Source organism: Enterobacter sp. BNK-13, from assembly GCF_048685015.1.
GTDB classification, from domain to species: Bacteria; Pseudomonadota; Gammaproteobacteria; order Enterobacterales; family Enterobacteriaceae; genus Enterobacter; species Enterobacter quasiroggenkampii.
This window is the reverse complement of sequence record NZ_JBLQTP010000001.1, coordinates 1-114,035: the sequence shown is the minus strand read 5'-3', so window position 1 is coordinate 114,035 and position 114,035 is coordinate 1. Positions and strand designations below refer to the sequence as shown.

At 56.1% G+C, this 114,035-nt stretch carries 106 protein-coding genes, 5 tRNA genes, 3 rRNA genes and 1 pseudogene (1 of these 115 running past the window's edge); 48 read left to right on the top strand and 67 right to left on the bottom strand.

What is annotated here, in order from left to right; genetic code table 11:
- The 4 genes in view from ACMGGQ_RS00575 to ACMGGQ_RS00560 are tightly spaced (at most 22 nt apart) and all read right to left on the bottom strand, a layout consistent with a single transcriptional unit that may run on beyond the window.
- Positions 1–134: the start of a DUF4311 domain-containing protein gene (locus tag ACMGGQ_RS00575; protein WP_008501408.1), read on the bottom strand. Its footprint begins 643 nt before the window's first position; only the first 134 of its 777 coding nucleotides appear in the window; the start codon lies at positions 132–134; its stop codon lies off the left edge, out of view.
- Between the two features lie 22 nt (positions 135–156).
- Entirely contained in the window at positions 157–456 is a 300-nt protein-coding gene (locus ACMGGQ_RS00570) for a DUF4312 family protein (protein ID WP_156262774.1), read from the bottom strand.
- Between the two features lie 2 nt (positions 457–458).
- Positions 459–821, bottom strand: a complete 363-nt coding sequence (locus tag ACMGGQ_RS00565; RefSeq protein WP_023293430.1) for an SFCGS family glycine-rich protein — start codon at positions 819–821, stop codon at positions 459–461.
- A gap of 10 nt (positions 822–831) precedes the next feature.
- Positions 832–1,170 carry a glycine dehydrogenase gene (locus ACMGGQ_RS00560; protein ID WP_086374949.1) on the bottom strand — a complete coding sequence of 113 codons (339 nt, stop codon included), beginning with the start codon at positions 1,168–1,170 and terminating at the stop codon, positions 832–834.
- Between the two features lie 417 nt (positions 1,171–1,587).
- Between ACMGGQ_RS00560 and ACMGGQ_RS00555 the strand changes: the two genes are divergently transcribed.
- A complete protein-coding gene (locus tag ACMGGQ_RS00555) occupies positions 1,588–1,743 on the top strand; it encodes a Hok/Gef family protein (RefSeq protein ID WP_072061332.1) in 156 nt (51 codons plus the stop codon).
- Between the two features lie 69 nt (positions 1,744–1,812).
- Here ACMGGQ_RS00555 and cybC read toward each other — a convergent pair whose 3' ends face one another.
- Together cybC and pmbA are read right to left on the bottom strand one after the other, a co-directional pair.
- Positions 1,813–2,199, bottom strand: a complete 387-nt coding sequence (cybC, locus tag ACMGGQ_RS00550) for a cytochrome b562 (RefSeq protein WP_008501412.1) — start codon at positions 2,197–2,199, stop codon at positions 1,813–1,815.
- Between the two features lie 38 nt (positions 2,200–2,237).
- A complete protein-coding gene (gene pmbA / locus ACMGGQ_RS00545) occupies positions 2,238–3,590 on the bottom strand; it encodes a metalloprotease PmbA (RefSeq protein WP_032643854.1) in 1,353 nt (450 codons plus the stop codon).
- Positions 3,591–3,685: 95 nt separating this feature from the next.
- Between pmbA and yjgA the strand changes: the two genes are divergently transcribed.
- Complete coding sequence (gene yjgA, locus ACMGGQ_RS00540) at positions 3,686–4,237, top strand: ribosome biogenesis factor YjgA (RefSeq protein WP_008501414.1); 552 nt, start codon at positions 3,686–3,688, stop codon at positions 4,235–4,237.
- A 77-nt stretch (positions 4,238–4,314) separates the two neighbouring features.
- Here yjgA and mpl read toward each other — a convergent pair whose 3' ends face one another.
- Positions 4,315–5,694, bottom strand: a complete 1,380-nt coding sequence (gene mpl / locus ACMGGQ_RS00535; RefSeq protein WP_023345313.1) for a UDP-N-acetylmuramate:L-alanyl-gamma-D-glutamyl-meso-diaminopimelate ligase — start codon at positions 5,692–5,694, stop codon at positions 4,315–4,317.
- Positions 5,695–5,891: 197 nt separating this feature from the next.
- On the opposite strand from mpl, the gene fbp reads away from it, so the two are divergent.
- Entirely contained in the window at positions 5,892–6,890 is a 999-nt protein-coding gene (gene fbp / locus ACMGGQ_RS00530) for a class 1 fructose-bisphosphatase (protein ID WP_008501416.1), read from the top strand.
- Positions 6,891–7,040: 150 nt separating this feature from the next.
- A complete protein-coding gene (locus ACMGGQ_RS00525) occupies positions 7,041–7,397 on the top strand; it encodes a helix-turn-helix domain-containing protein (protein ID WP_024907284.1) in 357 nt (118 codons plus the stop codon).
- Here the strand turns inward: ACMGGQ_RS00525 and ACMGGQ_RS00520 are convergent.
- From ACMGGQ_RS00520 to ytfQ, 5 genes are all read right to left on the bottom strand, one after another.
- Positions 7,369–8,940 (bottom strand): methyl-accepting chemotaxis protein, encoded by a 1,572-nt coding sequence (locus ACMGGQ_RS00520; RefSeq protein ID WP_048027919.1) that lies wholly within the window; start codon positions 8,938–8,940, stop codon positions 7,369–7,371. The genes ACMGGQ_RS00525 and ACMGGQ_RS00520 overlap by 29 nt on opposite strands.
- 93 nt (positions 8,941–9,033) lie before the next feature.
- Entirely contained in the window at positions 9,034–10,035 is a 1,002-nt protein-coding gene (gene yjfF / locus ACMGGQ_RS00515) for a galactofuranose ABC transporter, permease protein YjfF (RefSeq protein WP_021240694.1), read from the bottom strand.
- Positions 10,022–11,047: a galactofuranose ABC transporter, ATP-binding protein YtfT gene (ytfT, locus tag ACMGGQ_RS00510; protein WP_420289446.1), complete on the bottom strand. Its 1,026-nt coding sequence runs from the start codon at positions 11,045–11,047 to the stop codon at positions 10,022–10,024. Before ytfT ends, yjfF begins: the two co-directional genes overlap by 14 nt.
- Positions 11,048–11,057: 10 nt before the next feature.
- Positions 11,058–12,560, bottom strand: a complete 1,503-nt coding sequence (gene ytfR / locus ACMGGQ_RS00505; protein WP_420289445.1) for a galactofuranose ABC transporter, ATP-binding protein YtfR — start codon at positions 12,558–12,560, stop codon at positions 11,058–11,060.
- 132 nt (positions 12,561–12,692) lie between these two features.
- On the bottom strand, positions 12,693–13,649 hold the full coding sequence (gene ytfQ, locus ACMGGQ_RS00500; protein WP_014882271.1) for a galactofuranose ABC transporter substrate-binding protein YtfQ: 957 nt from the start codon (positions 13,647–13,649) through the stop codon (positions 12,693–12,695).
- Between the two features lie 309 nt (positions 13,650–13,958).
- Here ytfQ and ppa point away from each other — a divergent pair, with 309 nt between their 5' ends.
- A complete protein-coding gene (ppa, locus tag ACMGGQ_RS00495) occupies positions 13,959–14,489 on the top strand; it encodes an inorganic diphosphatase (protein ID WP_008501423.1) in 531 nt (176 codons plus the stop codon).
- A gap of 54 nt (positions 14,490–14,543) precedes the next feature.
- On the opposite strand, the gene ACMGGQ_RS00490 is transcribed toward ppa, so the two are convergent.
- Genes ACMGGQ_RS00490 through tamA form a run of 3 tightly spaced genes read right to left on the bottom strand, consistent with a single transcriptional unit; the run spans position 14,544 to position 20,397 of the window.
- A complete protein-coding gene (locus ACMGGQ_RS00490) occupies positions 14,544–14,888 on the bottom strand; it encodes a gamma-glutamylcyclotransferase family protein (RefSeq protein ID WP_014830431.1) in 345 nt (114 codons plus the stop codon).
- 2 nt (positions 14,889–14,890) lie between these two features.
- On the bottom strand, positions 14,891–18,667 hold the full coding sequence (tamB, locus tag ACMGGQ_RS00485; RefSeq protein ID WP_420289444.1) for an autotransporter assembly complex protein TamB: 3,777 nt from the start codon (positions 18,665–18,667) through the stop codon (positions 14,891–14,893).
- The gene (tamA, locus tag ACMGGQ_RS00480) at positions 18,664–20,397 is read right to left on the bottom strand and encodes an autotransporter assembly complex protein TamA (protein WP_045908043.1); all 1,734 of its coding nucleotides are present in this window, start codon (positions 20,395–20,397) and stop codon (positions 18,664–18,666) included. The genes tamB and tamA overlap by 4 nt, the downstream gene beginning before the upstream one ends.
- A 224-nt stretch (positions 20,398–20,621) precedes the next feature.
- Here tamA and msrA point away from each other — a divergent pair, with 224 nt between their 5' ends.
- Positions 20,622–21,263: a peptide-methionine (S)-S-oxide reductase MsrA gene (msrA, locus tag ACMGGQ_RS00475; protein WP_048027915.1), complete on the top strand. Its 642-nt coding sequence runs from the start codon at positions 20,622–20,624 to the stop codon at positions 21,261–21,263.
- Here msrA and ACMGGQ_RS00470 read toward each other — a convergent pair whose 3' ends face one another.
- Positions 21,264–22,322, bottom strand: a complete 1,059-nt coding sequence (locus tag ACMGGQ_RS00470; protein ID WP_196352485.1) for a LacI family DNA-binding transcriptional regulator — start codon at positions 22,320–22,322, stop codon at positions 21,264–21,266. It abuts the gene before it with no gap.
- Between the two features lie 192 nt (positions 22,323–22,514).
- Between ACMGGQ_RS00470 and ACMGGQ_RS00465 the strand changes: the two genes are divergently transcribed.
- The 6 genes from ACMGGQ_RS00465 (at position 22,515) to ACMGGQ_RS00440 (ending at position 30,125) form a co-directional block, all read left to right on the top strand.
- Complete coding sequence (locus ACMGGQ_RS00465) at positions 22,515–23,666, top strand: Gfo/Idh/MocA family protein (RefSeq protein ID WP_048225344.1); 1,152 nt, start codon at positions 22,515–22,517, stop codon at positions 23,664–23,666.
- Positions 23,667–23,682: 16 nt separating this feature from the next.
- On the top strand, positions 23,683–24,852 hold the full coding sequence (locus tag ACMGGQ_RS00460; RefSeq protein ID WP_420289443.1) for a Gfo/Idh/MocA family protein: 1,170 nt from the start codon (positions 23,683–23,685) through the stop codon (positions 24,850–24,852).
- A gap of 11 nt (positions 24,853–24,863) precedes the next feature.
- Entirely contained in the window at positions 24,864–25,931 is a 1,068-nt protein-coding gene (locus tag ACMGGQ_RS00455) for a Gfo/Idh/MocA family protein (RefSeq protein WP_420289442.1), read from the top strand.
- Positions 25,932–25,943: 12 nt separating this feature from the next.
- A complete protein-coding gene (locus ACMGGQ_RS00450; RefSeq protein WP_223539920.1) occupies positions 25,944–26,966 on the top strand; it encodes a Gfo/Idh/MocA family protein in 1,023 nt (340 codons plus the stop codon).
- A gap of 79 nt (positions 26,967–27,045) precedes the next feature.
- Complete coding sequence (locus ACMGGQ_RS00445; RefSeq protein WP_196365417.1) at positions 27,046–28,593, top strand: MFS transporter; 1,548 nt, start codon at positions 27,046–27,048, stop codon at positions 28,591–28,593.
- Between the two features lie 194 nt (positions 28,594–28,787).
- Positions 28,788–30,125, top strand: coding sequence for a hemolysin family protein (locus ACMGGQ_RS00440; protein WP_008501429.1), 1,338 nt, complete (start codon positions 28,788–28,790; stop codon positions 30,123–30,125).
- Between the two features lie 77 nt (positions 30,126–30,202).
- On the opposite strand, the gene ACMGGQ_RS00435 is transcribed toward ACMGGQ_RS00440, so the two are convergent.
- Positions 30,203–30,409 carry a DUF1107 domain-containing protein gene (locus tag ACMGGQ_RS00435; protein WP_008501430.1) on the bottom strand — a complete coding sequence of 69 codons (207 nt, stop codon included), beginning with the start codon at positions 30,407–30,409 and terminating at the stop codon, positions 30,203–30,205.
- A gap of 324 nt (positions 30,410–30,733) precedes the next feature.
- On the opposite strand from ACMGGQ_RS00435, the gene ACMGGQ_RS00430 reads away from it, so the two are divergent.
- On the top strand, positions 30,734–31,291 hold the full coding sequence (locus tag ACMGGQ_RS00430; protein ID WP_023617831.1) for a YtfJ family protein: 558 nt from the start codon (positions 30,734–30,736) through the stop codon (positions 31,289–31,291).
- Here the strand turns inward: ACMGGQ_RS00430 and cysQ are convergent.
- Entirely contained in the window at positions 31,285–32,025 is a 741-nt protein-coding gene (gene cysQ, locus ACMGGQ_RS00425) for a 3'(2'),5'-bisphosphate nucleotidase CysQ (RefSeq protein ID WP_023617832.1), read from the bottom strand. The two genes, ACMGGQ_RS00430 and cysQ, sit on opposite strands and share 7 nt — an antisense overlap.
- 190 nt (positions 32,026–32,215) lie before the next feature.
- Between cysQ and ACMGGQ_RS00420 the strand changes: the two genes are divergently transcribed.
- On the top strand, positions 32,216–34,159 hold the full coding sequence (locus tag ACMGGQ_RS00420; RefSeq protein WP_248222641.1) for a bifunctional 2',3'-cyclic-nucleotide 2'-phosphodiesterase/3'-nucleotidase: 1,944 nt from the start codon (positions 32,216–32,218) through the stop codon (positions 34,157–34,159).
- A gap of 91 nt (positions 34,160–34,250) precedes the next feature.
- On the opposite strand, the gene ACMGGQ_RS00415 is transcribed toward ACMGGQ_RS00420, so the two are convergent.
- Positions 34,251–34,637 (bottom strand): winged helix-turn-helix transcriptional regulator, encoded by a 387-nt coding sequence (locus tag ACMGGQ_RS00415; RefSeq protein ID WP_023331869.1) that lies wholly within the window; start codon positions 34,635–34,637, stop codon positions 34,251–34,253.
- Between the two features lie 84 nt (positions 34,638–34,721).
- Here ACMGGQ_RS00415 and ACMGGQ_RS00410 point away from each other — a divergent pair, with 84 nt between their 5' ends.
- From ACMGGQ_RS00410 to ACMGGQ_RS00400, 3 genes are all read left to right on the top strand, one after another.
- Positions 34,722–35,570, top strand: a complete 849-nt coding sequence (locus tag ACMGGQ_RS00410; RefSeq protein ID WP_063622699.1) for an SDR family oxidoreductase — start codon at positions 34,722–34,724, stop codon at positions 35,568–35,570.
- 80 nt (positions 35,571–35,650) lie between these two features.
- Positions 35,651–36,475 (top strand): AraC family transcriptional regulator, encoded by an 825-nt coding sequence (locus ACMGGQ_RS00405; protein ID WP_063622700.1) that lies wholly within the window; start codon positions 35,651–35,653, stop codon positions 36,473–36,475.
- Between the two features lie 75 nt (positions 36,476–36,550).
- Positions 36,551–37,516 (top strand): DMT family transporter, encoded by a 966-nt coding sequence (locus tag ACMGGQ_RS00400; RefSeq protein ID WP_045907980.1) that lies wholly within the window; start codon positions 36,551–36,553, stop codon positions 37,514–37,516.
- A gap of 79 nt (positions 37,517–37,595) precedes the next feature.
- Here the strand turns inward: ACMGGQ_RS00400 and ACMGGQ_RS00395 are convergent, their stop codons facing one another.
- Positions 37,596–39,245 carry a methyl-accepting chemotaxis protein gene (locus ACMGGQ_RS00395; protein ID WP_048027882.1) on the bottom strand — a complete coding sequence of 550 codons (1,650 nt, stop codon included), beginning with the start codon at positions 39,243–39,245 and terminating at the stop codon, positions 37,596–37,598.
- Positions 39,246–39,489: 244 nt separating this feature from the next.
- Here ACMGGQ_RS00395 and ytfE point away from each other — a divergent pair, with 244 nt between their 5' ends.
- On the top strand, positions 39,490–40,152 hold the full coding sequence (gene ytfE, locus ACMGGQ_RS00390; RefSeq protein ID WP_229226630.1) for an iron-sulfur cluster repair protein YtfE: 663 nt from the start codon (positions 39,490–39,492) through the stop codon (positions 40,150–40,152).
- 86 nt (positions 40,153–40,238) lie between these two features.
- Here the strand turns inward: ytfE and cycA are convergent, their stop codons facing one another.
- Both cycA and fklB read right to left on the bottom strand, forming a co-directional pair.
- Positions 40,239–41,648 carry a D-serine/D-alanine/glycine transporter gene (cycA, locus tag ACMGGQ_RS00385; protein ID WP_008502891.1) on the bottom strand — a complete coding sequence of 470 codons (1,410 nt, stop codon included), beginning with the start codon at positions 41,646–41,648 and terminating at the stop codon, positions 40,239–40,241.
- A gap of 312 nt (positions 41,649–41,960) precedes the next feature.
- Positions 41,961–42,581, bottom strand: coding sequence for an FKBP-type peptidyl-prolyl cis-trans isomerase (gene fklB, locus ACMGGQ_RS00380; protein ID WP_032675823.1), 621 nt, complete (start codon positions 42,579–42,581; stop codon positions 41,961–41,963).
- Positions 42,582–42,814: 233 nt separating this feature from the next.
- Here fklB and ACMGGQ_RS00375 point away from each other — a divergent pair, with 233 nt between their 5' ends.
- Positions 42,815–43,459, top strand: a complete 645-nt coding sequence (locus ACMGGQ_RS00375) for an OapA family protein (protein WP_045907977.1) — start codon at positions 42,815–42,817, stop codon at positions 43,457–43,459.
- Positions 43,460–43,527: 68 nt separating this feature from the next.
- Here the strand turns inward: ACMGGQ_RS00375 and rplI are convergent, their stop codons facing one another.
- From rplI to rpsF, 4 genes are read right to left on the bottom strand one after another with little or no spacing between them, the layout of a single operon-like run.
- Positions 43,528–43,977: a 50S ribosomal protein L9 gene (gene rplI / locus ACMGGQ_RS00370; protein ID WP_008502894.1), complete on the bottom strand. Its 450-nt coding sequence runs from the start codon at positions 43,975–43,977 to the stop codon at positions 43,528–43,530.
- 41 nt (positions 43,978–44,018) lie between these two features.
- Complete coding sequence (rpsR, locus tag ACMGGQ_RS00365) at positions 44,019–44,246, bottom strand: 30S ribosomal protein S18 (RefSeq protein ID WP_000135199.1); 228 nt, start codon at positions 44,244–44,246, stop codon at positions 44,019–44,021.
- A 4-nt stretch (positions 44,247–44,250) separates the two neighbouring features.
- A complete protein-coding gene (gene priB, locus ACMGGQ_RS00360) occupies positions 44,251–44,565 on the bottom strand; it encodes a primosomal replication protein N (RefSeq protein ID WP_008502895.1) in 315 nt (104 codons plus the stop codon).
- A 6-nt stretch (positions 44,566–44,571) separates the two neighbouring features.
- A complete protein-coding gene (rpsF, locus tag ACMGGQ_RS00355; RefSeq protein WP_014830397.1) occupies positions 44,572–44,967 on the bottom strand; it encodes a 30S ribosomal protein S6 in 396 nt (131 codons plus the stop codon).
- 338 nt (positions 44,968–45,305) lie between these two features.
- Between rpsF and yjfY the strand changes: the two genes are divergently transcribed.
- Positions 45,306–45,581, top strand: a complete 276-nt coding sequence (gene yjfY, locus ACMGGQ_RS00350) for a DUF1471 family protein YjfY (RefSeq protein ID WP_045907976.1) — start codon at positions 45,306–45,308, stop codon at positions 45,579–45,581.
- A 140-nt stretch (positions 45,582–45,721) separates the two neighbouring features.
- On the opposite strand, the gene ACMGGQ_RS00345 is transcribed toward yjfY, so the two are convergent.
- Genes ACMGGQ_RS00345 through ulaA form a run of 6 tightly spaced genes read right to left on the bottom strand, consistent with a single transcriptional unit; the run spans position 45,722 to position 50,129 of the window.
- Positions 45,722–46,408, bottom strand: a complete 687-nt coding sequence (locus tag ACMGGQ_RS00345) for an L-ribulose-5-phosphate 4-epimerase (protein WP_048027876.1) — start codon at positions 46,406–46,408, stop codon at positions 45,722–45,724.
- Entirely contained in the window at positions 46,401–47,261 is an 861-nt protein-coding gene (locus tag ACMGGQ_RS00340; protein ID WP_045907974.1) for an L-ribulose-5-phosphate 3-epimerase, read from the bottom strand. The genes ACMGGQ_RS00345 and ACMGGQ_RS00340 overlap by 8 nt, the downstream gene beginning before the upstream one ends.
- A gap of 9 nt (positions 47,262–47,270) precedes the next feature.
- Positions 47,271–47,921, bottom strand: a complete 651-nt coding sequence (ulaD, locus tag ACMGGQ_RS00335; RefSeq protein ID WP_008502901.1) for a 3-keto-L-gulonate-6-phosphate decarboxylase UlaD — start codon at positions 47,919–47,921, stop codon at positions 47,271–47,273.
- Between the two features lie 12 nt (positions 47,922–47,933).
- Positions 47,934–48,401: a PTS ascorbate transporter subunit IIA gene (gene ulaC, locus ACMGGQ_RS00330; protein WP_024907321.1), complete on the bottom strand. Its 468-nt coding sequence runs from the start codon at positions 48,399–48,401 to the stop codon at positions 47,934–47,936.
- Between the two features lie 9 nt (positions 48,402–48,410).
- The gene (ulaB, locus tag ACMGGQ_RS00325; protein WP_003856022.1) at positions 48,411–48,716 is read right to left on the bottom strand and encodes a PTS ascorbate transporter subunit IIB; all 306 of its coding nucleotides are present in this window, start codon (positions 48,714–48,716) and stop codon (positions 48,411–48,413) included.
- A gap of 12 nt (positions 48,717–48,728) precedes the next feature.
- Positions 48,729–50,129 (bottom strand): PTS ascorbate transporter subunit IIC, encoded by a 1,401-nt coding sequence (ulaA, locus tag ACMGGQ_RS00320; RefSeq protein WP_032675818.1) that lies wholly within the window; start codon positions 50,127–50,129, stop codon positions 48,729–48,731.
- 359 nt (positions 50,130–50,488) lie between these two features.
- Here ulaA and ulaG point away from each other — a divergent pair, with 359 nt between their 5' ends.
- Positions 50,489–51,553, top strand: a complete 1,065-nt coding sequence (gene ulaG, locus ACMGGQ_RS00315) for an L-ascorbate 6-phosphate lactonase (protein WP_010427455.1) — start codon at positions 50,489–50,491, stop codon at positions 51,551–51,553.
- A gap of 110 nt (positions 51,554–51,663) precedes the next feature.
- Positions 51,664–52,419 (top strand): HTH-type transcriptional regulator UlaR, encoded by a 756-nt coding sequence (gene ulaR / locus ACMGGQ_RS00310; protein WP_045907973.1) that lies wholly within the window; start codon positions 51,664–51,666, stop codon positions 52,417–52,419.
- Here the strand turns inward: ulaR and yjfP are convergent.
- The gene (gene yjfP / locus ACMGGQ_RS00305) at positions 52,416–53,138 is read right to left on the bottom strand and encodes an esterase (RefSeq protein WP_048225304.1); all 723 of its coding nucleotides are present in this window, start codon (positions 53,136–53,138) and stop codon (positions 52,416–52,418) included. The genes ulaR and yjfP overlap by 4 nt on opposite strands.
- 137 nt (positions 53,139–53,275) lie before the next feature.
- Between yjfP and bsmA the strand changes: the two genes are divergently transcribed.
- From bsmA to ACMGGQ_RS00290, 3 genes are all read left to right on the top strand, one after another.
- Complete coding sequence (gene bsmA, locus ACMGGQ_RS00300) at positions 53,276–53,605, top strand: biofilm peroxide resistance protein BsmA (protein ID WP_072052249.1); 330 nt, start codon at positions 53,276–53,278, stop codon at positions 53,603–53,605.
- Positions 53,606–53,741: 136 nt separating this feature from the next.
- The gene (yjfN, locus tag ACMGGQ_RS00295) at positions 53,742–54,029 is read left to right on the top strand and encodes a DUF1471 family protease activator YjfN (RefSeq protein WP_021240708.1); all 288 of its coding nucleotides are present in this window, start codon (positions 53,742–53,744) and stop codon (positions 54,027–54,029) included.
- 172 nt (positions 54,030–54,201) lie between these two features.
- On the top strand, positions 54,202–56,133 hold the full coding sequence (locus tag ACMGGQ_RS00290) for a methyl-accepting chemotaxis protein (RefSeq protein WP_277718307.1): 1,932 nt from the start codon (positions 54,202–54,204) through the stop codon (positions 56,131–56,133).
- Here ACMGGQ_RS00290 and ACMGGQ_RS00285 read toward each other — a convergent pair.
- The gene (locus ACMGGQ_RS00285; RefSeq protein ID WP_420289441.1) at positions 56,130–57,752 is read right to left on the bottom strand and encodes an isovaleryl-CoA dehydrogenase; all 1,623 of its coding nucleotides are present in this window, start codon (positions 57,750–57,752) and stop codon (positions 56,130–56,132) included. The two genes, ACMGGQ_RS00290 and ACMGGQ_RS00285, sit on opposite strands and share 4 nt — an antisense overlap.
- A gap of 193 nt (positions 57,753–57,945) precedes the next feature.
- Here ACMGGQ_RS00285 and ACMGGQ_RS00280 point away from each other — a divergent pair, with 193 nt between their 5' ends.
- On the top strand, positions 57,946–59,220 hold the full coding sequence (locus tag ACMGGQ_RS00280) for an MFS transporter (RefSeq protein ID WP_069720062.1): 1,275 nt from the start codon (positions 57,946–57,948) through the stop codon (positions 59,218–59,220).
- Positions 59,221–59,302: 82 nt separating this feature from the next.
- Here ACMGGQ_RS00280 and rlmB read toward each other — a convergent pair whose 3' ends face one another.
- The 14 genes and pseudogenes from rlmB to nnr all read right to left on the bottom strand — a co-directional run bounded on the left by rlmB (position 59,303) and on the right by nnr (position 75,076).
- Positions 59,303–60,034 carry a 23S rRNA (guanosine(2251)-2'-O)-methyltransferase RlmB gene (gene rlmB, locus ACMGGQ_RS00275; protein WP_111967108.1) on the bottom strand — a complete coding sequence of 244 codons (732 nt, stop codon included), beginning with the start codon at positions 60,032–60,034 and terminating at the stop codon, positions 59,303–59,305.
- A gap of 66 nt (positions 60,035–60,100) precedes the next feature.
- On the bottom strand, positions 60,101–62,542 hold the full coding sequence (gene rnr / locus ACMGGQ_RS00270) for a ribonuclease R (protein WP_420289440.1): 2,442 nt from the start codon (positions 62,540–62,542) through the stop codon (positions 60,101–60,103).
- A 38-nt stretch (positions 62,543–62,580) separates the two neighbouring features.
- On the bottom strand, positions 62,581–63,006 hold the full coding sequence (nsrR, locus tag ACMGGQ_RS00265; RefSeq protein ID WP_420289439.1) for a nitric oxide-sensing transcriptional repressor NsrR: 426 nt from the start codon (positions 63,004–63,006) through the stop codon (positions 62,581–62,583).
- 192 nt (positions 63,007–63,198) lie between these two features.
- Positions 63,199–64,497 (bottom strand): adenylosuccinate synthase, encoded by a 1,299-nt coding sequence (locus ACMGGQ_RS00260; RefSeq protein ID WP_420290549.1) that lies wholly within the window; start codon positions 64,495–64,497, stop codon positions 63,199–63,201.
- A 104-nt stretch (positions 64,498–64,601) separates the two neighbouring features.
- Positions 64,602–64,799: a DUF2065 domain-containing protein gene (locus ACMGGQ_RS00255; RefSeq protein WP_003855996.1), complete on the bottom strand. Its 198-nt coding sequence runs from the start codon at positions 64,797–64,799 to the stop codon at positions 64,602–64,604.
- Between the two features lie 71 nt (positions 64,800–64,870).
- Positions 64,871–65,875 (bottom strand): protease modulator HflC, encoded by a 1,005-nt coding sequence (gene hflC / locus ACMGGQ_RS00250; protein ID WP_008502916.1) that lies wholly within the window; start codon positions 65,873–65,875, stop codon positions 64,871–64,873.
- A 2-nt stretch (positions 65,876–65,877) separates the two neighbouring features.
- Positions 65,878–67,137, bottom strand: coding sequence for an FtsH protease activity modulator HflK (gene hflK, locus ACMGGQ_RS00245; protein WP_045907965.1), 1,260 nt, complete (start codon positions 67,135–67,137; stop codon positions 65,878–65,880).
- Between the two features lie 56 nt (positions 67,138–67,193).
- Positions 67,194–68,474, bottom strand: a complete 1,281-nt coding sequence (hflX, locus tag ACMGGQ_RS00240) for a ribosome rescue GTPase HflX (protein WP_023310136.1) — start codon at positions 68,472–68,474, stop codon at positions 67,194–67,196.
- 74 nt (positions 68,475–68,548) lie between these two features.
- Positions 68,549–68,860, bottom strand: coding sequence for an RNA chaperone Hfq (hfq, locus tag ACMGGQ_RS00235; protein WP_008502919.1), 312 nt, complete (start codon positions 68,858–68,860; stop codon positions 68,549–68,551).
- An 85-nt stretch (positions 68,861–68,945) separates the two neighbouring features.
- On the bottom strand, positions 68,946–69,896 hold the full coding sequence (miaA, locus tag ACMGGQ_RS00230) for a tRNA (adenosine(37)-N6)-dimethylallyltransferase MiaA (protein ID WP_047073328.1): 951 nt from the start codon (positions 69,894–69,896) through the stop codon (positions 68,946–68,948).
- Positions 69,889–71,732, bottom strand: a pseudogene (gene mutL, locus ACMGGQ_RS00225) (DNA mismatch repair endonuclease MutL). The gene miaA and the pseudogene mutL overlap by 8 nt, the downstream one beginning before the upstream one ends.
- Before the next feature lie 9 nt (positions 71,733–71,741).
- Positions 71,742–73,082, bottom strand: a complete 1,341-nt coding sequence (gene amiB / locus ACMGGQ_RS00220) for an N-acetylmuramoyl-L-alanine amidase AmiB (RefSeq protein ID WP_045907962.1) — start codon at positions 73,080–73,082, stop codon at positions 71,742–71,744.
- Positions 73,083–73,098: 16 nt separating this feature from the next.
- Complete coding sequence (tsaE, locus tag ACMGGQ_RS00215) at positions 73,099–73,560, bottom strand: tRNA (adenosine(37)-N6)-threonylcarbamoyltransferase complex ATPase subunit type 1 TsaE (protein WP_008502923.1); 462 nt, start codon at positions 73,558–73,560, stop codon at positions 73,099–73,101.
- Positions 73,553–75,076, bottom strand: a complete 1,524-nt coding sequence (nnr, locus tag ACMGGQ_RS00210) for a bifunctional ADP-dependent NAD(P)H-hydrate dehydratase/NAD(P)H-hydrate epimerase (RefSeq protein WP_420289438.1) — start codon at positions 75,074–75,076, stop codon at positions 73,553–73,555. The genes tsaE and nnr overlap by 8 nt, the downstream gene beginning before the upstream one ends.
- Between nnr and queG the strand changes: the two genes are divergently transcribed.
- Entirely contained in the window at positions 75,075–76,214 is a 1,140-nt protein-coding gene (gene queG / locus ACMGGQ_RS00205) for a tRNA epoxyqueuosine(34) reductase QueG (RefSeq protein ID WP_069720057.1), read from the top strand. The genes nnr and queG overlap by 2 nt on opposite strands.
- 270 nt (positions 76,215–76,484) lie before the next feature.
- Here queG and ACMGGQ_RS00200 read toward each other — a convergent pair.
- The 4 genes from ACMGGQ_RS00200 to orn form a co-directional block, all read right to left on the bottom strand.
- A tRNA-Gly gene (locus tag ACMGGQ_RS00200) sits at positions 76,485–76,560 on the bottom strand.
- 36 nt (positions 76,561–76,596) lie between these two features.
- Positions 76,597–76,672: transfer RNA gene (locus tag ACMGGQ_RS00195), tRNA-Gly, on the bottom strand.
- Between the two features lie 36 nt (positions 76,673–76,708).
- Positions 76,709–76,784: transfer RNA gene (locus ACMGGQ_RS00190), tRNA-Gly, on the bottom strand.
- 196 nt (positions 76,785–76,980) lie between these two features.
- Entirely contained in the window at positions 76,981–77,526 is a 546-nt protein-coding gene (orn, locus tag ACMGGQ_RS00185) for an oligoribonuclease (protein ID WP_045909541.1), read from the bottom strand.
- A 107-nt stretch (positions 77,527–77,633) separates the two neighbouring features.
- On the opposite strand from orn, the gene rsgA reads away from it, so the two are divergent.
- From rsgA to mscM, 3 genes are all read left to right on the top strand, one after another.
- A complete protein-coding gene (rsgA, locus tag ACMGGQ_RS00180) occupies positions 77,634–78,686 on the top strand; it encodes a small ribosomal subunit biogenesis GTPase RsgA (protein WP_420289437.1) in 1,053 nt (350 codons plus the stop codon).
- A 97-nt stretch (positions 78,687–78,783) separates the two neighbouring features.
- Positions 78,784–79,752, top strand: coding sequence for an archaetidylserine decarboxylase (asd, locus tag ACMGGQ_RS00175; RefSeq protein WP_023293460.1), 969 nt, complete (start codon positions 78,784–78,786; stop codon positions 79,750–79,752).
- 19 nt (positions 79,753–79,771) lie between these two features.
- Positions 79,772–83,095 carry a miniconductance mechanosensitive channel MscM gene (mscM, locus tag ACMGGQ_RS00170; protein ID WP_045909543.1) on the top strand — a complete coding sequence of 1,108 codons (3,324 nt, stop codon included), beginning with the start codon at positions 79,772–79,774 and terminating at the stop codon, positions 83,093–83,095.
- 36 nt (positions 83,096–83,131) lie between these two features.
- Here the strand turns inward: mscM and yjeM are convergent, their stop codons facing one another.
- Positions 83,132–84,631 carry a glutamate/gamma-aminobutyrate family transporter YjeM gene (gene yjeM / locus ACMGGQ_RS00165; RefSeq protein ID WP_420289436.1) on the bottom strand — a complete coding sequence of 500 codons (1,500 nt, stop codon included), beginning with the start codon at positions 84,629–84,631 and terminating at the stop codon, positions 83,132–83,134.
- A 178-nt stretch (positions 84,632–84,809) separates the two neighbouring features.
- Positions 84,810–85,787, bottom strand: coding sequence for an elongation factor P--(R)-beta-lysine ligase (gene epmA / locus ACMGGQ_RS00160; protein WP_045909545.1), 978 nt, complete (start codon positions 85,785–85,787; stop codon positions 84,810–84,812).
- A 310-nt stretch (positions 85,788–86,097) separates the two neighbouring features.
- Between epmA and frdA the strand changes: the two genes are divergently transcribed.
- From frdA to frdD, 4 genes are read left to right on the top strand one after another with little or no spacing between them, the layout of a single operon-like run.
- Complete coding sequence (gene frdA / locus ACMGGQ_RS00155; protein WP_045909546.1) at positions 86,098–87,888, top strand: fumarate reductase (quinol) flavoprotein subunit; 1,791 nt, start codon at positions 86,098–86,100, stop codon at positions 87,886–87,888.
- The gene (gene frdB, locus ACMGGQ_RS00150) at positions 87,881–88,615 is read left to right on the top strand and encodes a fumarate reductase iron-sulfur protein (RefSeq protein WP_262790818.1); all 735 of its coding nucleotides are present in this window, start codon (positions 87,881–87,883) and stop codon (positions 88,613–88,615) included. Before frdA ends, frdB begins: the two co-directional genes overlap by 8 nt.
- Before the next feature lie 10 nt (positions 88,616–88,625).
- On the top strand, positions 88,626–89,021 hold the full coding sequence (frdC, locus tag ACMGGQ_RS00145) for a fumarate reductase subunit FrdC (RefSeq protein WP_045909548.1): 396 nt from the start codon (positions 88,626–88,628) through the stop codon (positions 89,019–89,021).
- A gap of 10 nt (positions 89,022–89,031) precedes the next feature.
- Positions 89,032–89,391 (top strand): fumarate reductase subunit FrdD, encoded by a 360-nt coding sequence (frdD, locus tag ACMGGQ_RS00140; protein ID WP_032662398.1) that lies wholly within the window; start codon positions 89,032–89,034, stop codon positions 89,389–89,391.
- A 29-nt stretch (positions 89,392–89,420) separates the two neighbouring features.
- On the opposite strand, the gene ampR is transcribed toward frdD, so the two are convergent.
- A complete protein-coding gene (gene ampR / locus ACMGGQ_RS00135) occupies positions 89,421–90,296 on the bottom strand; it encodes a LysR family transcriptional regulator AmpR (RefSeq protein WP_048027844.1) in 876 nt (291 codons plus the stop codon).
- A gap of 132 nt (positions 90,297–90,428) precedes the next feature.
- Between ampR and blaACT the strand changes: the two genes are divergently transcribed.
- Entirely contained in the window at positions 90,429–91,574 is a 1,146-nt protein-coding gene (gene blaACT, locus ACMGGQ_RS00130; RefSeq protein WP_420289435.1) for an ACT family cephalosporin-hydrolyzing class C beta-lactamase, read from the top strand.
- A gap of 131 nt (positions 91,575–91,705) precedes the next feature.
- Entirely contained in the window at positions 91,706–92,236 is a 531-nt protein-coding gene (locus tag ACMGGQ_RS00125; RefSeq protein ID WP_045909551.1) for a lipocalin family protein, read from the top strand.
- Here ACMGGQ_RS00125 and sugE read toward each other — a convergent pair.
- Positions 92,233–92,550: a quaternary ammonium compound efflux SMR transporter SugE gene (gene sugE, locus ACMGGQ_RS00120; RefSeq protein WP_008502938.1), complete on the bottom strand. Its 318-nt coding sequence runs from the start codon at positions 92,548–92,550 to the stop codon at positions 92,233–92,235. The genes ACMGGQ_RS00125 and sugE overlap by 4 nt on opposite strands.
- A 261-nt stretch (positions 92,551–92,811) precedes the next feature.
- On the opposite strand from sugE, the gene ACMGGQ_RS00115 reads away from it, so the two are divergent.
- Positions 92,812–93,411 carry a response regulator transcription factor gene (locus ACMGGQ_RS00115; protein ID WP_048027839.1) on the top strand — a complete coding sequence of 200 codons (600 nt, stop codon included), beginning with the start codon at positions 92,812–92,814 and terminating at the stop codon, positions 93,409–93,411.
- A gap of 37 nt (positions 93,412–93,448) precedes the next feature.
- Here the strand turns inward: ACMGGQ_RS00115 and ecnB are convergent, their stop codons facing one another.
- From ecnB to efp, 3 genes are all read right to left on the bottom strand, one after another.
- The gene (gene ecnB / locus ACMGGQ_RS00110; protein WP_003025482.1) at positions 93,449–93,595 is read right to left on the bottom strand and encodes a lipoprotein toxin entericidin B; all 147 of its coding nucleotides are present in this window, start codon (positions 93,593–93,595) and stop codon (positions 93,449–93,451) included.
- A 108-nt stretch (positions 93,596–93,703) separates the two neighbouring features.
- Positions 93,704–93,835, bottom strand: coding sequence for an entericidin A/B family lipoprotein (locus tag ACMGGQ_RS00105; protein ID WP_024907352.1), 132 nt, complete (start codon positions 93,833–93,835; stop codon positions 93,704–93,706).
- Between the two features lie 57 nt (positions 93,836–93,892).
- The gene (gene efp / locus ACMGGQ_RS00100) at positions 93,893–94,459 is read right to left on the bottom strand and encodes an elongation factor P (RefSeq protein WP_008502940.1); all 567 of its coding nucleotides are present in this window, start codon (positions 94,457–94,459) and stop codon (positions 93,893–93,895) included.
- Positions 94,460–94,499: 40 nt separating this feature from the next.
- Here efp and epmB point away from each other — a divergent pair, with 40 nt between their 5' ends.
- Positions 94,500–95,528: an EF-P beta-lysylation protein EpmB gene (gene epmB, locus ACMGGQ_RS00095; RefSeq protein WP_048027837.1), complete on the top strand. Its 1,029-nt coding sequence runs from the start codon at positions 94,500–94,502 to the stop codon at positions 95,526–95,528.
- A gap of 65 nt (positions 95,529–95,593) precedes the next feature.
- On the opposite strand, the gene ACMGGQ_RS00090 is transcribed toward epmB, so the two are convergent.
- A complete protein-coding gene (locus ACMGGQ_RS00090; RefSeq protein WP_045909554.1) occupies positions 95,594–95,947 on the bottom strand; it encodes a DUF4156 domain-containing protein in 354 nt (117 codons plus the stop codon).
- A gap of 231 nt (positions 95,948–96,178) precedes the next feature.
- Between ACMGGQ_RS00090 and ACMGGQ_RS00085 the strand changes: the two genes are divergently transcribed.
- From ACMGGQ_RS00085 to iadA, 3 genes are read left to right on the top strand one after another with little or no spacing between them, the layout of a single operon-like run.
- Complete coding sequence (locus ACMGGQ_RS00085) at positions 96,179–96,841, top strand: nucleoside recognition domain-containing protein (protein ID WP_420289434.1); 663 nt, start codon at positions 96,179–96,181, stop codon at positions 96,839–96,841.
- Positions 96,822–97,283 carry a YjiG family protein gene (locus ACMGGQ_RS00080; RefSeq protein WP_045909556.1) on the top strand — a complete coding sequence of 154 codons (462 nt, stop codon included), beginning with the start codon at positions 96,822–96,824 and terminating at the stop codon, positions 97,281–97,283. Before ACMGGQ_RS00085 ends, ACMGGQ_RS00080 begins: the two co-directional genes overlap by 20 nt.
- A gap of 10 nt (positions 97,284–97,293) precedes the next feature.
- A complete protein-coding gene (gene iadA / locus ACMGGQ_RS00075; protein WP_420289433.1) occupies positions 97,294–98,457 on the top strand; it encodes a beta-aspartyl-peptidase in 1,164 nt (387 codons plus the stop codon).
- Between the two features lie 65 nt (positions 98,458–98,522).
- Here iadA and groL read toward each other — a convergent pair whose 3' ends face one another.
- Positions 98,523–100,166, bottom strand: a complete 1,644-nt coding sequence (gene groL, locus ACMGGQ_RS00070) for a chaperonin GroEL (RefSeq protein ID WP_008502946.1) — start codon at positions 100,164–100,166, stop codon at positions 98,523–98,525.
- A gap of 31 nt (positions 100,167–100,197) precedes the next feature.
- Complete coding sequence (locus ACMGGQ_RS00065) at positions 100,198–100,491, bottom strand: co-chaperone GroES (protein WP_003855929.1); 294 nt, start codon at positions 100,489–100,491, stop codon at positions 100,198–100,200.
- A gap of 179 nt (positions 100,492–100,670) precedes the next feature.
- Here ACMGGQ_RS00065 and yjeH point away from each other — a divergent pair, with 179 nt between their 5' ends.
- Positions 100,671–101,891 (top strand): L-methionine/branched-chain amino acid transporter, encoded by a 1,221-nt coding sequence (gene yjeH / locus ACMGGQ_RS00060; RefSeq protein ID WP_420289432.1) that lies wholly within the window; start codon positions 100,671–100,673, stop codon positions 101,889–101,891.
- A gap of 36 nt (positions 101,892–101,927) precedes the next feature.
- On the opposite strand, the gene ACMGGQ_RS00055 is transcribed toward yjeH, so the two are convergent.
- Positions 101,928–102,392: an FxsA family protein gene (locus ACMGGQ_RS00055; RefSeq protein WP_023616652.1), complete on the bottom strand. Its 465-nt coding sequence runs from the start codon at positions 102,390–102,392 to the stop codon at positions 101,928–101,930.
- A 335-nt stretch (positions 102,393–102,727) separates the two neighbouring features.
- Between ACMGGQ_RS00055 and aspA the strand changes: the two genes are divergently transcribed.
- The 6 genes from aspA (at position 102,728) to ACMGGQ_RS00025 (ending at position 108,513) form a co-directional block, all read left to right on the top strand.
- Positions 102,728–104,164 (top strand): aspartate ammonia-lyase, encoded by a 1,437-nt coding sequence (gene aspA / locus ACMGGQ_RS00050; protein ID WP_003855923.1) that lies wholly within the window; start codon positions 102,728–102,730, stop codon positions 104,162–104,164.
- Between the two features lie 115 nt (positions 104,165–104,279).
- Complete coding sequence (locus tag ACMGGQ_RS00045) at positions 104,280–105,581, top strand: anaerobic C4-dicarboxylate transporter (RefSeq protein ID WP_024907357.1); 1,302 nt, start codon at positions 104,280–104,282, stop codon at positions 105,579–105,581.
- 113 nt (positions 105,582–105,694) lie between these two features.
- Positions 105,695–106,018, top strand: a complete 324-nt coding sequence (cutA, locus tag ACMGGQ_RS00040; RefSeq protein ID WP_014168278.1) for a divalent cation tolerance protein CutA — start codon at positions 105,695–105,697, stop codon at positions 106,016–106,018.
- Complete coding sequence (locus ACMGGQ_RS00035; protein ID WP_420289431.1) at positions 105,994–107,685, top strand: protein-disulfide reductase DsbD; 1,692 nt, start codon at positions 105,994–105,996, stop codon at positions 107,683–107,685. The genes cutA and ACMGGQ_RS00035 overlap by 25 nt, the downstream gene beginning before the upstream one ends.
- A 49-nt stretch (positions 107,686–107,734) precedes the next feature.
- Positions 107,735–108,310 (top strand): transcriptional regulator, encoded by a 576-nt coding sequence (locus ACMGGQ_RS00030; protein ID WP_021240733.1) that lies wholly within the window; start codon positions 107,735–107,737, stop codon positions 108,308–108,310.
- Positions 108,311–108,437: 127 nt separating this feature from the next.
- A tRNA-Phe gene (locus tag ACMGGQ_RS00025) sits at positions 108,438–108,513 on the top strand.
- A gap of 239 nt (positions 108,514–108,752) precedes the next feature.
- Here ACMGGQ_RS00025 and rrf read toward each other — a convergent pair.
- The 4 genes from rrf to ACMGGQ_RS00005 all read right to left on the bottom strand — a co-directional run bounded on the left by rrf (position 108,753) and on the right by ACMGGQ_RS00005 (position 113,730).
- Positions 108,753–108,868: ribosomal RNA gene (rrf, locus tag ACMGGQ_RS00020) — 5S ribosomal RNA — on the bottom strand.
- 72 nt (positions 108,869–108,940) lie between these two features.
- Positions 108,941–111,845, bottom strand: a 23S ribosomal RNA gene (locus ACMGGQ_RS00015).
- A 182-nt stretch (positions 111,846–112,027) separates the two neighbouring features.
- A tRNA-Glu gene (locus tag ACMGGQ_RS00010) sits at positions 112,028–112,103 on the bottom strand.
- A gap of 85 nt (positions 112,104–112,188) precedes the next feature.
- Positions 112,189–113,730 (bottom strand): 16S ribosomal RNA (locus tag ACMGGQ_RS00005).
- Together the 16S, 23S and 5S rRNA genes with 1 tRNA gene alongside form the textbook arrangement of a ribosomal RNA operon.
- Between the last annotated feature and the right edge of the window lie 305 nt (positions 113,731–114,035).

The window sequence follows — 114,035 nt, the reverse complement described above, 5'->3', positions numbered from 1 at the left end:
AGTTCCCCCAACGTACGAAACGCGCCCATACCCTGAGTGGTAGGCGCATGAAACATGCGTGCAGCCCCGGCGCCCACACCGACGCCAACCAGGCCGCCAATGATGAGCGATTTTATTAATATAATTAAGAACATCAGTCTGCCCTTTTATGAATAATCAGCGTTGCGTGACGAAATCCACCTGGTCGAGATTGATGGCTGTCACGTTGACGGTCACATCCAGCTCCACGCTGTAGGTGCGTCTTTCCCGGCGCAGAAAGAAGAACAGAAACGCTTCTTTACGCACCGCTTCTTGCGCCTGAACGATCTGCACATCCTGTGGCTCAATACGCAGTAAGATATGCGGTGAGGCTTTCATCACCGCGGCCTGAACGTGGTTGAGCGCGTCGGCAAAGGCGCGCGCTTTGGCGTCGCCCTTCCCCTTCACTCTCACCGTGGTTGTGAACTGTTCTTTCATGCTTATGCGCCGTATTTCTTCTGCCACGCCTGTACCAGACGCTCGCCAAGCTCTTCTTTATCCATAAAGCCAAAGCCCAGCACGTTGCAGCCTTCGTTGATGGCGGTCACGCCCTCTTCCACGGAACGCATGCCGTATTTGGCTTTGTAGCCATACTTGGTCTGGGCGGTGATGGCACCCGCGCCGCCGCTGCCGCAGAAAGAGATGCCGAAAGTGGCGTTTTCCGCTTTCATTACGTCGCCCAGCTTCATGTCTGCCGCCATGCCCGGTACGACAACCGCGCGTCCACCTGCTTTTTCCACACCGGCAGCCACTTTCTGACCTTTACCCAGGCGATCGCCAATCACGACTGTAATCTGTTCCATGTGTTGCTCCTTAAAGGTTGTCTTTTGCGACTTCAAAGTGAACGGAGAGCAGCCAGGCTTCTTCATCAGGAAGGTTGCCAAACTGCGCGACCACTTCACGGGCAAGCCGCATTGAATCCGGTGAAATTTCGTCAAACAGCTCTGCTTCAACCTCCGGCAGCGGCTCGCCGGTCACGGACCGGTGCGCCATGGCGCGCACGTGGGAGGTGAGCATCTGCTCCTGTACTGCATTGGGGATGATGTTGTTCCGGGCCAGCAGGGCATAGACCTGCTGCAGCATGGTGTTTGCGAGTTGATCTGTTTGCACCGCCTGTTCCCCAACGTCGTTCATTACCGCTCCGTTAATCACTGGTCTTACCCCGTTAATGGCTCTGGATTAAAACTAACGGTGGGAGGGAAGGGTTTGTAGCGAGTTGTTTTCCACTTCGAAGTGGAAAGGCGAGCCGCAGCAGTGATCTGTGCCACATAAATGCGCCGAATCTGGATAAATCGATGTATTCACGTGATGAATATCACGCTATTACGCGGGAACGAACGGGTAAGCAGAGTGGAAAAGATTCCGAGCAGGCTCGTAGAAATGTGACGTGGATAAGGTTTTCTTATGGGGATTGGGTAGAGTGGCGGCGGGTGCTTGAGACTGACCGTCTCAGGCATGGGACGGAAAGTGGAAAGCCCCGCCTGATAGAAAATCAGGGCGGGGGCTCGAAACGACACGTCACGACCGTGGAGTTCGCTACCTCGCCCGCTTTAAAGCAAGGAGGCATCCATGAAACGCAGAAACCCAAGTATCGGGGTTTTGATGATTATTGCTTTGACAATAATCATCTTAACGCTGGTGACGAGGAAAACACTGTGCGAAATCCGTTTTCGAAACGGCTCGCTTGAAGTGACAGCGCGGATGGATTGTCGCTCCGGCCAGTAGGGAGCAAGGATGCGGGGGCGCGTCATGCGCCTCCGCATACGGGGAAGGACGTACAGCTCAGGCACCCAATTAACGATACTTTTTGTGGTACGTATTGCGCGTGGTCACAAACTGCTCGGCCGCCGCCTGGGCTTCTTTCACTTTGCCTTCGTTAGCGAGCTTCAGCGCGCCGTCGATCTGGCCGACCAGCACGTCAAAGCCGTGGCGGTAGTCTTTCATCTCTGCACTGTCTGCCGCTTTGCTTTCCAGCTTCGGCGGCGTCGCTTTTTGGGCGTCCAGCGCCGCTTCACGCATTTTGGTCAGCGCGTCTTTCATTTCCGCGGCATTGTCGGTTTTCTGCACCACCTTCAGGTTTTGACCGAGGATGCCCATGTCGTCTTCAAGATCGGCAGCAAACGCAGAAGAGCCAAGAACCAGCGTTGAAGCTGCGACGATCGCTAACAGATGTTTACGCATTGCTCACTTCCTTTTTTATTATTAACAAAACGCTATCTCTATTGTCCGGCGATTTTCATTTCCGGAAGTAATACAGAACCACACTGTATATTGCTGCGTGTTTCAATATCGTTACCGACCGTAACGATATTGCGCCACATATCCTTCAGATTGCCAGCGATGGTAATTTCGCTCACCGGATACTGGATTTCACCGTTTTCCACCCAGAAGCCCGCCGCACCGCGAGAGTAGTCTCCAGTGATGCCGCTGACGCCCTGACCCATCAGCTCGGTCACCACCAGACCGGTGCCCATCTCCTTCAGCATCTGCTCAAAGTTGAGGCCCTGCCCGGCAATGCGCCAGTTGTGAATGCCGCCCGCGTGTCCGGTGCTTTTCAGCCCCAGCTTACGCGCAGAGTAGTTGGTCAGCAGCCACTGGGTCAGCACGCCGTCTTTGACGATGTCACGACGTTCGGTACGCACGCCTTCGCTGTCGAACGGCGTGGAGGCCAGCCCTTTCAGCAGGTGCGGATGCTCTTCGATAGTCAGCCATTCCGGCAGGATCTGCTTGCCCAGCGAGTCGAGCAGGAAGGTTGATTTACGGTAAACGGAGCCGCCCGCAATCGCGCCCACCAGATGGCCAAACAGACCGGTCGCCACTTCATTGGCAAAAATCACCGGCGCTTTCATGGTGGAGAGTTTACGCGGCGACAGGCGAGACAGCGTGCGTTCGGCGCACTCTTTGCCCACCCACTCAGGAGACTGCAAATCCCCCAGCGCGCGGCCAATGGTGTAGGCGTAGTCGCGCTCCATGTCACCGTTCTCTTCGGCGATGACGCAGCTGGAGAGCGAGTGGCGGGTAGAGCAATAGCCCTGCAGCATGCCGTGGCTGTTGCCAAAGACTTTGATGCCGTAGTGGCTGTTGAAGCTGCCGCCTTCGGTATTGGTAATGCGCTTGTCGGCCTGCAGGGAAGCCTGCTCGGCGCGGGCAGCCAGTTCAATGGCTTCGTCCGGGGTCACTTCCGCCGGGTGGAACAGATCGAGATCCGGCGCATCAAACGCCAGCAGGTCTTTATCTGCGACGCCGGCGTAAGGATCCGGCGAGGTGTAGCGGGCGATATCCAGCGCGGCCTGCACCGTACGGGCGATGGCATCCGGACTGAGATCGGTGGATGACGCACTGCCTTTGCGATTCTGGTGGTATACCGTGATACCCAGCGCGCCGTCGCTGTTGAATTCGACATTCTCCACTTCGCCATAGCGGGTGCTCACGCTAATGCCGGTGGTTTTGCTGACCGCCACTTCGGCGCCATCTGATTTTTCTGAAGCAAGCATCAGCGCGGTGGAGACGGCTTCTTCCAGAATCTTACGCTGCGCTTCAACTTGTGAGGTTACTTTCATCGCAAATGCCATACTGTAAGAGAGAGTTAACTGAAGTCTAACAGAGAACCGTTTTTCAGTGCGCGTCTTAACTGGTAACATTAGCCTCTTTTTTTAAGGAGCCTGACATGACTAAGCAGCCCGAAGACTGGCTCGACGACGTTCCCGGTGATGACATCGAAGACGAAGATGATGAGATCATCTGGGTCAGTAAAAGTGAAATTAAACGTGACGCCGAAGAGTTAAAACAGCTTGGCGCGGAAATGGTAGAACTGGGTAAAAACGCGCTGGATAAGATCCCGCTCGACCAGGATCTGCGCGATGCCATTGAACTGGCACAGAAAATCAAAAAAGAAGGCCGTCGTCGCCAGCTTCAGCTTATCGGGAAAATGCTGCGTCAGCGCGATGTTGATCCGATCCGCCAGGCGCTGGACAAGCTGAAAAACCGCCACAACCAGCAGGTTGCGCTGTTCCACAAGCTGGAGCAGATCCGCGATCGTCTGATTGAACAGGGTGATGACGCCGTACCAGAAGTGCTGAACCTGTGGCCAGATGCCGACCGCCAGCAGCTGCGTTCCTTGATCCGCAACGCGAAGAAAGAGAAAGAAGGGAATAAGCCGCCGAAGTCTGCGCGCCTGATTTTCCAGTATCTGCGCGAGCTGTCTGAGAACGAAGAGTAATCCGTTCCCCTCACCCCGGAGGGGCGAGGGGGAAAAGAACGTAGGCCCGGTAAGCGCAAGCGCCACCGGGCTTTTTTTTACGCCTCGGCGGCCGCTTCCGCTTTCTTCGCCAGCCCGTCCAGCAGCTTCTGATGGATCCCACCAAAACCGCCGTTGCTCATCACCAGAATATGGTCGCCAGGCTGAGCGGCTTTCACCACCATATCCGCGAGCGCATCCACATCTGCACTCCAGTGTGCCGGCTGAATGCAGGCATCGGCCACTTCCGCGACCTGCCACGGAATATGCTGCGGCTGCAGCAGGAAGACTTCATCGGCACGTCCTAACGACGGCGCGAGATCGTCTTTGCAGATGCCCATCTTCATGGTGTTCGAGCGTGGTTCCAGCACCGCCAGAATGCGCGCGGTACCGCCAACTTTGCCACGCAGGGCGGCAAGCGTGGCCAGAATGGCCGTTGGGTGGTGCGCGAAATCGTCATACACGGTGACGCCGTGGGCTTCACCGCGCAGTTCCAGACGGCGGCGGGCATTGATAAACGAGCCCAGCGCATTCGCCGCATCCGCAGGCTGAACGCCCACGTGACGCGCTGCAGCAATCGCCATCAGGCCGTTGTGCATATTGTGTTCGCCCACCAGGCCCCACTTCACCTCACCCACCTTTTCACCGTCGAGCAGCACTTCCCACTCGGAGGCATCGGCATTGAGTTTCTTCGCCTGCCAGTGGCCCTGCTCGCCCACCAGCTCCTGCTCGCTCCAGCAGCCCATTGCCAGGGTCTGCTTCAGGTTAATGTCGTTTTCCGGCAGGATGATGCGGCCCTGGCCTGGAACAATGCGCACCAGGTGGTGGAACTGTTTCTGAATGGCCTTCAGGTCGTCAAAAATATCCGCGTGGTCAAACTCAAGATTATTGAGGATCAGCGTGCGCGGGCAGTAATGCACGAACTTAGAGCGCTTGTCGAAGAACGCGCAGTCATACTCGTCGGCTTCGATCACAAAGAACGGGCTGTCCCCCAGGCGCGCAGAAACGTCAAAGTTGCCCGGTACGCCGCCGATGACGAAGCCCGGCTTATAGCCGCAGGCTTCGAGGATCCAGGTCGCCATGCCCGCGGTAGTCGTTTTGCCGTGTGTACCGGCAACGGCAACCACCCAGCGGTCACGCAGGACGAAGTCATGCAGCCACTGCGGACCGGACATGAACGGGATATTGCGTTCCAGTACCGCCTCAACGCAAGGGTTACCGCGGGTCATGGCGTTGCCAATGATCACCAGATCCGGCTCAGGATCCAGCTGGCTGGCATCGTAGCCCTGAATTAAAGCGATGCCCTGTTTCTCCAGAAGTGTGCTCATTGGCGGATACACATTGGCGTCCGAACCTGTCACCTCATGGCCCAGCGAGCGCGCCAGCATTGCCAGTCCGCCCATGAAAGTGCCACAAATCCCCAATATATGAATGCGCATACGTCACTATCCTTCTTCAATGTGGCGCACATTTTACTCACATGTCAGCGGGTGTGAAACGCATTTCAGGAAAATCCGTATCCTGCTGGCGCGATTCACCTCTGCGCTACTATTTGAATATTTGTTAAGATTGTTGGGCTTTAGTCGTTTTAGTGAACATACAATCGCTCTACTCACAAAGATGCAGGGAAAGTGTTATGAAAACGTTAGGTGAATTTATTGTCGAAAAGCAGCACGAGTTCTCTCATGCTACCGGTGAACTCACTGCTTTGCTGTCGGCAATAAAGCTGGGCGCTAAGATCATCCACCGTGATATCAACAAGGCCGGTCTGGTCGATATCCTGGGTGCCAGCGGTGCCGAGAACGTTCAGGGCGAGGTTCAGCAGAAACTCGATCTGTTCGCAAATGAAAAACTGAAAGCTGCACTGCGCGCGCGCGACATCGTTGCGGGTATCGCCTCCGAAGAAGAAGATGAAATTGTTGTTTTCGAAGGGTGTGAACACGCGAAATACGTTGTTCTGATGGATCCGCTCGACGGCTCCTCCAACATCGACGTTAACGTTTCTGTCGGTACCATTTTCTCCATCTACCGCCGCGTCACGCCTGTTGGCACGCCGGTGACCGAAGAAGATTTCCTGCAGCCGGGCATTAATCAGGTTGCTGCTGGTTACGTGGTTTATGGCTCTTCCACCATGCTGGTGTACACCACCGGGTGCGGCGTACACGCCTTTACGTACGATCCTTCCCTGGGCGTTTTCTGTCTGAGCCAGGAACGCATGCGCTTCCCGGAGAAGGGTAACACCTACTCCATCAACGAAGGCAACTACATCCGCTTCCCGAACGGCGTGAAGAAGTACATCAAATTCTGCCAGGAAGAAGATAAAGCGACGCAGCGCCCTTACACGTCCCGCTATATTGGCTCCCTGGTCGCGGATTTCCACCGTAACCTGCTGAAAGGCGGCATCTACCTCTACCCAAGCACCGCCAGCCACCCGGACGGGAAACTGCGTCTGCTGTACGAATGCAACCCGATGGCGTTCCTGGCCGAACAGGCGGGTGGCAAGGCGAGCGACGGTAAAGAGCGTATTCTGGAGATCGTGCCGGAAAGCCTTCACCAGCGCCGTTCATTCTTCGTCGGCAACAACCACATGGTTGAAGATGTAGAACGTTTCATCCGTGAGTACCCGGACGCATAATCCCTCTCTTCAGGGGAGCCGATCCGGCTCCCCTTGTCATTTATATATTTTACCGTATAAGTGTTTATAAAAAACATGCTTTAATCTTCGCCACTGCTCCTGCATTATTTCCATAACAGTTTGACAGATATTTCGTGGAGCAGAATCGCAATGAAAAATTATTCCCGTGCTAATACCGGCATTGATTTAAATCTTATCCCTGTATTTATTGAAATCGTCCGCTGCGGCAGCATGGCAAAGGCCTCTTTGCGTCTGGAGATGTCCCGTCCTGCGGTGAGTCTGGCATTAAAGCGTTTTAATCAACTCTTTGATGAGCCGTTATTTTTCCGTAAAGGTTTATATCTTGAACCGACTGAAAAAGCGTTAGCCTTAACCAGCTCGCTGGAAATATTAATGGGTGAAATTCACGATAATATCGGGGCGCTTAATTCCGGAAGGAATAAAACCCCGGCACAGAACGTACCGGGGCTGGGTAATATTATGCCGCGTTCTGAGTCGTCACTTTGAATGATGACATGGCTTCCATCAGCTGACGCGACTGCTCCTCAAGGGAGCGGGTCGCGGCAGAGGATTGCTGCACCAGCGCCGCATTCTGCTGCGCGGTTTCGTCCATCTGGTTCACCGCAATATTCACCTGCTCAATGCCGCGGCTCTGCTCATGAGACGCGGTCGCAATCTCACGCATCAGTTTGGTCATACGCAGCACTTCGGTTGCGATCTCGTCCATCGTTTCGCCAGCCTGCTGGGCCAGCTCGCTGCCCTCGTTAACGTGGGTCTGCGAGTCGCCGATAAGCGTTCGAATCTCTTTCGCCGCGTCGGCGCTGCGGCTGGCAAGGTTGCGCACCTCGCCCGCGACGACGGCAAACCCGCGCCCCTGCTCGCCCGCACGCGCCGCTTCCACGGAGGCGTTAAGCGCCAGAATATTGGTCTGGAAGGCAATGCCGTCGATGACGCTCAGGATGTCAGCGATACGCGCCGAGCTGCCGGAGATATCGCGCATTTTTTCAATCACGTAGCAGACCATTTCACTGCCGTGATCGGCCGTGTCGGACACCGACTTCGCCAGCTGGTGCGCCTGCTCGGCGTTATCGGCGTTGAGTTTCACCGTGGCGGTGATCTGTTCCATGCTGGCCGCCGTCTGCTCCAGCGACGTGGCAGTGGATTCCGTACGCTCGGCGAGATCGCGGTTTCCCAGCGTCAGCTCGCGGCTGCCGGTGTCAATCTGCGCGCTGGCATCGCGTACCCGCAGAACCGAGTTCATCAGCGACTGACGCATCTCCTCAATGACCGCGTTAAGGCGGTTAAACTCCTGGCTCGCGGGCGCAGCCAGCGTATGGGTTAAATCGCCCGCTGCCACATTCTCCAGTTGAGCAATCGACGCCGAGAGCGGCTTGAGCAGCATATGGCGCAGCGCCAGCCAGGCCAGCACAATAATGCCCGCCGTCAGCAGCGCCGCCACGATAATCAGGATCAGGACGCGGGTTTTGCTGGCCTGCACGGCACTCACTTCCGCCAGACCTCGCGCTTCGCTCCATTTCTGAAACGCCTGCATGTCATTATCGAACGTTGACGCCAGCGGGATCAGCGTCTTCTCCAGCAGATCGTAATACCCGTCCGCGCTCTGGTCATTGAGGGTTTTCAGCATCGGGTTGATCCCCTGCTGGGTATACGCCCCCAGACTGGCCGCCACCTTATTGAGCAGCTGTTGCCCCTGCTCGTCAGCCACGCCGCCGTCGATCACGCCCTTCAGCGTTTTCTGGGCCAGGGCGACTTCCTGGTTGATGTTTTTTACCGCGTTGGCCGCATCATCCAGCATGCCGATTTCCATCATGCGGACGGCCTGCCCCGCTTCATTGCGCGCGCGCAGGATCAGCGTATAGCCTGAATTAAGCTGCACCATTTGCTCACCCTGAAGGTGATTAATACGCTGCAGCGAAGAAGAACTCTGTGTGAGGGCATAAATGCCAATGCCGCTGACAATCAGCAGCAGAAGGGTCATAACGGCCAGTAAAGAGAGCAAGCCGGTACGAATCGATAGCGTTTTCAGCATGATATTATTTCCGGTAGCGAGATATTTCTGGGCATAAAAAAAGAGTATCGGCCGCTACCGGAAAATGTTTAGACTTTAAGCAAATTCAGCGTGTTATCGCTCTGTTACCGATGTGTTTACACGGGTAACAGGCGAGCTTTGACGATTCTCCCAGAGCACCGTCAGGCCGCGCTGCAGGGCAATAAAAATAAACAGCAGAATGCCGATGGCGATCTTCGTCCACCAGGAGCTGAGCGTGCCGTCAAAGTTGATATAGGTCTGGATCAGCCCCTGAATCGCCACGCCGAACAGCGTCCCCAGCACCGTCCCCACGCCGCCGCTGAGCAGCGTGCCGCCGATGACCACAGAAGCAATCGCATCCAACTCAACGCCCACGCCTGCGAGGGCATAGCCCGCCTGGGTGTATACCGAGAAGACGATACCCGCCAGCGTCGCCAGGCCGGTCGAGAGCATATAGATGCGGATGGTGGTGCTGCGGGTCGAGATCCCCATCAGGTTGGCCGACGTGGCGTTGCCGCCAATGGCGTAAACCTGATTACCAAACCGGGTACGGTGAGCAAGGAAGATGCCAATGACGACCACGCCCAGCATCAGCAGCCCCATCGCGCTCAGGCGGCCGCCGCCGGGGATCTTCCACGCCAGGCTGGAGAGCGTGTCATACACCGGATGGTTAATTGGAATCGACTCTTCCGACACCAGGTAGCTCACCCCACGGAGGAAGAACATTCCCGCGAGGGTAATAATAAACGCCGGAATCTTTAACGCGTCGATCAGCAGCCCCATAAAGGCGCCAAACGCGCAGCCCATCACCAGCACCAGCGGAAACGCCACCAGCGGTGAGATGCCCCAGAAGCCGATCGCCTTTGCGAGGAACACGCCCGTAAACGCGATCACCGAGCCGACGGAGAGGTCGATCCCGCCGGAGAGGATCACAAAGGTCATGCCGACGGCGATGATGCCTAAAAAGGCGTTATCGGTCAGGATATTGCAGATCACGCGCGTCGAGGCAAAGCCGGGGAACTGCGTCAGACAGTAGAGGTAGCCCAGCACAAACACGCCCAGCGTGATCATTAGCGGTAAATTACGTTTTATCATGGCCACGAATCCCCTTAATGATGCTGACAAAGCGCGGCGACTGGACGATCAGCACGCAGAGCACGACCACCGCTTTCACCACCTGGTTGAGTTCCGGCTGGAAACCGGAGAGCAGGATCCCGGTGTTCATGCCCTGAATAATCAGCGCGCCGATCACCGAGAGCAGCAGGTTAAAGCGTCCGCCCATCAGCGACCCGCCGCCGATGACCACCGCCAGGATCGCATCCAGCTCCAGCCAGAGCCCGGCGTTGTTGGCATCGGCTCCGCGGATATCCGCCGCGACGATCACCCCGGCGATGGCAGCGCAGATACCGCTCAGCACGTAGGTCAGCATCACCATCAGCCGCGTGTTGACCCCGGCGTTGCGCGCGGCGCGGATGTTGATCCCGACGGCCTCAATGAACATGCCCAGTGCCGTTTTGCGGGTGAAAAGCCAGAACACCACTAACGTCACCAGGGCAATAATCACCGGCGTCGGGAAGAACAGAAGGTTGCCGCTGCCGAGCCACGCCAGGCTCGGTGAGTTGAAAGTAACAATCTGGCCGGAGGTAATCAGCTGCGCGACGCCGCGCCCGGCCACCATTAAAATCAGCGTGGCGACAAAGGGCTGGATTTTCAGCACCGCCACCAGAATGCCGTTCCATAACCCGGCCAGCACGCCGGTACCTAAGGCTGCCAGCAGGACCACCGGCAGGCTGTGCCCGGCCACGGTCATGGAGGCAGCCGTGGCCCCGGCGATAGCCATCACCGCGCCGACGGAGAGGTCAATCCCGCCGGTGGCAATCACCAGCGTCATCCCGATGGCCAGCAGCACCACGGGCGCGGCACGGTTTAAAATGTCTATCGGGCTGCCAAACAGGCGGCCATCCTGCACGATGATCTGGAAGAAATGCGGGGCAACCAGGCTATCAACCAGCAGCACCACCAGCAGCGCCGCGATTTGCGGCGTGCCGGTCGGCCAGTTGAAGCGGCGCTTTGACTCACCGGTTTGCGAAAGCGAACGGGACATCACGATTCACTCCTTATGCCGCGATGGCATTCATGATCGCCGGAACGGACAGCTTATCCAGCGGGATCTCTGCCACCTGTTTACGATCGCGCATAATGATGACGCGATCGGCATAACCCACCAGCTCTTCCAGCTCGGACGAAATGACCAGCAGCGCCAGACCGTCAGCGCACAGGGTCTCGATAAGCCGGATAATTTCGGCGTGCGCCCCCACGTCAATGCCGCGGGTCGGTTCGTCGAGGATCAGGAACTGGGGTTTGGTCAGCAGCCAGCGCGACAGCAGCACTTTCTGCTGGTTACCGCCGGAGAGAAATTCAATGGGCTGTTCCGCGCTCGGGGTGCGAATGCCGAGCTGGCGGATAAAGCGTTCGGCAATGGCGTTCTGCTCTTTGCGAGGGATCGGCCGCAGCCAGCCGCGCTGGGCCTGTAGCGCCAGAATGATATTTTCCCGCACCGAGGCCGCGGCAATAATGCCGTCCGTTTTCCGGTCCTCCGGGCAGAAGCCGACGCCGAGACAGGAGGCCTGATGCGGCGATCGCAGGGTTTGCGGTTTGCCCTTGATCAGCGCGCTGCCGCTGTCGGCGGGCTTGATCCCGAAGATCACCTCGGCGGTCTCGGTTCGACCCGAGCCTAACAGGCCCGCCAGCCCGACAATTTCGCCAGGCCGCACCTCAAGGTTAAACGGCGAGATGACCCCTTTTTTACCGTAATCGCTGAACGCGGCGACCGGCTTCTCGCTCAGCAGCGTGCGGCCCGCGCGCTGAAGGGCGTTGGTCTCCAGCTCGCGGCCCAGCATCATTTTGACCAGCTCGATCTGCGGCAGCTCACGGGTTTCACGGCAGCCGACAAAGCTGCCGTTGCGAAGCACCGTAATGCGGTCGCTTACCTCATACACCTGATCGAGGAAGTGGGTAACGAAGATCAGGCTGACGCCCTGATCGCGCAGCTGGCGCATCAGGGTAAAGAGCATCTCCACCTCCTGGGTATCGAGGCTGGCGGTGGGTTCGTCGAGGATCAGCACCTTTGCGGAGAGATCGATCGCGCGACAAATGGCGACGATCTGCTGCATCGCCACGGAAAAGCGGTTCAGCGGCTCGCGGACGTCGAGGGAGAAGCCGTAGGATTCCATCAGCTTTGTCGCCCGCGCCTCCATCTCTTTACGGCGCAGCAGGCCAAAGCGTCGTGGCTCACGGCCAATAAACAGGTTATCCGCCACCGACATATTCGGCAGCAGGTTCACTTCCTGATAGACCGTCCCGATCCCCAGCTGCTGGGCATGGGCGGTGTTTTTGGGTGAAATGGCGTTGCCTTCCAGCCAGATGGTGCCGCGGTCAGCGTGATAAACACCGGTCAGGGATTTAATCAGCGTCGATTTTCCCGCGCCGTTTTCGCCCAGCAGCGCCATGATCTCCCCGCGCCGCAGGCTGAAATCAACATTATCCAGCGCCTTTACGCCGGGAAAGAATTTACTCAAGCCCTCTGTGCGGAGGATTTCCTGGTGTTGTTCATTGGTCATGGTTTCCCCCTCACCCTGACCCTCTCCCCGGAGGGGAGAGGGGATTGATCGTGCCAATTGTTAATATCCAGCTCCGCCCTGCCTTTCTCCCTCTCCCCTCCGGGGAGAGGGCTGGGGTGAGGGGCGCGGGTCTTAGTAGCCCATATTTTTCTTCTTCTCTAACTCTTCTTTCGCCGTATCAGGCAGGTAGAGCGTGGACTTGGTGACCGTCACTTTCTCAGGCATCGTGCCGTCTTTCTTGAATTTCTCCAGCGCGTCGAATGCCGGGCCCGCCATGTTTGGCGTCAGCTCCACACTGGCGTTGGCTTCGCCGTCGATCATCGCTTTGTAGATGTCCGGCACGCCGTCGATAGAGCCGGTGAGGATATCTTTGCCCGGCTTCAGACCCGCTTCTTTAATGGCCTGAATCGCACCGATCACCATGTCATCGTTGTGGGCGTAAACCATGCAGATGTTCTTGCCGTTGTTTTCAGCCTTAATGAAGCTCTCCATGACCTCTTTACCTTTGCTGCGGGTAAAGTCGCCGGACTGAGAGCGGATAATCTTGATGTTTGGCGCTTTCGCGATGGCTTCAGCAAAGCCTTTTTTACGGTCGATAGCCACGCTCGCCCCGACGGTACCCTGCAGCTCAACGACGTTACACGGCTTGCCGTCGACCTGTTTTACCAGCCAGTCACCAATTAACTGCCCTTCCAGCACGTTATTGGCCGTCACGGTGGTCATATATAGAGATTTGTCTTTGACGTCGATGGAACGATCGAGCAGGAAGACCGGGATCTCAGCGTCTTTCGCTTCCTTCAGGACGGGTTCCCAGCCGGTCGCCACGACGGGGGCAATAAAGATGGCATCCACGCCCTGGGCGATAAAGGAGCGCACGGCTTTAATCTGATTCTCTTGTTTTTGCTGACCATCGGCGATTTTCAGGGTAATGCCGCGTTTCTGAGCTTCGCTTTTCGCCACGTTGGTTTCTGCCGCTCGCCAGCCAGATTCAGAGCCGACTTGCGAAAAACCTACGGTTAAGGGAGCGGCCATCGCCATAGACGACATGGCTGCCGAAACGGCTGTGACCAAGAGTAAGCGCTTCCACATATGAACGTCCTCGTAGGGTGAGTTATTGTTGGTTAAAAGATGTTCTGCGGAATGACTATAGCCCATGAAATATGTAACGAATTGCGTTACATCACACTTCAGAAAAGTGAATAAAACGTTAATCACAAGTTTGTAATCGCTTTCATTTCTCCATGAAAAATGCGGCTGAGTTTATGGATTTTTCTGTCATGGAATCGGTCTGAAAAGTGGGAATAACGTGGAGAGAAGGCGAAAACAGGCGGAGACATTCAGCGCGAGTTGGCTATAATACCTGCCACTTGTTTACCATCCATTTTAAAGGACACCGACATGAGCTTACTCAACGTCCCAGCAGGTAAAGAACTGCCAGAAGACATCTACGTAGTTATCGAAATCCCGGCTAACGCAGATCCGATCAAATACGAAGTGGACAAAGAGAGCGGCGCCCTGTTCGTAGACCGTTTCATGTCTACCGCGATGTTCTATCCGTGCAACTACGGTTACATCAACCACACCCTGTCTCTGGACGGTGACCCGGTTGACGTGCTGGTCCCAACACCATACCCACTGCAGCCAGGCGCAGTGATTCGCTGCCGTCCCGTTGGCGTGCTGAAAATGACCGACGAATCTGGTGAAGATGCGAAGCTGGTTGCGGTACCGCACACCAAGCTGAGCAAAGAGTACGATCACATCAAAGATGTGAACGACCTGCCAGAACTGCTGAAAGCGCAGATCACTCACTTCTTCGAGCACTACAAAGACCTCGAAAAAGGCAAGTGGGTTAAAGTTGACGGCTGGGACAACGCAGAAGCAGCGAAAGCGGAAATCATCGCCTCTTTCGAACGCGCTGCTAAGAAGTAATTCTTACTGCCAGACACAAAAAACAACGCCACCTCACGGTGGCGTTGTTTTTTTTCAGTACTGGTCTCTGTCTAACCAGTTACCGCTTACAATCCGCGTTAACCCTTCGACCGGACGCTGGTAGACATACATCCACGCACTTCCGTACGGCGTCTGGATCAACTGGCGCGCGTATTCACCGCCCCTGGTGCGCAAGGCATCAAGTTCGGCAAGTGTCGCGTTATCAATACGATAAACTTCACCCTGTACTGTTCCTTCGCCGGGAACCGCGCCTGGATAGTGGCCCAGGCTGTACAACTGGTAGTTCTCGATATTGTAATTCCCCAGCAGCAGGGCATTGGTCATCCAGTGACTGTTGCCTTGCTTGGTTCGTAAACTGCCGTAGACAAATATTCGCATTGCTAAAACTCAAACTGATAGAGCAGATCAAGTGCCTGGTCTACGCCGGACACTGCTTCCAGATATAGCTTAGGCATCAGGCGATAGCGTAACGTGAGTGTTGCCAGTGAGTCAAAGATCCCCACACCATATTTTACCTGCAGACCCGGCAGTACATAGCCGCTGACCACCACCTGCGAGGAGTCACCCACGCCCTGGGTGTCCAGCGCCAGATTGCTTACGCCGAACGTCTCGCCGATTTTACCCACAACCTGCCCACTTTGTGCAACCCCCAGCCCCACTAACATCGAGGTCATCGCCGCACTGTCGCTCTGACCGCTGTCGAGACCTTGTCCACGCAGCAGGTAAGAGAGGGCTTCCTGCTGGGACATCGCCGGGTCAGAGAAGATCTCCGCCTTCGGTTCGTCAGCAGAACCGGTGACGCGTACCCCAGCAATGACGTCGTTTTCCGTCGCTTCCGGGTTACGAATCGCTTCGATGTTCAGCAGGGGCTGATCCGGTGGACCGGAGAACAGCAGCTCGCCTTTACGGACAATCAGATCCTGACCATAAGCGTGGAAACGCCCTTCAGGAATATTGATTTGCCCGTTCAGGCCAAGCCCTTGTTTATCCTGCGCCACCTTCAGGTCGCCCGTAAGCCTCGCCTTCAGCCCAAACGCATCCAACCGCACGTTATTCCCCACGTGCACGATAAGGTTACTATTAATCGGTATGCCAGCGCTCTTCTGTTCGACAGGTTTCAGATTTTCATTGAGCATAACTTCATCACTTGAGACGCCGACCGCACTTTCCGGCACATCGTGAACCACGATGCGCGCCCACGGCACGTCGACGCGACCGTCAAGCGTGAAGAGGCTTGGCGTGGCTTCAAAGACCACATCAGGCGAGACGTCCAGACGCACCATCGGCGGTACGGTGATGCGCACCTTATTGCCTTTCGCGGCAATACGGGCGCGCCAGTTATCGAGCTGGCTCCAGTCCGCGTCGCCGCTCAGGTTGATTTGTCCTTGCTGCGTCAGTACCGAGCCGCTTAGCGTCGAGCTCATGCCGTTGAAGTTCATGGCGATCTGGCTGGGCTGCATGTCAAACGGCATAAAGTTGCCGTCAATATCCACGCCGCTGAGGCGCAGCTGGCCGAACAGCTGAGGGCTTTGCGCATTGCCCGCCAGGCGCAGGTTGGCATTCACCATGCCCTCGGCTTTTTCCCCGCGTGCGAAAATCGGGTTCACCATCGCCAGGTTGAAGTTGCGGATAGTGACGTTGCCACCCAGATTTCGCCGTCCCTGTGGGTCGGTAATTTGAACCTTCCCGTCAAACTGACCGTTATTGGTGAGGCGAATCAGCCACCCCAGCTCTGCACGGTTGTTATGCAGGTCCGCGCTCAGGTTCAGGGTGTCGAAGGCCACCGGCAGCGGCGCGTCATTCACCTCCTGCGTCACCTTCACGTTACGCCCGGACAGCGTGACGCTACCCTGCGGCAGCCCCTCTTTGGTGGTGTCCCAGGCGACATCGGCTTTCCCACTGAAGACGCCGCTCGCCTGCGTGGTCTCCGGCATAAACGGTTTTAGCATCGCCAGATCGAAGCGGTTGAGGTTGATCTGCGCGCGCCCTTCCGCGCCCGCATCGATGGTCTGCGGCACGCACAGTTCCGCATTCGGGTTGGTCCAGCAGTGCGGCCCAATGCTGATCTTCTGCTCGGCGTTGCGGTAGTCCAGAGCAATGGCGCGCGACAGCGCCAGCGGCCCGACCGGCGTATTGAAACGGGTGTTATCCAGCGTCCCTTTCCAGCGCGCCTGTTTGCGGTCGAAGCTGCCGGTCAGGTGAAGCTGGCCGGAGACCGGCTCGCCCTGCACCCGTAGCTGCAGGTCGTGCTGCTTCTCGTTCCCTTTCGCGTCCAGGGTGACCAGGCTGATGTTCACGTCCGGCTGAGAAATACGCTCCACGCGCAGGTTCAGGTTACCGCCGATCTGGTCGGTGGATTTCACATCCCCTTCCACGCGGACGCGGGCAACGCTCAGCTCTTGCCAGCGCAGGTTATTGGCGGTGATATCCGCCAGCAGCTGCGGTGCGTCTACCGTGCCGCGCACCTTCACGAGTCCTTTCGCCGTACCGCCAAGCCCCGGCAGGGCGTTATCCAGATTCGGCGCGTCGATGGTGGCATCCAGATTAAGATCTTTCACCCCCAGCTCGCCTTTGATATCCGCCGTGTTGCGCCCCAGGGCCACGTGCAGGCCCGGGATAACCCACTGCAGATAGCTGTTGCCTTTCACCGAGCCTTCAACGTTTACCTTGTTCTGCTTCACGTTCCCGGTGAGCTTGATCTCCGGCACGTCCATCTGCCACGTGCCGCCGTACAGGCTGCCGCGGGTTTTGATCAGACCATCGAGCTTCGACGGCCAGTCCGGCACCTCTTTGGCGGTGTTAATGCCCGTCAGCTTCAGCTCGCCGCGCCAGCTGATCGCCTGCTGCCAGTCGAGCAGCGCGGTCAGCTCGGTTTTACCTTCCAGCGCCGCGACGGTCAGCTTGTCGAGGTTGACCTGCTGTTCGTTGCCCTTCGCATCCAGGGTGATGTTCGCGGGCGGCACGCCCTGCCCCTTCACCGCGGTGCGGAACGAGAGCGTGTAGTCGGTCATCTTGCCGCTCAGCTTCAGCTTCAGGTCATCGGCCTGGAACTGCTTTTCGCCGGTGAACGGCCAGGAAAGCTGCTTGCTGACAACCTCAAGATTGAGCGGCAGCCCGGCTTCCGCCAGCTGGGTTTGCGCACGCAGGGCCATATCCACCGGGCCGGAGAGATTCACGCCAACATCGAGCTTATCGCGCAGCGCCCCGCCCACCTTGACCTTCACTTTCTCGCCTTTCAGCGGGTCGATGTTCAGGGTGCTATTCAGCGTGATATCCACCGGCCAGCTGTCGCGCAGCAGGGCATTACCTGACGCATTCACCGAGCCCTGGTTGGTGTCGATATCCAGCGCGTCGAGCTTCATGTTGCCGTCAATGCTGCTGACCTTCAGCAGCATGTTATAGACCGTCAGGTCGGTATCGCCCGTCAGACGCAGCTGTTCGCCTTTGAATTCCTCAATGTTTAGGTTCAGCGGCAGATGAACGTCGGTCATTTCCGGCAGCACTGGCTTCGAGAAGAGGTCTTTCAGCGTTTCGCCCAGCGGCTTCTCTTCCGGCTGCGGGTTCTGGATCTTCGGCTCGACGATCTCTTCCTGCGCCACGTCGGCCACTTTCGGCAGCGCGATCAGCAAGCCCTGCAGGGACGTTGGCGTCAGGGTGAGGTTTTTCTCCTGCCAGCGCAGGCCGGAGGTGAAATCCATCACGGACACGGTGGTGTCGTCGATTTTGATATTGATGTTATCGAGCGCGACCCGATAAAGCGCGATCGGGTACGGCGTGGAAAGATTCAGCGGGCCGCTGTCCTCTTCTTCAACCGGCGCAGATTTCGGCATTTTCTTCGAGTCTATCGCCACGTTGACATCTTTTAGCGACAGATCGTTGACGCAGAGCTTGCTGTCCCGCAAACAGCCCAGCTTCACCGCCAGGTGAAATTCCCCGGCGTTAACCGCCACGCCCGGCTGCTCATAGCGGATGTTCTTCAGGCGCAGGTCACGCCAGCCGCCCGTCACCTGGCCAATTTCCAGCCCCGGCACCCAGCGGTTCGCGGCGTTAAACAGCAGATGCAGCCCGGTCGTCGTTCCTACCAGAAACGCCACCGTACCGAGCAGCAGCACGATAAAGATCAGCACTCCGAGGCTTATTTTCTTCCATAAACTCATAATTCAGGCCCCAGACCGATGTAAAACTGTAATCCGTGTTCATCTTTGTCACCCACCGGCACGGCGAAATCGAGCTTGATGGGCCCGACGGGTGACTGCCAGCGCACGCCGACGCCCGCGCCGGTTTTAAAGTCGCTGCGGCGGATATCGTTCACCGCTTCACCACCGTCAACAAACATGGCGCCCCACCACTTTCCGCTGACGTTGTACTGGTACTCCAGCGAGCCCGTCGCCAGTTTTGACGCACCGGTCAACTGGCCCTTTTCGTTCTCAGGTGAGATCGATTTGTACTTATACCCGCGAATGCTGCGGTCGCCCCCGGCGAAGAAGCGCAGATCCGGCGGAACGCGCTCGAAGTCTCCCGTTTCAATCCAGCCGAGATTGCCGCGCATCACAAAGCGATGTTTGTCGTACAGCGTGCGGATCCAGACGTTTTGCGCCTGAAAGACGGAGAAGTCCACGTCGGAGCCCCAGGCGGTGTTGGAATAATCGATGGAGTAGCGCTGTGAGTCGCCCCAGGTCGGCATCAGGCCCCCGCGCGAGCGGGTACGGCTGATCATCACCCCCGGATAAAGCAGCATGGTGGTGTTGGTGACGTTAGCCTGGGTAAAGTGATCGAGGCTCCAGCGCAGGTTAATGGCGCGCTGCCAGCCGCTGGAGAGATCCCAGAAGCGGGAGACCGCAAGCGTCGTCGAGTCCTGCTCGGTGTCGTTCAAATCGGTGCGCTTAAAACCGCCCTGCAGAAGGTAATACTGCTCCAGCGGATTTTTCAGCAGCGGCATTTTGTAGCTGAAATCCAGCTGCTGCTCGGGCGCAGAGAGGCTCAGGCTGGTGGTCAGGCTGTGGCCGTACGAGTTCACCCACGGTTTTTTCCACGAGGTTTTCACCCGTGGCCCCACGTCCGTCGAGTAGCCCACACCGGTCTCAATGGTGTTCTCGGTGCGCGGCGAAACAACGCCATGCAGCGGCAACACCTTGGTTTTGCGTGACTTATCAAATTCCGGTGCGACAACCACGGAGTTAAACCAGCCGGTAGCGGAGAGGCGTCGGTTCAGCTCTCCGAGGTCGCTCGACTGGTAGTAGTCCCCTTTTTTGAAGGGCACGAGGTTTTGCAGATACTCTTCACGAATTTGCGAACCTTCGAACGTCACGTCGCCAAAGCGGTAACGCTCTCCGCTGTCGTAGTCGATATCCCAGAAGGCCTGACGTCGCGCCAGCGCAATGCCCAGCTGGCTTTTGTTGAACTGGCTGTCAAAGTAGCCCTTACGCAGGGAAACGCTGGTCAGCTCTTTTTTGAAATGGTCGTAATCGCCGTGATTAAGCACGGTACCGATTTTCGGCCGCGTGCTGAGCAGGTCCAGGTAATCCCGGTCGGTACGCGCCCCGCCGCGCAGGATGACGTTCGTGCCGCCAATCAACACCGGCTCGCCCGGCGAAACGCGGGCAATAAGCACCTGGCGCCCCTTCTTTGGAGGCGGACGGAGGTCAAAATCAATGGTGGGTTCGTAATAACCCAGCGCTTTCAGCCCCTCGCGGATCGCATCATCGACACGCGCGCGAAAACGCCGGTCCGGCGTCACCTCATCACTCTGGATGGTCGATAACTGCGCACGTACGTTTTTTTGTAGCGCCCCGGATAACCCCTCAACCTGCAAACGGACATTCGCCGCGCTGGCAATCCCGCTTGTCAGCAACACACTGACTAAACATAACTGGCGGATTTTTGTCACGTTTTCTCCTGAATATCCCTGTTTCCACCCTGGAAGCAAATGAAGTGCCGCTCCGCGGCAAAATACGGCCTGTTGGCCAAAAACCCGAATCGCGGGTTGAAAATGGGTGTAACACCCAAATATTTCTTATGATTAAATCTAGTCTCATTCAGCGCATTTATTGTGTTCAATTAAACGCTTCGTGACAACCTTAACTGAAACATCGCACCCCGGGAGGCCCCATCGTGAGTTTATTCGACAAAAAGCATCTGGTTTCACAAGCAGATGCATTACCGGGACGCAACACCCCTATGCCTGTAGCGACCTTACACGCCGTCAATGGCCATTCTATGACCAACGTGCCGGATGGCATGGAAATCGCCCTGTTCGCCATGGGCTGCTTCTGGGGCGTTGAGCGCCTCTTCTGGCAGCTGCCTGGCGTTTACAGCACGGCAGCCGGCTATACGGGCGGTTATACGCCAAATCCAACCTACCGCGAAGTCTGCTCCGGCGAAACCGGCCATGCGGAAGCAGTACGCGTGGTCTATGACCCTGCGGTAATCAGCTACGAACAGCTCCTGCAGGTCTTCTGGGAGAATCACGACCCGGCGCAGGGCATGCGTCAGGGCAACGACCACGGCACGCAGTACCGTTCGGCTATCTATCCGCTCACCCCTGAGCAGGATGCCGCCGCGCGCGCCAGCCTGGAGCGTTTCCAGCAGGCCATGCGTGAAGCGGGCGATACGCGCGAGGTGACCACGGAAATCGCGACGGCGAAACCGTTCTACTACGCCGAGGACGATCACCAGCAGTATCTGCATAAAAACCCGTACGGCTACTGCGGCATCGGAGGCATCGGCGTTTGCCTGCCGCCACAGCTGGCCTGATCACTGATCCAGCGCCACGCGAGCCGCGTGGCGCGTGGCATTGCTGACCGAGCCGTAATCCATCACTTTGCCCTGCAACAGCAGGTTAAAGACCGGTGCCTGCGGTCGGTTGAGCCGCGTTTGCAGCAGATGGACGGCCTCAATACCCAGCTCGCGGCAGGGCACCGTCACGCCCGTGACCGGTTTTTCCAGACGGTGCGCTAAATTCCATGCAAAATCGGTCGTGATGAGCGAAATGTCTTCCGGAATGCGCAGCCCGTGTCGCGTCAACGCCCTTACCACCCCTTCCGTCATGCTGGTACTGTTCGGGAAAATCACCTCCGGCCACTGCGAGCGGTCATGATTCACTAACCACGCATCCAGCGCCTGCTCGGCCTCTTCTGCGGTAAACCACTCCGTCACGAGCAAATCGCGCACGGGATCGAAGGCGACGTGAAAATGACGGTACGCCTCTTTGATGCCGTCCAGACGCGCGTACAGCGTATCCCGCCGCAGGCAGGTGAGCGTGAGCACGCGGCGATGCCCCTGCTCGAAAAGGTACTGCATGGTGGTGAAGCCGATCGCCCGGTGATCGGGTGACACGGAATCCAGCACCCGATCCCGGTCAACGGAATTAATTAACACGCAGGGCTTATTCAGAGTGCTTGCCAGTTTAAATATGGTGGAATCATCAGTGCCAATAATAATTATTGCGTTAATATTCTTATGGCTGGCCTTTTCCATAAAGACTTTCACATCAGCGTGCTGCTCTTCTAAACCACAGCACGTGACCCACACATTATGCCGCGCGCAGGCTTCAGCAATTCCTTTCGTCACTTCCAGATAAAAAATATCCCCGCGTCCCTGAAAGGTTCTTTCCGGTGCAAAAACAGCGATACCGTTAATGAGCAGTCTTCCGCTCGCCATAGACTCCAGCACACCGAGCTCCCGCGCGGTGCGAACGATCGCTTCCCTGGCTTTATCGCTGGTGTAAGACTTGCCGCTTAATACCCGCGAAACCGTGCTGACGGAATAGCCCGTCAGGGCCGCAATTTCCTCCATTTTTAACTTGCCCGGCATAGTGTGACCTCGCTCTCATTCAGTTTTTGCAAATATTTGCAGAAACAGTCCTTTGATTTTAAAACCAAATTTCAAAACGCCTGGAGATTACTTAATCACCTTGCGAGTATTCTCACAAAAACACATTGTCGCTACCGCTCCCCTTTCCTATTTTCCGGTCATCACTCATTTCAACTGAAATTAAGGTGTGACATGGAGAAGGTACGTTTTGGCATTATTGGAATAGGTAATATCGGTACGGTCCACGCGCGTTATTTACTGGCGGGTACGGTCAGCGACGCCTGCCTTGCCGCAGTTTGTGATAATGCGCCGGAAAAGCATCCGGCCATTCGCCAGCTGGTCGGCACCCTCCCCGTGTTCAGCGACGCGCAGGAGATGCTCCAGAGCGGGCTTATCGACGCGGTGATTGTCGCTACGCCCCACTACGAGCATCCGCGCCTGTCGATGCTGGCGATGCGCAACGGCATCCACACCCTGTGTGAAAAACCGGCGGGCGTGTATACCGCCCAGGTACAGGAGATGAACGCCTGCGCCCAGGCGTGCGATGTGGTGTTCGGCATCATGTACAACCAGCGCCCGAACCCGCTCTACCAGAAGGTGAAAGATCTGATCGACAGCGGCGAGCTGGGTGAGATCCGCCGCTCCAACTGGATCATCACCAACTGGTATCGCTCGCAGAGCTATTACAACTCCGGCGGCTGGCGCGCCACCTGGAAAGGAGAAGGCGGCGGCGTGCTGCTCAACCAGGACCCGCACCAGCTCGATCTCTGGCAGTGGCTGGTCGGTATGCCGGTCCGTCTGCGCGCATTCTGCCAGTTCGGCAAGCATCGCGATATCGAAGTGGAAGACGACGTCACCGCCTATGCCGAATATGCCAACGGCGCGACGGGCGTGTTCATCACCACCGTGGCGGAAACGCCGGGAACCAACCGGCTGGAAATCGTCGGCGATCGCGGCAAGGTGGTCGTCGAAGAGGGCAAGCTGCGCTACTGGCGGCTGCGGGAATCTGAAACCGCCTTCAATGCCCGCTGGCAGAACGGTTTTGGTGAGCCTGAATGCTGGGAGGTCACGCTTCCCGTGGCCCCGGAATGCAGCGAACACCACGTCATTACCGCCAACTTCTGTGCCGCCATCCTGCGCGGCGAGCCGCTCATTGCGCCGGGTCTGGAAGGGATCCACGGGTTGACGCTCTCCAACGCCATGCACCTCTCCACCTGGACGGACGACTGGGTCGAGTTCCCGCTCAACGAAAAACAGTATCTGCGCCTGCTTCAACAACGCATCAGCACCTCAGTGGCTAAAGAGACAGCCAGCGTCACGCTGGACGCCTCAGGCACCTGGTAACTCCGGAGAAGAATCAATGTTAAATGTCGCTATTGTGGGAACAGGGAATATCTCGCACAACCATATTCAGGGCTATTTGCAGTTTGGCCAACGCTGCCGGATCGTCGCGCTGGTTGATATTTATCCGGAAAAAGCCCACGAGAAAAAAGCGCGCTACGGCCTGACGGACGCCCGCGTGTATGACAGCCACCAGCAGATGCTGGCGTCAGAACCGGATATCGATATCGTCGACGTCTGCACGCCGCCCTACGTCCACGCAGAGATCAGCATTGATGCCCTGAACGCGGGCTGCCACGTGCTGTGCGAAAAACCGATGGCCGCCTCGCTGGAGGAGTGCGACGCGATGATCGCCGCACAAAAGGCCAGCGGAAAAATGCTCTCCATCATTGCCCAAAACCGCTTTACCGATGCCTTCTGGCGCTTAAAAGCAACGCTGGATTCGGAGCTTGCGGGCAAGGTTTGCCACGCGCAGGTGGACTCCTTCTGGTGGCGCGGACACTGCTATTACGACCTGTGGTGGCGCGGCACCTGGGAAAAAGAGGGCGGCGGCTGCACGCTTAACCACGCGGTTCACCACATCGACGCCATTCAGTGGATGCTGGGCTTTCCGTCCGAGGTGGTGGCGATGATGACCAACGTGGCGCACGACAACGCTGAAGTCGAAGACCTCAGCGCCGCGATCTTCAAATACCCCAGCGGTGCGCTCACCCAGCTTACCGCCTCGGTCGTGCACCACGGGGAAGATCAGAAAATCATTATTCAGGGTGAGAAGGCACGCATCTCCGCGCCGTGGCAGGCCTTTGCCAACGTCAGCGCCGACAATGGCTTCCCGCAGGAAACCCACGACCAGCAGCGCGAAGCGCAGCTCGACGCGGTATTTAAGCAGACGCCGAAGCTCGAGTGGACGCTGCACGCCGGGCAGATTAATGACCTGCTTTCTGCCATCGAGCACGGCACGGCACCGTTAGTGGATGGGTTACAGGGCAAACGCTCGCTGGAGCTGATCGCCGCGATCTATAAATCCGCCATTACCCGCACCGTGGTCTCGCTGCCGATTCAGCGCGACGACCCGTTTTACCGTACCGGCGGGACGAGCGCTCTCGCTCCCCGTTTTTATGAAAAATCCGCAAGCGTCGCCAACTTCAGCGAAGTGGGTGCGATTCCCCTTGGCAAAGACCTGGATTAAGGAGTGACACCATGAACAAAAATGACGGAATGAACTACGCGCCGGTGGGTAAACCTCAGCCGGTTGTCCGCGAGGGGGAGTTTGTTTTTGCCGCTGCCGCGCTCGACCACGGCCATATCTACGGCATGAGTAACGGCCTGATTGAAGCCGGGGCCACGCTGAAGTGGGTGTACGACTCCGATCCGGCAAAAGTGGATAAATTTATCCAGCAATACCCGCAGGTCAACGTGGCGGAGTCGCTGGAGGTGATACTCAACGACGACGAAGTGCGTCTGGTAGCCGGTGCGGCCATCCCGTCTGAGCGCTGCGCGCTGGGGCTAAAAGTGATGGCGGCCGGCAAGGACTACTTCACGGATAAAGCCCCGCTCACCACCCTTGAACAGCTGGCGGATGCCAAAGCGATGGTTGAGAAAACCGGCCGAAAATACGCCGTGTACTACAGCGAACGTCTCCACGTGGAGAGCGCGGTGTTTGCCGGACAGCTGGTGCAGCAGGGAGCCATTGGCCGCGTCGTCCAAACCCTGGGGACAGGCCCGCACCGGGAAGGGTCCGGCCGCCCGGACTGGTTCTACGATCGTCGCTACTTCGGCGGCATTCTGTGTGACATCGGCAGCCACCAGATTGAGCAATTTCTGTTTTATACGGGCAACCGTAACGCCACCGTGGTCGCCAGTCAGGCACGCAATTTCAACCATCCACAGCATCCGGCATTCGAAGATTTCGGTGACGCAACAATCAGGGGCGAAAACGGCGCCAGCGGTTATTTCCGCTGCGACTGGTTCACCCCCGACGGACTCTCAACCTGGGGCGATGGACGTCTGACGCTGCTCGGCACCGACGGGTATATCGAGATCCGCAAATATGTCGATCTCACCCGCGGCGAGCAGGACGTGGTTTATCTCGTCAATAAAGAGGGGGAATTCCGCTATCCGGTCGCCGGACAGGTCGGGTTCCCGTTCTTTGGCGAACTGATCCTCGACTGTCTGCATCGTACCGAAAACGCCATGACGCAGGCGCACGCCTTCAAAGCGGCCGAGCTCTGCGTGAAGGCCCAGATGCTGGCCAACGCGACGGAATAACGGGAGGCGACAATGACGATCCTGAACACGGCGGTTATCGGTGCCGGAGCGATCCACGGCTGCCATGTGAATGCGTTGCGCCTGCTCCCCAACGTCGCGCTACGCGCGCTGGTCGACATCGACAGCGTCAAAGGGCTGGAGCTGGCAATGCGCTATCAGTGCCGCTTCTATCAGGATTACCGGGAAATGCTGCTGGATGATGCCATCGACGTGGTCCACATCTGCACGCCGCATTTCGAGCATAAAAGCATGATCCTGGCGGCGCTCGCCGCCGGGAAACATGTTTTCTGCGAAAAACCGGTGGGCATGAACAGCAGCGAACTCGTGGATATCACCCGCGCCGCCGAACAGGCGTCGGGTCTGCTCGGCGTGTGCTACCAGAACCGCCTCAACCCCACCAGCCTGCGCATTCGCCAGATGCTGGAGGAGGGCGGGCTGGGAAAAATGCACAGCATTAAGGCCGTGCTGACGTGGTCACGCTCGGGCGCGTACTACACCGAAAGCCCGTGGCGCGGGCGGCTGTCAACGGAAGGCGGCAGCCTGCTGATCAACCAGGCCATTCATACCCTCGACCTGATGCAGTGGTTTGCCGGTGGCGTAACGCGCGTGAAAGGCGTGGTGGACAGCGGCGAGCTGGCGGACGTGACCGAAGGGGAAGACAGCGCAATGGCCACGCTGCACTTTGCCAACGGCGCGCGCGGCCTGTTTTACGCCAGCAACTGCAATACCACCGATTCCCCGCTTCTGATGGAGATCCACTGCGAAAAGGGCTCGCTGCTGCTGCATAACAACGTGCTCTGGTGCATCACCCGCGGCGAGCGCCTCAGGCTGGCCAGCGATGACTCTCCCGACGGCTCGGTCAAAAGCTACTGGGGGCTGGGGCACGAACAGGCGATCCGCAGGTTTTATCACGCCATCACCCACCCGGGGCACACGGATTACACCAACATCCGTGAAGCCGGACATTCACTCACGCTTGTGGAGGCTATTTACCGCTCATCTCAATTAAGACAATGGATAGATATCAATAACTAGAACGTAATTTGTATTCCAGCACTCAATAAAAAAACGACCCGAAAAACGGGTTAATCATTACCCTACACTGGATATTATTATGGTCAAACCAACTGAACGTAGAGTGGGTTATGGCGTAGCGCTCGGCTACGGCGTAACCGATCTTTTTGGCGGAGGCGCTTTCGCCATTATCGGCACCTGGCTGTTATTTTTTTACACCACCTATTGCGGACTCTCAGTCATTGAAGCGGGATCAATATTCGCCATTGCCCGCGTGATTGATGCGCTATTAAGCCCGATAATGGGTTATATCACCGATAACTTCGGGGATACCTGGCTCGGGCGTAAATTTGGCCGTCGCCGCTTCTTTTTATTACTCAGTTCACCGCTCATGTTTTTGTATGCCCTGTTATGGCTGACGGACATGGGTTACTGGTACTACCTGGGCACCTACCTCTCTATTGAGCTGCTGTCGGCGATGGTGCTGGTTCCCTGGGAGACCCTGGCGGCTGAAATGACGAACCGGTATGAAGAGCGTAGCCGTCTGTCCGGCGTGCGGATGATCTGCTCCCAACTGGGCGGTTTTCTTGCGGTATCCGTTCCCGGGGTGATTATGCAGTTCACGGGGAAAGATAATCCGTTTACCTATACCCTCACCGGGCTGATATTTTCCTGCGTGTTCTGCCTTGCGGTATTTATTACCTGGTACACCACCTGGGAAGCGAAGGATGTGCAGCAGGAATCCAGTTTTAAAGTGGATAACCAGCGCAGCGGCGGGCTACTGAATCACCTGAAATATCTGGTGCTGGATCTCTTTTCCTCCTTCCGTATCCGCGCGTTCCGCCTGCATATTATTATTTATATCTTTTCGTTCACGGCGATGGACGTGTTCGGTTCGGTGTTTACCTATTATGTCGTGTACTGTCTGAGCCAGGATGCGGCTGCGGTATCCGGCTGGCTGAGCATTGCGGCCTTCGCCTCGGTACCCGGCACCTATGGGTTTATGCTGTTGCTGAACCGGCTGAACGTCACGCCGTCTGCCGCACTAAGGCTCTCCTACGGCTGTATCTTCCTGGTGCTGGCCTTCCTGTTTACGGTCTACCTCACCAAAACGCAGGTACCGACGCTGCTGTTCTCCGCGGTCTTTATTCTGCTCGGTGCCGCCCGCTCTGGCCTCTACTATATTCCGTGGAATATCTACAGCTTCATTCCGGATATTGACGAGATGGTGACCCAGCAGCGCCGCGAAGGGATATTTGCCGGGGTGATGGTCCTGACCCGCAAGAGCACCGTGGCGATTGCCATCATGATTATTGGCCTGGTGCTGCAGGAGTCCGGCTTTGTGAAGGGCAGCGGCGCGCAGCCTGAAAGCGCGCTGGGGGCGATTATCGGCCTGATGATCTTCGCAACGGCAGCCCTTCTGGCGGTAAGCTTCTTCACCACCTACAGGTTCAAGCTCACCCGTGAGACGCACAAGCTGCTGCTCAAAGAAATTGCCCGCCGTAAGCTGGGTGGCGATTACCGCGACTGCGACGCCAGCACCCGCATGGTGATTAAGCAGCTCACGGGCTATGAATACGATCAGGTATGGGGAGGCGATGCCACCCGTCGGGCGGTGGGCGATGTCCGCCTGTCTACCGTGAAATAACGCGATGTACCGGACAGCGCCCGCTGTCCGGTCTGTTTTATGCCAAAAATGTGACCTCTGGCAGATTTACATCTCTTTACGCTATACTACCCGCTGAAATAATCGGCTCAACGCTACGAGCTGGTGTTCAATGTGTTTCCACACAAATGGTATCAACTCCCCTTCTGAGGATCTGGCGAGAAGCCGGATAAACTATGTTAAACAGTATTTTAGTAATACTTTGTCTGATTGCCGTCAGTGCATTTTTCTCGATATCCGAGATCTCGCTGGCCGCGTCCCGTAAAATCAAACTGAAGCTGCTTGCCGACGAAGGCAACATCAACGCCTCACGCATTCTCAAAATGCAGGAAAACCCCGGTACGTTCTTTACCGTGGTGCAAATTGGTCTGAACGCGGTGGCCATCCTGGGTGGTATCGTGGGCGATGCGGCGTTTTCCCCGGCGTTTTATAGCCTCTTTGCGCAGTACATGTCCGCCGAACTGGCCGAACAGCTGAGCTTTATCCTCTCCTTCTCGCTGGTGACCGGGCTGTTCATCCTCTTCGCCGACCTGACCCCGAAACGCATCGGTATGATTGCGCCAGAAGCTGTGGCTTTGCGTATCATCAACCCGATGCGCTTCTGCCTGTTCGTGTTCCGCCCGCTGGTGTGGTTCTTCAACGGCCTGGCAAACGTCATTTTCCGCATCTTTAAGCTACCTATGGTGCGTAAAGACGACATCACCTCTGACGATATTTATGCGGTCGTGGAAGCTGGCGCGCTGGCCGGGGTGCTGCGCAAGCAGGAACATGAGCTGATTGAGAACGTATTCGAACTGGAATCCCGTACCGTGCCCTCTTCCATGACGGGCCGTGAAAGCATTATCTGGTTCGATTTACATGAAGATGAGCAGAGCCTGAAGAACAAAGTGGCGCAGCATCCACACTCTAAGTTCCTGGTCTGTAATGAAGATATCGACCACATCATCGGTTACGTCGACTCCAAAGACCTGCTGAACCGCGTGCTGGCGAACCAGAGCCTGGCGCTGAACAGCGGCGTGCAGATCCGCAATACCCTGATTGTGCCGGACACCCTGACGCTCTCAGAAGCGCTGGAAAGTTTCAAAACCGCCGGGGAAGACTTCGCGGTGATCATGAACGAATACGCGCTGGTGGTGGGTATTATTACCCTCAACGACGTCATGACCACGCTGATGGGCGACCTGGTAGGCCAGGGGCTGGAAGAGCAGATTGTTCAGCGTGACGATAATTCATGGCTGATTGATGGCGGCACGCCGATTGAAGACGTGATGCGCGTGCTGGATATCGACGAGTTCCCGCAGTCCGGAAACTACGAGACCATCGGCGGCTTTATGATGTTTATGCTGCGTAAAATCCCGAAACGCACCGACTCGGTGAAGTTCTCCGGCTACAAGTTTGAGGTGGTGGATATTGATAACTACCGCATCGACCAGCTGCTGGTGACGCGTATCGACAACAAACCGACCGTACTGGTGCCGAAGCTGCCGGATGCGGAAGAGAAGGTGTCGGCGTAACGTTCCTGCCCCCACAAACATCAACGGCTCCCATCGGGAGCCGTCTTTTTATCTACTACTACTGCATAGCACGTTGGTTAAGCCATCTCAGTTTGCAGACGCATAACCTGACGGTTGACTTCGGACATCACAGACAGGTGCTGTTTGTCCTTCACTTTTGGGACAAGGATTTTGCCCTTATCAAACTCAAAAGCGCCAACATCCTTGATGTACAACCGTCCACGGAACAGGATCTTCACGTACTTCGCCACCTGAAGCGGGTTGTAGCGTTGGAAAATTTTCATTCTTGTATCTCCTGCGAATCATACGCTCTTGCGGTGCCACAATCGGCCCGACTGTCCTGAGCGCAAATTTTAATGCCCAATGACTATAGACCAGAACTACGGTGTTACCCAGTGTGCATAAGTTTATTTACCGTTTGATTACAATTATTCAGAATAATCTTTGCAAAGCGTGACTGAGCGCAGTATAAGCCGTCGTTTTTTCATGGATATGTGCGTTCACCCGCAAACTGGCATCGGGATTGCGGGAAAACCACATTGATCGCACTTATCATTAAAAGCGTATGACCAAGTGGTCGGATCACCTGCAAACAATAAGGAAACGCCATGACCCTACGTAATATCCTTGCAGCAGCCTGCCTGCTGCTGCCCCTGTGGGCGAGTGCTCACAATATTGAAAAAGGACAACGTGTACCGCCAGTCGGCATTGCTGACCGGGGAGAATTGATTCTCGACAATGATAAGTTTAGCTACAAAGCCTGGAATAGCGCGCAGCTCGCGGGCAAAGTGAGAGTTGTACAACATATTGCCGGCCGTACATCTGCAAAAGAGAAAAATGCCAGCCTGGTGGAAGCGATCAAGGCCGCAAAATTCCCTCACGACCGCTACCAGACCACCACGATCGTGAATACCGATGACGCCATTCCGGGTTCCGGGATGTTTGTGCGCTCAAGCCTTGAGAGCAATAAAAAGCTCTACCCGTGGTCGCAGTTTATCGTCGACAGCAACGGCGTCACCCGTAAGGCCTGGCAGCTGGAGGAAGAGAGCTCCGCGATTATCGTGCTGGATAAAGAAGGTCGCGTGCAGTGGGTGAAAGACGGGGCGCTGACCCAGGAAGAGGTGCAGCAGGTTGTCGACCTGCTGCATAAGCTGCTGGCTCAATAAATAGAGACGCGGAAGCCGGGGTTTAGGAAGGATTCGCGCGGGGTGTAGTCCAGCGGCTTGCCCTGCCAGTCATGAACATGCGCCCCGGCGGCCGCAGCAACCGCATGCCCCGCGGCGGTATCCCAGACGTTCGTCGGCCCAAAGCGGGGATAAAGCTGAGCCTGTCCTTCCGCCACCAGGCAGAATTTCAGCGATGAGCCAATCGAGGTGGTCTGGTGTTCACCCAGCTGCTGCAGGTACTCCTGCAGCTCGCTGTCGCTGTGCGAGCGGCTAATCACCACCAGCGGCGGACGCGCATCGCGCACCTGGATCTGCTTGCGCACGCCGCACTCTTCTTTCCACGCCTTCCCTTCTGCAGCACTGTACATCACCTTCATGACCGGCGCGTAGACCACGCCCAGCACCGCTTTCCCCTTCTCAATCAGGGCGATATTGACGGTGAATTCACCGTTGCGCTTGATGAACTCTTTTGTCCCGTCCAGGGGGTCCACCAGCCAGTAACGCTGCCAGTGCTGGCGTTCGTCCCAGCTTTGCGGCGCTTCTTCTGACAGGACGGGGATGTCCGGCGTTAAGGCCTGTAACCCTTTCAGGATCACCTTATGCGCCGCGATATCTGCCGCCGTGACCGGAGAGTCGTCCGCTTTGCTGACGACCTCCATAGGTTTAATACCGTCATACACCTGCATGATGGCATCTCCCGCATCCCGTGCGAGCTGACAAATTTTATCTAGCATTTTCCACCTCTTTGTTAACGCAGTGAGGTTAACTCTTTGTTTTAGTTATATCGTAATGTGAACAATTCCGCTATCTGTGAAGCAATTCCGGTTTCAGGTTGCTTTTTTCTGTCAGGATTCACATTTATGTAAGCAACACGTTATAGATACATACTCTTTTGTGGCCTGGATCGAAAAAAGGACTCTTCTGATGATTAAGTTTAGCGCAACGCTCCTGGCGACGCTGATTGCGGCGAGCGTGCAGGCAGCGACGGTTGATTTACGTATTCTGGAAACGACCGATCTGCACAGCAATATGATGGACTTCGATTACTACAAAGATACCCCGACGGAAAAATTCGGACTGGTACGCACGGCAAGTTTGATCAATGCCGCACGTGGCGAAGTGAAAAATAGCGTGCTGGTCGATAACGGCGATCTTATTCAGGGCAGTCCGCTCGGGGATTACATGGCGACCAAGGGGCTGAAAAAAGGCGAGATCCATCCTGTTTATAAAGCGATGAACACCCTGGACTATACCGTCGGTAACCTTGGCAACCATGAATTCAACTACGGTCTGACATACCTGCACGATGCCCTGGCAGGTGCAAAATTCCCGTACGTTAACGCCAATATCATCGACGTTAAGACCCAAAAGCCCCTCTTTACCCCTTACCTGATTAAAGAGACCGAGGTTGTCGATCGGGACGGGAAAAAGCAGACGCTGAACATCGGCTATATCGGTTTTGTCCCGCCGCAGATCATGACGTGGGATAAGGCCAACCTCGACGGTAAGGTGACCGTTAACGACATCACCGAAACCGCGCGCAAATACGTGCCGGAAATGCGTGAGAAAGGCGCCGATCTGGTGGTCGTTGTCGCCCACTCGGGTCTCTCCGCCGACCCGTACCAGGCCATGGCAGAAAACTCCGTTTACTACCTGAGTGAGGTTCCGGGCGTCGATGCGATCCTGTTCGGCCACGCCCACGCGGTCTTCCCGGGCAAAGACTTCGCCAGCATCAAAGGGGCGGATATCGGAAAAGGCACGCTCAACGGCGTGCCGTCGGTGATGCCGGGCATGTGGGGCGACCATCTTGGCGTAGTGGATCTGGTGCTGAATAACGACGGCGACCGCTGGAAGGTGACGCAGTCAAAAGCCGAAGCGCGTCCGATCTACGACGCGGCAGCGAAGAAATCACTGGCGGCGGAAGATAAAAAACTGGTCGACGTGCTGAAGCACGATCACGACGCCACGCGCGAATTCGTCAGCAAGCCGATCGGTAAATCCGCTGACAACATGTACAGCTTCCTGGCGCTGGTGCAGGACGATCCGACCGTCCAGGTCGTCAACATGGCGCAGAAAGCCTATGCCGAACACTTTGTGCAGGGCGATCCGGATCTGGCGAAGCTGCCGGTCCTGTCGGCTGCTGCGCCATTCAAAGTGGGCGGACGTAAGAATGACCCGGCAAGCTATGTTGAGGTCGAAAAGGGCCAGCTCACCTTCCGTAATGCCGCCGATCTCTATCTCTATCCGAATACGCTGGTAGTGGTTAAAGCCACCGGGAAAGAGGTAAAGGAGTGGCTGGAGTGTTCTGCCGGACAGTTTAACCAGATTGACCCGCGCAGCAGCAAGCCGCAGTCGCTGATTAACTGGGACGGCTTCCGCACCTACAACTTCGACGTGATCGACGGCGTGAACTACCAGATTGACGTCACCCAACCGGCGAAATATGACGGTGAGTGTCAGGCGATCAACCCGCAGGCGGAGCGCATTAAAAACCTGACCTTCAATGGCAAGGCGATCGACCCGAATGCCACCTTCCTGGTGGTGACCAATAACTACCGTGCCTACGGCGGTAAGTTTGCCGGTACGGGAGATAGCCACATCGCCTTTGCCTCGCCGGACGAGAACCGCTCGGTGCTGGCGGCGTGGATCAGCGCGGAGTCGAAAAAGGCCGGCGAAATTCATCCGGCGGTGGATAACAACTGGCGTCTGGCGCCGATCCACAGCGATACGCCGCTGGATATCCGTTTTGAAACGTCACCGTCCGACAAGGCAGCCGCGTTTATCAAGGAGAAGGCGCAATATCCGATGAAACAGGTCGCGACGGATGATATCGGGTTCGCGATTTATCAGGTGGATTTAAGCAAGTAGCGGCGATTGTGCCGGGTGGCGGCTTCGCCTTACCCGGCCTACCCGTAATCTTCCATCCCGTAGGCCGGGTAAGCGAAGCGCCACCCGGCTTTTACGCCGCGCGATCGTCCCTGTTCGCCATCACCTTCGGCGTATTTACCTCAATCCAGTCCGCCAGCGCGGCGACTTTTTCGCTGACCTCGATACCCATCGGCGTCAGGCTATACTCTACGTGCGGCGGCACGACCGGATACGATACGCGATCGACAAACCCGTCCTGTTCCAGCGCCTGAAGCGACTGGGACAGCATCTTTTCGCTCACCCCGCCCATTTTACGGCGCAGATCGCTAAAGCGATGCGTCCCCTGGCGCAGCGCCAGCAGAATCAGTACCCCCCAGCGGCTGGTAACGTGTTTGAGCACCTCTCGTGAAGGGCACTGTTCCGCGAAAAGATTGCCATCGCGCATTTGCTCGCTGAGCGTCGGTATCGTTGTTTTCATACTTACCTTTTTGTACGTACTTACTAAAAGTTAGCTATGGTGCTAGTGTGCCACAACACCAGACAAACACGAAGGAGATTCATCATGATCGCGATTACCGGCGCCACCGGCCAGCTTGGCCATCTCGTTATCGAACAGCTGTTGAAAACCGTACCGGCTAACCAGATTGTGGCTATCGTACGTAACCCGGCGAAAGCGCAAGCCTTAAGCCAGCAGGGAATTGTTATGCGTCAGGCGGACTACACGGATGAAGCCGCCTTCGCCGCCGCGCTGAGCGGCGTGGATAAGCTGCTGTTGATCTCGTCCAGCGAAGTCGGCCAGCGCGCGACCCAGCACCAGAACGTAATTAACGCCGCCAAAACGGCTGGCGTGAAATTTATCGCCTACACCAGCCTGCTGCACGCGGACAAATCACCGCTCGGTCTTCACGTTGAACACGTTGCCACTGAAAAAGCGCTGGCGGCGTCCGGCATTCCTTATGCCCTGCTGCGCAACGGCTGGTATACCGAAAACTATCTGGCGAGCGCGCCGCCTGCGCTGGAACACGGCGTGTTTATTGGTGCGGCAGGCGAGGGTAAAATTGCCTCCGCCACCCGCGCAGACTATGCCGCGGCGGCAGCCAAAGTGATCGCTGAAGAGGGCCATGCGGGCAAGGTATATGAACTGGCGGGCGACCACGGCTGGACGCTGAGCGAACTGGCGGCTGAACTCAGCAAACAGAGCGGGAAGCCGGTCACCTACCAGAATCTCAGTGAAGCGGATTTTGCCGCCGCGCTGAAGAGCGTCGGCTTGCCTGCCGGTCTGGCCGATATGCTGGCGGACTCCGATGTCGGGGCCTCCAAAGGCGGGCTCTTTGACGACAGCCATACGCTGAGCAAACTGATCGGACGCGCCACCACGCCGCTGGCGCAGAGCATTAAAGCCATTCTGTAATTGTTACTGGATGGTTATTTTTTGTGGCATCCCCTCTGGTCATCTCTGATAATGAAAAGATGACCGCGAGGAGGCTTACCGTGCAAGGCGTACCGGAACAGTTTAATGATGAAAGAGACAGCGCGCGCTTTCGCCATCTGGCGCAGCTGCCGGGCCTGGAGTTGTACCATGCGCACATTTCTGACTACGCCTTTGAGCCTCACACCCATGAAGCCTTCGGGATCGGCACGATTGAAACCGGTGCCGAACGCTTTCGCTATCGCGGTAGCCAGCATCTCGCGGCGGAAAAATCCGTCGTTACCATGAACCCGGACGAGATCCACACCGGCGAATCCGCCACCGAGGGCGGCTGGCGCTACCGGATGGTCTATATCGAACCCGATCTGCTGGAAGAGGTGACCGGTCTGCGGCACTGGTGGTTCAGCGACGTGACCCGTCATGACCCGTTGCGCTCACAGCAAATCGGCAGGCTTATTTACGGCTTGTGGCACACGGACGATCCGCTTGCGCAAAAAGGATTACTGCTGGATCTGATTGAGACCTTCCAGCCGCTTGCCCACCACGCGCCGCGGGTTCAGGAAGGCGCGCACCGCTTCGAACGGGTACGCGAGTACCTGCACGACAACTATATGCGCGCTCTGACGCTGGACGAGCTGGCCAGCGTCGTTTCACTTAGCCCGTATCATTTCCAGCGCCAGTTCAAAGCCCATTTTCACGTGACGCCGCATCAGATGCTGATGGCGATTCGTCTCTGGCGCGCCAAAGCGTTCCTCACCCACGGCATGCCCGCCGCAGAGGTCGCCGCCGCAACCGGACTGACCGATCAGTCGCATCTGACCCGCGCGTTTACCCACCGCTATGGCATTACCCCCGTGCGCTACCAGAAGCAGGTCACCCGGCGCTAATGCGCAACCTCATACAATACGCGCGCATTTGCCCCTCCTACACTGACTACAGCGTAAATACCTGTGGATGGAAAAATGATTAGTGGAGTGTTGTATGCCCTGCTGGCCGGGATGATGTGGGGGCTGATTTTTGTCGGCCCGCTGATCGTGCCTGAGTACCCGGCAATATTGCAGTCGACCGGACGTTATCTGGCGCTGGGGCTGATTGCCCTGCCCCTGGCGTGGCTGGGGCGCGCGCGCTTGCGTCAGCTCAGCCGTCAGGACTGGGGCACCGCGCTGGCGCTGACCATGATGGGCAATCTTATCTATTACGTTTGTCTCGCGAGCGCCATTCAGCGTACCGGTGCGCCGGTATCGACCATGATTATCGGCACGCTGCCGGTCGTCATCCCCGTCTTTGCTAACCTGCTCTACAGCCACCGCGATGGCAAACTGGCGTGGTCAAAAATGGCACCGGCGCTGGTCTGCACTGCCCTGGGGCTGATATGCGTCAATATTGCCGAGCTGCGTCATGGGCAGGGGGATGTTGACCTGTGGCGATACGGCTCTGGCATTCTGCTGGCGTTCATTTCCGTGGCGTGCTGGGCCTGGTATGCCCTGCGCAACGCGCGCTGGCTGCGAGAGAATCCGGACAAACACCCAATGATGTGGGCGACGGCGCAGGCGCTGGTCACGTTGCCCGTATCCGTCGTGGGGTATCTCGGCGCATGCCTCTGGCTGGGCCATCAGCAGCCGGACTTCGCCCAGCCCTTTGGGCCAAGACCGTGGGTGTTTATCGGCCTGATGGTGGCGATTGCAGTGCTGTGTTCATGGGTGGGCGCGCTGTGCTGGAATATTGCCAGCCAGAAGCTGCCGACGGTGATCTTAGGGCCGCTGATTGTCTTCGAAACCCTGGCCGGGCTGCTGTATACCTTCCTGATGCGCCAGAGCGTGCCGCCGTTGTTCACGGCCTGCGGGATCGTGCTGTTGGTCGTGGGCGTGGTGATGGCGGTGAGAGCGAAGCCGGAAAAACCGAGTGTTGTTCCGGCGTCGGAGATGTGAGTATTGCCCGGCGGCGCTGCGCTTGCAGGGCCTACAAAACCGTAGGCCCGGTAAGGCGTAGCCGCCACCGGGCAAGACCTTAAAACGTTTCCCAGTTCGCTTCAGGTGCCGTCGCTACGGGCTGCGCTTTTGGCACATAGGTTTTCACCGGCGCCGCTTTAACCGCCTGGTTGCGGGTGATTTTGAACACCGCCACCGCTTCGTTCAGACGTGCAGCCTGATCTTCCAGCGCTGCCGCTGCGGCCGCAGACTCCTCCACCAGCGAGGCGTTCTGCTGGGTCACGCGGTCCATCTCGGCTACCGCCTGGCCCACCTGGTCAATACCGCGGCTCTGCTCGTCAGAGGCCGAGGCTATTTCGCCCATGATGTCGGTGACGCGGGTAACCGCATTGACGATCTCGGCCATCGTGGCCCCGGCTTCGTTAACCAGCTGCGAGCCTGCGTTCACGCGTTCGCCGGAGTCGTCGATCAGCGCTTTGATCTCTTTCGCCGCCTGAGCGCTGCGCTGGGCAAGGGTACGCACTTCTCCTGCCACCACCGCAAAGCCACGGCCCTGCTCGCCTGCACGGGCCGCTTCCACCGCCGCGTTCAGCGCCAGGATATTCGTCTGGAAAGCAATGCCGTCGATCACGTTAGTAATTTGCGCGATCTTGCTGGAACTGGTGGCGATTTCGTCCATCGTCCGCACGACGCCTTCCACCACATTACCGCCCTTCTTCGCCGTTGAGGAGGCATCCAGCGCCAGACGGGAAGCCTGACGCGCGTTATCGGCGTTCTGCTTCACGGTTGCCGTCAGCTGCTCCATGCTGGCTGCCGTCTCTTCCAGCGACGCGGCCTGCTGCTCGGTGCGGGAAGAGAGATCGTTACTGCCTGCAGAGATTTCGCCTGCACCGGTGTAAATCGTATCTGCGCCTTCACGCACCACGCCCACGGTGTTCGCCAGCGAAGTTTGCATCTCCTGCACGTTGCGCGCCAGGATAGCCATTTCATTTTTACCGTCGGCCTGAATCGGCTGGGTGAGATCGCCTGCCGCAATGGCGCGAATATGGTTAATCACCTCTTCCAGCGGCAGCAGCAGCACGCGGCGCATCGCAATCCAGCTGGAGATAATCACCACAATCACCAGCAACATGACCGCCGAGAGGATCCACAGGATGCGCTTGTAATCACTTTCGTTATCCTGAATGCCTTTATCCGTGAGCGCAGCCTGCGCTTCACGCCATTCACGATAAACCGTCTGCATCGCGTTCTGTTTTTGTTCGGCATTCTGCTTGAACATATCTTCCAGATTACCCTGGCTCAGCAGAACGTTCATTTGCGTCAGCGTCGCAGAGTAAATGCGGTACTGCTCTTCGAGTTGGTTGGTCAGGCTCTCATCCAGGCCTGGCGTATTCGGCAAGGCATAGTATTTATCGTAATGAACCTGCGCTTCAGTCAGCAGATTTTTCGCCGTGGTCACCAGCTCATTCAGCTGACCGCCGTTAATTTGCGAGGCCATGCTGCTTTGCAGGCGCAGCATCCCGCGGTTCAGGGTGACGCGTGCCTGGTTCAGACTGATCCACGCATCGGTAAACTCCGCCACGTTCTTGCTGGAGAGCTGCGCCACGGTGAAGTTGTCTTTATCGTTGTTCAGGGCGTTGATAAAGATACCGGCGGAAATCACTTGCATGATGCCGAGCACAAGCAGCACCGAAATCAGAAGGGTAATGACTTTTATACGTTTAAACATGCGTTGCCTTTGTTATATGCAGGTTTGTCTGACGTGGATATATCGGCAGGCACAGCGGGTTGTTTACTGTTTCTCCACCTTTAAAAAGTTTCGAAACCACTTTCCTGAGCCCATTCAGAGAGTTAAATCGGATATTTTTTTGTGATATGCATCTCATTTTTACCCGTCCCTCTAAAGGGTTATAGCGTCACCTTAAAGATGCATTTAATATGCATCTTATATTATTGAGAATGAGGTAACTGCTATGGCCTTTCGCGACCAACCCCTCGGCGAGCTGGCGCTCTCCATTCCTCGCGCTTCTGCGCTGTTCCGTAAATACGATATGGACTACTGCTGCGGCGGTAAGCAAACCCTGGCGCGTGCGGCGTTACGCAAAGAGCTGGACGTTGAGGTGATTGAAGCCGAGCTGGCGCAGCTGGCCGCACAGCCCATCGACAAAGACTGGCGAACCGCTCCGCTCGCGGAAATCATCGACCATATCATCGTGCGTTACCATGACCGTCACCGTGAACAGCTGCCGGAGCTGATCCTGCTGGCGACCAAAGTCGAGCGCGTCCATGCCGACAAACCGTCCGTACCGCGCGGTCTGGCGAAATACCTGACCCTTCTGCACGAAGAGCTTTCCAGCCATATGATGAAAGAAGAGCAGATCCTCTTCCCGATGATTAAACAGGGAATGGGAAGCCAGGCGATGGGGCCCATCAGCGTGATGGAAAGCGAGCATGATGACGCAGGCGAACTGCTGGAGGTGATCAAACATACCACCCAAAACGTCACGCCGCCGCCAGAAGCGTGCACAACGTGGAAAGCGATGTACAACGGCATTAACGAAACGATCGACGACCTGATGGAACACATCAGTCTGGAGAATAACGTTCTGTTCCCGCGGGCATTGGCGGGGGAATAAAAAAGCCCGGTGGCGCTAGCGCTTACCGGGCCTGCAACGTCCTCGAACGTAGGCCGGGTAAGCGTCAGCGCCACCCGGCAACATGCTTAACGCATGCCAGCCATACGTTTCTTACCGATAAACATCCAGCCCAGCCCCAGCGCGATAAACCACAGCGGCGTGACGATCAGCGCCTGACGGGTATCATCTTCCAGCGTCAGCAGAACCAGCACGAAGACGAAGAACGCCATGCACACCCAGCACATCAGCTTGCCCAGCGGCATCTTATAGATCGATTTTTCATGCAGGTGTGGGCGCTGTTTGCGGTACACCAGATAGGAGCAGAGGATAATGGTCCAGACGAACATAAACAGGATCGCAGAGACCGTGGTGATCATGGTGAATGCGCCAATCACGCTTGGGTTCACGTAGAGCATCACCACACCACCCAGCAGACACATGCAGGAGAAGGTCAGCCCTTTTGCCGGTACGGCACGCTTAGAGAGCTTGGCGAACGCGCTCGGCGCCACGCCTTCCTGCGCCAGACCAAACAGCATACGGCTGGTTGAGAACACGCCGCTGTTTGCGGAAGAAGCCGCAGAGGTCAGCACCACGAAGTTAATCAGGCTCGCTGCCGCAGGCAGACCTACCAGCACGAACAGCTCAACGAACGGGCTCTTGCTTGGCACCACCGAGCTCCACGGCGTCACGGACATAATGATAATCAGCGCGAAGACGTAGAACATGATGATACGTACCGGAATGGAGTTGATGGCGCGCGGCAGGGACTTCTCCGGATCTTTAGTTTCCGCAGCGGTTGTTCCGACCAGCTCAATCCCTACAAACGCGAACACCGCAATCTGGAAACCGGCAAAGAAGCCGCTGATGCCTTTCGGGAACCAGCCGCCGTCATTCCACAGATGGGTAAACGACGCCTGAACGCCGGTTGGTGACTGGAAGTGGGTGAGCACCATCACCAGGCCCACCACGATGAGCCCGACAATGGCCACAATTTTGATCATCGCGAACCAGAACTCCATCTCACCGAACATTTTAACGGTGGCGAGGTTAAGGCTCAGCAGCAGAACGATGACCGCCAGCGAGGCCACCCAGTCCGACAGCCCCGGGAACCAGAACTGCGCGTAGGCGGTAATCGCCACGACGTCCGCCATACCGGTCACGACCCAGCAGAACCAGTAGGTCCAGCCGGTAAAATAGCCCGCCCATGGTCCGAGCAGGTCTGAAGCGAAGTCGCTGAAGGATTTGTATTCAAGGTTCGAGAGCAGCAGTTCACCCATTGCACGCATCACGAAGAACAGCATAAAACCGATAATCATATAGACGAATATGATTGACGGTCCGGCGAGACTGATGGTTTTGCCTGACCCCATAAACAACCCGGTACCGATGGCACCCCCGATGGCAATGAGCTGAATATGACGGTTTGTGAGATTGCGCCGTAGCGACTGTTCAGACGACGCCTCTTCGTCGGCGACGACTTTGACCTGATCTACCATGTGATATTTTCCTGTTTATGCCTGTCTGTGTTGTTAAGGCTCTTCTGGCCTTTAAATACGCCAAAAAAATGACGTTCCCTTGTAAGGGCTAATCGATATTAGGTAAGAATCGGCGGGATGAATACTATGATTTAGATATTATGTTAATAATATGTTGAAAGTGAGTGTCATATCACTCATACAGCGCGAAACAGCTCACAAAAATACACGCAACAGTTTCGTTTGCAAGATAAAATATTGATTCCGGCTTAACTATAGGTTTTCACGCTATTTTCCCCTCCCCAGCCGGGGAGAGGAAATAAGAAAAGTCGATTACAGAATTTCCAGCAGCTCGACTTCAAAGACCAAGGTGCTGAATGGCGGGATGGACGCGCCAGCGCCGCGCTCGCCGTAGGCCAGGTTGTGCGGAATAGTCAGTTCCCATTTAGAACCCACTGGCATCAGGGTCAGCGCTTCGATCCAGCCTGCGATAACGCCATTCACCGGGAACTCAGCCGGTTCGCCGCGCGCCACGGAGCTGTCGAAGACGGTACCGTCGATCAGTTTACCGGTATAGTGTACGCGAACGTGGTCGGTACGCGCCGGGATCGCGCCCTCACCCTGATTGATCACGCGGAACTGCAGACCAGACTCGGTGCTGTTCACGCCTTCACGCTCACGGTTCTCTTCCAGATATTTCACACCTTCGGCGGCCATCTCTTCAAAACGTGCGCGACGCACGGCGTCAGCACGTTCGTGGATTTCACGCAGCGCACGGTGCACAACGTCAACCGGAACGGCAGGCTGTTTACCTTCCAGCGCGTCAGCGATACCCGCCACCAGCGCTTCGGGTAACAGACCTTCCAGGCCGGATTCGCTCAGCTGCTGTCCTACCTGCAAGCCGATACCGTAACTTGCCTGCGCTTCGATAGTGTCAAAAGTCGGGGTGGTCATGGGTTTTCCTTCCATCACATTTAAAGTAGCGGGCAGCATATCAGCCATGCCCTTATGGGTAAAACTTTGTCTGAAGTTAAGGTGACAAACCGCGACGAAACAGAAACAATAGAGAGAACCAGGATTAATCCCGAACTGATGTCACGGATGTCGGGTTTACTACGCCGTTCAGGCAGTTAGCAAACTATACTTCGGGGCACAGGATAAAAAATACGCGGAGCAGGAGGAGTGCCATGCCCGGGCGATTTGAACTGAAACCTACCCTGGCGAAAATCTGGCAGGCGCCGGACAATTTTCGCATCATGGACCCGCTGCCGCCTCTGCATCGCAGAGGGATCATCATTGGTGCGCTGATGGTGATTGTGGGCTTCCTGCTTCCTTCCGGTGGCGATGATGTTGATACCGCCCCCGTCACCCGCAATGCTCAGCTGGATATTCAGTCGCAAACCCGACCGCAGCCTGACGCACAGCCGATGCAGACGCAGCTCGTCACCCCGTCTAACGACCCGGGTCAGGTCGCGCCGGTTGAGCCAGAGCCCATTCAGGACGAACAGCCGCAGGAACAAGCCGCCGCCCCGTCTCAGCCTCAGGCGCAACAGCCCACCGGCATTGAGCAACAGTGGCGTTCCTATCGCGTAGAGCCGGGTAAAACGCTGGCGCAGCTGTTCCGTGACCACAACCTGCCGCCGACAGACGTGTATGCCATGGCGAAAGTGGAAGGTGCGGGTAAGCCGCTCAGTAACCTGCAGAATGGCCAGATGGTGCAAATACGCCAGAATGCCAGTGGGGTGGTGACAGGTTTAACGATTGATACCGGAAATGGACAACAGGTGCTGTTTACCCGCCAGCCGGACGGCAGTTTTATCAGGGCACGTTAAGGACTGGGATCTGTAAAAAGCAAAACGCCGGCACAAGGCCGGCGTTTCAACGTGAGCAGAGTAAAAAATTACTCAGCTACAACGTTAACAACCAGTTTAGCGAACACTTCGCTGTGAACCTGGAAGTCAACTTCGTGCTCACCAGTGGTACGCAGAACGCCGTTCGGCAGACGAACTTCGCTCTTAGCCACTTTAACGCCTGCTGCAGAAACTGCATCAGCGATATCGCGGGTACCGATGGAACCGAACAGTTTACCTTCGTCGCCAGCTTTGGACGCGATGGTAACGGTGCCCAGTGCGTTGATTGCTTCAGCGCGAGCATTAGCAGCCGCCAGAACGTCAGCCAGTTTGGCTTCCAGTTCAGCGCGACGTGCTTCGAAAAACTCTACGTTTTTCTTGGTAGCTGGAACAGCTTTACCCTGTGGAACCAGGAAGTTACGAGCGTAGCCCGCTTTAACGTTTACCTGATCACCCAGGCTGCCCAGGTTTGCTACTTTATCAAGCAGAATAACTTGCATTACCTTATCCTCTTAAAGTCGTATTAATGGACCGTGCCCGATTACTGATGACGATCAGTGTACGGCAGCAGGGACAGGTAGCGAGCGCGTTTGATAGCGCGAGCCAGCTGACGCTGATATTTTGCACGAGTACCGGTGATACGGCTTGGGACAATCTTACCGCTTTCGGTGATGTAGTTTTTCAGCGTTGCGATATCTTTATAGTCGATCTCTTGAACGCCTTCCGCGGTGAAACGGCAGAACTTGCGACGACGGAAATAACGTGCCATATGGCTAGTCTCCAGAATCTATCAAATCAATCTGCTCGGCATGCAGAACCATTTTGCTCAGACCGTTCTTTGCCTTGTGGCAAGAGATGAACCCCTGAACGATTACTGCACTACCGACCGTTAAACTGTGAGTAATGGCCTGGTTTTCGTGTCCGCTAATAATAACGGGCATTTGGCACCACGCCTGCCGGTGAAACCCGGCTTCCTCTTGCACAGAACGATGCTCAAGCACGAACTGGCAATGCGGAATTCCTGATGGACTGACCTTTCGAAGGGGAGCCCTGCATACGATGCCGGACAACGCCAGACGGTTGGTCATCAGAAATTACTCTTCAGAATCCCCAGCATCAGAATCATCTGCGGTTTCGTTTGCGAAATCATCGCGACGCTCACGGCGCTCGTCTTTCGCTTTAACCATCGGAGATGCTTCGGTAACTGCGTGTTTAGTACGCATAACCATGCTGCGGATAACGGCATCGTTGAAGCGGAAGTTAGTTTCCAGCTCATCGATCACTTCCTGCGGCGCTTCAACGTTCAGCAGAACGTAGTGAGCTTTGTGCAGTTTGTTGATCGGATAAGCCAGCTGACGGCGGCCCCAGTCTTCCAGACGGTGGATCGTGCCCGCTGCTGCAGTGATTGCACCAGTGTAGCGCTCGATCATACCCGGAACCTGTTCGCTCTGGTCAGGATGGACCATAAAAACGATTTCGTAATGACGCATCGAATTGCTCCTTACGGATTATTCAGCCTCCTGTCTGGGTCAGCCGAGGCCCGGGGAGGCAAGGAACGTGTTAAAGGTCGGCTGAAAAATTGACGCGTCATAATACTTGCGCGCCCTCGGAAACTCAAGCTGATTGCACAAATAATTCGCACAAAGCGCGAAGCGGGTCTAAGTGGGTGATTTAAAATTACTCACACCCGGAAGCGGTGTTTTTTTGAACAACTGCATCAGAAATGGTCACGCTTCCCCGCCGGAGGAATGATTACACTTTAATCAGAGATCACCTGAACAGAAGAAGGAGTCCCCCTCTCAGAGCACGCAGTCGTGGAGCGCATATCATGAAACAAATCGCATTAGCCCTAATGGCAGCGCTTTTGCTCAGTGCAAACGCGATGGCAGCCATCAAGATAGACAGCCGACAGGCCAGAAACATGGATGATGTGCAAAGCTTGGGCGTCATTTACATCAATCATAATTTCGCCACGGAAAGTGAAGCAGATCAGGCCCTTAATCAAGAAACCGATGCACAGGGCGCAACCTATTACCACGTGATGTTAATCCGTGAGCCCGGCAGCAACGGCAATATGCACGCCAGTGCAGATATTTACCGATAACGCGTTAACGCTAGCACCAGGAAAGCCAACAACGAGAACATAGCCATAGTTGACGTTGCCCCCTGCCCGGGGGCTTTTTTTTGTGAATGGCTCCGGAATACCACCGGTTACAACTGTTTTCGGTATTCCAGAGCACTTATTCACTTCTGCCCGTAATAGGCATTCGGGCCGTGCTTGCGCATGAAATGCTTATTCATCAGATAATCATCAATCCCCTGAAGCTGTGGGTTGATGCCGCGAGCAATCCACGCCATGCGTGCCACCTCCTCCATGACAACCGCATTATGAACGGCGTCATGGGCATCTTTTCCCCAGGCGAACGGGCCGTGCTGATAGACCACAATACCCGGCGTATGCAGCGGTTCGCTTTCACCCAACGTTTCGATGATAACCTTCCCGGTGTTGAGCTCGTATTCGCCTTCCACTTCAGCCTGCGTTAATGCGCGCGTGCAGGGGATGTCACCAAAGAAGTAGTCCGCATGCGTTGTTCCCAGCGCCGGAATCGCCAGCCCCGCCTGTGCCCATGCCGTGGCATGGGTCGAGTGGGTATGCACAACGCCGCCGAGTGAGGGATAACGACGATAAAGCGCCAGATGGGTCGCCGTATCTGAAGAGGGACGCCATTTTCCCTCTACGACGTTTCCGTCAAGATCGACCACCACCATATCGTCAGCGTTCATGGTGTCATACGCCACACCGCTAGGCTTAATCACGATCAGCCCCTGCTCGCGATCGATAGCGCTGACGTTACCCCAGGTGAAGGTGACCAGGCCATAGCGGGGCAGATCCATGTTGGCTTCAAAGACCTGCTGTTTAAGCTTAAGCATGTTCAGCCTCCAGTAATCCCGCGCGCGCCATACGCTCGCGCACCCAGTCCCGCGCCTTTGCTACTTCCGCCGCAGGGTTTTCCGACGTTTCGCTCCACATCTCGATCAGATAAGGCCCGCAATAGCCGGTCTGCCTGAGCGTCTCGAAACACCGTTCGAAATCCACCACCCCGGTGCCGAACGGTACGTTTTTAAACACGCCAGGACGGGTATCTTTGACGTGCACCGCCACGATATGCCCCATACCTGCCTGCAGTTCCATCTGCACATCGTTATCCCATGCCGACAGGTTGCCGATATCAGGATAAAGCTGGAACCACGGGTTATTCAGATAGTGCGCGTAGCCCAGCGCCTTGCTGATGGAGTTCATCAACGGGTAGTCCATGATCTCCATCGCCAGCGTGACCTGCGCACGGCTGGCCATCTCAACGCTCTCCTTCAGCCCGTCACGGAAACGACGGCGCGTTTCATCGTTGGCTTCCTGGTAATAAACGTCATAACCCGCCAGCTGGATCACGCGGATACCCACGTCCTGCGCAAAGCGAATGGCTTTACGCATGATCTCCAGCCCCTGAGCGCGCACAGCATCATCTTCGCTCCCGAGAGGGAACCGGCGGTGGGCGCTCAGGCACATCGACGGCACGCGTACCCCCGTTTCGGCGATGGCGCTCACCAGCGCCAGGCGCTGCTCACGGCCCCAGTCGAGACGAGAGAGGCGTTCGTCCGTCTCATCCACGGACATTTCGACAAAATCGAAGCCCAGCTGTTTTGCCAGCTGTAACCGCTCCAGCCAGCACTCCCCCGCAGGGAGTGCCTTTTCATAGATGCCAAGCGGGACCTGTTTGGACAACATACCCGCTCCTTAGCCCCAAAGCTGAGCGATTGAGCGTTTGAACTGACGCGCCGCTTCCACCGGAGACGCCGCATCACGAATGCTGCGACCGGCAATAAAGACGTGAATCGGAATGCCCTTGAACAGCGGCAGATCTTCCAGTGCCAGACCGCCGGTAACGGTGACTTTAAAGCCCATATCCGCCAGACGTTTGATCGCGCTGATATCCGCTTCGCCCCACGCCACCCCTGCAGCCTGCGCGTCGCGGCTGCGGTGATACACCACCTGCTGAATACCCGCATCACGCCACTCCTGAGCCTGCTCCCAGGTCCAGAAGCCGGTAAGCTCAATCTGCACGTCGCCGTTAAACTCTTTTGCCACGTCCAGCGCGCCTTTGGCAGTGTTGATATCCGCACAGCAAATGACGGTGACCCAGTCAGCGTTGGCTTCGAAGCACATGCGGGAGAGGATTTTGCCTGCGTCGGCTATTTTGGCATCTGCCAGCACGATTTTGTGCGGATAAAGCGCCTTCAGGTCGCGAACGGCGCGAACGCCCTCGCCCACGCAGAGAATGGTACCCACTTCGATGATATCGACTTCTTCCGCAATCAGACGGGTCGTTTCATAAGCGTGGGACAAGGTCTGGTTATCAAGCGCAACCTGCAACATGGGTAATGACATTTTCAATTCCTCTTAAACAGCCGCCGCTGTGGCGTTATCAATTAAATCCAGCACGTCCTGCTCGGTACGGCAGGCGCGTAAACGGTCGAAATTGGCTTCGTCATCAAACAGATTGACGATCTGCATGATGCCCACCTCCTGGTGGGTGTTAGCGTCAACAGCGGCCATGGTGATCAGGATGTCGACCGGGTCGTTATCTTCGTGGTTAAACACCAGCGGCGTTTTCAGCGTCACCAGCGCGAAGCCGGTTTTCTTGACGCCCTCTTCCGGGCGGCCATGCGGCATCGCCAGGCCTGGCGCAATCACAAAGTAAGGGCCATGCTGCGCCACACCATCCAGAATGGCCTGGTAGTAACGCGGCTCGACAACGTCAGCCTTAACCAGCAGATCCACGCTCAGCTTTACCGCTTCCTGCCAGGTGCTGGCCTCAGCCTGTAAAAGGATGGAGTTATTCTCTGCCAGCGAATCACGTAGTTTCATATGGCGTCCTTACTTCACGTCTTGTGGAAAGTGCTCTTTAATCACTTCCAGCAGTTTTGGTCCGAAATCCGCAGGCGACAGCATGTTGCGCACGCCCACCACGTATTTATTACCCGACACACTGATTTCGCCGGCGATATGAGTAGAGGCGATGATGATGTCCGCGCCGTTCAGCTCACTTTTGTATTCACCCACTGCGCAGCTGTTCACCGTGTGGTCGATGTTGGACTGGGTTAAAAACTGGTCCACTTTCATCTTCATGATCATGGAGCTGCCTTGCCCATTACCACACACAGCCAGGATACGTACGGTCATAATCGAAACTCCTTAATGAGCAGAGACTTCTGCTGTTTGTTTTTCCGCGTCTTCTTCTGCTCGCAGCGAACGGCCAGCGAAGAACATATAAGCCAGAGCAATCAGGATGATGATGGCCATAAAGACCAGCCCGATGGAGGCAAAGCCCTGCATCATCGGCGGTGCCAGAATTGACCAGTCCGCCATGCCCATCCAGGCGCTCATACCGGTGAGCTTGACCGCCCACACGCAGCCGAAGATTTCCACCATGCCCATCACCAGGCAGATTTTGAGCGCCGCACGCCAGCCGCCGAAGTGGTTAGCGAATACGCCGATGGTGGCGTTGGAGAAGAACATCGGGATAAAGCCTGGAATAATCAGGATTGAGGAGCCGCAGCCGACCAGAATGCCCACCGCAATCAACTGGCCGATAGTGCCCCACATAAAGCCCCAGACCACCGCGTTTGGCGCGAAGCTATAGATAGCAGCACAGTCGATGGCCAGCACCGCGCCAGGGATCAGGCGCTGGGAGATACCGTTGAACGCTTCCGACAGTTCGGCAACGAACATACGTACGCCCTGAGTGATGATGAAGATCGCCACCGCGAAGGAGAAACCGGTCTGCAGGATGTAAACCGTCCAGTGGGTTTTGCCTGCCATCGCCTGCACTACGTCAATACCGAAGGAGAGTAGAATGGCCCCGAAGAAGATGGTCATGACAATTGCGGTCGAAACGATGTTGTCGTGGAAGATATTCAGCCAGCCAGGCAGCTTGAGGTCTTCAACGCTCTCTTCTTTTTTGCCCAGGTACGGCGCAACTTTATAGGCAATCCAGGAAGCAAACTGCTGCTGATGGCCGATGGAGAAACCGCAGCCGTCCGTCACTTCCTGAGTCGGCTTGTACATCATGTTGGAGGTGATACCCCAGTAGAGCGAGACCAGCACCGCGGTGCAGATAATCGTGGTCCACATTGGGTAACCGAAGATATAGAGAGAAACCGCGATCAGCCCCGCCTGCTGGAACATGATGTGCCCGGTGAGCATGATGGTGCGAATGCCGGTAATACGGCGCAGGAGAACGTAGATGATGTTCAGCGCCAGGGCGAGCAGCACTGCATACCCCACCCAGCTATAGGCATCACCCATGCGCTCGATGGTCGCCATCATTGAGGCGTAAGTGTCAGAAATCGCACCGTTGATGCCATACACTTCGGACATTTTGGCGACGACCGGCTTAAAGGTGCTGGTCAGAATGCCAGACCCCGCCTGTAACAGCATGAAGCCGATAATGGTTTTGATGGTGCCTTTAATAATCACGCTGACGCTTTTGCGCAGCAGGATATAGCCCAGACACGTCACGATACCCAGCAGCAGCGGGGCGTTGGTCATTACCTGATTAAAGAACACGGTAAAGACGTTGTAGAGGATCTCCATAACTCTCTCCAGAAATGAGAACACGAGGGGTAATCCCTGTGCGGTTGGTGTCATCACTCTATTAATCACAAATAATCACCACAAGATTGCATTTGATTATTTGTGACGTATCACGCAATTTATTTCCATGCAGTTAATAATGATTTTCACTACCGCATCATTGAAACTAATTAATCCTTATAATTCATCAGATTAATGAGTTATGCGTACTACTTTAACAAGTAAGAAGCGGAGAATCTGTGAAGTTGAACGGATAAAAATCCGCATTTTTACCATTGCAAAGCGCGTCAAATGGTGCCAGCATTAATCACAACAAATCACCATATGATTATTTTTGATTAAACCAGGAGTCAAAAACGATGAGTAAAGTGAACACCATCACCCGTGAGTCATGGATTCTGAGCACCTTCCCGGAATGGGGCAGCTGGCTGAATGAAGAGATCGAGCAGGAACAGGTTGCTCCTGGTACCTTTGCGATGTGGTGGCTGGGCTGCACCGGTATCTGGCTGAAATCAGAAGGCGGCGCCAATATCTGCGTCGATTTCTGGTGCGGCACCGGCAAGCAGAGCCACGGCAACCCGCTGATGAAAAAGGGCCACCAGATGCAGCGCATGGCGGGCGTGGAAAAACTGCAGCCGAACCTGCGTACCACGCCGTTTGTGCTCGATCCGTTTGCCATTCGCCAGATCGACGCCGTGCTCTCCACTCACGATCACAACGATCATATCGATGTGAACGTGGCGGCAGCGGTGATGCAAAACTGTGCTGACGATGTGCCGTTTATCGGGCCGCAGACCTGCGTGGATCTCTGGATTGGCTGGGGCGTGCCGAAAGAGCGCTGCATCGTGATGAAGCCTGGCGACGTGGTGAAAATTAAAGATATTGAAATCCATGCGCTGGATGCCTTTGACCGTACAGCACTGATTACCCTGCCTGCCGATCAGAAAGCCGCGGGTGTACTGCCGGACGGTATGGATGAGCGCGCGGTTAACTATCTGTTTAAAACCCCTGGCGGCTCCCTGTACCACAGCGGCGACTCTCACTACTCTAACTACTACGCGAAGCACGGTAACGAGCACCAGATCGACGTGGCGCTGGGCTCCTACGGTGAGAACCCGCGCGGCATTACCGACAAAATGACCAGCGCCGACATGCTGCGCATGGCGGAAGCGCTGAATACCAAAGTGGTGATTCCGTTCCACCACGATATCTGGTCAAACTTCCAGGCCGATCCGCAGGAAATCCGCGTGCTGTGGGAGATGAAGAAAGACCGCCTGAAGTATGGCTTCAAGCCGTTCATCTGGCAGGTCGGCGGCAAGTTCACCTGGCCGCTGGACAAAGATAATCTTGAATATCACTACCCACGTGGTTTCGATGATTGCTTCACCATTGAGCCAGACCTGCCGTTCAAGTCCTTCCTCTGATTGTGCAGCCACATCGCCAGACTTGATGTCTGGCGATGTCATATTTCTTTTAGTAATTTCACGCTATTTCAAATATCATCTTTTCAAATCAATTCTTATCGGAATAGCTCATGACGGAAGCGCAACGGCATCAAATTCTCCTGGAACTCCTGGCGCAAACCGGGTTTATCACCGTCGAGAAAGTGATCGAACGTTTAGGGATCTCCCCGGCAACGGCGCGGCGGGATATCAACAAGCTGGATGAAAGCGGCAAGCTGAAAAAGGTCCGCAACGGCGCGGAAGCGATCAGCCAGCAGCGCCCTCGCTGGACGCCAATGAATATTCATCAGGCGCAAAATCATGATGAAAAAGTGCGGATTGCCAGAGCCGCGTCGCAGCTGGTGAATCCCGGTGAGAGCGTCGTGATCAACTGCGGCTCCACGGCATTTCTGCTGGGCCGTGAAATGTGCGGCAAGCCGGTGCAAATCATCACCAACTACTTACCGCTCGCTAACTATCTGATCGACCAGGAGCATGAGAGCGTGGTGATCATGGGCGGGCAGTACAACAAAAGCCAGTCCATCACCCTTAGCCCTCAGGACAGCGAAAACAGTCTCTATGCCGGGCACTGGATGTTTACCAGCGGCAAAGGCCTGACGGCAGATGGCCTGTATAAAACCGATATGCTGACCGCGATGGCGGAACAAAACATGCTCAACGTTGTGGGCAAGCTCGTTGTGCTGGTCGACAGCAGCAAAGTGGGCGAGCGCGCTGGCATGCTGTTCAGCCGTGCCGAACAGATCGACATGGTGATCACCGGCAAAGGCGCCAACCCTGAGATCCTCCAGAAGCTGGAAGATCAGGGCGTAAAAGTGCTGCGCGTTTAAAGGTGCTGGCGGAAAAACGCCACCGTAGCGTCCAGCGCCGTGGGCGTGATGCGGTGGCGGACGCCCGCTTCCCACAGACAGGTGAGATTACCGTCCAGTCCTGCATTCATTAACGCCTGCTGTAGTCGGAAGGTTCCCTCAGGCGGGACCACATCATCCGCGTCGCCGTGCCACAGCAGCAGCGGGCGATCCGCCAGGCGCGGCAATGCCCGGGTCACGTCCCACTCTTCGAGCGTCGCGGTAATTTCCGCTAAATCCTGAGGTGGAAAGAGCGTCTTCGCCAGCGATGTAAAATAGCCCGAGCCCATCAGGCAGGCTACTGACTTCACTTCCGGATGATGCGTCATAATCCCCAGCGCCGTCATACCGCCCATCGACGCCCCGGCCACAGCCAGACGATTCTCTGCCACCAGTCCTGCCTCATAAAGCGCATCGCGCAACCCGGCAAACTCGGTCAGGCTCCCGTGCAGAATGTGCCAGAACTGCCCAAGACGCGCCTGTTCGTTACCCATAAAGCGGGCGCCGTGGTCAGGCGCATCCGGCATCACCACGCGAAAACCCGCCTGCGCCAGCGCAACCGCAAAATAACTGTAAACCAGCTTCGATGAGGTAAACCCGTGATAAAAAACCACAACAGGCAGCGGTTTATCACGTTTACCCGCTGGCATAGCGTGTAAAATTTCATGGTCGCCGAGGTGGCGTATTTCAATTTCAATCATTGTCGACCCTGTACGAATGTATGATTCATAATGTTGAGAAGTGGGTTACGCTTTCACATCATTTTCATTCGAAATATACGTCCCAGATAACACTTCGGGAACATTCCCCCAAAACTAAATTCACAGACAACTACACTATGGCTATCAGGAAACGAGATATGGTTATGCGCAGGTTTGCTGCTTTAGTGCTGGTGTTTCTGCTCAGTGGCTGTAGCGCGCTGCAGGGAACGCCGCAACCCGCTCCACCGGTCGCCGATCATCCACAGGAGATTCGTCGTAATCAGACGGAAGGATTACAACGAATGGGCACCGTCTCCGCGCTGGTTCGCGGCTCCCCGGATGACGCAGAAGCGGCAATCAAAGCACAAGCCGTCGCCGCCAAAGCAGATTATTACGTCATCATTATGATCGACGAAACCATCATAACGGGACAGTGGTATTCACAGGCCATTTTGTACCGTAAATAATGGTTTTCCTTTGAACGAGATTTACACTGCTTTGCGTCCATAGACATTTTCCTGTCCACAATAAACTCCATGCCCGCGTCAATGGAAGGGAGTTTATTCGCGAAGGATTGCCCGGCGGATACCGGAGATATGTGAAATGGAGCTGACGATGAAACGAACTCTTGCTTTGACCTCTCTGTTGCTCTCAGCAGGCCTGGTGAGCACCACTGCGCAGTCAGCAGAATTCGCCAGTGCTGACTGTGTAACTGGCCTGAATGAAATTGGCCAGATCTCCGTGAATAATATCTCGGGGAGCCCGCAAGACGTTGAACGCGTTGTGGCATTAAAGGCCGATGAGCAGGGTGCTTCATGGTATCGCATCATCCAGATGCAGGAAGATAACCATATCGACCACTGGCGGGTACAGGCCATTCTCTACGTGTAATATCCCTCCTGATAAAAGCCACTTATTTTTAGTGGCTTTTCGCTTTTGCAAATTTTTTATCTAATCAAAAACCAATCAATAACAACAAAATAACATTTTGTTACATTAATTCAGTAAACGTAATCCCCGCTCTGCCGTTGAAGAACCATACCTTTTCAATGATGAGCAATTTATGATCAACGTTTTTCGCCGTGCAGGCCTGGGGGCGAAGCTGTCGCTGCTTACAGGCGTCAGTGTCGCCACGCTGTTTCTGCTTTTCACTTTTCTGCTCAGTCAAAAAGCCAGCCAGCAGCTTGAAGCCCTTGCGGTAGAAGACCTGCATAATCAGTCTACCGGCATGGTCGACATGGTGCAGATGTTTAACACCAGCCTGAGTGAAGAGGTTGAGAGTTATACCCGGCTGTTTACTACCTTTTTACCGCAGCCCCTGAATAGTGATCCTTCCCAACCCCAGACGATCAACGGGCTCAGCGTCCCGCTTCTGAAAGGCGGCGACACCGGGCTACATGAAAATAACACCCTGTCGGACGACTTCCTGAACCGTACGGGAGCCATCTCGACGCTGTTTGTACGCAGCGGAAACGACTTTGTTCGCGTAGCGACCTCCCTGCGCAAAGAGAATGGCGAGCGGGCAATGGGCACCGTGCTGGATACTTCCAGTCCGGCCTTTGCCGCCGTCAACAAAGGTGAAGTCTACCGCGGCCTGGCGCTGCTGTTTGGCAAACGCTACATCACCCAGTATCAGCCCGTAAAAAACGCCGAAGGACAGGTCATTGCGATCGTCTTTGTCGGGGTGGACATCACTCACTCCTGGAACGTCATGCGCGAGAAAATTCTCAACCGCCGCCTGGGTGAGAGCGGTCACTTCTTCGTGCTGGATCGCAGCAACGGCAAAACGCGCGGGCAATACCTGTTCCATGCCGGTGAAGAGGGACAGCTGCCGAAGTGGGACGACGCGACGCAGCAGCAGCTTCTGGGTGAGAAGCCCGGCACGCTGGAACGCGTAAGTGACGACGGCCGCACGCTGAAAATGGCGTATACCCCGCTGCCAGGCTGGAACTGGACTATCGTGGGCGAAGTGGATAAATCGGTGCTGCTCTCAAGCGTCAACGCCATGCGCGATCGCTTCCTGCTGGCCGGCGTGGTCTTATCTATCCTGTTTGCTGGTCTGTTCGTGGTCCTTATTCGCCGCGTGCTGACCCGACCGCTGCGCAATGTGATCCATCTTGCCCGGCAATATGCCGCAGGGGATCTCCGTTCCAGCCTGCCCGTGACGCGCCAGGACGAAGTCGGTCAGTTGATCGACGCCATCAACGGCATCGGTGGCGGCTTGCAAAAAATTGTCCTGCAGGTCCGCGAGGCCGCAGGCGAGATCCATTTGGGCACCAACGCGCTGGCCGCCGATACCGGCGAGATTTCTGAGCAGATCAACAAGCAGGCCAGCAGCGTGGAAGAGACCTCCGCCAGCATGGAGCAGCTGGCCGCCACCGTGCAGCAAAATGCCGCCAACATGGAGCAAACGCAGCAACTGGTGGGTGAAACCTCGCTCGCGGTGCATCAGGGCGGTGAGACGGTCACCCACGCGGTGTCGACGATGGACGACATTCGCGAGGCGTCAAAACGCATCGAAGACATCACGCGCGTGATTGAGTCTATCGCTTTCCAGACCAATATCCTGGCGCTGAATGCGGCAGTGGAAGCGGCCCGCGCGGGCGAGCACGGAAAAGGGTTTGCGGTAGTCGCGCAGGAAGTTCGCGCCCTGGCAGGACGCAGCGCTAACGCGGTGAAGGAGATTGAACAGCTGATTGGCGATACGCTCAGGAAAGTGAGTGAGGGCCATGCGCTGTCTGAAAAGACGCGCCTGGCGATGGATGACATCATCATTCATATCGATAACATCAGCCAGCTGGTCACCGAGATTAACCATGCTTCACGCGAGCAGTCCGCCGGGATTGGCCAGGTGAATCTCGCCATGACCCACATTGGCGAAGCGTCGCATATTAATGCCGATCGTATCTCACGCAGCGAACAAACGGCTCAAACGCTGCGTGAGAAGGGATCACATCTGGCCCAGCTGGTGAGCCTGTTCCAGCTAAAAGGTTAACCGACTCTGCCCGTCGCACGCAGCAGCAGGTCACTTTGCACCTGCTCACTCATCAGCGTGCCGCCACGGGTATCCAGCATCATGCGGCACCACGCCTGCGCCACCGGGGGCGATGCGTGCCGCAGCATTTCGCTCCCGGCACCCAGCAGGAAAAGCTGCTGCGCAATTTCCCGCCCCTGCGCCTCCTGCGGTTTACGCAGTTTTTGCTGAAGCTGTCGCCAGCTGCGGTCGAAGTGTCTGTCCTGCCCTTTGACCTGTGCAAACTCCTCGGCAAGCAGATCGTGAATACCCGGCTGCTTCGCCAGCACGCGCAGCACGTCCAGGCACATGATGTTGCCGGACCCTTCCCAGATGCTGTTCACTGGCATCTCGCGATACAGGCGGGGAAGTTCGCTCTCCTCGCAGTACCCGACTCCGCCCAGCACCTCCATCGCTTCCGCCACAAACGGGATGCCCGCTTTGCACACGCTAAATTTCGCGGCCGGGGTAAACAGCCGCGCCCATGCCGCCTCCTGCGGATCCGCGCGTTTATCCCACGCCCGCGCCAGGCGGAACAGCAGCGCCGTTTGCCCCTCCAGCACCAGCGCCATCCGGCTTAGCACTTCGCGCATGAGCGGCTGATCGATAAGATTTTTGCCGAAGGTCTGGCGCTGATGCGCATGGTACAGCGCCACGGACTGCGCCCGACGCATGAGTCCGTGGCTGCCCAGCGCACAGTCAAAGCGCGTCAGACCGCCCATTTTGAGGATCTGCCGTACCCCTTCGCCCTCTTCCCCCAGCAGCCAGCCGGAGGCATCAAGAAACTCCACCTCGCTGCTGGCGTTGGAGCGGTTCCCGAGCTTGTCCTTAAGGCGCTCCAGCCGGACGGCGTTGCGCTGTCCATCAGGCAAAAAGCGCGGCACAAAAAAGCAGGACAACCCGCCCTTCGCCTGCGCCAGCACGAGATGCGCATCGCTTTGCGGGACGGAGAAAAACCATTTATGCCCCACCAGCCGGTAGCTGCCGTCGCCGCATTTTTCCGCTTTGGTGGTGTTGCTCAGCACGTCCGAGCCGCCCTGCTTTTCCGTCATCCCCATACCGATCAGCAGGCCGCGCTTTTGCGCGCCAGGCGCCAGATGCGGATCGTAGCGATCGCTGAGTAGCGGCGTCAGCCAGTCGTGAAATATTTTGGGAAGCGCCTGCTGCAGAAGCGGCGTGGCGGCAAACGTCATGGTGACCGGACAAAGCGTGCCCGCTTCCACCTGAGCATGAAGCACAAAGCGTGCGGCCCGCGCGACAAACGCCCCTTTACGCGCCTCCTCTTCCCATGCCAGGTTATGTACCCGATTGGCACACAGCCCCTGCATCAGCAGGTGCCATGCCGGATGAAAGCGGACGTCATCCAGTCGCTCTCCGGTGGCGTCATAGCGAAGCAACTCCGGCGGATTCACGTTCGCCAGCCTGCCCAGCTCCAGCGACTCTGCGGTGCCTAACTGCTGTCCGATGCTGGCGAGCAGCTCGATATCCCACTCGGCACCCTCGCGCGAAACTGCATCACGCAGTGCGCAGTCCGAGAGAAAAAGGTTGCTGTTAGAGAGTGGTGCGGGTTGATTGAAAACGGTATGGGTCTGCCAGTGCATACTGTCTCCCTCCTTCAGTGGCAATGACGATAAGTATGGACAGACCGCGCACACGCTGCATGGGAGGGGAGTCACACGTTCACGATCCCGCTGATATCATTCGTGAAATAGCTCACAGAACATAAGAATAAACTATTTCATGCCTTCGCTTTTGTTGAATAATTTATTCTTACCCTTTTCAGTGAGGATCGTTATGCAACCGGATGCGCACAAGCGAGCATTAATTGCCGGCTCCATTGGTAACTTTATCGAGTGGTATGAGTTTGCGGTCTACGGTTTTCTGGCGACCGTCATTGCGAAGAACTTCTTCCAGCTTGAAGGGGAAGCGGGGCTTACCAGCCTGATCCTCACCTACGCCTCATTCGCCATCGCCTTCTTCTTCCGTCCGCTGGGTGCGGTGGTGTTTGGACGCATCGGCGACCGAATTGGCCGTAAGCCGACGCTCATTATTGTGCTGGTGCTCATGACGCTCGCTACCGCCGCCATCGGCATTGTGCCGGTCTATGCCAGCATCGGGATTGCCGCACCGCTGATCGTTACGCTGCTTCGCATCCTGCAGGGGCTGTTCGCGGGCGGCGAGTATGGCGGTGCGGTCTCGCTGATGACGGAGTTTGCTCCGCGCGGCAAGCGTGGGCTCTATGGTGCGTGGCAGTCCTTTACCGTGGCGCTGGGGCTGTTAGCGGGTGCAGGCATCGTGGCGCTGCTCTCTGCCCTCCTCACGCCTGAGGCCCTGCACGATTGGGGCTGGCGCATTCCTTTCTTCCTGGCGCTGCCCATGGGCGTTGTTGCGCTGTGGCTTCGTGTCAGTATGGAAGAGACACCCAGCTTTGTGCAGCAGCAGGATAAACCGGCTGTCGCTCAGGCGGATATTGCCGCCACGCTCCGGGCCATCGTGATGGGGATTGGCCGCGTGATGGTCTGGTCTGCGGCGGGATATACCTACCTGGTGATTATGCCGACCTATCTGCAGTCGGCGCTGCACACCGGGTTTAACCAGGCGCTGCTGATCGCGGTGATTTCGAACGTTGGGTTTGCGCTGACCATCATTCCGTCGGGGATCCTGAGCGATAGGATCGGGCGTCGCACGGTGATGATTATCGCCACCGCGCTGCTGCTGATCCTCGCCCTGCCGCTGCTGAAACTTCTGCAGGCGGAGTCCAGCACGCTGGCGGTGAAAGCGATAGTGGTATTGATTGCGGGCGGTCTGGTGGGCATGCTGGCAGGGCCGGGCCCGGCGATGCTCTCTGAGATGTTCCCGACGCGCGTACGCTATACCGGGCTGGGGCTGGCCTACTCGTTATCGAACGCGATTTTCTCGGGCTGTGCGGGGTTAATTATTACCGGGCTGATTAAGCAGACGGGTAACCTGGATATTCCGGCGTACTACGTGATGGCAACGGCGGTGGTGAGTATTTTCGCGCTGATGACGCTGAGGAAGGATGACCATCTGCGGTCGTTAGAGGAGTGAGGTTGTTTTGCCGGGTGGCGGCTTCGCCTTACCCGGCCTACAAAACCGTAGGCCCGGTAAGCGAAGCGCCACCGGGCGAAAATCAGCTGCGCTGACGCACCGCTTCAAACAGACAGATGCCCGTCGCAACAGACACGTTCAGGGAGGACACACTGCCCGCCATCGGGATGCTGATCAGCTCGTCGCAGTGCTCGCGGGTCAGACGACGCATGCCTTCACCTTCCGCCCCCATCACCAGCGCCAGACGGCCGGTCATTTTGCTCTGGTACAGAGTATGATCCGCTTCACCGGCAGTCCCGACGATCCAGATGTTCTCTTCCTGCAGCAGACGCATGGTGCGCGCCAGGTTGGTCACGCGGATCAGCGGAACGTTTTCCGCCGCGCCGCAGGCCACTTTCTTCGCCGTCGCGTTCAGCTGCGCGGAGCGATCTTTCGGCACGATCACCGCATGCACGCCCGCCGCATCCGCGCTGCGCAGACACGCGCCGAGGTTGTGCGGATCGGTAACGCCATCGAGGATCAGGAAGAATGGATTCTCCAGCTCAGCGATAAGATCCGGCAGATCGTTTTCCTGATACTGACGGCCCGGCTTCACGCGGGCAATAATGCCCTGGTGCACCGCCCCGTCACTTTTTTCATCCAGGAACTGGCGGTTCGCCAGCTGGATCACCACGCCCTGTGCTTCCAGAGCGTGGATCAGCGGCATCAGACGTTTGTCTTCACGCCCTTTCAGAATAAACACTTCCTGAAAACGCTCCGGTGCGCGCTCGAGAAGGGCCTGCACCGCGTGGATGCCGTAAATCATTTCACTCATTGATGGTTCTCGTAATAAGTATTTCCCCTCTCCCGGTTGGGGAGAGGGTCAGGGTGAGGGGAGAATTTACTCCGCCTGCTTTTTCTTAGCCGCGCGCTTCGCTTTGGTGGCGGCCGCTATTTTCTGTGTCTTCGCGGAAGGTTTCTTCGCTGAACGGGCTTCTTTCTTCGCCGCCTTCGGCTTCTGCTTCTTCTCGCCGCGGAACGCGCTGTCCGGCTCGAAGTTCACCTTCTTACCGGCCTGACGGCGCTTGCCGCTCGTTTTGCCATTTCCGCCTTTTTTCGCTCTTTCGCGCTCGGTTTTACCGACGTTACGCGGGGCGCGCTCGCTGGAGATCAGGCTGAAGTCGATTTTACGGTCGTCCATATTCACGGCCTCAACCTTCACTTCCACGCGGTCACCCAGACGATAGGTCTGGCCGCCAGATTCGCCGATCAGACGCTGGCCGACCTGGTCGAAGCGGTAGTAGTCGTTATCCAGGCTGGAGACGTGCACCAGACCGTCGATAAACAGCTCATCCAGACGAACGAAGAAGCCAAAGCCGGTCACGCTGGCAATCACGCCTTTGAAGACGTTGCCGACCTGGTCCAGCATAAAGTCACACTTCAGCCAGTCCGCCACGTCGCGGGTGGCTTCATCGGCACGGCGTTCGGTCATGGAGCAGTGCTGACCCAGCTGCAGCATCTCTTCCATCGAATAGTGGTAGCCACCGGTTTCGGTGGTGTTCCCTTTATGTCCCTGCTCCTGCGCCAGCAGATACTTGATCGCACGGTGCAGAGAGAGGTCAGGGTAACGACGGATCGGCGACGTAAAGTGGGCGTAAGACTGCAACGCCAGGCCGAAGTGACCGCGGTTTTCCGGATCGTAAATCGCCTGCTTCATTGAGCGCAGCAGCATCGTCTGCAGCATTTCTGCATCAGGACGATCGCTAATGGATTCCAGCAGCTCGGCGTAATCGCGCGGCTCTGGCTTGTTGCCGCCCGGCAGCTCCAGGCCCAGTTCGGCCAGCACGGAGCGGAACGCGGTGATGGCTTCCGTCGACGGTTTATCGTGAATACGGAACAGCGCCGGTTCTTTGGCTTTCTCAACGAAGCGTGCCGCCGAGATGTTCGCCAGAATCATACACTCTTCGATCAGCTTGTGCGCATCGTTACGCTGGGTCTGTTCGATACGCTCAATGCGGCGCTCGGCGTTGAAGATAAACTTCGCCTCTTCACTCTCAAAGGAGATCCCGCCGCGCTCTTCGCGCGCCTGATCCAGCGTTTTGTAGAGGTTATGCAGCTCTTCGATGTGTTTGACCAGCGGCGCGTACTGTTCGCGCAGATCCTGGTCGCCCTGCAGCATATGCCAGACCTTGGTATAGGTCAGACGCGCATGCGAGCTCATCACCGCTTCGTAGAACTTGTAGCCGGTTAATCGCCCTTTGTTGGAGATGGTCATCTCACACACCATACAGAGGCGGTCAACCTGCGGGTTCAGGGAGCACAGACCGTTAGAGAGCACTTCCGGCAGCATCGGTACAACCTGCGACGGGAAGTAGACCGAGGTACCGCGGCTGCGCGCTTCGTTATCCAGCGGGGTGTGCGGACGAACATAGTAGCTTACGTCTGCAATCGCTACCCACAGACGCCAGCCGCCGCCGCGTTTTTTCTCGCAGTAGACGGCGTCATCAAAGTCACGGGCGTCTTCACCGTCGATCGTGACCAGCGGCAGGGAGCGGAGATCCACGCGACCCACTTTGGACTCTTCCGGCACTTCTTCACGCAGGCTTTCGATCTGCTCTTCAACCACTTTCGGCCAGATGTACGGAATTTCGTGGGTGCGCAGCGCCATATCAACGGCCATGCCGGTGCCCATATTATCGCCCAGCACTTCGACGATTTTACCTACCGCTTTGGTGCGACGGGTTGGGCGCTGGGTGAGTTCCACCACCACCACAAAGCCCATGCGGGCGCCCATCACCTCTTCAGGTGGGATCAGGATGTCGAAGCTCAGACGGCTGTCGTCCGGCACCACGAACCCCACGCCCGCGTCGGTAAAGTAGCGGCCGACAATCTGGCTGGTTTTTGGCACCAGCACGCGCACGACGCGCGCTTCGCGGCGGCCTTTACGGTCGGCGCCCAGCGGCTGCGCCAGAATTTGGTCGCCGTGGATGCACATTTTCATCTGTTCAGATGAGAGATACAGATCGTCTTTACGGCCTTCTACGCGCAGGAAGCCGAAGCCATCGCGGTGACCAATGACGGTCCCTTTCAGCAGATCGAGGCGTTCTGGCAGCGCGTAGCACTGGCGGCGGGTAAAGACCAGTTGCCCGTCACGCTCCATCGCGCGCAGGCGGCGGCGAAGGGCTTCAATTTGCTCTTCACCTTCAATGTTTAATTCAACAGCAAGTTCTTCACGATTGGCGGGTTTTTCGCGTTTTGTTAAGTGTTCAATGATGAACTCGCGGCTGGGGATAGGATTCGCGTATTTTTCGGCTTCGCGTTCCTGGAAAGGATCGTGTGACATGTCGGTTCCTCCGTTGTCAGCTCCGGTGGAAATTTTCTTCATTCCACCAGCAATAATTTATAAAGCGGTTGATTCTCTTCAACCAAATCGGCCAGCGTGTAGTTATCCAGTTCCATGAGAAAACTTTGCACGGCCTTAGAAAGCGCCTGTTTCAGGCGGCAAGCGGGCGTGATGTGGCAGAACTCGCTGCTGCAGTTCACCAGAGAGAGCGGCTCCAGTTCACGTACCACATCGCCAACACGAATACTCTGTGCCGGTTTACCAAGACGGATCCCACCATTCTTCCCGCGGACGGCAGCAACGTATCCGGCACGACTAAGTTGATTGATTATTTTGACCATATGATTACGGGATACGCCGTAGACCTTTGTGACTTCAGAGATACTGGTCATTTTCCCATCGGGTAACGACGCCATGTAGATCAGCGCGCGTAAGCCGTAATCGGTGAAACTTGTTAACTGCACATCAACCTCAGGAAAAAGGGAAATCGCGGACAAACCGCAGAGATATTCATTAATGATGATAAACCAGCCAGATAGTTAGCGGCTAATTTATTTGACAGACGGGGCGAAAAAGCGGAGATCCAGGAGCGGTCGCCGGATGGCGCTACGCTTATCCGGCCTACGGGTCTCCCCGCAGGCCAGCAGTCACGAAGATTATGCGTCGAACGGGTCGCGCAGGATCATCGTTTCAGTACGATCCGGGCCGGTAGAAATAATATCGATCGGCACTTCGGTCAGTTCTTCAATACGCTTGATGTAATCCAGCGCCGCCTGCGGCAGGCCGCTACGCTCTTTCACACCGAAAGTGGTCTCAGACCAGCCCGGCATGGTTTCGTAGATTGGCTCAATGCCTTCCCAGTCGTCAGCAGCCAGCGGAGTGGTGGTCACTTCGCGGCCATCTGGCATACGGTAGCCTACGCAGATTTTCACTTCTTTCAGGCCGTCCAGTACGTCCAGCTTGGTCAGGCAGAAGCCAGACAGGGAGTTGATCTGCACTGCACGACGCACGGCAACCGCATCCAGCCAGCCGGTACGACGACGACGACCGGTGGTCGCGCCAAACTCGTTACCCTGCTTGCACAGGAACTCGCCGGTTTCATCAAACAGTTCGGTCGGGAATGGACCCGCACCCACGCGAGTGGAGTACGCTTTGATGATACCCAGAACGTAATCCACATAACGTGGACCCAGGCCAGAGCCGGTCGCCACGCCACCTGCGGTGGTGTTAGAGGAGGTGACGTACGGATAGGTACCGTGGTCGATGTCCAGCAGCGTACCCTGTGCACCTTCGAACATGACGAAATCGCCACGCTTGCGCGCCTGGTCCAGCAGATCGGACACATCAACAACCATACCGGTCAGAATGTCTGCAATCGCCATGACGTCATCCAGCACTTTCTGGTAGTCAACAGCGTCAGCTTTGTAGAAGTTCACCAGCTGGAAGTTGTGATATTCCATCACTTCTTTCAGCTTTTCAGCGAAGGTCGCTTTGTCGAAGAGATCGCCCACGCGCAGACCGCGACGTGCAACTTTATCTTCGTAAGCCGGGCCGATACCACGACCGGTGGTGCCGATCGCTTTCGCGCCACGCGCTTTTTCACGCGCAACGTCCAGCGCCACGTGATAATCCAGGATCAGCGGGCAGGCTTCGGAGAGCAGCAGACGCTCACGAACAGGGATACCACGGACTTCCAGTCCTTTCATCTCTTTCATCAGCGCCGCTGGAGACAGCACAACGCCGTTACCGATGATGCTGGTGACGTTTTCGCGAAGAATGCCTGATGGAATAAGATGGAGGACGGTTTTTTCACCGTTGATTACGAGAGTATGGCCTGCGTTGTGACCGCCCTGGTAGCGCACAACATATTTAGCCCGTTCAGTCAGAAGATCAACAATCTTCCCTTTACCTTCGTCACCCCATTGGGTGCCCAGTACGACGACGTTGTTACCCATTTTTTTCAAAATCACCGTTTGCTTAAAAATGGATTCTACCATCGCTTTTTCAGATATACAGCACTTTTTGACCTCAAAATACGCCGATTGCGCCTACTTTTTGATCAGCCAATCGTTTTCCTCAACATGTAGTAGATCACGATGCCCGCAACCACAAGACCGCCGCCAAAACGACGTAAAATATTATCCGGCAGTTGGCTCATGGTGGCGATCATTCGACGCCAGGCGCGTGGATAGAGCATCGGTCCCAGACCTTCCAGCACCAGGACCAGGGCCAGCGCGAGCCAGATCGTTGAATTCATTTTTGTTCCTTATAAAAGAAAACCACCGCTCCGTGGGGAGCGGTGGTTTGAATACTCAAACGAGCCTGAGTTTATCGCGTTGCGTTAGTCGGCGTCTTCATATAACGGAAGAAATCGCTGTCCGGGCTGAGCACCATCACATCCTGGTTGCTCTGGAAGCTATTCTCGTAAGCACGCAGGCTACGGATAAAGGCATAGAAGTCAGGATCCTGGCTGAAGGCATCAGCAAACAGTTTCGCGGCTTCCGCATCACCTTCACCGCGCAGGATACGGCCCTGGCGCTCAGATTCCGCCAGCGTCTTGGCCACTTCGTAGTCCGCAGCAGCACGCAGCTTCTCCGCCTCTTCCTGACCCTGTGAACGGTGACGACGGGCGACCGCTTCACGCTCGGCGCGCATACGGTTGTAAATCGCCTCGGACACTTCCACCGGCAGGTTGATCTGCTTGATACGCACGTCCACCACTTCGATACCCAGCGCAGCCATACTGTTCGGGTTGATCACCGGCACTTTACCGTTGGTTTCTGCCTGAACGCGTTCAGCCGCTTTGGCAATTGCATCGTCAGCTGCTGGCGTTGAAACTTCATCTTCAGTGCCCGCGGTGCCGGAGTTCAGCGCATCGCGAACTTCCAGGGTCAGACGCCCACGGGAATCGGTCACGATGTCTTTCACATCCAGACGACCAATCTCGGAACGCAGACGGTCAGAGAACTTACGTTTCAGCAGCACTTCCGCCTGGGAAACGTCACCGCCGCCCGTTGCCAGGAAGTAACGGCTGAAATCACTGATGCGCCATTTGATATAGGAATCAACGATCAGGTCTTTCTTCTCTTTGGTCACGAAACGGTCGGCCTGGTTGTCCATGGTCTGGATACGCGCATCCAGCGTTTTCACAGACTGAATGAACGGCACCTTGAAGTGCAGGCCCGGTTCGTAAATGACCGGACGTTTGTCGCCATCACGCACGACGCTGCTGAACTGGAACTTGATCCCACGCTCGCCCTCTTTCACCACAAAGATCGAGGTATAAAGCACGACCAGTACGATGACGATGATCGCAATAACTGACTTACGCATCCTTATTCCCCCTGACGCTGGTAGTCGTTACGCTGCGCGTTAGCACGGCGTTGGTCCATAATGTCACCATCGTTCGAAGAAGGCGTTGTGTTCGTGCTGGCGCTGCCCGTTGAGGATGGCGGCAGACGCAGCAGGTTGTTCGCACCGCTGTTATCTTTTGCAGCCGGAGCAGAACCGCCTTTCAGCATCTGATCCAGCGGCAACACCATCAGGTTTCCGCCTTTACTGTCGTTAACCAACACTTTGCGGGTGTGGCTCAGCACTTTTTCCATGGTCTCGATATAGAGACGCTCACGGGTAATTTCCGGCGCCGCTTTATATTCAGGCAGGATCTTCGCAAAGCGAGCCACTTCACCCTGTGCTTCCAGGATGGTCTGGGTCTTATACGCACGCGCTTCTTCCAGAATACGCTGCGCCTGACCGTTAGCACGCGGCTGAACTTCGTTGGTGTAAGCTTCTGCTTCACGGATGTACTGCTGTTCGTTTTCTCGTGCAGCAATCGCATCGTCAAAGGCCGCTTTTACCTCTTCCGGCGGACGGGCAGCCTGGAAGTTGACGTCCAGCAGGGTAATACCCATGTTGTACGGACGAATGGTCTCTTCCAGCTCACGCTGGGTATCGCTACGAATAACGGTACGACCTTCGGTCAGAATGCGGTCCATGGTGTATTTACCGATCACACCACGCAGGGCGCTGTCGGTCGCCTGACGCAGGCTGTCATCGGCGCTGGTCACGCTAAACAGATAACGCTCAGGATCGGTCACGCGGTACTGCACGTTCATCTCAACGCGCACGACGTTTTCGTCAGAGGTCAGCATCACGCCGGAGGCGGCCAGTTCACGGACGGATTCCACGTTGACCGCAGTCACGTCGTCAATGAAGGTCGGTTTCCAGTTCAGGCCCGGCTCAACCAGATGGCTGAACTTACCGAAGCGGGTCACCACACCGCGTTCCGCTTCTTTAATGGTGTAGAACCCGGTAGCAGCCCAGATGATTACCACTGCAGCGGCAACAATACCCACTACGCGGCCACCCATTTGCGGGCGCGGCCCCTGGGTGGAATTTCCACCTGAGCCAGAACCTTTACCTCCGCCAAGACCACCAAGCTTTTTGCTCAGCTTGCGGAAGATATCATCCAGATCCGGCGGCCCCTGCTCGCGACCACCTTTGTTGCCATTTCCCCCAGAGTTGCCGCCTTGATTATTGCTGCTTCCCCACGGGTCGCGGTCCTGTCCGTTATTACCGGGCTGATTCCACGCCATGTATATGCTCCATATTTGTTATGCAAGGGCGAATTATTCAGGCATCCCCTTTCTGATCAGACGATATAGTCGACCAGCGCAGGTTCTTGTTTACAGAGGCGACGCCAGTCAACGATCGGCATACGCACCTGCATCCCCACGCTGCCGTCATCCTCCATCCACTCTTTTTCTATCGCCTGAAGCTGATAAAACCGGCTGCGCAGCCTGCCTTCCTGTGGCGGCAGTCGCAGCGTGTGCTGAGCTACCTCACCGGAAAGACGTTCTGTCAAAGCCTGGAAAAGCAGTGGCACACCAATACCGGTCTGGGCAGAAAGCCAGACCCGAATCGGTTTGTTCTCTTCATCTCTGTCGATACGCGGTTCGAAATCGTCCAGCATATCGATCTTGTTCATGACCAACAGCGTGGGAATTTCGTGGGCGTCGATCTCTTCAAGCACCACGTTCACCGCGTCGATGTTCTCCTGCACGCGCACGTCTGCTGCATCAATCACGTGCAGCAGCAGCGTCGCCTGTCGCGTCTCCTGCAGGGTGGCCTTGAATGCCGCCACCAGGTCATGCGGCAGGTGACGGATAAACCCTACGGTATCCGCCAGCACCGTTTCACCGACGTCTGCGACGTCAATACGGCGCAGCGTAGGGTCCAGGGTCGCAAACAGCTGGTCTGCGGCATAAACCTGGGCCTCGGTTATCTGGTTAAACAGGGTGGATTTACCGGCGTTGGTATACCCCACCAGCGACACCGTCGGGATGTCGGCTTTGGTTCGTGCCCGACGCCCCTGCTCACGCTGTTTCTCAACCCTTTCCAGACGTGAGAGGATCTGGGTAATTCGGCCACGCAGCAAACGACGGTCGGTTTCGAGCTGGGTTTCACCCGGGCCGCGCAAACCAATCCCGCCTTTTTGTCTTTCAAGGTGGGTCCAGCCACGCACCAGACGCGTTGCCAGATGGCGCAGCTGCGCCAGCTCAACCTGCAGTTTCCCTTCGTGGGTACGTGCACGCTGAGCAAAAATGTCTAAAATCAATCCCGTGCGATCGATAACACGGCATTCGCAGAGAGCTTCCAGGTTGCGCTCCTGGGCTGGAGACAGCGCATGATCAAACAACACGACTGACGCGCCGGTTGCTTTTACGGCATCCGCAATTTCGACTGCTTTACCTTCACCAACAAAATACTTTGGGTGCGGCGCTTTACGGCTACCGGTAATCACCTGCATTGCTTCGACACCGGCGGAAGAGACCAGAGATTCAAACTCCTGGAGGTCTTCCATATCTTTGTCTTGCGAAAAATAGATGTGTACCAGCACCGCCTGCTCACCGGCATCATAACGGTCAAACAAGCGTAAACCTCTCTAAAAAGATCAGCGGGGAACGCAGGATCCCTGGCTCCCCGTGTGGATAACAGTGCGAAACCTTATTCGGTCTCGTCGCTGTCCTGCGCTGGCGTTGAAGAACCCTGCGCGTTGCTGCCATGATGGTAGTTACTACCTGTGCCGCCGCCAGCGTTATTGCTGTGATGAGATACCGGACGGGACGGAACAACAGTAGAAATAGCGTGCTTGTAGACCATCTGACTGACCGTGTTTTTCAACAGAATCACGAACTGATCGAAAGACTCAATCTGACCTTGCAGCTTAATACCATTCACCAAATAAATAGAAACTGGAACACGTTCCCGACGCAATGCGTTCAGGAACGGATCTTGTAAAGATTGCCCCTTAGCCATTCTATCTTTTCCTTATATGCTTGTTTTGTACTTAGAACCTTGCGATTCTGAAAAATTGCGCACGATACGTCTCAATTGTACACATTCAGTGAGCGATATCACCAACAACCTCAATCACGTCGTTTAACGCCTGTTGTGGTTTTTCACTGTCTAACCAGTGAACCCCTTCCCAACCGCGCAACCAGGTGATCTGGCGCTTCGCTAACTGTCTCGTGGCGCAAACACCTCGATAAACCATTTCATCGTATGAAATCTCACCTTCAAGATACGACCACATCTGGCGGTATCCCACACAACGAATGGAAGGCATGTCCGTATGCAAATCTCCACGGGCAAATAACGCCCGCACTTCTGCTTCAAAATCTGAAGCTAACATCTGATGAAAACGCTGCTCAATTCGCTGATGGAGCAGTTCACGGCTCGCCGGGGCGATGGCGAACTGATGCACCTGATACGGCAGAGCGTCTCCTGACGTTTGCGTCAGTTCCGTTAAAGTTTTACCCGAAATGAAAAAAACTTCCAGTGCCCGGGAAAGCCTTTGCGGATCATTTGGATGGATCCGTGCTGCGGCAACCGGATCAATCTCCGCCAGTTGCTGATGCAAAACGTCCCAACCCTGCTCTGCCGCCTGCTGCTCAATTTTCGCTCTTACTTCAGGGTCCGCGGATGGCAGAGGTGATAACCCCTCCAGCAGCGCCTTGAAGTAGAGCATGGTTCCGCCAACCAACAGCGGTATACGCCCCGCCGCCGTTATCTCGGCCATCTCGGCTAAGGCATCCCGGCGAAAATCCGCTGCGGAGTAAGCCTGAGCCGGGTCGAGTATATCCAGCAAACGGTGCGGTGCCGCACGCAGCTCTTCTGCGTCAGGCTTCGCCGTGCCGATGTCCATCCCCCGATAAATGAGGGCGGAGTCGACGCTAATCAACTCTACAGGCAAAACTTTACGCAACTCAATGGCGAGCGCCGTTTTGCCGGAGGCCGTTGGGCCCATTAAAAAAATTGCCTTAGGCAGGCTCGCCTTACTTACATCAATCATGTTTCAGGGCGTTCATCGCCGTTTGTAAATCAACAGGTTGTAATAATCCACCCGGCGGCGTTTTCACCAGATGCGGACAGAGGCGTTCCACCTCCGCCAGCACGCTAATGGCTTGTGCCATGCTCCACGGCGTGTGTTCGCTTGCCAGATGACGGGCGATCCACTGCGCGGTGTTAGCGGCATCAAACGCTGTTTGCTGCGCCAGGTAGCCTATCAGTTCAGGAATCAAGTTTTGTAAATTTTGTTGGCGTAAGGGTAAAGGCACTGCACGAATTGTCACATGTTGCGGTTCGAGCACAGTTTCAATCCCCATCTGCGCCAGCTGCGCCTCGGCGCGCTGCAATACCCTTGTTTCATCAGGGGATATTTTCAGGCGAACCGGAATTAACAGCGGCTGCGCACAGGCGGCATTTTCGCCCGGCGTGAGCTGCACCTGTTTGAGCCAGCGTTCGGCCACCGGCAGTGCCAGAAGCATCAATTTACCGTCACGCTCCAGCAGCGCCATATCCGGCGCGATGATCGTCAGCACACGACCAAAACTCTGGCTGTGGCCGTCCAGAGAAGGCTGAGGCGCCGGAATAGATGTTTTACGCTCCACGGCCGGCGTTTCCAGCAGTTTGCGGTACAACGCGCCCTGCTGCTTTTGATAGCCAGGCTGGGCATTCGGGTAGTTAGCTCCCGTTGGACGCGGTGCCCCCCCGGCGGAGGAAAAGCGCGGCGCTTCCGGTTCACGCGCGACGGCGGGCTCCGCAAAATGGTTGCGGCCCGCCGCGACGCGGTTTTCCGGGATTGGGCGTGGCGCCGGTTCTGCGTGTTCCAGCGGCAACGACGTTTCAACCTGCTGCTGCAGCACGCTCAGCACGCCCTGATAGATAAAATCATGCACCAGTCGCGACTGGTGGAACCGCACTTCGTGCTTGGCTGGATGAACGTTCACATCCACCTGATGCGGGTCGATGTCCAGATAAAGCACGAAAGCAGGCTGCTGATCGGCCCCGAGCTTGTCTTCGCAGGCCTGGCGAATGGCGTGATTGATGAGACGGTCGCGCATCATGCGGCCGTTGACGTAGCAATACTGGATCTCCGCAAACGCAGCGCTGCTCGCGTTCGGATCGGCTACCCAGCCGCGCAGCGCCAGATCGCCGTGCTGCCACTCAATGGCCAGCGCCTGTTCCAGAAACGGGGTCCCGCAAATGGCGCCCAGGCGACGCTCTTTCTGTCCACCTTCCGCCACCGCGCGATACTGACGCATCACCTTGCCGTTGTGGCTGAGGTTGATGGTGACATCGAAACGCGCCAGCGCGATACGGCGGATGATCTCGTCGATATGTCCGAATTCGGTCTTCTCGGTACGCATGAACTTGCGTCGGGCGGGGGTGTTGTAGAAGAGATCTAATACTTCAAGCGTCGTGCCGACAGGGTGCGCCGCGGGTTTGACCGTCACATCCATATCGCGCCCTTCCGCGTAAGCCTGCCAGGCTTCCTGCTGTTCGGCGGTACGGGAGGTCAGCGTTAAGCGCGAAACCGAGCTGATACTGGCCAGCGCTTCACCGCGAAAGCCGAGGCTAATAATCGCTTCCAGGTCATCCAGAGAAGCAATTTTACTGGTGGCGTGACGGGCCAGCGCCAGCGCCAGCTCCTCTTTTTTATGCCACAGCCGTTATCACGAATGCGGATGAGCTTTGCGCCACCGCGCTCGATATCAATATCAATACGGGTCGCGCCTGCATCAAGGCTGTTTTCCACCAGCTCCTTCACGACCGACGCAGGGCGTTCCACCACCTCACCGGCGGCGATTTGGTTCGCAAGCTGCGGCGGCAGAACCTGAATCGGCATGAATTCTCCTTAGTTGGTCGCGGTCATCTCACCCGGCAGCGCTGCGCTGGCCGTCTGGCCTGCGCCACTCTGTGGCGCAGACTGCAGCGGATGGGCATCAAAGTATTTACGCAGACCGTTATAAATCGCTTCGGCAATTTGCTGCTGATAGCTGTCGCTTCCCAGCAGACGCTCTTCACCGTTGTTACTGATAAAGCCCGTCTCTACAAGGATGGACGGGATATCTGGCGAGCGCAGAACGCCGAGGCTGGCATGTTCAGGACGACGCTTATGCAGCACGCCAATACTTTGCAGCTGGTTCAATACGTTAGTGGCGACATCATACCCGACGCGCTGAGAATGACCGAATTGTAAATCCAGCACCGCCTGGCTGAGATACGGGTCTGACTGGCTGTTTGCCAGCACATCGCCCGCGCCGCCCAACAGTTCGGACTGCTTCTCATGCTCTTCCAGCCAGTTGGCCATTTCGCTGTTGGCGCGACGGTTCGAGAGTACCCATACCGAGGCGCCGGTCGCGTTACGGTTTGGCGCAGCATCCGCGTGGATGGAGACCAGGAAGTTCGCATTCTGCTTACGTGCAACGTCCGAACGCCCCATCACCGAAATGAAGTAATCCCCGTCGCGGGTCAACACGCCTTTGAACATAGGGTCGTCGTTGAGCAGCGCACGCAGCTTACGGGCAATGGCGATGGTGACATTTTTCTCTTGCGTCCCCCCCGGGCCAATCGCACCCGGATCCTGTCCACCGTGACCCGCATCAATGGCGATAATCACTTTGTCACCGCTGGCCGCTGCACGGCGCGCACTCGCTGCCGGACGCGTTACCGTATTGCTGCTGGTTGCCGCAGTGATGCGATCGTTCTGCGATTTAAACGGATTACGCGCAGGTTCAGCAGGACGCGGCGTATACACCGGTTCTTCGACGCGTTTCGCAACGACCGGCGGCGGTGGAGGCGGTGGCGGGACATCGGCATTGATGGTAAAGACCACCGTATAGTTCGCCCCGTTTTGCTGCTTCACCGCCTTCGTTTTGCCCTTTTCGGTCAGATCGACCACCAGGCGTAACGACTGGCTATCCTGCGGCGTACCCGAACGGATACTTTTCACCAGGTTGTTGCCGCTGAACTGCAGCGGGAGTCCCTGGATCACGCCTGTCTGTTTGATATCCAGCGCCACGCTGTGGCTGTCTGGCTGTGAAAACGCATACTCAGGATCGCCCATAAAGCTGAACGTGATCCGGGCCTGGCTTTCGCCGTTCGAGACCTGAATATCTGAGAGGTTTGCCGCCCCGGCCTGCGCGCACAGCAGCACGGTGGCAGCCAACAACCAACCTTTAACGCGATTTATCATCCCGTCATCCCTACGCTTAACCGGCCAGTCGCGCCAGTAAGGAACTGCCTGATGAGGAAACAGCACTGATGCGTGCCTCACGCCCTTGTGCCTGGTAATCTAAGTGAATTTCGACATCCGGGTCAGGCAGCACACCCGCACCTTGTTGCGGCCACTCCACCAGGCAGATGGCATCATTGGCAAAATAATCACGGATCCCCATAAATTCCAGCTCCTCAGGATCCGCAAGGCGGTATAAATCGAAGTGGTACACCATGAGATTTTCAAGGGTGTACGGTTCTACCAGCGTGTAGGTTGGGCTTTTCACATTCCCGTTATGCCCTAACGCCTGCAAAAAACCCCGGCTGAAGGTGGTTTTACCCGCACCTAAATCACCATACAGATAAATGACGGTTGCCCCCTGACAGGCCTGCGCCACGCGCTTGCCGAGATCTAAAGTGGCTTGTTCATCAGGTAAAGGAATCGCTCGATTAGTCATTTTCTACGTCAATCACATCCGGGTTAACAACACGCCGCAGCGTGCAAAAGAGATCGGTGGCCAGCATACCGCGTGTACCGTAACGCGCGGCCAGTTTATCTGCCGCAACGCCGTGGGCCACGCAGCCCGCACAGGCTGCATCATAAAGGGGAAGTTTCTGTCCAAGCAATGCGCCGATGATGCCGGAAAGCACATCGCCCATGCCGCCGCTCGCCATGCCCGCATTTCCGGCATCAATAATCCCCTGCGTCTCGTCACAGGCGACAACGGTTCCTGCCCCTTTTAAAACAGCAACACCTCCGTAACGTTTTACCAGACGCTGAGCAGAAAGTAAGCGATCGCTTTCAATTTCTGCCACGCTGCAGTTAAGCAGCCGCGCGGCTTCGCCGGGGTGTGGCGTCAGAATGCGATTGTGACGCTTATCCGGGTTTATTGCCAGAAGGTTAAGCGCGTCGGCATCCCACAGCATCGGTTTGCGAAAATTCTCGACCTTTTGCAGGGCCTGTTTACCCCACGCCTGCTGTCCAAGCCCGGGACCGATCACCACCACGTCCGCCCATTCCAGACTTTCCTCCAGCGTCTGAAGCGTAAGCTCATGGACCATTAGCTCCGGTCGGGCGGTGATGATTGGCGCAATATTCTCAATGCGAGTGAGCACTCGCACTAATCCGGCGCCGCTGCGCAAAGCCGCTTCACCGGTCATGCGAATCGCACCTGCCGTACCGTGGTCGCCGCCCACAATGACCAGCCTGCCGTGATCGCCCTTATGGGAGGTCGACCGGCGCGGCGGGAGCCACGCTGGGAGCTGCGAGGCGTCAAAGCGTGACAGTTTCGTTTCCTGCCCGGCGAGCCAGCTCTCCAGTCCCAGCGCACTGTGGTGCAGCACGCCGACGACATCCCGCGCTTTGCCGGTCAGTAACCCCGGCTTAAGGGCGATGAAGGTCACCGTATGTGCCGTCTGAATCACCGCCCCCGGCGTCGCGCCGGTTTGTGCCATCAGGCCAGAGGGAATATCCAGGGCGACTACCGGCGCGGAATGTCTGTTAGCGTGTTCAATAAGCGCGGCAACGTTTTCGCGCGGCGCGCTGCGCAGCCCGGTGCCCAGCAGCCCGTCAACAATCAGATCAACATCCTCTGGCCAGACGATATCAGGCGCATGAATCACACCGCCTGCGTTCAGCCATGCCTCCCGCGCCGCGCTGGCCTCTTCCGGCAGCGGTTTATCACTTTCGAGAGCCAGCAAGGTCACGCGGAGACCCGCAGCCACCGCGAGACGGGCAACGACGTAGCCATCACCGCCGTTGTTGCCGTGCCCGCACAGAATCAGCCAGTGAGCCGCCTGCGGGAAGGCGCTTCGGGCAACGTCAAATGCCGCCTCACCCGCGCGCAGCATCAGTTCATACAGGGTAATCCCGAGGCTGTCTGCAGCCTCTTTTTCGGCGCGCCGGAGGTCATCCGCATGCCAGATGGAATGTGGTATACTTGCGGGGTTTTTCTTCACCGTATGGTCCGTCATGTCACAGCCCCTCGATCTCAATGAATTAGCGCAAAAAATAAAACAGTGGGGTGCTGAGCTTGGCTTCCAGAAGGTGGGCATTACCGATACCGACCTTTCCGCCAGCGAGCCGAAACTGCAGGCCTGGCTGGATAAACAATACCACGGCGAAATGGAGTGGATGGCGCGTCATGGCATGATGCGCGCCCGTCCACACGAGCTTTTGCCGGGCACATTACGCGTCATCAGCGTGCGCATGAATTATCTGCCCGCCAACGCGGCCTTTGCGCGCACGCTAAAAGACCCCTCGCTGGGTTACGTTAGCCGGTACGCCCTGGGACGTGATTACCATAAGCTTCTGCGTAACCGTTTAAAAAAACTCGGGGAAACTATTCAGCAGCACTGTGTTTCGCTGAATTTTAGACCCTTTGTCGATTCCGCGCCTATTCTTGAGCGTCCGATCGCCGAAAAAGCCGGGCTTGGCTGGACAGGTAAGCACTCACTTATCCTTAGCCGCGACGCCGGATCGTTCTTCTTCCTCGGTGAACTGCTGATCGATTTACCGCTGCCGGTAGACGGCCCGGTAGAGGAAGGCTGTGGCCGCTGCGTGGCCTGTATGACCATCTGCCCTACCGGCGCCATCGTTGAGCCCTACACCGTTGATGCGCGCCGCTGTATCTCCTACCTGACTATCGAACTGGAAGGGGCCATTCCAGAGGAATTCCGACCGCTTATCGGCAACCGCATCTACGGCTGCGATGATTGCCAGCTCATCTGCCCATGGAACCGCTATTCGCAGCTTACTGACGAAGAGGATTTCAACCCGCGTAAGGCGCTCCATGCCCCGCCACTCATTGAGCTGTTCGCCTGGTCCGAGGCCTGGTTCCTGAAAGTGACGGAGGGTTCGGCTATTCGCCGTATCGGCCATCTGCGCTGGCTGCGAAATGTCGCCGTCGCGCTGGGGAATGCCCCGTGGGATGAAGCCAACATTCGGGCGCTTGAAAGCCGTCGAGGTGAGCACCCACTTCTTGATGAACACATAGAATGGGCGATTGCGCAGCAGATAGAGAAGCGTAATGCCTGCGTGGTCGAGGTGCAGCTACCGAAGAAACAGCGTCTGGTGAGGGTGATTGAGAAAGGGCTTCCGAGGGATGCCTGAACTATTCACAGCCTGTGAATAAAATTACAAACTCAAGCGCCATCTGGGCTGGAGATGAGGTCAAGTGATCTCAATAACATTTTGAAATCAAATTTTATACTGAAAATACAGTGTGTTATGAAGATATTATTCACCCTGCTAAGTTTTAACCCTGTTTCGGTTAAGCGCAGTTTCTGTGGATAACTCTGTTCACAAGAGTATTTCAGAGACAATAGAAAACGTCCCCAGCGACGCTTTTCGCTGTGGATATTTTAGAGATGAAGAAGAATTTGGAGCGGGAAACGAGACTCGAACTCGCGACCCCGACCTTGGCAAGGTCGTGCTCTACCAACTGAGCTATTCCCGCTTGGGTGGTCCGTGCTGTGGAAGCACTTTCAAATTTTGGAGCGGGAAACGAGACTCGAACTCGCGACCCCGACCTTGGCAAGGTCGTGCTCTACCAACTGAGCTATTCCCGCTTGGGCAGTCTGTGCTGTGGAAGCACTTTCAAATTTTGGAGCGGGAAACGAGACTCGAACTCGCGACCCCGACCTTGGCAAGGTCGTGCTCTACCAACTGAGCTATTCCCGCAAATCTGTACTGCTTTTGTTGCTGTCGTAACGTGTAATTCTCTGTCGTTACGGGAGGCGCATTATACGAGAAATCCTTTTAGCTGCAACCCCCCTTAAAGCGATTTTTTCGAAATTCAGTTCAAATGCTTATTTAATGGGCAAGCTGAACAATTTAACGACAAAAAACCGGCCACGCAAGGCGCCGGATCTCAAAATCACAGCTTAATAAAGTTTTCGCGGTAGTAGGAAAGCTCCGCCACGGACTCTCGGATATCGTCCATCGCCTGATGCGTCCCCTGCTTTTTAAAGCCGTCGAGGATTTCAGGCTTCCAGCGACGCGCCAGCTCTTTCAACGTGCTGACATCCAGATAGCGGTAGTGGAAGTAAGACTCCAGCTCCGGCATGTACTTAAACAGGAAACGACGATCCTGACCGATACTATTCCCACAGATAGGCGATTTGCCCGCCGGAACCCACTTTTTCAGGAACTCAAGCGTCGCCAGCTCCGCCTCACGGTCACCCATGGTGCTCGCCTTCACGCGCTCCACCAGACCACTGCCGGTGTGGGTACGCACGTTCCACTCATCCATTAACGCCAGCTGGTCATCGGACTGATGCACCGCTATCGTTGGCCCTTCCGCCAGGATATTCAGGTTGGCGTCCGTCACCAGGGTTGCAATTTCAATGATGCGATCGCGCTCGGGATCCAGCCCGGTCATTTCGAGATCGATCCAAATCAGGTTGTTTTCATCCGCGCTCATGTTATTTTCCACCCTTCTCGCATAACCGGCAGTAGCAGGTTAACTAGTATTAATTAGAGTGTATCATAGAGGTTTTGCCCCCTACGGGCGACCAGGAGCCAGTGCGATTGAGTAAAAATAAACTCTCCAAAGGGCAGCAGCGCCGCGTGAATGCCAATCACCAGCGCCGTCTTAAAACCACTGCGGAGAAGGTCGATTACGACGACAACCTGTTTGGCGACCCAACGGAAGGCGTAGTCATCAGCCGTTTCGGTATGCATGCTGACGTGGAATCTGCCGATGGTGCGATTCACCGCTGCAACATCCGCCGGACCATTCGTTCTCTGGTGACCGGCGACCGCGTCGTCTGGCGGCCGGGGAAAGAGGCGGCGGAAGGCGTGACGGTAAAAGGTATCGTTGAAGCGGTCCATGAGCGCACGTCCGTGTTAACCCGTCCCGATTTCTACGACGGGGTCAAACCGATTGCCGCCAACATTAACCAGATTGTTATCGTATCGGCGATTTTGCCCGAACTGTCGCTCAATATTATCGACCGATACCTCGTCGCCTGCGAAACGCTGCAGGTTGAGCCGATTATCGTGCTGAACAAAATCGATCTGCTGGACGACGACGGAATGGCTTTCGTCAATGAGCAGATGGAAATCTATCGCAAGATTGGCTACCGCGTCCTGATGGTCTCCAGCTACACCAAAGATGGCCTGAAACCGCTGGAAGAGGCGCTTACCGATCGCATCAGCATCTTTGCGGGCCAGTCCGGCGTGGGCAAATCGAGCCTGCTGAACAACCTGCTTGGCCTGCAACAAGAGATCCTCACCAACGATGTCTCTGATGTCTCGGGCCTGGGCCAGCACACCACCACCGCGTCACGCCTGTATCACTTCCCGCATGGGGGCGATGTCATCGACTCCCCGGGCGTGCGAGAGTTCGGTTTATGGCACCTGGAGCCGGAACAAATCTTTAACGGATTTGTCGAATTCCATGATTATTTAGGCGCTTGCAAGTACCGCGACTGTAAACACGATAACGACCCAGGCTGCGCTATCCGTGAAGCGGTTGAGAAAGGCGAAATTGCGGAGACCCGCTTCGAGAATTATCACCGTATTCTTGAGAGCATGGATCAGGTAAAAACGCGTAAAAACTTTTCTGATTCTGATAACTGACAACTAAGCTAAGCATCGCTAAAATCGTCCCCTTTTTTCAGGTTCCGGCGGCTTAACGCCGGATCAGGAACGACAAAACAATGGCCTGGAGGCTACCTTGTTAAACGCATTTAAACTTTCGCTTCAATACATTCTGCCAAAACTGTGGCTCACTCGCCTGGCGGGCTGGGGCGCGAGCAAACGCGCAGGCTGGCTGACCAAACTGGTCATCGACCTTTTCGTAAAATATTACAAGGTCGATATGAAAGAGGCGCAGAAGCCGGATACCGCCAGCTACCGCACCTTCAACGAATTCTTCGTGCGCCCGCTGCGTGACGACGTGCGCCCGGTGAACACCGACCCTAACGTCCTGGTGATGCCGGCAGACGGCGTGATCAGCCAGCTGGGTAACATCGAAGACGACAAAATTCTGCAGGCGAAGGGCCATAACTACAGCCTGGAAGCGCTGCTGGCGGGTAACTACCTGATGGCGGATCTGTTCCGCAACGGTACCTTTGCCACCACCTATCTGTCACCGCGCGACTACCACCGCGTGCACATGCCGTGTAACGGCATCCTGCGTGAAATGATTTACGTCCCGGGCGATCTGTTCTCCGTGAACCACCTCACCGCGCAGAACGTGCCAAACCTGTTTGCCCGTAACGAGCGCGTCATCTGCCTGTTTGATACTGAATTCGGCCCTATGGCACAGATTCTGGTCGGTGCGACCATCGTCGGCAGCATCGAAACCGTCTGGGCTGGCACCATTACCCCACCGCGCGAAGGCGTGATCAAACGCTGGACCTGGCCTGCCGGTGAAGCGGAAGGCTCTGTGGCCCTGCTGAAAGGCCAGGAGATGGGTCGCTTTAAGCTGGGCTCCACCGTGATCAACCTGTTTGCGCCGGGCAAAGTGAAGCTGGCTGAACAGCTTGAAAGCCTGTCGGTGACAAAGCTGGGCCAGCCGCTGGCGGTCTCGACAGAAACCTTCGTGACGCCAGAGGCAGAACCGGCTCCGCTGTCACAGGAAGAGATCCAGGCCGAGCACGACGCCAGCCCGCTGGTTGACGACAAAAAAGACGAAGGCTAACAACAGAAGGATCGCTGACGTGCGCCCGATTATCGTTCTACTGATGGCCTGGTGCCTCAGCATGGGGGCGTACGCAGCGACAGCCCCCGACGCCAAACAGATAACCCAGGAACTGGAGCAGGCAAAAGCGGCCAAACCCGCTCAGCCAGAAACCGTCGAGTCGCTCCAGTCCGCACTGAACGCGCTTGAGGAGCGGAAAGGCTCTCTTGAGCGCGCTCAGCAGTATCAGCAGGTTATCGACAACTTCCCCAAACTCTCGCAGACGCTGCGCGCGCAGCTCAATAATTTGCGTGACGAACCGCGCGATGTGCCCGCAGGGATGACCTCCGACGCGCTGAACCAGGAGATCCTGCAGGTCAGCAGCCAGCTTCTGGAAAAGAGCCGCCTTGCTCAGCAGGAGCAGGAGCGAGCGCGCGAAATTGCCGACTCTCTCAGCCAGCTTCCGCAGCAGCAAACCGACGCCCGTCGCCAGCTTAATGAAGTTGAGCGCCGCGTGGGTACGCAAAACGGCAACACGCCGCAGGCACAGGCCCAAAATCTGGGCCTGCAGGCAGAATCGGCTCGCCTGAAGGCCCTTGTCGATGAGCTTGAGCTGGCGCAGCTTTCCGCCAATAACCGCCAGGAGCTGTCGCGGATGCGCTCAGAACTCGCTCAGAAGCAGAGCGAGCAGCTGGACGCGTATCTTCAGGCCCTGCGCAACCAGCTCAACAGCCAGCGCCAGCGTGAAGCGGAGCGCGCGCTGGAAAGTACCGAGCTGCTGGCAGAAAACAGCGATAACCTGCCTGCCGGCATCGTCCAGCAGTTTAAGGTCAACCGTGAGCTTTCGGCCGCGCTGAACCAACAGGCGCAGCGTATGGATCTGGTGGCCTCGCAGCAGCGTCAGGCCACCAATCAAACCCTTCAGGTTCGCCAGGCGCTTAACACCCTGCGCGAGCAGTCCCAGTGGCTCGGATCGTCAAACCTGCTGGGCGAAGCGCTGCGCGCCCAGGTCGCGCGGCTGCCGGAAATGCCCAAGCCGCAGCAGCTGGATACCGAAATGGCCCAGCTGCGCGTTCAGCGGCTGCATTTTGAAGATCTTCTCAACAAACAGCCGCAAATCCGCCAGATCCGTCAGGCTGACGGGCAGCCTCTGACCAGCGAGCAAAACCGCATTCTGGAAGCCCAAATGCGTACCCAGCGTGAACTGCTGAACTCTCTGCTCCAGGGCGGGGATACGCTGATTCTGGAGCTGACCAAGCTAAAGGTGTCCAACAGCCAGCTGGAAGATGCGCTGAAAGAGGTGAACGAGGCGACGCACCGTTATCTCTTCTGGACGTCAGACGTGCGTCCGATGACCTTCTCGTGGCCAATTGAGATTGTCCAGGATCTGCGCCGTCTGATTTCGCTGGATACCTTCAGCCAGCTGGGACAGGCAAGCGTGATGATGCTCACCAGCAAAGAGACCATTTTCCCGCTGCTGGGGGCGTTGATTCTGGTGGGCTTCAGCATTTACTCGCGCAGACATTTCACCCGCTTCCTTGAGCGTTCCAGCTCCCGGGTGGGGAAGGTTACCCAGGATCACTTCTGGCTGACGTTGCGCACCGTATTCTGGTCGATTCTTGTCGCCTCCCCGCTGCCGGTGCTGTGGATGACGCTGGGCTATGGCCTGCGGGAAGCCTGGCCCTATCCGCTCGCGGTAGCGATTGGCGATGGCGTCACCGCCACGGTACCGCTGCTGTGGGTGGTGATGATTTGCGCCACCTTTGCGCGACCCAATGGCCTGTTTATCGCCCACTTTGGCTGGCCGCGTAATCGCGTGGCGCGCGCCATGCGTTACTATCTGATGAGCATCGGGCTGATTGTGCCGCTGATTATGGCGCTGATCATGTTCGATAATCTCAACGACCGCGAATTCTCAGGCTCGCTGGGCCGCCTCTGCTTTATGCTGATATGTGGAGCGCTGGCCATCGTCACGCTCAGCCTGAAACGCGCGGGTATTCCGCTCTATCTGGATAAAACCGGCAGCGGCGACAACATGTTTAACCGGCTGCTCTGGAACCTGCTGCTCAGCGCACCGTTGATTGCGATGTTGGCAGCCGCGGTGGGTTACCTGGCGACGTCGCAAGCGCTGTTGGCACGTCTGGAAACCTCGGTGGCCATCTGGTTCCTGCTACTGGTGGTGTATCACGTGATCCGCCGCTGGATGCTGATTCAGCGCCGCCGTCTGGCGTTTGATCGTGCCAAGCATCGCCGGGCGGAGATTCTCGCCCAGCGCGCGCGGGGTGAGGAAGAGCCAAACCACGTCAACAGTACGGAAGGCACGACGGAGGCGGATGAGGTCGAGCTGGATCTGGATGCCATCAGTACCCAGTCCCTGCGTCTGGTTCGCTCCATCCTGATGCTAATTGCCCTCCTGTCGGTCATCTTCCTGTGGTCGGAGATCCACTCCGCATTTGGCTTCCTGGAGAACATCTCGCTGTGGGATGTGACCTCCACGGTGCAGGGCGTTGAAAGCCTGGAGCCGATCACCCTAGGGGCAGTGCTGATTGCCATTCTGGTGCTGATCATCACCACTCAGCTGGTGCGCAACTTCCCGGCGCTGCTGGAGCTGGCGCTGCTGCAGCATCTGGATTTAACGCCGGGTACGGGCTATGCGATCACGACCATTACCAAGTATCTAATCATGCTGTTTGGTGGACTGGTTGGCTTCTCGATGATCGGCATTGAGTGGTCGAAGCTCCAGTGGCTCGTCGCAGCGCTCGGCGTCGGGTTAGGTTTTGGTTTACAGGAGATCTTCGCCAACTTCATCTCTGGTCTGATCATTCTGTTCGAAAAACCGATCCGTATTGGCGATACCGTCACGATCCGCGATCTGACCGGCAGCATCACGAAGATCAACACCCGTGCGACGACGATCAGCGACTGGGATCGGAAAGAGATCATCGTGCCAAACAAGGCGTTTATTACCGAGCAGTTCATCAACTGGTCGCTGTCAGACTCCGTTACCCGTGTGGTGCTAACGGTACCGGCACCGTCAGACGCTAACAGCGAAGAGGTCACCCAGATCCTCTACACAGCCGCTGAGCGCTGCTCGCTGGTGATCGACAACCCGGCGCCGGAAGTCTTCCTTGTGGATTTACAGCAGGGGATCCAGATTTTCGAGCTGCGTATCTACGCCGCCGAAATGGGGCACCGTATGCCGCTGCGCCATGAGATCCACCAGCTGATTCTGGCAGGCTTCCGCGAGCACGGTATTGATATGCCGTTCCCACCGTTCCAGATGCGTCTGGAAAGCCTGGACGGGCGTAAAACGGGAAGAACGCTGACGTCAGCGGCGCGTACGCGCCCGGCGGGCAGTCTGTAACGCTTCTCCCCTCCCTTTCGGGAGGGGAATATCCCGCTACACCACTTCTGCGATGAACGCCGTCGCGCGTCGACGGTAATTCTCATAAATCCCCATCGCTAACAGCGAGAAGAAAATTGGGCCGCCCACCATCCACAGTGCGCTGTTCCAGTCGTTCGCCTCAATCACCGGCTGAATAATGGTGAAGATGTTGGCAAACGCCACCACCAGCACCACCACCGTGGTGGCCAGCAGTGTTGCCGCGCGGGTTTTGAAGATCACAAACGGACGTTCAAGGTCCTGCTTCGCCTTAAAGAACGGGAACGCCAGGGTCAGGAACAGGTACGGCAGGGTCATCGACACGTTTGCCATCAGGGTAAGCTTGTTGTAAAACGCAGACGCCGTATCGCCGCCAAATGACACCAGCAGAATGAACGCACATACCAGCAGGCACTGCATCCACATCGCGTTAGCAGGCATCCCCGTCGTGTTGAGCTGGGTCATGCGCGCAGGCCACAGCGCCTTCGGCGTACCCTGAATAATCGCTTTCAGTGGCGAATAGATCAGCGTGAAGAATGCGCCGGTATAGGCGAGGAACATCGACAGACCGGTAATACGCGCAAACCAAATGCCCAGCGTTGCCGCCGCATCCGGCGTCAGGTTCATCGCCTGCCCCAGCGTCATCCCCAGACTTTTCATCAGCACATAGGTGATGTTCCCGAGGTTGGTGGTGCTGTTACTCAACACCTGTTGCCAGTTGGTGCTGACGCCCCAGAGGAAAATCGCCAGCGAATAGCCGATGGAAATCACGATGGCGGCAAAAATAATGCCTTTGGCAAAGTTTTTCTCCGGGTTCTCGGTCTTGTCGACCAGGCCGCCAACGGCTTCAATGCCGCCGTAAGCGAAGATGGCAAACACCACGAAGGAGAGCATAGCCAGCCCGGACTGGTAACCTGGATTAGGCGATGAAACGAAGTTCACCTCCTGCGCAAAATGACCACCGTTCAGGCACAGGATAGCGATACTCACCAGCAGCAGCACCAGGTTCAGGCACATCACGGAAATCCCGCCCACGGCAGTAATCCGGGCAATTTTATTGATACCTTTAGACGCCACCAGCGTCACGACAACCATCCAGCATACCGCCAGAATCCCGACGACCTGCGTGGAGCTCAGCCCGGCTAACGACCAGACCTGGGTTTTATCGGCGCCGAAAACAAACGTCGAGAACGGCACCCAGACTTTAGCGGCCGTACTGACCATCCAGACGACGTAGGATGAAAACCACATAAACGTACCGATAAAGGCATAACGCGGGCCAACGCTGTTATTCATCCATGAGTAAATCCCGCCCTCTTCTTTCCGGTAAGCCGAGCCCATCTCCGCCATCATCAGCGCAAACGGGATAAAGAAGAACAGAGCAGAAACGATATAAAACGGCGTCGCGCTATAGCCCATCAGATAGAACGCGGAGGGGCTGTTGGCAAAGCCAAACACTGAGGTAAATATCATCAGGATGAGCCCGGTGAGGGTCATCTTTTTGAGTGAGTGGGACATAGAACCATCCAAAAAGGAATTAAACTGCGCGGATGGTAGCAGAAGACCAGACTAATATTGTGGCTATAAAGGCCAAATTAAGAAAAACACCCGTATAATGATAATAGGGCAGTTTTTAATGTGGCAGGGCCAAGTGACCGAGTAGGCCGGGTAAGCGACAGCGCCACCCGGCAATTCTTCAAGCGCGATCGACCGTAAAGGCAATCACATCGCCCAGCTGCTCGGCGCCCAGCGCCAGCATCACCAGACGGTCTACACCCAGCGCCACGCCGGAGCAATCCGGCAGGCCCGCTTTTAACGCTTCCAGCAGGTTGGTATCGATCGGCTGCTGTGGCAGGCCGCGCGCGGCGCGCTTGCGGTTATCCTGCTCGAAACGCTGCGCCTGCTCGCGGGCGTCGGTCAGTTCGTGGAAGCCGTTCGCCAGCTCAATACCTTTGTAATAGACCTCAAAACGCTCTGCGACACGATGGTCTTCGGTACTGATCTGCGCCAGTGACGCCTGGCTTGCCGGGAAGTGATAGACAAACGTCGGACGGTCTTTGCCAATCTGCGGTTCCACGCCGAAGGTGAACAGCAGCTGCAGCAGTGTGTCGCGATCCTCTTCGGTATCTGCCACGTTGCTCAGATCCAGTTTTGCCGCCACTTCGCGCAGCTGGGTTTTGTCCGCCGACAGCGGATCGATTTCCAGATAGCGCTGGAAGGCCTGCTGATAAGAGAGCGTTTCAGCTTCAGAGCAGTCCAGGACCTGCTGCAGCAGATCGTCCACCTCATTCATCAGGCGGTACATATCATAATGCGGGCGGTACCACTCCAGCATGGTGAATTCCGGGTTGTGGTGACGCCCCATCTCTTCATTACGGAAACTGCGGCACAGCTGATAGACCGGACCACACCCCGCCGCCAGCAGGCGTTTCATGTGGTATTCCGGGCTGGTCATCAGATACAAATTCATGCCCTGAGAGTGGCCGGGGCCAACAAAACGGGTTTCAAACGGGACCAGATGAATATCCGTTACCGTTGCCTGACTCATGCACGGGGTTTCCACCTCCAGGACGCCGCGGTCGGCAAAGAAACGGCGGATCTCCGTCATAATTGCAGCGCGTTTTAACAGATTAGGGATGGATGCGCTCGGCTCCCAGGTGGCCGTTTCGCTCATGAGTTGTTCTCCGATTTCAGACAAGGGCACGAAGTCTACTCGTTAGCAGGGACAGAGACAAATTTTGCGCAGTAAAAAAGCGCATTTCATTTAGGTGAACAATTGCGTGATGCAATTCATCAATCTCAATGATAAATCGCCGGACAGAACAGCAAAAAAATCGAACACGTCAAATTTCCCTGACATCTACACGGTTATACTGTTTTACCCATAAAGGAGCAGTGGAAACGCTTTCGCAATCGTCCTTTTGGACGGGTGAACTACCTTTAGTTTGTCGCGTTGCGAAATAACAAAAATCTGGAGGAATGTCGTGCAAACTTTTCAGGCCGATCTTGCCGTAATAGGCGCTGGCGGGGCTGGATTACGTGCTGCGATTGCTGCAGCGCAAGCTAATCCCAACGCTAAAATCGCATTGATTTCAAAAGTCTATCCAATGCGCAGCCACACGGTGGCCGCAGAAGGAGGGTCCGCCGCCGTTGCGCAGGATCATGACAGCTTTGAATACCATTTCCACGACACGGTTGCAGGGGGCGACTGGCTTTGTGAACAGGATGTCGTTGACTACTTTGTGCACCATTGTCCAACGGAGATGACCCAGCTTGAGCAGTGGGGTTGTCCGTGGAGCCGCCGTCCAGACGGCAGCGTCAACGTTCGCCGCTTCGGCGGCATGAAGATCGAACGCACCTGGTTCGCTGCCGATAAGACCGGCTTCCACATGCTGCACACCCTGTTCCAGACCTCCCTTCAGTTCCCACAAATTCAGCGCTTCGATGAGCATTTCGTCCTCGACATTCTGGTGGATGATGGACACGCGCGCGGCCTGGTGGCGATGAATATGATGGAAGGCACGCTCGTCCAGATCCGCGCCAATGCGGTGGTGATGGCGACGGGCGGTGCGGGCCGCGTTTATCGTTATAACACCAACGGCGGCATCGTTACCGGCGACGGTATGGGTATGGCGCTCAGCCACGGCGTGCCGCTGCGCGATATGGAATTCGTGCAGTATCACCCAACCGGTCTGCCAGGCTCCGGCATTCTGATGACGGAAGGCTGCCGCGGTGAAGGCGGTATTCTGGTCAACAAAAACGGCTACCGCTACCTGCAGGATTACGGCATGGGTCCGGAAACCCCGCTCGGCGAGCCGAAGAACAAGTACATGGAGCTCGGCCCGCGTGACAAAGTCTCTCAGGCTTTCTGGCACGAGTGGCGCAAAGGCAACACCATCTCCACGCCGCGCGGCGATGTGGTCTATCTCGACCTGCGCCATCTGGGCGAGAAAAAACTGCTGGAACGTCTGCCGTTCATCTGCGAGCTGGCGAAAGCCTACGTCGGCGTCGATCCAGTGAAAGAGCCGATTCCGGTACGCCCAACGGCGCACTACACCATGGGCGGGATCGAAACCGATCAGCAGTGTGAAACCCGTATTAAGGGTCTGTTCGCCGTCGGTGAATGTTCCTCCGTGGGCCTGCACGGCGCCAACCGTCTCGGCTCAAACTCGCTGGCCGAGCTGGTGGTCTTTGGCCGCATGGCGGGCGAGCGCGCGATGGAGCGGGCGGCAACCGCAGGCGAAGCCAACGGTGCCGCGCTGGATGCACAGGTCGCCGACGTTGAAAAACGTCTGAAAGATCTGGTGAACCAGGAAGGTAACGAGAACTGGTCTAAGATCCGCGACGAGATGGGCCTGTCGATGGAAGAAGGCTGCGGTATCTACCGTACCCCTGAGCTGATGCAAAAAACCGTCGACAAGCTGGCGGAACTGCAGGAGCGCTTCAAGCGCGTGCGCATCACCGATACCTCCAGCGTTTTCAACACCGACCTGCTCTATACCATCGAACTGGGCCACGGCCTGAACGTGGCGGAATGTATGGCGCACTCTGCGCTGGCGCGTAAAGAGTCGCGTGGTGCCCACCAGCGTCTGGACGAAGGCTGTACTGAGCGTGACGACGTCAACTTCCTGAAACACACGCTCGCCTGGCGCGATGCGGATGGCACCACACGTCTGGACTACAGCGACGTGAAAATCACCACGCTGCCACCGGCTAAACGCGTGTACGGTGCAGAAGCAGAAGCCGCCGAGAAGAAGGAGAAGGCGAATGGCTGAGATGCAAACACTCAAAGTTGAAGTGGTGCGCTACAACCCGGAAGTGGATGCCGCACCGCACAGTGCTTTCTATGAAGTCCCTTACGACGAGCAAACCTCCCTGCTGGACGCGCTCGGCTATATCAAAGACAACCTGGCGCCAGACCTGAGCTACCGCTGGTCCTGCCGCATGGCGATCTGCGGCTCCTGCGGCATGATGGTCAACAAGGTGCCGAAGCTGGCCTGTAAGACCTTCCTGCGTGACTATACCAAAGGCATCAAGGTCGAAGCCCTGGGCAACTTCCCGATTGAACGCGATCTGGTGGTCGATATGACCCACTTTATCGAAAGCCTGGAAGCCATTAAGCCCTACATCATCGGTAACTCGCGCACGCCGGATCAGGGGCCAAACACCCAGACCCCGGCTCAGATGGCGAAATACCATCAGTTCTCCGGCTGCATCAACTGCGGTCTTTGCTACGCTGCCTGTCCACAGTTTGGCCTGAACCCCGAGTTCATCGGCCCGGCCGCCATTACCCTGGCGCACCGCTATAACGAAGACAGCCGCGACCACGGTAAAAAAGAACGTATGGCGCAGCTTAACAGCCAGAACGGCGTCTGGACCTGTACCTTTGTGGGTTATTGCTCCGAAGTCTGTCCGAAGCACGTCGACCCGGCCGCCGCTATTCAGCAGGGTAAAGTGGAAAGCTCGAAAGACTTTCTTATCGCTACCCTGAAACCACGCTAAGGAGTGCATGATGACGACTAAACGCAAAGCCTATGTGCGGCCTGTGCCGTCCACCTGGTGGAAAAACCTGCCGTTTTATCGCTTCTACATGCTGCGTGAAGGCACGGCGGTACCGGCGGTCTGGTTCAGCCTTGAGCTGATGTACGGCGTTTTTGCCCTCAAGCATGGCCCGGAAACCTGGGCCAGCTTCGTCGGTTTCCTGCAAAACCCGATCATTGTCATTCTGAACCTGATCGTGCTCGCGGCCGCGCTGCTGCATACGAAGACCTGGTTTGAACTGGCGCCAAAAGCGGCGAACATCATTGTAAAAGGCGAGAAAATGGGGCCAGAGCCGGTGATTAAGGGGCTCTGGGCGGTGACAGTTCTGGTCACTGTGGTCATTCTGTTTGTCGCACTGTTCTGGTAAGGAGACTATTGTGATCAATCCAAATCCAAAACGTTCTGACGAGCCGGTCTTCTGGGGCCTCTTTGGCGCAGGCGGCATGTGGAGTGCCATCATTGCCCCCGTAATCATTCTGCTGGTCGGCATTATGCTGCCGCTGGGGCTGTTCCCGGGCGATGCGCTGAGCTACGAGCGCGTACTGGCGTTCGCGAGCAGCTTTATCGGCCGCGTGTTCATCTTCCTGATGATCGTCCTGCCGCTGTGGTGTGGCCTGCACCGTATTCACCATGCGATGCATGACCTGAAAATCCATGTACCGAGCGGGAAATGGGTATTCTACGGTCTGGCGACCATCCTGACCGTGGTGACGCTGATTGCGGTGGTCACCCTCTGACGCCTCTGGCCCGCCATCCGGCGGGCCTTTTATTTCTGCATCTTCCCCACCAGCCACTGGGCAAACTCACTCATTGCGGGCGTTTCTGCGCGTGACTGCAGCCTCGTGAGCCAGTAGCTGCCAAGGTCAATCTGCGTCGCAAAGGGTTGCACAATGCGCTCACTGTTCAGCAGGTGGGTAAACATATCGACAGGAGCAATCGCTATGCCCACGCCTGCCTGCGCGGCTTCCAGCATGGTCACGGACGAATCAAATACCATCACCCGGTGTGTCGGTGAAGGCGGGTGTTCTCCCGCGGCCTGCATCCAGGCGGTCCACTCGTCGCGCCGGTAAGAACGCAGCAGGGTAAACTTCAGGATATCGGCAGGAGTATGCAACGCGGCAGCGATATCAGGCGTGCAAAGCGGTGCCAGCGGCGCAGAACAGAGAAATGTCGCTTCCGTACCGTGCCACGCCCCTCCGCCATAGCGAATGGCGTAATCAAGCCCCTCGGCTGCCGGATCGACGCGATTGTTGTGCGTCGACAGCTGAAGATCGATATGCGGATAGCAGCGACGAAAGTCAGCGAGCTGCGAGAATAACATCCCCGTAGCAAAGGTACCCACCACGCCAATTTTCAGCTTCTCCTGAGCGCGCTGGCTGGTAAAGCGATCCAGCATTCCGGCAATTCGGTCGAACGAGTCATTCAGTACCGGAAGCAAATTCTCGCCTTCCGTGGTCAACATCAGCCCACGGGAAACGCGGACGAACAGCTGGCAGTTCAGGTGCTGCTCCAGCGCCTTTACGTGCTGGCTAATCGCGGAATGGGTGACATTCAGCTCGATAGCGGCATGCGTAAAACTGAGGTGCCTGGCGGCGGCTTCAAACGCCCGCAGGGAATTAAGAGGAAGATAGCTGCGCGTCATGGTCTCGTCCGTTAGAAAAATTAACAGCTAATGCTAAATTTAACCGTTTGTCAGCCACAGTCAAATCTCACAGACTACAGCGGTCTGACGGGCCCGGACACTCCCTTGAACTGCTATTACGGAAGATAACTAATGATGAAAAAAACCCTAAGCTGTGCCCTGCTGCTCAGCGTTGCCAGCGCTGCATTCGCCGCACCGATGTCCGAAAAACAGCTGGCTGAGGTGGTGGAACGCACCGTTACGCCACTGATGAACGCGCAGGCCATTCCGGGTATGGCGGTGGCGGTGATTTATCAGGGTCAGCCGCACTACTTTACCTTCGGTAAAGCTGATGTTGCAGCGAACAAACCCGTCACCCCGCAAACCTTGTTCGAGCTGGGTTCGATAAGTAAAACCTTCACCGGCGTATTGGGTGGCGATGCGATTGCGCGCGGTGAAATAGCGCTGGGCTATCCTGTGACCAGATACTGGCCTGAGCTCACGGGCAAGCAGTGGCAGGGCATTCGCATGCTGGATCTGGCAACCTATACCGCAGGCGGTCTGCCGTTGCAGGTGCCGGATGAGGTCACGAATACCGCCTCCCTGCTGCGCTTTTATCAAAACTGGCAGCCAAAGTGGAAGCCGGGCACCACGCGGCTTTACGCTAACACCAGCATCGGTCTTTTTGGCGCGCTGGCGGTCAAACCCTCCGGCATGAGCTATGAGCAGGCCATGACGACGCGGGTCTTTAAGCCGCTCAAGCTGGACCATACCTGGATTAACGTCCCGAAAGCGGAAGAGGCGCATTACGCCTGGGGATACCGTGACGGTAAAGCGGTCCACGTTTCGCCAGGGATGCTGGACGCGGAAGCCTATGGCGTAAAAACCAACGTGCAGGATATGGCAAGCTGGGTGATGGTCAACATGATGCCGGACTCCCTTCAGGATTCCCCACTTAAGCACGGTATCGCCCTGGCACAGTCTCGCTACTGGCGCGTGGGAGCCATGTATCAAGGATTGGGCTGGGAAATGCTGAACTGGCCGGTCGATGCCCAAACGGTGGTCGGGGGCAGCGACAATAAGGTGGCGCTGGCGCCGTTGCCTGCAAGAGAAGTGAATCCACCGGCACCACCGGTTAAGGCCTCCTGGGTCCATAAAACGGGCTCTACCGGCGGATTTGGCAGCTACGTGGCATTTATTCCTGAAAAGCAGCTCGGCATTGTGATGCTGGCGAATAAAAGCTATCCGAACCCGGCACGCGTTGAGGCGGCGTACCGTATCCTCGACGCGCTGCAGTAAAACATTGCCGGGTGGCGGCTTCGCTTTACCCGGCCTACAAAATCCACGGTGTGCGGCGAAATACCCCGCACACTCTTCCGCATTTTTCCTGCTGTCATCTACACTTAACAAAAAACAGTAAGGAAACTCCTATGCGCATTCTGCCTGTTATCGCCGCGGTGACAGCCGCGTTTTTAGTGGTTGCCTGCAGTTCTCCTACCCCACCGCCTGGCGTTACCGTCGTCACGCCTTTTGATGCACAACGCTTCCTTGGAACATGGTATGAAATCGCGCGCCTCGACCATCGGTTTGAGCAGGGCTTAGAGAAGGTCACTGCGAATTACAGTCCGATGGATGATGGCGGTATTCAGGTGATCAACCGGGGCTATAATCCCGATCGTGAGATGTGGCAGCAGTCGGTTGGGAAAGCGTACTTCACTGGCGACCCGCGGCGTGCCGCGCTCAAGGTCTCTTTCTTTGGCCCGTTTTATGGCGGCTATAACGTGATCGCGCTCGACAGAGAGTACCGTCACGCGCTGGTCTGCGGGCCGGATCGCGACTACCTGTGGATACTCTCCCGCACGCCAACTCTTTCACCCGAAATGAAGCAGCAGATGCTGGACGTCGCGACCCGGCAAGGGTTTGATGTGTCAAAACTTATCTGGGTAAAACAGCCCCATTAGTGGGTGCTGAGCTTAAGCCCAACGATCCCGGCCACAATCAACGCGAGGCTGGCGATACGCGCCAGACTCGCTGACTCGCCAAGCAGCAGAATGCCGGTGATGGCAGCCCCCACCGCGCCAATACCCGTCCAGACGGCATAAGCCGTTCCCACAGGCAGAGAGCGCATCGCCCAGGATAACAGAACGATACTGACGATCATGGCGGTAACGGTAATGACGCTGGGGGTCAGGCGGGTAAATCCGTGGGTGTACTTGAGACCAATCGCCCATACTACTTCGAGCAGGCCAGCAATAAAAAGAATGATCCAGGACATGTCAGGCTCCTTAACTTAATGCAAGTTGGGGCCGTCCCCGGTGAAAGAAACGCTTACGGGTCGTCCCGTAAGGCAGAGATTACGCCCCCTATTGTGGTTAGCGTGCTATTTTTTTTCAATCATTTTTTGCTGAACACGTTAAGGCAAGAAATAGCCGCAGTATGGCGCGGAGTTCCGGCTTTTAGCACTCATCCGACTTCTCTATGATGATGTGCTTTCTGATGGCAGGAAGCCAAACCACTAGCCGACTGCGAATAAAATATGTTCAAAATTCTTTTGATTGACCGTTGTCACTTCACCCGCGCGGGGTTTGAAGCATGGCTCAATCATTCCGGTTTGTTCCCGGGACACTACGTTGTGACCGGGCTGAATAATCTGTTTCTTGCCAGAGAACACATTCTGCAATGGAAACCTGCGCTGGTCATCGCTGACCTGTACGGCTTCAGGCAGGATATTCACCATTTTCAGCAGCTCTCTTCTCTGCTTAACGCCAGTGAACGCTTACCGTTTATTTTGCTGCAGTCGGGAGAGGACAGCGGCATGACCGACTGGCTTGGAAAGTTCCCGGTATGGTCGTCACTGTTGAAAAACGCCAGTCTCAAAGAAGTAGCGACGGTTATCAACGACGCATTACGCTCGCGCGCAGGCGCTGACAGACCAACGGCGGCGGCCCCCTTGCTGACCCGCCAGGAAGAGAAGGTGCTGACATTGTGGATGGACGGCGCGAGCAATCAAAAAATTGCCGCTCACCTGAGTATCAATGGAAAAACGGTTTATACCTATAAACGCAATATCCGCATGAAATTACATATGGATACGCGTTTTTCTCCGTTCTTATCCCTGCAGGAATCAGAAAGCTGACGGTACGAAACCCGACTGGTCCCGTACCGTTTATTCGTTACTGCTGAGCTTTTGTTGCCGCACCAGAGATTGCGCTACCACCTTCAGAAATATCCTGACCGACGCCACGCGTGGTATTACAGGCCGTTAACACTGAAGAAAGTACCAGGACTGAAAAGATCGCTGCAATTGTCTTCTTAACCATAATATCTTCCTTTTATAGCCAAAGTTGTTTTGTGTATAGCAACTTAAGGATAGACAAAATCCCGCCGGTTGACGGAAAAGGACACATTTTTAGGAAAATTAGACGAACTTAGCTGGCGGCGTGAGAAATGATATGACCCAGATCCTGGATATCTTGTCCCATTCCACGCGTGGTGTTACAGCCGGAAAGTAATGCACTGGAGAGCGCTAACAGAAGCAGAATTTTAACGGTACGTTTCATCATCCCTGCCTGCAAAAATCAGGCGCAGCGGGCGCTGCGCCTTCAGTCATACGTAAATTACTTCACGCGGGACACGTATTCGCCGGAGCGAGTATCCACTTTGATCACTTCGCCAGTCTGTACGAACAGTGGCACTTTCACCACTGCGCCGGTAGACAGTTTGGCTGGCTTACCGCCGGTACCTGCGGTATCACCCTTCAGACCTGGATCGGTTTCAACGATTTCCAGTTCTACGAAGTTTGGTGGGGTCACCGCGATAGGCTGGCCGTTCCACAGGGTCACGATGCACTCAGCCTGATCCAGCAGCCATTTAGCGCTGTCACCTACCGCTTTCTCATCAGCAGAGAGCTGTTCGAAAGTTGAGTTGTTCATGAAATGCCAGAACTCGCCATCGTTGTACAGATAGGTCAGGTTCATATCAACAACATCAGCGCCTTCAGCAGAGTCAGTAGACTTGAAGGTTTTCTCAACACGGGTACCGGTCAGCAGACGGCGCAGCTTAACGCGTGCGAATGCCTGGCCTTTACCTGGTTTAACGAATTCGCTGGCTTCAACCGCGTACGGTTCGCCGTCCATCATGATTTTAAGACCAGCACGAAAATCGTTGCTATAGTACGTTGCCATAAGGCCCTCTAAATTTGTTAACTGGTAGCTAAGCCACAAAATGGCGCATATTGTAACCCTAAACACCCCGTCCAGAGAAGATTGGTTATCGCAACTTGCCGATGTAATCACCAGTCCTGATGAATTGCTGCGTCTTTTAGACCTCGATCAGCACCCAGAGTTGCTTGCAGGCCGCGAGGCAAAGCGCCTTTTCGCCCTGCGCGTTCCCCGTGCGTTTGTGGCACGGATGGAGAAAGGCAACCCCGACGATCCGCTATTAAAACAAACGCTTACTTCGCAGGATGAATTCATTACTGCGCCGGGATACAGCACCGATCCGCTGGAAGAGCAGAACAGCGTGGTGCCGGGTTTACTGCATAAGTATCTCAACCGCGCCCTGCTGCTGGTCAAAGGCGGATGTGCGGTAAATTGTCGTTATTGCTTCCGCCGGCACTTCCCGTACGCCGAAAATCAGGGCAATAAACGCAACTGGCAGGTCGCGCTGGACTATATTGCCGCCCATCCGGAGCTGGATGAGATTATTTTTTCCGGCGGCGATCCGCTGATGGCGAAAGATCATGAGCTGGACTGGCTGCTGACTCAGCTTGAAGCCATCCCGCACATTAAGCGCCTGCGCATTCACAGCCGCTTACCGATTGTCATTCCGGCACGGATCACCGACGGCCTGGTGTCACGCCTGGAGCAGTCCCGCCTGCAGGTGCTGCTGGTGAATCATATTAACCACGCGAACGAAATTGACGATGCGTTTTGCGCGGCGATGGCGCGACTGCGTAAAGCGGGCGTGACGCTGCTGAATCAGAGCGTGCTGCTGCGCGGCGTGAATGACAGCGCCCGCGTGCTGGCCGATCTGAGCAATGCCCTGTTTGATGCGGGCGTGATGCCGTATTACCTGCACGTGCTGGATCGCGTTCAGGGCGCGGCGCATTTCATGGTGACGGATGAAGAAGCCCGGCAGATCATGCGCGAACTGTTAACGCTGGTTTCAGGCTATATGGTGCCGAAGCTGGCACGTGAGATTGGCGGAGAGCCGAGCAAGACGCCGCTGGATTTGCAGCTGCGGCAGCACTAAAAAGGCAGGTGGCGCTACGCTTACCTGCCCTACAGGGCCGGGCGCAGCGCCATCAGCACATTACATCAGTTCGGGCACTTATAGACCTGGCCCGTCATCTGGCTGGCGGTCGGCACGAAGCTGGACAGCATACTCTGCGTTGGGCTGCTTACGCCGTAAATCACGTTGCCACCCATTGCCGCAGCCTGATTACGCAGGGCATTCGCCGCACCGCGCATTGAGCCACCTTCTTCGCCATGCTGCCCTGACATCCAGTTACTTTGCTCACCGGTTGCCGTGCCTAACAGCTGGCATTCAGTGCCAGGCTTATCTTCCACAAAGCGAACGCCCTGGCCCGCTGCCGACAGCTCATTGCTGGAGCTACACCCCGCCAGCAGCAGTGCTGCCCCTACAATCCCTGCACAGACTTTTACGCGCATGTTATTCCTCGTTTTCAATAAGCTGGACAGTAGTTGTCCGTGTGTAAATCTTATACCTAAAAGATGACCAAAAGAAAAACGTTGAGCAATTCTGCGGGCCTGATTCCAGTCATCCCTTCCCTGATATCCTAAATGAATTCTGATATTGGCCTTTGGGATATCGTGTTTTCTTCTCCGATCGTTTTTAGTGATGCGACGTACAACTTTTGTACGCAACGAAAAGGAGGTTACATGAGTGCATCATCCTCAGGAGAGGAAAGAGTGACGTGGGTGGGCTATCTGGCGTTTGTGCTGACCATCGTTTTTTTCTCCGGTTTTTTCGCAAAAAGCACCGACTGGTGGCGCGTGCTGGACTTTACCGTCTTAAACGGCAGCTTTGGCCCGGTTAACGGCGCCCTGACGTTTCGCGGAACGGGCGGAACGGGGGCGAAAGACGGTTTCCTGTTTGCCCTTGAGCTGGCTCCCTCGGTCATTTTATCGCTCGGTATTATTGCCGTGACCGAAGGTCTGGGCGGGCTGCATGCCGCGCAGCAGCTTATGACGCCTGTTTTACGTCCGCTGCTTGGTGTGCCGGGCGTTTGCTCCCTGGCGCTGATTGCCAACCTGCAAAACACCGATGCGGCGGCAGGGATGACCAAAGAGTTAACCGATGAAGGCGCGATTACGGACCAGGAGCGCGCTATTTTCGCCACCTTCCAGACCAGCGGTAGCGCCATCATTACCAACTATTTTTCTTCCGGTGCCGCGCTCTTCACCTTCATTACCGTCCCGGTGATTACGCCGCTGGCCGTCATTCTGGTGTTTAAGTTTGTTGGCGCGAACGTCCTGCGCCTGTGGATCGCCCACATGGAAAATCGTCTTCAGGAGGAAGAACATGATCGCCCAGCCGCGTAAAAATATCATGGATATGTTTATTGATGGCGCCCGCCGCGGCTTTACCATCGCCACCACCAGCCTGTTGCCGAACGTCGTCATGGCGTTTGTCATCATTCAGGCGCTCAAGGTCACCGGCCTGCTGGATATTGTCGGCAAACTATGTGAGCCGATTATGGCGCTGTGGGGCCTTCCGGGCGCGGCGGCAACGGTTCTTCTGGCCTCGGTGATGAGTATGGGGGGCGGCGTGGGCGTCTGCGCCAGCCTGGTCGCCGCCGGCACGCTCAACGGCCACGATGCTACCATCCTGCTGCCCGCCATCTATCTGATGGGCAATCCGGTGCAAAACACCGGCCGCTGCCTGGGGACCGCCGGGGTGAACCCAAAATATTATCCGCATATTATTACTCTTTGCGTCATTAATGCCCTGATCTCGATGTGGGTGATGCAGCTACTCTTCTGAGGAGATAAAAATGGATTTTTCAGTGCTGGCCCCCCACCTTTTCCGCAACGCGCATCTCTTCGCTCCGGAGGATAAAGGACGTTGCGATCTGCTGATCGCTGCGGGGAAAATCGTGGCGATCGAAAAAGCGAGCCAGGGAACAACGAGGCCAGACTGCCCGGAAAGCGATCTCGCCGGGGCGGTGGTTTGCCCGGGGTTTATCGACCAGCATGTGCATTTGATCGGGGGCGGCGGTGAGGCAGGCCCTCACACCCGTACGCCAGAGGTTCGCCTGTCTGCACTCGTGGCCGCAGGCATCACCTCCGTTGTGGGCCTGCTCGGCACCGACGGCGTAACCCGCCATCCTGAATCGCTGCTGGCAAAAACGCGGGCGCTCGAACATGAAGGGATCAGCGCATGGATGCTGACGGGCGCGTACGGGCTGCCTTCACCGACAATCACCGGCAGTGTCGAAAAAGACGTGGCGCTGATAGACAAAATTATCGGCGTGAAATGCGCAATCTCTGACCACCGTTCTTCCGCGCCAGCAGACCACCAGCTCGCCAGTATGGCTGCCCAGTCTCGCGTAGGTGGGCTGTTGGGTGCCAAAGCGGGCATATCCGTGTTTCACCTCGGCAACAGCCCAAAGCTGCTGGAGCCGCTATTAAGCATCCTGCATAACGCCGACGTTCCCCGCGTAAAACTGCTGCCAACCCACGTTAACCGCGCCCGGGCGCTGTTCCATGCCGCGCTGAACTATGCCCGCGAAGGGGGCTTTATCGACATCACGACCAGCATCAGCGAACCGATTGACGCCGCCAGCGCCATCGTGATGGCCCGCGAGGCTCAGGTGCCGTTTAACCGGCTTACGCTCAGTTCTGACGGTAACGGCAGCCAGCCGAAATTTGATGAGAGCGGCAATCTGGTGGGTATAGGCGTAGCGGGGTTCGAATCCCTGCTCGAAACCCTGCAACAGCTGGTCAACCGACATCAGTTGCCGCTGGAAGAGGCGCTTCTTCCGTTTACGCAAAACGTGGCGGCGTTTCTCGGTCTGGAACATAAGGGACGGATCGCGCCCGGATGCGATGCCGATTTCCTGGTGCTGACGGATGACCTGCAGATCCGCGACGTCTGGGCCAAAGGGCGCCAGATGGTGCGTGAAGGTGCCGTGTGCGTCAAAGGGACTTTCGAATAGCACGCAATAAAAAACCCCGGGCATTTCTGCCCGGGGTTCGTTCTGAGAGGTTCAGAACAACATGATTACATCATGCCGCCCATTCCGCCCATGCCGCCCATACCAGCAGCACCTAAGTCAGGCGCATCGCCTTTTGGCAGGTCGGTCACCATGCACTCGGTGGTGATCATCAGACCAGCAACAGAGGCCGCGTACTGCAGAGCAGAACGGGTCACTTTAGTTGGGTCCAGGATACCGAAGTCGATCATGTTGCCGTATTCTTCGGTTGCAGCGTTGTAACCGTAGTTACCTTCGCCCGCTTTAACCTTGTTCGCCACTACAGATGGCTCTTCACCGGCGTTAGACACGATCTGACGCAGAGGGGCTTCCATTGCGCGCAGCGCAACTTTGATACCAACGTTCTGGTCTTCGTTCTGAGCAGTCAGGCCAGCCAGTTTAGCGGCAACGCGCACCAGCGCAACGCCACCACCCGCAACCACGCCTTCTTCTACCGCAGCACGGGTCGCGTGCAGGGCATCGTCAACGCGTGCTTTTTTCTCTTTCATTTCAACTTCGGTCGCAGCACCAACTTTGATTACCGCAACGCCGCCTGCCAGTTTCGCTACGCGCTCCTGCAGTTTTTCACGGTCGTAATCGGAAGTCGCTTCTTCGATCTGCTTACGGATCTGACCTACGCGGCCCTGAATAGCGGCTTCTTCACCCACGCCATCGATGATGGTGGTGGTGTCTTTGTTGATCACAACGCGTTTCGCCTGACCCAGGTCTTCCAGGGTCGCTTTTTCCAGCTCCATACCGATCTCTTCGGAGATGACGGTACCGCCGGTCAGGGTAGCGATATCCTGCAGCATCGCTTTACGACGATCGCCGAAGCCTGGTGCTTTAACCGCAGCCACTTTCACAATGCCGCGCATGGTGTTAACCACCAGGGTCGCCAGCGCTTCGCCTTCAACGTCTTCAGCGATGATAACCAGCGGTTTGCCTGCTTTCGCAACGGCTTCCAGCACTGGCAGCATTTCGCGGATGTTGGAGATTTTCTTGTCAGCCAGCAGGATGAACGGGCTTTCCAGCTCAACAGCGCCAGTCTCTGGCTTGTTGATGAAGTATGGGGACAGGTAACCGCGGTCGAACTGCATACCTTCAACCACGTCCAGTTCGTCTTCCAGACCGGTACCGTCTTCAACGGTGATCACGCCTTCTTTACCGACTTTATCCATCGCTTCCGCGATCAGTTTACCCACGGTTTCGTCGGAGTTAGCGGAGATGGTACCTACCTGAGCAATGGCTTTAGAGTCAGAGCACGGTACGGACAGCGCTTTCAGTTCTTCAACAGCGGAGGCGACAGCTTTGTCGATACCACGTTTCAGATCCATTGGGTTCATGCCCGCCGCAACGGCTTTCAGACCTTCGGTGATGATAGCCTGCGCCAGAACGGTCGCGGTGGTGGTACCGTCGCCTGCAGCGTCGTTCGCTTTAGAGGCAACTTCTTTCACCATCTGCGCGCCCATGTTTTCGAACTTGTCTTCCAGCTCGATTTCACGTGCTACAGAAACACCATCTTTGGTGATGGTTGGCGCGCCGAAGGATTTATCCAACACTACGTTACGGCCTTTCGGGCCCAGGGTCACTTTAACTGCATCTGCCAGTACGTTTACGCCGCGGAGCATTTTTACACGAGCGTCGTTACCGAATTTTACGTCTTTAGCTGCCATGTTCTTATTTCCTCAAATTCTCGTGCGTAAATTACGCTTCAACAATTGCCAGAATGTCGCTCTCGGACATGATCAACACTTCTTCATTGTCGATCTTCTCGGATTTCACGCCGTAGCCATCGTTGAAAATTACGATGTCACCAACTTTAACGTCCAGCGGCTGCACAGTTCCGTTTTCCAGGATGCGGCCCTTACCGACAGCGATGATTTCGCCACGCGTTGATTTGGCTGCTGCAGAACCGGTCAGAACGATGCCGCCAGCAGACTTGGTTTCAACTTCTTTACGTTTGACGATCACACGATCATGTAACGGACGAATACTCATTGATAGCTCTCCTTTGAGAAAGTCATTATCAGTTATGGATGACGCCGGCCCGCATGCGGTTTTCCGACTAGTGCCCTGAGAGATGGGGATAGCTTTTTACCCCTTCAAGGGGGAGTTGAAAAAAAAATTTGCGAAAGTGTTACCATCGCCTCTCTTTTGGTATTGGCAGGGCGATGTCAATGAGTGGACTCAAGCAGGAGTTGGGGCTGGCGCAGGGTGTTGGCCTGCTCTCAACCTCCTTGTTAGGTACGGGCGTGTTTGCCGTACCCGCACTGGCGGCGCTGGTGGCAGGAAATAACAGCCTGTGGGCGTGGCCGGTGTTGATTGTACTGGTTTTCCCGATAGCCATTGTGTTTGCCATCCTGGGGCGGCATTTTCCCAGCGCGGGCGGCGTGGCGCACTTTGTCGGCCTGGCCTTTGGCGCACGGCTGGAGCGAGTGACCGGCTGGCTGTTTCTCTCCGTGATTCCGGTTGGCCTCCCGGCGGCGCTGCATATTGCGACAGGTTTTGGGCAAGCGCTGTTTGGCTGGCATCATGAGCAGCTGTTGCTGGCCGAGCTGGGGACGCTGGCAATCGTCTGGTGGGTGGGCTCACGCGGCGCCAGCTCCAGCGCCAACCTGCAGACGCTGGTTGCGGTACTGATTGTCGCGCTTGTGGCCGCTATCTGGTGGGCGGGCGATATCACCTTAAAGGAGATTCCCTTCCCGGCGGTAACAGACATCGACCACGCGCAGCTTTTTGCCGCGCTCTCCGTCATGTTCTGGTGTTTTGTCGGTCTGGAAGCCTTTGCCCATCTGGCGTCGGAATTTAAGCAACCTGAACGTGATTTCCCCCGCGCGCTGATGATCGGCCTGCTGCTGGCGGGTACGGTCTACTGGGCATGTACCGTGCTGGTGTTGCACTTCCACGCGTTCGGCGCGGATCTCGCCGCCGCGGCATCGCTGCCGGGTATCGTAGTTGAACTGTTTGGTGTGAAGGCGCTGTGGATCGCCTGCGTCATCGGCTATCTGGCCTGTTTTGCCAGCCTCAACATTTATATCCAGAGCTTTGCCCGTCTGGTGTGGTCGCAGGCTCTGGATAAACCTGATAACCGCCTCGCGCGCCTGTCTAAACGCCAGCTGCCGCTGAATGCCCTGAATGCCGTACTGGGCTGCTGCGTGCTGAGTACGCTGTGCATTTACGCCCTGAAGATCAATCTGGATACGCTGCTCGTCTATGCCAACGGCATTTTTATTATGATCTACCTGCTGTGTATGCTGGCGGGCTGCCGTTTGCTGAAAGGCCGTTATAAAGCACTGGCGGTTGTTGGGGGGCTGCTGTGCCTGCTGTTGCTGGCGATGGTGGGATGGAAGAGCGTGTATGCCATCGTCATGCTGGCGGTGTTGTGGCTGGCGCTTTAGTAGGCCCGGTAAGCGAAGCGCCACCGGGCAACAAAATCACCGATCGTCTTTGTGATCCAGACGGTCGTGCTGTTCATCCTTACGCTGATATTCCCCTTCAAACGTGTCGCCTGGCCCGGTGCTGAACCCACCGCCGGGCATACGGCTAAAGCGCAGATGCGGCAGCAGCTTCATGGTCAGGTGCTTTTGCACCGGCGGCAGAAGCAGCAGAAGGCCGAGGAAGTCGGTGAAGAACCCAGGCAGAATCAGCAGCAGCCCCGCAATAATCAACGACACGCTTTTGATCATCTCTTCCGCTGGGCTTTCGCCTGCGGCCATCTTCTGCTGCATTATCAGGAAATTTTTGAAACCCTGATTACGCACCAGCGACATACCGATGACGGAGGTGAAAATCACCAGAATCAACGTCAGCAGGACGCCCAGCACATGGGCAACCTGGATGAAAATGGAAATCTCAATGTAAACATAGAGAAAGAAAGCAATAAACGGTATCCAGCGCACTGGCATCTCCTGTGTGGCAGAGGCCATCGGGCCCCTGTCTGAATGTGTTCGCGACGCGCGTTTGTATGAGATGGTGACGGTTAGCGAAAATTCAATCAGTTTGCACGGATATTTTTTTTGGAAATATTAAAGCGGTGACCCATTTCACAGATTAATAATTATCATGGAATCGGCTCGATAATAAGTGATCCAGCTTACGGCAATTCGCTATCATCAGCATATGATCTCGAGCATCTGGCTGATTGAGGGAATAATCGTCGGCCAGAAAATATTCAAAACCACATAAATACTGTGTGTTTAGTACAATCCATCGGCAGCTTGAAAAGAAGGTTCACATGTTAAACAACATTCGTATCGAAGAAGACTTGTTGGGTACCAGGGAAGTTCCAGCGGATGCCTACTACGGTGTCCACACTCTGAGAGCGATTGAAAACTTCTACATCAGCAACAGCAAAATCAGTGACATCCCTGAGTTTGTTCGTGGCATGGTGATGGTGAAGAAAGCCGCAGCCCTGGCCAACAAAGAGCTGCAAACCATTCCTAAAAGCGCGGCAAATGCGATTATCGCGGCCTGCGATGAAGTGCTGAACAACGGCAAATGCATGGATCAGTTCCCGGTTGACGTCTATCAGGGCGGCGCGGGCACCTCCGTCAACATGAATACCAACGAAGTACTGGCAAACATTGGCCTGGAGCTGATGGGTCACCAGAAAGGTGAATACCAGTACCTGAACCCGAACGACCACGTCAACAAATGCCAGTCCACCAACGACGCCTACCCAACCGGCTTCCGTATTGCGGTGTATGCCTCCGTGGTGAAACTGGTGGATGCGATCAACCAGCTGGGCGATGGCTTCCAGCGTAAAGCGGTTGAGTTCCAGGACATTCTGAAAATGGGTCGTACCCAGCTGCAGGATGCGGTGCCGATGACCCTCGGTCAGGAATTCCACGCGTTTAACGTACTGCTGAACGAAGAGACCAAAAACCTGCTGCGTACCTCCGAGCTGCTGCTGGAAGTGAACCTGGGCGCCACCGCTATCGGTACGCGTCTGAACACCCCGGATGGCTATCAGCAACTGGCGGTACAGAAGCTGGCTGAAGTGTCCAACCTGCCGGTTGTGCCTGCAGAAGACCTGATTGAAGCGACCTCCGACTGCGGCGCCTACGTCATGGTACACAGCGCGCTGAAACGTCTGGCGGTGAAACTGTCCAAAATCTGTAATGACCTGCGCCTGCTCTCTTCCGGTCCGCGCGCTGGCCTGAATGAAATCAACCTGCCAGAACTGCAGGCGGGTTCATCCATCATGCCGGCCAAAGTGAACCCGGTCGTGCCAGAAGTAGTGAATCAGGTTTGCTTTAAAGTCATCGGTAACGATACGACCGTAACCATGGCCTCTGAAGCGGGTCAGCTGCAGCTGAACGTGATGGAGCCGGTAATTGGCCAGGCGATGTTTGAATCTATCCACATTCTGACCAATGCCTGCTACAACCTGCTGGAAAAATGCATTAACGGCATCACGGCTAATAAAGAAGTTTGTGAAGGTTATGTCTATAACTCCATCGGGATCGTCACCTACCTCAACCCGTTCATCGGCCACCACAACGGCGACATCGTCGGTAAGATTTGTGCCGAAACCGGTAAGAGCGTGCGTGAAGTAGTGCTGGAGCGCGGGCTGTTGACCGAAGCCGAGCTGGACGATATCTTCTCGGCCCAAAACCTGATGCACCCGGCATATAAAGCGAAACGATATACCGATGAAAGCGAACAGTAACCGTTCAGGCTAGGCTTCTTAAGGCACGTCACTTGTGACGTGCCTTTTTTCTTTTTAGGCGTTACCAAAATACAACAATTCAATATCAACTTGTTAATAAGCAAGGCAGGTCCTTATGTTTGGAGCAGAACTCGTCATCGTCTTGTTGGCGATTTATTTGGGAGCACGACTCGGGGGTATCGGCATCGGTTTTGCCGGCGGTCTTGGAGTGCTCGTTCTTACCCTTATCTTTCAGATTAAACCCGGCGCTATCCCGTTCGATGTTATCGAAATTATCATGGCTGTTATTGCCGCTATTGCCGCCATGCAGGTGGCAGGCGGTATGGACTACCTGGTAAGCCTGGCGGAACGCATGCTACGCCGCCACCCTAAATACATTACCTTCCTTGCTCCGCTGGTGACCTGGTTTATGACCATTCTCGCCGGTACTGGCCACACCGCTTTCTCCACGTTACCGGTGATTACCGAAGTGGCGAAAGAACAGGGTATCCGTCCATCGCGTCCGCTCTCTATTGCGGTCGTCGCGTCCCAGATCGCCATTACCGCCTCGCCGATTTCCGCGGCGGTGGTCTTCTTCGCCGGTATCCTGGAGCCGATGGGCGTGAGCTACCTGACGCTGCTGGCGATTTGTATCCCGGTGACGCTGATTGCGGTGATGATTACCGCTGTGCTGTGCAACTTCCTCGGCGCTGAACTGAAAGACGACCCGGTTTATCAGGAGCGTCTGGCAAAAGGTGAAGTGAGCCTGCGCGGCAGCCAGGTCTTCGAACTGAAGCCACATGCGAAACGCTCCGTGCTGCTGTTCCTGATTGGGATTGTCGCCGTCATGTTCTATGCGACCGCCATCAGCGATACCGTGGGGCTGATCCAGAACCCGGTCCTGCCTCGTAACGAAGCGATTGTGGTGTTCATGCTGACCATCGCAACGCTGATTAGCATCACCTGTAAAATTGATACCAGCGAAGTGCTGAACGCCAGCACCTTCAAATCCGGTATGAGCGCCTGCGTGTGCGTGCTGGGTGTGGCGTGGCTCGGTGATACCTTCGTGAAAGCGCACATTAGCGACATTCAGACCGTAGCAGGCGACCTGCTGCATAACTACCCATGGCTGCTGGCGGTCGTGCTGTTCTTTGCGGCTACCCTGCTTTACTCTCAGGCAGCGACCACCAAAGCGCTGATGCCTGCGGCTCTGATGCTGGGCGTCACCCCGTTAACCGCTATCGCCTCGTTTGCTGCTGTTTCTGCCCTGTTCGTGCTGCCTACCTACCCAACCTTGCTGGCGGCCGTTGAGATGGACGACACAGGCTCAACCCGTATCGGTAAGTATGTGTTTAACCATGCGTTCCTGATCCCGGGCGTGGTCGCCATTTCACTCTGCGTGATCCTCGGCTTTATCATCGGTGGCGTGGTGCTGTAAACCGTTCCCGGTTGTAAAAATAGTTAAAATCGGGCCGCTCTGCGGCCCGTTTCATTAATGACCAACCGCCTTGCGTGATATAGTGAAACCTTTCGTGATGAGGAGGTCGACTTGTGAACACGCCTGATGCCGTTGTCGTACTGTGTACCGCCCCTGATGAAGCCTCTGCCCAGGATCTCGCCGCCAAAGTGCTGGCCGAAAAACTGGCAGCCTGCGTCACGCTCCTCCCCGGCGCGACCTCTCTTTACTACTGGGAAGGTAAGCTGGAGCAAGAGTACGAAGTCCAGATGTTGCTCAAAACCAATCTGGCGAATCAGCAGGCACTCCTGGACTGCCTCAAATCTCATCATCCTTACCAAACCCCGGAGCTGCTGGTCCTGCCAGTGGTTCATGGCGATAACGACTATCTCTCATGGCTCAACGCTTCCTTACGCTGATCCTGCTGCTGTGCAGCACATCAGTATTTGCCGGGTTGTTTGACGCGCCCGGCCGTTCGAACTTCATTCCTGCCGATCGGGCGTTTGTTTTCGATTTTCAGCAAAACCAGCATGACCTTACGCTTAACTGGCAGGTGAAAGAGGGCTATTACCTCTATCGCAAGCAGGTAAGCATTACGCCTGCTCAGGCCAGCGTGGGCGCTTTACAGATGCCCTCTGGCGAGTGGCATGAAGATGAGTTTTACGGCAAAAGCGAAATCTATCGCCAGCACCTGAGCGTGCCTGTTACGGTGAATCAGGCGGATAAAGGTGCGACCCTGACGGTGACCTATCAGGGGTGCGCGGATGCCGGATTCTGCTATCCGCCTGAAACAAAGGTGGTTCCGCTTAGTGAAGTGAAAGCCTCTGCCACGGTTCCCCCTCTTCCTTCAGGCGAGAAGCGTGAAGCTCCCGCTGACCTTCCGTTCTCCGCGCTGTGGGCCTTGCTGATCGGTATCGGCATTGCCTTTACGCCGTGCGTGCTGCCGATGTATCCGCTCATCTCTGGCATTGTGCTGGGCGGCAAACAGCGCCTTTCCACCGCCCGCGCGCTGCTGCTGGCCTTTATTTACGTGCAGGGTATGGCGCTGACCTACACGGCACTCGGCCTTGTGGTCGCCGCTGCCGGGTTGCAGTTCCAGGCCGCACTTCAGCACCCTTATGTGCTGATTGGCCTGTCGGCGATATTTATCCTGCTGGCACTGTCGATGTTTGGCCTGTTCACGCTGCAGTTACCGTCAACTCTGCAAACCCGCTTAACGCTGATGAGTAATCGCCAGCAGGGTGGTTCGGCAGGCGGCGTGTTTATGATGGGGGCCATCGCCGGACTGATTTGCTCCCCTTGCACCACCGCACCGCTGAGCGCCATCCTGCTCTATATTGCCCAGAGCGGCAATCTGTGGCTTGGCGGCGGTACGCTGTACCTTTACGCGCTGGGCATGGGCCTGCCGCTGATTCTGGTTACGGTTTTCGGCAATCGACTTCTGCCGAAGAGCGGCCCGTGGATGGAGACGGTGAAAACCGCATTTGGTTTTGTGATTCTGGCGCTGCCGGTGTTCCTGCTGGAACGCATTACGGGTGACGTATGGGGCTCTCGCCTGTGGGCGATGTTCGGTGTAGCGTTCTTCTCCTGGGCGTTTATCGTCAGTCTGGGGGCGAAAAAAGCGTGGATGCGCCTGGTGCAAATCCTCCTGCTCGCCGCCGCGCTGGTGAGCGTGCGTCCTCTTCAGGACTGGGCGTTCGGCTCGCCGGTCGGCCAGACGCAGGCGCATCTGAACTTCATCCAGATTAAGAACGTTGATGAGCTCAACAGCGCGCTCGCACAGGCAAAAGGCAAGCCGGTGATGCTCGATCTCTTTGCCGACTGGTGCGTCGCCTGCAAAGAGTTTGAAAAATACACCTTTAGCGATCCTCAGGTACAAAACGCCCTGAAAGAGACTGTTCTGCTCCAGGCGAACGTAACCGCCAATAATGCGCAGGATAAGGCTCTGCTGAAGCAGCTTAACGTGCTCGGGCTGCCAACCATCCTGTTCTTCAATCAACAGGGGCAGGAGCAGCCAGAACAGCGTGTAACCGGCTTTATGGATGCCGCGGCATTCAGCGCGCATTTGCGCAATCGCCAACCGTAAACAACACTGTAAACGTAACACACCGTTGGGAATAGCGGAGGAGACAACCGTGCAACGCGAAGACGTACTGGGACAAGCCCTGCAATTACTTGAGATTTATGGGATCGCCAGCACCACGCTTGAGATGGTAGCCGACCGTATCGATTACCCCCTGGATGATCTTAAGCGCTTCTGGCCGGATAAAGAGGCGCTCGTTTATGATGCTCTACGCTATCTCAGCCAGCAGGTTGATATCTGGCGCAGGCAGCTGATGCTGAATGAAGAGCTGACTGCGGAACAAAAGCTGCTGGCGCGCTACACCGCCCTGACGGAATGTGTCAGCAACAACCGCTATCCGGGCTGCCTGTTTATTGCGGCCTGTACGTTCTATCCCGATCCCGACCATCCTGTCCACCAGTTGGCGGATCAGCAAAAACGGGCAGCGCATGACTTCACTCACGAGCTGCTGACCCGTCTTGAAGTGGATGACCCGGCAATGGTGGCGAAACAGATGGAGCTGGTGCTGGAGGGCTGCCTGAGCCGCATGCTGGTGAACCGTAGCCAGGCCGACGTGGATACGGCGCACCGACTGGCGGAAGATATTCTGCGCTTTGCTCAGTGCCGTATGGGTGGGGCATTGACGTAAGCGAGCCTGTTAAATTTGCCCTATTCGACGCGTAAACCATCAGATTGCCGCAAAGTTAAGCAATTGAACAGCTTTTCCCGAAATAATGTTGACGATAAGGCGCGATTGCGGTTTAATGCGCTCCGTTGCCCGGATAGCTCAGTCGGTAGAGCAGGGGATTGAAAATCCCCGTGTCCTTGGTTCGATTCCGAGTCCGGGCACCACTATTTAAAGAACCCAGCCTATGGCTGGGTTTTTGCTTTTCTGCGTTTATAAATCCCTTCTTTAGTATTCTTGCTTCTTTTTACCGTGGGATCGTGCGGTCTGCCATGCCCGGTGGCGCTGCGCTTACCGGGCCTGCAGGTTTTGTCGGCCGGATAAGGCGAAGCCGTCATCCGGCATGTTTTCTGGCGTGCAAAGCAAAAAACCCCGCACCTTACGGTACGGGGTTCTTCTAATTGATGCCTGGCAGTTCCCTACTCTCACATGGGGAGACCCCACACTACCATCGGCGCTACGGCGTTTCACTTCTGAGTTCGGCATGGGGTCAGGTGGGACCACCGCGCTAAAGCCGCCAGGCAAATTCTGTTTAATCTGTATCAGGCTGAATTTTGATTGTTCGTCTCTTCGCCAAAACATCTTCGGCGTTGTAAGGTTAAGCCTCACGGTTCATTAGTATCGGTTAGCTCAACGCATCGCTGCGCTTACACACCCGACCTATCAACGTCGTCGTCTTCAACGTTCCTTCAGGAGACTTAAAGTCTCAGGGAGAACTCATCTCGGGGCAAGTTTCGTGCTTAGATGCTTTCAGCACTTATCTTTTCCGCATTTAGCTACCGGGCAGTGCCATTGGCATGACAACCCGAACACCAGTGATGCGTCCACTCCGGTCCTCTCGTACTAGGAGCAGCCCCCCTCAATTCTCCAGCGCCCACGGCAGATAGGGACCGAACTGTCTCACGACGTTCTAAACCCAGCTCGCGTACCACTTTAAATGGCGAACAGCCATACCCTTGGGACCTACTTCAGCCCCAGGATGTGATGAGCCGACATCGAGGTGCCAAACACCGCCGTCGATATGAACTCTTGGGCGGTATCAGCCTGTTATCCCCGGAGTACCTTTTATCCGTTGAGCGATGGCCCTTCCATTCAGAACCACCGGATCACTATGACCTGCTTTCGCACCTGCTCGAGCCGTCACTCTCGCAGTCAAGCTAGCTTATGCCATTGCACTAACCTCCTGATGTCCGACCAGGATTAGCTAACCTTCGTGCTCCTCCGTTACTCTTTGGGAGGAGACCGCCCCAGTCAAACTACCCACCAGACACTGTCCGCAACCCGGATCACGGGTCTACGTTAGAACACCAGCCATTAAAGGGTGGTATTTCAAGGACGGCTCCACGCAGACTGGCGTCCACACTTCAAAGCCTCCCACCTATCCTACACATCAAGGACCAGTGTTCAGTGTCAAGCTATAGTAAAGGTTCACGGGGTCTTTCCGTCTTGCCGCGGGTACACTGCATCTTCACAGCGAGTTCAATTTCACTGAGTCTCGGGTGGAGACAGCCTGGCCATCATTACGCCATTCGTGCAGGTCGGAACTTACCCGACAAGGAATTTCGCTACCTTAGGACCGTTATAGTTACGGCCGCCGTTTACCGGGGCTTCGATCAAGAGCTTCGCGTTGCCGCTAACCCCATCAATTAACCTTCCGGCACCGGGCAGGCGTCACACCGTATACGTCCACTTTCGTGTTTGCACAGTGCTGTGTTTTTAATAAACAGTTGCAGCCAGCTGGTATCTTCGACTGATTTCAGCTCCACCCGCAGGGGCTTCACCTACATATCAGCGTGCCTTCTCCCGAAGTTACGGCACCATTTTGCCTAGTTCCTTCACCCGAGTTCTCTCAAGCGCCTTGGTATTCTCTACCTGACCACCTGTGTCGGTTTGGGGTACGATTTCGTGTTACCTGATGCTTAGAGGCTTTTCCTGGAAGCAGGGCATTTGTTACTTCAGCACCGTAGTGCCTCGTCATCACACCTCAGCGTTAATAAGGTACCGGATTTACCTGGAACCTCCGCCTACATGCTTAAACCGGGACAACCGTCGCCCGGCTAACATAGCCTTCTCCGTCCCCCCTTCGCAGTAACACCAAGTACAGGAATATTAACCTGTTTCCCATCGACTACGCCTTTCGGCCTCGCCTTAGGGGTCGACTCACCCTGCCCCGATTAACGTTGGACAGGAACCCTTGGTCTTCCGGCGAGCGGGCTTTTCACCCGCTTTATCGTTACTTATGTCAGCATTCGCACTTCTGATACCTCCAGCATGCCTCACAGCACACCTTCAACGGCTTACAGAACGCTCCCCTACCCAACAACACATAGTGTCGCTGCCGCAGCTTCGGTGCATGGTTTAGCCCCGTTACATCTTCCGCGCAGGCCGACTCGACCAGTGAGCTATTACGCTTTCTTTAAATGATGGCTGCTTCTAAGCCAACATCCTGGCTGTCTGTGCCTTCCCACATCGTTTCCCACTTAACCATGACTTTGGGACCTTAGCTGGCGGTCTGGGTTGTTTCCCTCTTCACGACGGACGTTAGCACCCGCCGTGTGTCTCCCGTGATAACATTCTTCGGTATTCGTAGTTTGCATCGGGTTGGTAAGCCGGGATGGCCCCCTAGCCGAAACAGTGCTCTACCCCCGAAGATGAATTCACGAGGCGCTACCTAAATAGCTTTCGGGGAGAACCAGCTATCTCCCGGTTTGATTGGCCTTTCACCCCCAGCCACAAGTCATCCGCTAATTTTTCAACATTAGTCGGTTCGGTCCTCCAGTTAGTGTTACCCAACCTTCAACCTGCCCATGGCTAGATCACCGGGTTTCGGGTCTATACCCTGCAACTTAACGCCCAGTTAAGACTCGGTTTCCCTTCGGCTCCCCTATACGGTTAACCTTGCTACAGAATATAAGTCGCTGACCCATTATACAAAAGGTACGCAGTCACACCACAAGGGTGCTCCCACTGCTTGTACGTACACGGTTTCAGGTTCTTTTTCACTCCCCTCGCCGGGGTTCTTTTCGCCTTTCCCTCACGGTACTGGTTCACTATCGGTCAGTCAGGAGTATTTAGCCTTGGAGGATGGTCCCCCCATATTCAGACAGGATACCACGTGTCCCGCCCTACTCTTCGAGTTCACAACCTGTGCATTTTCGTGTACGGGACTGTCACCCTGTACCGTGCGACTTTCCAGACGCTTCCACTAACACACAAGCTGATTCAGACTCTGGGCTGCTCCCCGTTCGCTCGCCGCTACTGGGGGAATCTCGGTTGATTTCTTTTCCTCGGGGTACTTAGATGTTTCAGTTCCCCCGGTTCGCCTCGTTAACCTATGTATTCAGTTAACGATAGTGCAACGAATTGCACTGGGTTTCCCCATTCGGACATCGCCGGGTCAAAGGTTCATATCACCTCGCCGGCGCTTTTCGCAGATTAGCACGTCCTTCATCGCCTCTGACTGCCAGGGCATCCACCGTGTACGCTTAGTCGCTTAACCTCACAACCCGAAGATGTTTCACTTCTGATTGCGAAAATTTGAGAGACTCGAACACACCATTAAGATGTGTCGTTTCAATTTTCAGCTTGATCCAGATTTTTAAAGAGCAAATATCTCAAACATGACTCGTAAGTCAGTTTTGAGATATGACGGCAGGTGACTTTCACTCACGAACCAGCAAGTGGCGTCCCCTAGGGGATTCGAACCCCTGTTACCGCCGTGAAAGGGCGGTGTCCTGGGCCTCTAGACGAAGGGGACACTGAAGTCTCAATCGCAAGACGCCTTGCTATTTACTTTTCATCAGACAATCTGTGTGAGCACTGCAAAGGCAGGTTCTTTAAGGTAAGGAGGTGATCCAACCGCAGGTTCCCCTACGGTTACCTTGTTACGACTTCACCCCAGTCATGAATCACAAAGTGGTAAGCGCCCTCCCGAAGGTTAAGCTACCTACTTCTTTTGCAACCCACTCCCATGGTGTGACGGGCGGTGTGTACAAGGCCCGGGAACGTATTCACCGTAGCATTCTGATCTACGATTACTAGCGATTCCGACTTCATGGAGTCGAGTTGCAGACTCCAATCCGGACTACGACGCACTTTATGAGGTCCGCTTGCTCTCGCGAGGTCGCTTCTCTTTGTATGCGCCATTGTAGCACGTGTGTAGCCCTACTCGTAAGGGCCATGATGACTTGACGTCATCCCCACCTTCCTCCAGTTTATCACTGGCAGTCTCCTTTGAGTTCCCGGCCGGACCGCTGGCAACAAAGGATAAGGGTTGCGCTCGTTGCGGGACTTAACCCAACATTTCACAACACGAGCTGACGACAGCCATGCAGCACCTGTCTCAGAGTTCCCGAAGGCACCAATCCATCTCTGGAAAGTTCTCTGGATGTCAAGAGTAGGTAAGGTTCTTCGCGTTGCATCGAATTAAACCACATGCTCCACCGCTTGTGCGGGCCCCCGTCAATTCATTTGAGTTTTAACCTTGCGGCCGTACTCCCCAGGCGGTCGACTTAACGCGTTAGCTCCGGAAGCCACGCCTCAAGGGCACAACCTCCAAGTCGACATCGTTTACGGCGTGGACTACCAGGGTATCTAATCCTGTTTGCTCCCCACGCTTTCGCACCTGAGCGTCAGTCTTTGTCCAGGGGGCCGCCTTCGCCACCGGTATTCCTCCAGATCTCTACGCATTTCACCGCTACACCTGGAATTCTACCCCCCTCTACAAGACTCTAGCCTGCCAGTTTCGAATGCAGTTCCCAGGTTGAGCCCGGGGATTTCACATCCGACTTGACAGACCGCCTGCGTGCGCTTTACGCCCAGTAATTCCGATTAACGCTTGCACCCTCCGTATTACCGCGGCTGCTGGCACGGAGTTAGCCGGTGCTTCTTCTGCGGGTAACGTCAATTGCTGAGGTTATTAACCTCAACACCTTCCTCCCCGCTGAAAGTACTTTACAACCCGAAGGCCTTCTTCATACACGCGGCATGGCTGCATCAGGCTTGCGCCCATTGTGCAATATTCCCCACTGCTGCCTCCCGTAGGAGTCTGGACCGTGTCTCAGTTCCAGTGTGGCTGGTCATCCTCTCAGACCAGCTAGGGATCGTCGCCTAGGTGAGCCGTTACCCCACCTACTAGCTAATCCCATCTGGGCACATCTGATGGCAAGAGGCCCGAAGGTCCCCCTCTTTGGTCTTGCGACGTTATGCGGTATTAGCTACCGTTTCCAGTAGTTATCCCCCTCCATCAGGCAGTTTCCCAGACATTACTCACCCGTCCGCCGCTCGCCGGCAAAGTAGCAAGCTACTTTCCGCTGCCGCTCGACTTGCATGTGTTAGGCCTGCCGCCAGCGTTCAATCTGAGCCATGATCAAACTCTTCAATTTAAGTTTGATGCTCGTGAATTAAACTTCGTAATGAATTACGCATGTTCACTCAGAGACTTGGTATTCATTTATTGTCCGAAGACATTAAGAATCCATGTCACTTTGAGTGCCCACACAGATTGTCTGATAAATTGTTAAAGAGCAGTGCAACGCGGCTTTCGCTCACCGTTGCGAGGTGGCGTATATTACGCTTTCCTCTTTCAGAGTCAACCCGTTATTTCAGGATTTTTTCTCTTCAACCGAACCGCTTGTTGTGTGAAGTGATTCACATCCGCCGTGTCGATGGAGGCGCATTATAGGGAGTT

Bases quoted from the DNA above. Each gene is read 5' to 3' on its own strand.
- ACMGGQ_RS00570 (WP_156262774.1), bottom strand. From the start codon at position 456: ATGAAAGAACAGTTCACAACCACGGTGAGAGTGAAGGGGAAGGGCGAC.
- ACMGGQ_RS00565 (WP_023293430.1), bottom strand. From the start codon at position 821: ATGGAACAGATTACAGTCGTGATTGGCGATCGCCTGGGTAAAGGTCAG.
- ACMGGQ_RS00555 (WP_072061332.1), top strand. From the start codon at position 1,588: ATGAAACGCAGAAACCCAAGTATCGGGGTTTTGATGATTATTGCTTTG.
- cybC (WP_008501412.1), bottom strand. From the start codon at position 2,199: ATGCGTAAACATCTGTTAGCGATCGTCGCAGCTTCAACGCTGGTTCTT.
- pmbA (WP_032643854.1), bottom strand. From the start codon at position 3,590: ATGGCATTTGCGATGAAAGTAACCTCACAAGTTGAAGCGCAGCGTAAG.
- yjgA (WP_008501414.1), top strand. From the start codon at position 3,686: ATGACTAAGCAGCCCGAAGACTGGCTCGACGACGTTCCCGGTGATGAC.
- mpl (WP_023345313.1), bottom strand. From the start codon at position 5,694: ATGCGCATTCATATATTGGGGATTTGTGGCACTTTCATGGGCGGACTG.
- fbp (WP_008501416.1), top strand. From the start codon at position 5,892: ATGAAAACGTTAGGTGAATTTATTGTCGAAAAGCAGCACGAGTTCTCT.
- ACMGGQ_RS00525 (WP_024907284.1), top strand. From the start codon at position 7,041: ATGAAAAATTATTCCCGTGCTAATACCGGCATTGATTTAAATCTTATC.
- ACMGGQ_RS00520 (WP_048027919.1), bottom strand. From the start codon at position 8,940: ATGCTGAAAACGCTATCGATTCGTACCGGCTTGCTCTCTTTACTGGCC.
- yjfF (WP_021240694.1), bottom strand. From the start codon at position 10,035: ATGATAAAACGTAATTTACCGCTAATGATCACGCTGGGCGTGTTTGTG.
- ytfR (WP_420289445.1), bottom strand. From the start codon at position 12,560: ATGACCAATGAACAACACCAGGAAATCCTCCGCACAGAGGGCTTGAGT.
- ytfQ (WP_014882271.1), bottom strand. From the start codon at position 13,649: ATGTGGAAGCGCTTACTCTTGGTCACAGCCGTTTCGGCAGCCATGTCG.
- ppa (WP_008501423.1), top strand. From the start codon at position 13,959: ATGAGCTTACTCAACGTCCCAGCAGGTAAAGAACTGCCAGAAGACATC.
- ACMGGQ_RS00490 (WP_014830431.1), bottom strand. From the start codon at position 14,888: ATGCGAATATTTGTCTACGGCAGTTTACGAACCAAGCAAGGCAACAGT.
- tamB (WP_420289444.1), bottom strand. From the start codon at position 18,667: ATGAGTTTATGGAAGAAAATAAGCCTCGGAGTGCTGATCTTTATCGTG.
- ACMGGQ_RS00470 (WP_196352485.1), bottom strand. From the start codon at position 22,322: ATGCCGGGCAAGTTAAAAATGGAGGAAATTGCGGCCCTGACGGGCTAT.
- ACMGGQ_RS00465 (WP_048225344.1), top strand. From the start codon at position 22,515: ATGGAGAAGGTACGTTTTGGCATTATTGGAATAGGTAATATCGGTACG.
- ACMGGQ_RS00460 (WP_420289443.1), top strand. From the start codon at position 23,683: ATGTTAAATGTCGCTATTGTGGGAACAGGGAATATCTCGCACAACCAT.
- ACMGGQ_RS00455 (WP_420289442.1), top strand. From the start codon at position 24,864: ATGAACAAAAATGACGGAATGAACTACGCGCCGGTGGGTAAACCTCAG.
- ACMGGQ_RS00450 (WP_223539920.1), top strand. From the start codon at position 25,944: ATGACGATCCTGAACACGGCGGTTATCGGTGCCGGAGCGATCCACGGC.
- ACMGGQ_RS00445 (WP_196365417.1), top strand. From the start codon at position 27,046: ATGGTCAAACCAACTGAACGTAGAGTGGGTTATGGCGTAGCGCTCGGC.
- ACMGGQ_RS00440 (WP_008501429.1), top strand. From the start codon at position 28,788: ATGTTAAACAGTATTTTAGTAATACTTTGTCTGATTGCCGTCAGTGCA.
- ACMGGQ_RS00435 (WP_008501430.1), bottom strand. From the start codon at position 30,409: ATGAAAATTTTCCAACGCTACAACCCGCTTCAGGTGGCGAAGTACGTG.
- ACMGGQ_RS00430 (WP_023617831.1), top strand. From the start codon at position 30,734: ATGACCCTACGTAATATCCTTGCAGCAGCCTGCCTGCTGCTGCCCCTG.
- cysQ (WP_023617832.1), bottom strand. From the start codon at position 32,025: ATGCTAGATAAAATTTGTCAGCTCGCACGGGATGCGGGAGATGCCATC.
- ACMGGQ_RS00420 (WP_248222641.1), top strand. From the start codon at position 32,216: ATGATTAAGTTTAGCGCAACGCTCCTGGCGACGCTGATTGCGGCGAGC.
- ACMGGQ_RS00415 (WP_023331869.1), bottom strand. From the start codon at position 34,637: ATGAAAACAACGATACCGACGCTCAGCGAGCAAATGCGCGATGGCAAT.
- ACMGGQ_RS00410 (WP_063622699.1), top strand. From the start codon at position 34,722: ATGATCGCGATTACCGGCGCCACCGGCCAGCTTGGCCATCTCGTTATC.
- ACMGGQ_RS00400 (WP_045907980.1), top strand. From the start codon at position 36,551: ATGATTAGTGGAGTGTTGTATGCCCTGCTGGCCGGGATGATGTGGGGG.
- ACMGGQ_RS00395 (WP_048027882.1), bottom strand. From the start codon at position 39,245: ATGTTTAAACGTATAAAAGTCATTACCCTTCTGATTTCGGTGCTGCTT.
- ytfE (WP_229226630.1), top strand. From the start codon at position 39,490: ATGGCCTTTCGCGACCAACCCCTCGGCGAGCTGGCGCTCTCCATTCCT.
- cycA (WP_008502891.1), bottom strand. From the start codon at position 41,648: ATGGTAGATCAGGTCAAAGTCGTCGCCGACGAAGAGGCGTCGTCTGAA.
- fklB (WP_032675823.1), bottom strand. From the start codon at position 42,581: ATGACCACCCCGACTTTTGACACTATCGAAGCGCAGGCAAGTTACGGT.
- ACMGGQ_RS00375 (WP_045907977.1), top strand. From the start codon at position 42,815: ATGCCCGGGCGATTTGAACTGAAACCTACCCTGGCGAAAATCTGGCAG.
- rplI (WP_008502894.1), bottom strand. From the start codon at position 43,977: ATGCAAGTTATTCTGCTTGATAAAGTAGCAAACCTGGGCAGCCTGGGT.
- rpsR (WP_000135199.1), bottom strand. From the start codon at position 44,246: ATGGCACGTTATTTCCGTCGTCGCAAGTTCTGCCGTTTCACCGCGGAA.
- priB (WP_008502895.1), bottom strand. From the start codon at position 44,565: ATGACCAACCGTCTGGCGTTGTCCGGCATCGTATGCAGGGCTCCCCTT.
- rpsF (WP_014830397.1), bottom strand. From the start codon at position 44,967: ATGCGTCATTACGAAATCGTTTTTATGGTCCATCCTGACCAGAGCGAA.
- yjfY (WP_045907976.1), top strand. From the start codon at position 45,306: ATGAAACAAATCGCATTAGCCCTAATGGCAGCGCTTTTGCTCAGTGCA.
- ACMGGQ_RS00345 (WP_048027876.1), bottom strand. From the start codon at position 46,408: ATGCTTAAGCTTAAACAGCAGGTCTTTGAAGCCAACATGGATCTGCCC.
- ACMGGQ_RS00340 (WP_045907974.1), bottom strand. From the start codon at position 47,261: ATGTTGTCCAAACAGGTCCCGCTTGGCATCTATGAAAAGGCACTCCCT.
- ulaD (WP_008502901.1), bottom strand. From the start codon at position 47,921: ATGTCATTACCCATGTTGCAGGTTGCGCTTGATAACCAGACCTTGTCC.
- ulaC (WP_024907321.1), bottom strand. From the start codon at position 48,401: ATGAAACTACGTGATTCGCTGGCAGAGAATAACTCCATCCTTTTACAG.
- ulaB (WP_003856022.1), bottom strand. From the start codon at position 48,716: ATGACCGTACGTATCCTGGCTGTGTGTGGTAATGGGCAAGGCAGCTCC.
- ulaA (WP_032675818.1), bottom strand. From the start codon at position 50,129: ATGGAGATCCTCTACAACGTCTTTACCGTGTTCTTTAATCAGGTAATG.
- ulaG (WP_010427455.1), top strand. From the start codon at position 50,489: ATGAGTAAAGTGAACACCATCACCCGTGAGTCATGGATTCTGAGCACC.
- ulaR (WP_045907973.1), top strand. From the start codon at position 51,664: ATGACGGAAGCGCAACGGCATCAAATTCTCCTGGAACTCCTGGCGCAA.
- yjfP (WP_048225304.1), bottom strand. From the start codon at position 53,138: ATGATTGAAATTGAAATACGCCACCTCGGCGACCATGAAATTTTACAC.
- bsmA (WP_072052249.1), top strand. From the start codon at position 53,276: ATGGCTATCAGGAAACGAGATATGGTTATGCGCAGGTTTGCTGCTTTA.
- yjfN (WP_021240708.1), top strand. From the start codon at position 53,742: ATGGAGCTGACGATGAAACGAACTCTTGCTTTGACCTCTCTGTTGCTC.
- ACMGGQ_RS00290 (WP_277718307.1), top strand. From the start codon at position 54,202: ATGATCAACGTTTTTCGCCGTGCAGGCCTGGGGGCGAAGCTGTCGCTG.
- ACMGGQ_RS00285 (WP_420289441.1), bottom strand. From the start codon at position 57,752: ATGCACTGGCAGACCCATACCGTTTTCAATCAACCCGCACCACTCTCT.
- ACMGGQ_RS00280 (WP_069720062.1), top strand. From the start codon at position 57,946: ATGCAACCGGATGCGCACAAGCGAGCATTAATTGCCGGCTCCATTGGT.
- rlmB (WP_111967108.1), bottom strand. From the start codon at position 60,034: ATGAGTGAAATGATTTACGGCATCCACGCGGTGCAGGCCCTTCTCGAG.
- rnr (WP_420289440.1), bottom strand. From the start codon at position 62,542: ATGTCACACGATCCTTTCCAGGAACGCGAAGCCGAAAAATACGCGAAT.
- ACMGGQ_RS00260 (WP_420290549.1), bottom strand. From the start codon at position 64,497: ATGGGTAACAACGTCGTCGTACTGGGCACCCAATGGGGTGACGAAGGT.
- ACMGGQ_RS00255 (WP_003855996.1), bottom strand. From the start codon at position 64,799: ATGAATTCAACGATCTGGCTCGCGCTGGCCCTGGTCCTGGTGCTGGAA.
- hflC (WP_008502916.1), bottom strand. From the start codon at position 65,875: ATGCGTAAGTCAGTTATTGCGATCATCGTCATCGTACTGGTCGTGCTT.
- hflK (WP_045907965.1), bottom strand. From the start codon at position 67,137: ATGGCGTGGAATCAGCCCGGTAATAACGGACAGGACCGCGACCCGTGG.
- hfq (WP_008502919.1), bottom strand. From the start codon at position 68,860: ATGGCTAAGGGGCAATCTTTACAAGATCCGTTCCTGAACGCATTGCGT.
- miaA (WP_047073328.1), bottom strand. From the start codon at position 69,896: ATGATTGATGTAAGTAAGGCGAGCCTGCCTAAGGCAATTTTTTTAATG.
- amiB (WP_045907962.1), bottom strand. From the start codon at position 73,082: ATGATAAATCGCGTTAAAGGTTGGTTGTTGGCTGCCACCGTGCTGCTG.
- tsaE (WP_008502923.1), bottom strand. From the start codon at position 73,560: ATGACTAATCGAGCGATTCCTTTACCTGATGAACAAGCCACTTTAGAT.
- queG (WP_069720057.1), top strand. From the start codon at position 75,075: ATGTCACAGCCCCTCGATCTCAATGAATTAGCGCAAAAAATAAAACAG.
- nnr (WP_420289438.1), bottom strand. From the start codon at position 75,076: ATGACGGACCATACGGTGAAGAAAAACCCCGCAAGTATACCACATTCC.
- orn (WP_045909541.1), bottom strand. From the start codon at position 77,526: ATGAGCGCGGATGAAAACAACCTGATTTGGATCGATCTCGAAATGACC.
- yjeM (WP_420289436.1), bottom strand. From the start codon at position 84,631: ATGTCCCACTCACTCAAAAAGATGACCCTCACCGGGCTCATCCTGATG.
- epmA (WP_045909545.1), bottom strand. From the start codon at position 85,787: ATGAGCGAAACGGCCACCTGGGAGCCGAGCGCATCCATCCCTAATCTG.
- frdB (WP_262790818.1), top strand. From the start codon at position 87,881: ATGGCTGAGATGCAAACACTCAAAGTTGAAGTGGTGCGCTACAACCCG.
- frdC (WP_045909548.1), top strand. From the start codon at position 88,626: ATGACGACTAAACGCAAAGCCTATGTGCGGCCTGTGCCGTCCACCTGG.
- ampR (WP_048027844.1), bottom strand. From the start codon at position 90,296: ATGACGCGCAGCTATCTTCCTCTTAATTCCCTGCGGGCGTTTGAAGCC.
- blaACT (WP_420289435.1), top strand. From the start codon at position 90,429: ATGATGAAAAAAACCCTAAGCTGTGCCCTGCTGCTCAGCGTTGCCAGC.
- ACMGGQ_RS00125 (WP_045909551.1), top strand. From the start codon at position 91,706: ATGCGCATTCTGCCTGTTATCGCCGCGGTGACAGCCGCGTTTTTAGTG.
- sugE (WP_008502938.1), bottom strand. From the start codon at position 92,550: ATGTCCTGGATCATTCTTTTTATTGCTGGCCTGCTCGAAGTAGTATGG.
- ACMGGQ_RS00115 (WP_048027839.1), top strand. From the start codon at position 92,812: ATGTTCAAAATTCTTTTGATTGACCGTTGTCACTTCACCCGCGCGGGG.
- ecnB (WP_003025482.1), bottom strand. From the start codon at position 93,595: ATGGTTAAGAAGACAATTGCAGCGATCTTTTCAGTCCTGGTACTTTCT.
- ACMGGQ_RS00105 (WP_024907352.1), bottom strand. From the start codon at position 93,835: ATGAAACGTACCGTTAAAATTCTGCTTCTGTTAGCGCTCTCCAGTGCA.
- efp (WP_008502940.1), bottom strand. From the start codon at position 94,459: ATGGCAACGTACTATAGCAACGATTTTCGTGCTGGTCTTAAAATCATG.
- epmB (WP_048027837.1), top strand. From the start codon at position 94,500: ATGGCGCATATTGTAACCCTAAACACCCCGTCCAGAGAAGATTGGTTA.
- ACMGGQ_RS00090 (WP_045909554.1), bottom strand. From the start codon at position 95,947: ATGCGCGTAAAAGTCTGTGCAGGGATTGTAGGGGCAGCACTGCTGCTG.
- ACMGGQ_RS00085 (WP_420289434.1), top strand. From the start codon at position 96,179: ATGAGTGCATCATCCTCAGGAGAGGAAAGAGTGACGTGGGTGGGCTAT.
- ACMGGQ_RS00080 (WP_045909556.1), top strand. From the start codon at position 96,822: ATGATCGCCCAGCCGCGTAAAAATATCATGGATATGTTTATTGATGGC.
- iadA (WP_420289433.1), top strand. From the start codon at position 97,294: ATGGATTTTTCAGTGCTGGCCCCCCACCTTTTCCGCAACGCGCATCTC.
- groL (WP_008502946.1), bottom strand. From the start codon at position 100,166: ATGGCAGCTAAAGACGTAAAATTCGGTAACGACGCTCGTGTAAAAATG.
- ACMGGQ_RS00065 (WP_003855929.1), bottom strand. From the start codon at position 100,491: ATGAGTATTCGTCCGTTACATGATCGTGTGATCGTCAAACGTAAAGAA.
- yjeH (WP_420289432.1), top strand. From the start codon at position 100,671: ATGAGTGGACTCAAGCAGGAGTTGGGGCTGGCGCAGGGTGTTGGCCTG.
- aspA (WP_003855923.1), top strand. From the start codon at position 102,728: ATGTTAAACAACATTCGTATCGAAGAAGACTTGTTGGGTACCAGGGAA.
- ACMGGQ_RS00045 (WP_024907357.1), top strand. From the start codon at position 104,280: ATGTTTGGAGCAGAACTCGTCATCGTCTTGTTGGCGATTTATTTGGGA.
- ACMGGQ_RS00035 (WP_420289431.1), top strand. From the start codon at position 105,994: ATGGCTCAACGCTTCCTTACGCTGATCCTGCTGCTGTGCAGCACATCA.